The following is a 99,554-nucleotide window of genomic DNA, read 5'->3' on the forward strand; positions in this document are numbered from 1 at the left end:
ATTCTTAATTCTTAATTCTTAATTCTTAATTCTTAATTCTTAATTCTTAATTCTTAATTCTTAATTCTTAATTCTTAATTCTTAATTCTTAATTCTTAATTCTTAATTCTTAATTCTTAATTCTTTATACATCCGCAGCAGCTCCTGCTCTTCGTGCTGCCAGCTGAGCAACGGGCGGGCGCGGCGGGCGTTGAGGGCCAACTGGTGGTAGCGGGCCGCGTCGCCGCCCGGCAGCAGGCGGTTGAGGGCGGCGGCCAGGGTGGCGGGCTCCAGGTCGGGCACGAGGTCGGCCACGTCGTACCGGGCGTTGAGGGCGCGGTACTCGGGGAAATCAGTGACAACCTGAGGCACGCCGGCGTGGAGGTAGTCGAAGAACTTGTTGGCCAGCGAGTAATAGTAGCTCAGGCCCATATTGCGCAGCAGGTTTACGCCCACCGTGGCCTGGCGGGTGAGCTCGGCCAGCTCCCGGGGCAGCACGAAGCCCCGGAACTCCACCTGCCCCGACGCCAGCAGCCCCAGCACCTGCGCCTGCCGGCGCAGACTTTCCGACAGGTCGCCTTCGCCGCAGAGCACCAGCCGGCCGTTGACGTGGGGCATGGCCGCCAGCAGCTCCTCCAGGCCCCGGCCCGTATTCAAAGCGCCCTGGTACAGAATAAAGCCGTTTGCTGGCGCTGCCAACGGAGCCGGGGGCAGCGCCGCCGGGCTCAGGCGGCTGATGTTGCGCACCACGGCGAAGGGCCGGCCGTGGCGCTGCTCGAACAGCCCGGCCAGGGCCGGACCCACGGTATAGGCCAGCGTGGCCCGGGGCACGATGAAATCTTCTACCCGCCGCCACAGGCGTTGTACCCGGGGCCGGGCTACCACCTCGGGCACCTCCGTGAACAGCTCGTGGGCGTCATACACGAAGGGCTGACCGCCCAGGCGGGCCCGCAGCCACACCGGCAGGGCCGTATCCAGGTCGATGGCGCACCAGGCCGTGGCGCGGCGGGCCAGCAGAAACAGCAGCAGGCGCAGGTTGAACTCGAAGTAGAACAGCTTACCCCGGTTAAAGCGGCAACGTAGCCGGTGCTGGCGGTAGGGCTGGGGCGTGAGGGGCCGCGAGCCGGGCCACTGCCGGCCCACCAGCAGCACCTCGTACCCGGCCGCGGCCAGGGAGCCGCAGATGCGCTGCATGCGCTGGTCGTAGTTGAGGTCGGTGGTGACGGTAAAAACCAGGCGGGACGACACGGGGGGGCGGAAGATTTCCCAAGGCGGGAAAAGGCGGTAAATTCAGGAATTGTCGCCAATTTAAGAACTTCATTCCGGGTGCGGCCCTTTCCCGCTTCGTTCCGCGTACTTCTGCCCTCCTTCCATGTCCAGTTCCGTGAGCTCCTCAGCCGCCCCTGCCGTCCATGGCTCCAGCCTGTCGCCGGAGCTATACCGGGCGCTGTTTGAGGAGTCGTTCGATGGCCTGCTGCTTTACGATGCCTCGGGCACCCTGCTCGACTGCAACCAGCGTATTGTCCAGTATTTAGGCACCACCCGGCCCATGCTGCTGGGCACCGGCCTGATGGCCTTTGGTCTGATTCCGGAGCCGGCTTCCCCCGTGCAGCTCACGTCCGAGTTGCACCTGCGCGAACAGGTGCTCGACTGCCTGCAAACGGGCACCACCCGCTCGTTTCAGTGGAGTGGCCACGGCACCGACGGCCTGAGCCTGCAAGCCTGGGTCAGCCTCAACCGCATCCGGAGCGACGAAAATCCGCTGGTGCTGCTCACCCTGCGCGATACGGCCCAGTACGTGCCCGTGGTGGCCCCCAGGGCGGCCGTCAGCCGCCCCCGGACCGAGCCGCTGCTCAATAACTTTTCCCGCGGCCAGTTTCGCGACGTACTCAGCCGGGCCGGCATGTGCTACCTGCTGCTGAGCCGCGAAGCCCGCATTCAGGACGTAAACGACTATTTCTGCGAAGTAACCGGCCGCCAGGCCGATAGCCTCATGGGCCAGGAATACTTCAGCCTGTTTGCCCCCGAGGAGGAACGCGAGCCCCGGCGGTTTGCCTTCCAGCGGGCCATTGAGTGCGAGGAGCTCCAGGATTTCTTTGAACGCTCCCTGCTCACAGTTTCGGGCCAGGGGCGCACCTTTTTCTGGCATTCGGAGTTTGAGCGCGATGCGGCGGGGGAAATCAACGGCATCCTGTTCGTGGGCCGCGACATCACCGACAAGCAGGTGGCCGTGCGCGCCCTCACCGACAACCGCAACCGCCTCCAGGACTTCCTCGACAATGCCCACGACCTGATCCAGAATCTGAGCATCGACAACCGATTTCTGTTCGTGAACAAGTCGTGGAAGGAGAAGCTGGGCTACGACGACGAGGACCTGGCCGAGCTCACGCTCTCCAACGTGGTGCACCCCTACTACAAGGCCAAGCTGCTCTACCAGCTGCGCAACCTTTACAAGGGCGAAAAAGTCAACAAGCTCGAAACCGTATTTCTCACCAAAGCGGGCAAACCGATTCACCTGATCGGGTCCATTTCCTGCTCCTGGCAGGACAACGAGCCGGTCAGTACCCGCGCCATTCTGCACGACATTACCGACCGCATCAAGGCCGAGCGGTTGCAGAAAGTGTACTATAGCATTGCCAACCTGGCCATCAGCTCCAAGGACCTGCACTCCCTCTACGGGGCCATTCACCGGGAGCTGAGCAAGATCATCGAGACCAACAACTTCTACATTGCCCTCTGCGATGAGGCCCGCACTCAGCTGCAGTTCGCCTACTTTGTGGACCAGAATGCCCAGGGCGACCAAAGCATGATGGCGCGGCCGTTTTCCTCGGGCGTCTCGGAGTACATCATCCGCACGGGGCGGCCCCAGTATTTGCTGCGCGAGGAGCTGCAGGAGCTGATCGAAAGCGGTACTATCACGGCTTACGGCCTCATGCCGGAAGTGATGCTCTGCTCCCCGCTCAGCATCGGGGAACGCATCATCGGGGTGATTGCGGTGCAGGACTACCAGAAGGCCAACGCCTACGCCCCCACCGACATCGAAATTCTGCACTTCATCTCCAACCAGGTGGCGCTGGCCATTGAGCGCAAGCGCAACGAGGTACAGATTCAGAAGCAGAACGCCCGCCTGAACGCCATCTTCGAGAGCGGCTCCCACCTGATGTGGTCGGTGGATATGCACTCCAACCTGTGCTCCTTCAACCGCAACTACGCCGCCTACTTTCTGCGCCGCAACGGCGTGTATCCGTCGCTGAACGTGAACCTGTGGCAGGCCGACGTGGCCCTGATGGAGGAAGATGCGCGCCGGGCCTTTATTGAAAATTACCGCCGGGCCTTCCAGGGGCACCCGCAGCGCTTCGAGGTGCGCCTGCGCGACGCCCGCGGCCAGGACACGTGGCGCGAAATCTACCTCAACCCCATCTACCTCGACGACGGCTCGTTCGAGGAAATTTCGGGCATTGCCCACGATATCACCGACAAAAAACGCAACCAGCTGGAGCTGGCCGCCCAGGAAGAGAAATTCCGGGCCATTTTCGAGTCGTTCCAGGACGTGTACTACCGCACCGACGGCGTGGGCAATCTGACCCTGCTCAGCCCTTCCGTCTACGACATGCTGGGCTATAAGCCCGAGGAAGCTCTGGGCCATTACATCGGCGACTACTACGTGAACCCGCTGGAACGGGCCACCCTGCTGGAACACGTGCGCCAGAACGGGGAGGCCCGCAACTTCGAAATTGCCATGCGCCACAAGGACGGCCACTCGGTGAGCGTGCTGGTGAACTCGCGCCGGGTGGTGGTGGGCGGCGAAAACGGCACCGAGGGCATCGCCCGCGACATTACCGGCCTCAAGCAGATGCAGAACGAGCTGCGCCGGGCCAAGGAGGAAGCCGAGCTGGCTCTGGAAGCCAAAACGCTGTTCCTGGCCAACATGAGCCACGAGCTGCGCACGCCCATGAACGGCATCATCGGCATGATTGATTTGCTCCACCAGACCGTGAGCAGCGAGGAGCAGGAGGAGTACGTGGACACGCTGCGCAAGTCGTCGGATGCCCTGCTGGCCATTCTCAACGACATCCTAGACCTGTCCAAGATTCAGGCCGGCAAGCTCCAGCTCAACGAGGAGGGTATGGACCTGCACTACACCCTCGACAAGATTCACTCCCTGTTTGCCAACCGGGCCAACCAGAAACGCCTCAAGTTCACTTACCACGTAACGCCCCACACGCCGCGTTTCATCATCACCGACGAAACGCGCCTGCTCCAGATTCTGAGCAACCTGACCTCCAACGCCATCAAGTTCACGGCCCAGGGCACGGTCAGCATCGTGGTATCGTCGGTAGTCACGGATGGCGATGAGCACGTGCTGCGCTTTGCCGTGCAGGACTCGGGCATCGGTATCTCCGACGACAATGAGAAGCTGCTGTTTACCAACTTCACCCAGCTCGATACCACGCCCACCAAGGCCTTCGGGGGCACGGGCCTGGGCCTGGCCATCAGCAAGCAGCTGGCCGACCTGCTGGGGGGCGAAATCGGGGTGTATTCCAACATCGGGGAAGGCTCCACGTTCTGGTTTACCATCCGCTGCCGGGTAGCCTTCAACGAGGCCGAAATCGTGCAGGAGCGTCTCACGGCCCGGGAACGGCCCCAGGAAGTGGTCCGCTTTGAGTCGGCCCCGCGGGTGCTGCTCGTCGATGACAACCCCATCAACCAGAAGGTGGCCACCCGCCTGCTCGACAAGCTGGGCTGCGACATTGTGGTAGCCTCCGACGGCTTCGAGGCCATCAGCCGGGCCATTGCGCCCAACGCCCAGTACGATCTGGTGTTCATGGACATTCAGATGCCCGAAATGGACGGCATCACGGCCATGCGCGAAATCCGCCAGCGCCTGGGCAGCACCTGCCCGCCCATTGTGGCCATGACGGCCTACTCCATGAAAGAAGACGCCGAGCGGTTCGTGCAGGAAGGCATGGACGACTACGTGTCGAAGCCCGTCAAAAGCCAGGACCTGTACGCCGTGCTGCGCCGCTGGACCGACGGCCCGCCCATCAGCGACGCGCTCAAGGCGGCCCCCACCGCGCCGGCCGCCGCCCCCCTGCCCGCTCCCGAAACGCTGCCCCCCCAAGAACTACCTGCGGACTGCATCGACCTCGATATTGTGGAACAATTGCGCCAGCTGGGCGGGGGCGAATTCGCGGCCCAGCTCTATGCCGACTTCGAAACAGAAGCCGAAGGAGTGCTCAGCGAAGCGGCGGCCCTGGTGGCCCAGGGCCAGTACGAGCAGATTTTACCACATTTGCACCAACTTAAGGGTACCGGCTTCACGCTGGGCATCCGGGACGTGGCAGAAAGTGCTAAAGCCCTGGAACATGCGTTAAAAAACGGACGTACGGATAATACAGCCGCCGATTTTCAACATTTACTCGGTTTCTTTGCACAATTCAAGGCCGTCTATCCGGCTGTCACTCAGGCCCCCTGACCTTTTCCACCCTGCGCCGGCGGGCTGAATCCTGTCCGCTGTTCCTCACAACCTCCTTCCTCCTTTTACTCTCTCTCCCTCATGGCCGACTCTAAAACCATCCTGATTGCCGAGGACAGTTCCGTTATTCTGAACCTGACCAAAAAAATACTGGAACTTCAGCAGTACCGCATCGTTTCGGCCAAAAACGGCGGCGAGGTCATCAAGCAGATTGAAAGCCAGCCCATCGACTGCGTGCTGATGGATATTAATATTCCTGTGAAAGACGGCATGGAATGCACCCGCGAAATCCGCCGCAACCCCGACCCGCGCATCGCCAAGATTCCGGTAATTGCCATCACCGGCAACGCCAACAACTACTCCATGGAGCAGTTCCGCGACGCCGGCGTAACCGATTACCTGCCCAAGCCCCTCGACTTTGATGCCCTGGTGCGGGTAGTAAAACAGTACGTAGGCTAGTTTAGAGGGGAGACTATGAGAGGTGAGCAGTGAGACTATGTTCTGACGTCCGCGCCGCATGAACATGGTCTCAGCTCTCAACTCCCATAGTCTCACTTCTCTCGTATGGAAATAACTTTCCTGGGTACGGGCACGTCGCAGGGAGTGCCCGTTATTGGGTGCCGCTGTGCCGTGTGCCGCTCCGTGGACTACCGCGACAAGCGCCTGCGGGTGTCGGTGCACGTGCAGGTGCAGGGCAAGAGCATTGTCATCGACTCGGGTCCCGATTTCCGGCAGCAGGCCCTGCGCGAGCAGATCGACCACCTTGATGCCCTCGTCTTCACCCACGAGCACAAGGACCATACCGGCGGGCTCGACGACATCCGGGCCTACAACTTCCGCCAGCAGCAGGATATGCCCCTGCACGCCGAGCCCCGGGTGCTGGCTCAGCTGAAGCAGGAGTACGCGTACATCTTTGCCGAACACAAGTACCCGGGCATTCCGCAGGTCCAGCTCCACCCCATTCTCAGCGACCAGGACGTTTTTCAGGTGGAAGGCATCGACTTCCAGCCCATCCGGGCCCTGCACTACAAGCTGCCGGTGCTGGGCTTTCGGGTGGGTAATTTCACTTACGTTACTGACGCCAACTACCTTGGCCCCGAGGCCCTGGAGCAGATGCGCGGCTCGGAGGTCATCGTGCTTAACGCCCTGCGCCACGAAAAGCATATTTCCCACTTCACGCTCCAGGAAGCCGTGGCCATTCTCGAAGATCTGGCCCCCGCGCGCGCCTACCTTACCCACATCAGCCACCAGCTCGGCCGCCACCGCGACGTGGAAGCCCAGCTTCCCGCTTTCATCCGGCTGGCCTACGACGGCCTGCGGGTGACGGTGTGAGTTACCGGTTGTCAGTTGTCAGTAAAGGAAACGTACTACGGAGCACAATGCTGCTTTTGCAGGCTGGCACTTCTACTTTTCAAGCCCCCGAGACCCTAAGCCCCCATCTATGAACGTTATCCGGCTCGAGGACAAGTTTGCCCAGTTTACCGACCACTGGAACCCGCGCATCATCGGGGAGCTCAACGACCAGCACATCAAAATTGCCCGCGTGCAGGGCGAATTCATCTGGCACAACCACGCCCGGGAAGACGAGCTGTTTATGGTGGTGAAGGGCCAACTGCTGATTGACTTCCGCGACGGCACGACGGCTGAAATTAACCCTGGCGAGCTGCTGGTAGTGCCTCGCGGCACCGACCACCGCCCCCACAGCACGGACGAAACCTGGATTATGATGCTGGAGCCCCAAACCACGGTAAACACCGGAAACGTGCAGAACGAGCGCACCCGCACCAACCTGGAGCAGATGTAGTGCGGGCGCGTTGCGCCGGTTTATTGGGGCTTTTCGACCCGGAAATTGAGCGTAAAATCCTGTTTTCGGGGGCTGTCCTGGCGGCCGGCATCCAGGGCCCAGCTCTTGTAATACACTACGTAGCGCCGGCCATTGGCCCGTATGCTGGCCGTGTCAATCCAGTTGGGGGAACTGGGCGAAGCTATATTCCGGGCTAGTTGGAGCTGCTGGGTACTACCGTCGGCGGCGGCGATGGCCAGCGTGGGGTTCGCAAAATCGGGCAGGAAACAATTGACGTTTTTTGGGCAGATGCTAAACTGCAGGTCTTCCACCAGCAGCGTCAATTCTGGCGTCTGCGCTGTGGGCAACGTGGCCGACTGGCGGTAGCGGAGGGCGAAATCCTGGTTGAATTCGGCGGCAACGGGTGCGGGAGCAGCGTCGTCGTTATCGGATTTGTGGCAGGCGGCCAGGGCGGGGAGCAGCGCGGCGGCTAACAGATAATGCTTCATAAAGATCCGGGGGGCAGGTGATGGAAAATAAGCCGGTCGGTTCCGGCAGCTACTCCCGTAGAGCCCCGCGTCGGCGCCAGGGTTGCACGCCCGCTGCCCAATCCGGCTGAATTCCGCGTTCTTTGTGGCCTTGCGCCCTTACCGGGCCTGCTTTTTTGCCGCTTTCTGCTCTTCCGCCCATGCCCGCCAACTATTATTTTCTGCGCCAGCTGGCCCCGGCCCTCACCCGCCGCCTGGCCGGCTACCGGGTGGCCACCTGCTTCACCCAGGACAAGGACGAGCTGGTTATCGGGCTGACCAACGAAGCGGCCGAAGAGTTCTGGCTGAAATTCACGCTGGCGGCGGCCGGCACCCTGCTGGCCCTGCCCGAAACCTTTCACCGGGCCCGCCAGAACTCGGTGGACCTGCTGCCCGGACTGCTGGGCCAGGAAGTGACGCTGGTAAAGGCCTGGCCCCAGGATCGGGTGCTGCACTTCTGCTTCCGTAGCGGGGCCTCGCTGGTGTTCAAGCTCTACAGTACCCGGCCCAACGCCATCTTCCGGCCCTGGCCCACGGCCCTGCCCGAGCTGTTTCACCAGCGCTACCTCCCCGACGCCGACCTGCAACCCGTCCCGCCCCCGGACCCGGCCGCCGCGGCCGGCCTGGCGCCCTCCAAAGCCTACCCCGGCCTCGGCGACCTGGGCCTGGCTTACCTGCGCGCCCAGGGCTACGAGGCGGCACCCCGGCAGCGGCAGGAGCAGCTGGTGCGCCAAACCGTGGCGGAACTGGAGCAGCCGGCTGCTTTTTACATTACCCGGCTCGGTGGCCGCACCCGCCTGAGTCTGCTGCCCGTGGGCGAGGTGGAGGAAACCCTGCCCGCCGACGACCCCATCGGGGCGCTGCGCCGCTTTACGCCCCTGCTGCTCAACCGCCAGACCTACGAAACCGAGCTGCGCCAGGTACGCCAGCAGCTGGAGAAGCGCGCCGATGAAGCCGCCACTGCCGCCCAGCACGTGCGCCGCCGCCTCCACACCCTGGAAAATACCGCCGGCTACCGCCAGACGGCCGACCTGATTATGGCCCACCTGACCCAGATTGCCCCCGGCGCGGCGGAGGTGGAGGTGGTTGATTTCTACCAGAACAACCAGCCCCGCCTCATCCGGCTCAAGCCCCCCGAAACACCCCAGCGCACGGCCCAGAACCTCTACCGCAAGGCCAAAAACCAGCAGCGCGAAACCCAGGAGCTGGCCGCCCGCGCCGACCGCCGCGAAACGGAAGCCTTCCGCGCCCTCGAGCAGCTGGAGGAGCTGGCCGCCCTGCCGCCCGGCGAGCTGCGCACCCTGCGCCAGTGGCGCAAGCAGCACGGGCTCGATGCGGCCACCGCCGCCCGTGCCGCCGCCGCGGAACTGCCCTTCAAGGTGTTCGAGGACAGCGGCTTCACGATTCTGGTGGGCCGCAACGCCCAGAACAACGACCTGCTGACCCAGCGCTACGCCCACAAAGACGACCTGTGGCTGCACGCCAAGGACGTGACGGGCTCCCACGTGGTCATCCGGCAGCGGCCGGGCCAGCCGGTGCCGGCGCCGGTGCTGGAGCGGGCCGCCCAGCTGGCGGCCTGGTACTCGCGCCGCAAAAACGACTCCCTCTGCCCCGTTACCTACACGCCCAAGAAGTTTGTGCGCAAGCCCCGGGGCGCCAAACCCGGCCAGGTAGCCGTGGAGCGCGAAAACGTGCTGCTGGTAGTACCCGCCAACCCCTTCGAGCGGGAGTAGTCCGGCTGGCTTCTTGCGGCCTTAGCCACTAAATCGGCCGGCATAACGGCTACGGCCCGGATTCCGCAGAGGCGCACCTCTGGAAATCCGGGCCGTGGTTGTGGCACGCGCGTTTAGCGGATGCGCTTAGCGCAGCGGGCCTTTCATGCCCATCATGCGGGCCATCTGCTGCATACCGCCCTTGGTCTGGCTCATTTTATTCATGGTTCGCATCACTTTGCGCATGTCTTCGAACTGCTTCATCAGGTTGTTGACCTGCTGGATGTCGGTGCCGGAGCCCAGGGCCAGGCGGCGGCGGCGGGAGCCGTTGAGCAGCTCGGGCTGAGCGCGCTCCTGGGGCGTCATGCTCTTGATGATGGCCTCAATCGGCTTGAAGGCGTTGTCGTCGATTTCCACGTCCTTCATGGCCTTGCCCATGCCCGGAATCATGCCCACCAGGTCCTTCAGGTTGCCCATCTTCTTGATCTGGTCCAGCTGGGAGAGGAAGTCGTCGAAGTTGAACTGGTTTTTGCGGATCTTCTGGTTGATGCGCTTGGCCTCCTCCTCATCGAACTGCTGCTGGGCCCGCTCCACCAGCGAAATCACGTCGCCCATGCCCAGGATGCGCTGGGCCATGCGGTCGGGATAGAACAGGTCGAGGGCTTCCATTTTCTCGCCCGTCGAGATGAACTTGATGGGTTTCTCCACCACGGCCCGGATGCTCAGAGCTGCCCCGCCGCGGGAGTCGCCATCGAGCTTGGTGAGCACCACGCCGTCGAAGTTGAGGCGGTCGTTGAAGGTTTTAGCCGTGTTCACGGCGTCCTGGCCGGTCATGGAGTCCACCACGAACAGGGTTTCGGCGGGGTTGATGGCCCGCTTCACCTGCTCGATTTCGGCCATCATCTGCTCATCCACGGCCAGGCGCCCGGCGGTATCGATGATGACGACCTTCTTGTTGTTTTTGCGGGCAAACTCAATGGCGTTGCGCGAAATGTCCACCGGGTTCTTGTTCTCCGGCTCCGAGTACACGTCCACGCCCACCTGCTCGCCGAGCACCTTGAGCTGGTCGATGGCGGCGGGGCGGTACACGTCGCAGGCCACCAGCAGCACCTGGCGGCCCTGCTTTTTGAGGTGGGCGGCCAGCTTGCCGGCGAAGGTGGTTTTGCCCGAGCCCTGGAGGCCGGAGAGCAGAATCACGGCCGGCTCGCCTTTCACCTGAATGTCCTGCTTTTCGCCGCCCATGAGCTGGGTGAGCTCATCGTAGACGATTTTGGTCATCAGCTGGCCCGGCGACACGGCCACCAGCACGTCGCGGCCCATGGCCTCGTCCTTGATTTTATCGGTGACTTCCTTGGCCACCTTGTAGTTCACGTCGGCATCCACCAGGGCGCGGCGGATTTCCTTCACCGTGGCGGCGACGTTGATTTCGGTGATGGAGCCCTGGCCCTTGAGGGTTTTAAAGGCTTTGTCGAGCTTGGTAGAGAGGTTATCGAACATTGAAGACGCTGATTTTGCGCTATTTTACTTGTTTGGCGGCTGTTGGACAGCGGGTCGCAGAAACTCCTGAGTCGGCCCGCAAGGGCCATTTGAACGGTTGACTGGTGCGGGAAACTTCGTTGCCCTGGTTCAGCCTCCAAAAGTAACCAGAAAACCCCGAAAGGCCGCGGGTGCGTACCTTCGCGGCTTCACTCTTGCCCTTGCTGCCCGTGCCCGAGTCTGCCGCCCGCCCGCTGCGTTTGCTGGTGATTACCTATTACTGGCCGCCTTCGGGCGGAGCCGGGGTGCAGCGCTGCCTGAAATGGGTGAAGCACCTGCCGACGCTGGGCGTGGAGCCCACCGTCATCACCGTGGACCCCGCCCAAGCGGCCTATCCGGTGTTGGATACCTCGCTGGAAGCCGACGTGCCGCCGGGCGTGCGGGTGCTGCGCACGGGCACCCGGGAGCCTTTCGGCGCTTACCAGAAACTCACCAACCGCCCCATTCCGCACGGCGGCTTTGCCAACGAAGGCCGGGTATCGGTGGCCCAGCGGGTGGCCCGCTTCGTGCGCGGCAACGTGTTTCTGCCCGATCCGCGCCGGGGCTGGAACGGCTTTGCCCTCCGGCAGGTGGAGGCGCTGGTGGCGGCGGGCGAGCAGTTCGATGCGGTGCTCACGTCCTCGCCCCCCCACTCTACGCAGCTGATCGGGCTGGAGCTGAAGCGCCGCTACGGCTGGCGCTGGCTGGCCGATCTGCGCGACCCGTGGACCGACATCTACTACACCCAGACGCTGATGCGCACCGCCGTGGCCCGCTGGCTCGATGCGCGCTACGAGCGGCAGGTGCTGGAAGCTGCCGACGTGGTCATCACCACCAGCCCCGACACCGGCCGGCTGCTGCAGAGCAAAGTACCCCGGCTGCCCGCCGACAAGTTTGCGGTACTGCCCAACGGCTACGATGAGTCTGATTTTCAGCAGGTGGAGGCCGCTCCCGCCGACCAGCTGCTGCTCACCTACGTGGGCACCATCACGGGGCAGTACCACGTGGGGCCGTTTTTTGAGGAAGTGGCCGCCTGCGCGGCCCGGAACCCGCAGGTGCCGCTGCGCCTGCGCTTTGTGGGGCGGATAGCCAAGGAAGTAGAGCAGCAACTGGCCGCGGCGGGCCTCACGGCGCGCACGGAGCTGGTGGAGTTTGTGCCCCACGACGAGGCCGTGGGGTACATGCAGCGCTGCACCGCTTTGCTGATGGGCATTCCTGATGTAGCTCACAACCGGGGCATTTTGCCGGGCAAAGTATTCGAGTACCTGGCTGCCGGCCGCCCCGTTATCTGCATCGGCCCCGCCGGCTCCGACGCGGCCCGCGTGCTGGAAGACTGCCAGGCCGGCCGCAGCTTCGAGTACGAGGACCGCGCCGCCATGCGGGTGTATCTCGATGAGCTGGTAACCACCTGGCAGCAGAGCAGTACCATCCCGGTGCCCGCCACCGGCCGCAGCCGCTACTCCCGCCGCAGCCTGACGGAGCAGCTGGTAAAGCTGATTTCGGCTGGGGCGTCGGCCGCATTGTAGCGCGAACTTGGTAGTTCGCGTCCCGGACAGCAGTTCCAACTATCCGTCCAGTTTCGTGCTCCGACAACCGTGCAAGGCCGCAAACCACCAAGCTCGCGCTACCATACAAATTACTCGCAACCAACTTGTTGCCACGGTTACTATCATCTGCATGATTTCTCCTATGCGCCTATTCATCCTGCTCGCCGGCCTGCTCCTCAGCACCACCCTTCACGCTCAAACGGCCCCCGCGCCGCCTTTGCAGAAACCCGTGGCGGGCCGCATTGAGCGGCTCGACAACGTGGCGTCCCAGCTGGTGGAACCCCGCCTCGTGGACGTGTGGCTACCGGCCAACTACGATGGCAAGCGCCGCTTCGCGGTGCTCTACATGCACGACGGGCAGATGCTCTTTGACAGCACCACCACCTGGAACCACCAGGCCTGGAACGTGGACGACGTGGTGACGCGGCTGCGGCAGGCCGGCCAACTGCAGGACGTCATCGTGGTGGGCGTGTGGAACGCCGGGGCGCGCCGCCACCCCAACTACTTTCCCCAGAAGCCCTTCGAGCAGCTCACCAAAGCCCAGCGCGACACCGTGCAGCAGCAGCTCCGCCAGGCCGGCCGCAGCCCCGAGGCATTCCAGCCCAACTCCGACGCCTACCTGCGCTACCTCGTGACGGAACTCAAGCCGCTGATTGACCGCAAGTACCGCGTGTATCCCGACCAGGTGCACACCTTCGTGGCCGGCAGCAGTATGGGCGGATTGATTTCGATGTATGCTTTGTGCGAGTATCCGCAGGTGTTTGGCGGGGCGGCCTGCCTGTCCACGCACTGGCCCGGCACCTTCACGCTGCGCAACAACCCCATGCCCGAAGCCTTCCTCAGCTACCTGCGCACCCACCTGCCCGACCCGCGCACCCACCGCCTGTACTTCGACTGCGGCGACCAGACCCTCGACGCGCTGTACCCGGCCATTCAGCGCCGGGTAGATGCCGTGGTGCAGGAGCGCGGCTACACCCCGCGCTCCTGGCAGACGCGCTACGTGCCCGGGGCCAACCACAGCGAGCAGGCCTGGAACCGCCGCCTCGCCGACCCACTGGGCTTTTTATTGGGGAAATAATATGGGGTGCGCTATTGCCGGAGCCGGTCCCACACTTTGCGCACGGGCGTGGGCAGCGCATCCAGGAAGGCGGCCCGCATTTGGCCGACAACCGAGCGTTTCAATTTCCCACCTTGGTGGCAGGCCAGCTCGGCGGCCAGCTGGTCGGCCAGCTGTTTGTAGAGGGGGCGCTGGTAGTGGCGCAGGTTGTTGGTCACGTCGGCGCGGGTGCGCACGATGGGGCGCACATCCACCACCTGCACGTTGGGGGTGCGGGCGGCGAAATCGAGCAAGGCGGCGTTCATCTGCTGATGGCGCTGCACCGCGCCTGCCTCTGCCGAGCCGGGCACTTCCACCTCGGCCCCGGTGAGCAGGATGAGCGGCACGGCAGCCGGCAGCTGCTCCCGCAGCCACGCCAGGTTTTCCTGAAACCGAGCGGGCGTGAGCGGACCGGCATACGTAAACTCCCCCCGAAAGCGGCGCAGAAAGGCCTCATCCAGGCCCCGAAATTTGCGCTGGGCGTAGCGCTGGGCCTGCGCGGCGGGGTCCAGTTGGGTCAGGTCCTGGTAGGCCCCGAAGGGAATGAGCAGGCCGGTGGCCTTTTCGCGGTACAGGTCCTGGGTGTAGTCCATCAGGGGGCTGTACACCAGGGCATCGAAGCCGAGGCCCGGCTCCCAGAGGCGGGGCCGGAAGGCTTCCCGATCAAGGAAGGGCAGACTATCCGCCAGGCGCTGCTGCTCGGCGGGCGGCAGGGTACGGCTCAGGCGCAGTAGCTCGGTGTGCTCGGTGTGCACCGGTACCTGATGGTCGTTCACGTAGTTGAAATCCTCCGTCACGTCCACCTGGTAGGTCTGCAGGTAAGGCGTGAGCTGGCCCAGGTCGCAGCCGCCTTTCAGCAGTACCCGCAGCCGGTTGGCCGCCACCGTTGGGCTTGGGAGCGGGCTGACGGCAGCCTGAGGGGTGGACTGCTGCACCGTTATCCAGGTGGGCTGGTCGGTGCCGTTGAGGGTGGTGGCCACATCGCCCTGCACTTCCAGGGCCGGGAAACCAAGGTGGGCATAGGTGAACTGCTCCACCCCCAGGTGCAGAATGCGGCAGGAAAACACCAGCTGCTCCAGGCGGTTTTCGGGCCGGTTCAGGCAGTAGATACCCACCAGGCCGTAGTCGCCGAAACGGTCCTGCACGCGCACGGTGCCCCAGCGGCGGCTTGGGTCGGTCAGGCTGGCTGCCAGGCCGGCTTTCGTGACGCGGTGCTTGGTAAAGTTGAGCTGGTTGGAGCGGTTGATGAGCTCCTCCAGCCGGTCGAGGTCGGGTAGCACGGCCGCACCTTCCCGGAACTCCACGCGCACCTGCGCATCCTGCAGAAACGCCAGGTTATCATCGTACTGAGTGCGGGCTTGCTGCTGGCGTTCCAGCAGCTTGTACTGCTCCAGGCGCGAAAACGTGGGGTCGGGCTTGCCGCTGGCGCGCAGCAACGGGGCCAGTTGGGGCAGCTCCCGGGGGTCGGCGGTCTGCAGGCCGGGGTTGTAGTACTGCGCCTCCGCCAGGTTGATGGGGTTGTCGTCGAGGAACAGGGCGTTGGGGGCGCGCAGCTGCATCTGTTCCAGCAGCTGCTTAATAATCGGGCCCTTCGGCTGCCAGCTGATCTGCGGAAACACGAACAGGTCGCGGATGCCCAGCTCCTGCAACCTGGCTTCGGCCAGCGCGAAATCGTTTTTGCTCACGATGGTGTGCACCAGGCCCCGGGCGGCCGTATCGCGCACCAGCTGCAGGTTTTCGGCCACCGCCTCCACTGCGCCTTCCGAGAGCGTGCCCCGCCAGAACGTGTCGTCGAGGTCCCAGATCAGGAGTTTGATGGGGGAGTCAGTTGCTAGGGTCATCTAATGAGTTGTCAGTGGCTAGTTGTCAGTTGCCAGCTATCTGATTCGTCAAAGTTACAACGAAGCAGTCACCGCACTCTTTCCTAAACAACTGGCCACTGACAACTGACAACCGACAACTATCCACTGACAACTGACAACCGACAACTATCAACTGACAACTATCAACTGACAACTATCAACTGACAACTGGCCACTGACAACCGACAACTATCAACTATCAACTGGCAACTGAATGCAGAATGCCTACTTTTGCCCTCCCTGCCCGCGGGGCGCCTTTTCGCCGCCGCACTACCTCACCTTTTCCCATGGCCCTCGACCTCAATCATAAATCCATCCTGGTAACCGGCGGCACGGGCTCGTTCGGCAAACAGTTCGTGGAAACGGTTTTCAAGCTCTATCCGCAGGTAAAACGACTGGTGGTGTACTCCCGCGACGAGCTCAAGCAGTTCGAAATGTCGCAGACGTTTCCCGGCAGCGAGTACCCGGCCATCCGCTACTTCATCGGTGACGTGCGCGACGGGGAGCGGCTGAAACGGGCCTGCGAGGGCATCGATATTATTGTGCACGCCGCCGCCCTCAAGCAGGTGCCCGCCGCCGAGTACAACCCGATGGAGTGCATCAAAACCAACATTTTCGGGGCCGAAAACGTGATTAACGCCGCCCTCGACTGCGGCGTGAAGGATGTAGTGGCCCTGAGCACCGACAAGGCCGCCGCCCCCATCAACCTCTACGGGGCCACCAAGCTCTGCTCCGATAAGCTGTTCGTGGCCGCCAACAACATGAAAGGCAGCCGGGATTTGCGCTTCTCGGTGGTGCGCTACGGCAACGTTATCGGCTCCCGGGGCTCGGTGGTGCCGTTTTTCCTGCAGCGCCGCGAAACCGGCGTGCTACCCATCACCCACCCCGACATGACGCGCTTCCACATCTCCCTCGATGAGGGCGTGGACCTAGTGCTGTACGCGCTGGAGCACAGCTGGGGCGGCGAAATCTTCGTGCCCAAGATTCCGAGCTACAAAATCACGGAAGTGGCCCGCGCCATCGGCCCCGACTGCCGCCAGGAGATTGTGGGCATCCGGCCGGGCGAGAAGCTGCACGAGGAAATGATTACCGAAACCGACGCGCTGAGCACCGTGGAGCTGGCTAAGTATTACGTCATCCTGCCCTTCACCCCGCGCTGGGACGTGGACGACTTCATCCGCCACTTTGGGGGCCGCCGCGTGGAGGCCGGCTTCCACTACGACTCCAGCAACAACACCGACTGGCTCTCGGCCGAGCAGATTCAGCAGGAAATCCGCCAGCACGTGGATGCCGGTTTCGAGGCCTGAGCCTCGGTGGAGCTGTAAGACAGCAGGGCCGCTACCCGGATTCGGGTGGCGGCCCTGTTGTTTTACAGCCCTTTATAGCCCCGCCGGGACGTTACCGTTTGCTGATAACCCCGTAATTGGGCAGCCCTACCTGGCAGAGCCGGTCGTTGAGGTGGAGCGCGTCGAGCTGAAAGCCGCAGGCGGCGCCCAGGGCGTTGGGGTCGGTAATTACGCTCAGGTAGATGCGGTTGTACTGGGCCACGTAGATTTTGCCGTCGGGGGCCAGCTGCAGGGCGCCGGCGTAGCCGGAGGTATTGCCCACCTCCACCCGGCTGGCCGCAATGGCTGCCGCCGAACCGGCGCGCAGGTTGAACTGGTACACCCGGAAGCCGTCCAGATCGGTGCCGTAGAGGCGGGAGCCGTCGGGCGAAAAGGCCACGCCGTAGCTGCGGTAAATGCTGGGCAGCCGCACAAAGTGGCTGAGCCGGCCGGTGGCGTTATCGAAGTCGAAGAGCTCAAAATCCTCGTCGCGCACGCCCAGGGCCAGTTGCCGGCCGTTGGGGGAGGCTTTCAGGTAGCCCACGGCGTTGGCGTTGCGCAGGGCGCCCCCCCCCCCGGCGTGCACCGAGCCCAGGGCCGAGGTCACGGGCGCGGGCGCGATGCCCGCGCCCGTGACGAGGTAGGCCAGAAACCGGTCCGACTGCCAGGCGTGCACCACCACCCAGCTGTCGAGGCCGTTGGCGTGGGGCACCACGGTCAGCTTTTCCGTCACGCGACCGGTATCCAGGGGCTGGGCCCGGGTGATGACGGCGCCCCGGCCGGCGTCGGCGGTCAGGTCGACAAGAGAATAGCGCAGGCCGCCGGCCAGGTTGGTGTCGCAGCCATCCACCGTGAACACGTAGTACTGCGTTGCACTGCCCGGCCGGCGCAGAATCACGGCGCCCTGGGTGGCCGAAGAGTGCCCGCCCAGACCGCTGCCGTCAGGCATCAGCTGGTGGTGGCGGTTCCAGACCACCTCGCTGTTGGTGTAGAAGAGCAGCTGGCCGGCGCTATCCGACACCGCGGCGCAGGCCTCGTAGGTGTTCATGGCGCTGTACAGCAGCGGCGTGGGGGCTCCCCCAACGAAGGACAACCCCACGTTCTTCCCGAAGTACCAGTTCTGCGCCTCGTGCTGGGCCCTGGCTCCACCCGCCGACAACAGCAGGGCAAGCAGCAGGAAAATTCGGGTAGGCATTGGCAGCGGCAACAGGCGAACAGAGAGGACCGGTAAGCAGCACGAGCGGGGAGGCCCCGGCTGCTTACCGGTAAAATAACACGAAACCCCGCAGACTTCCGTCATCCGCGTCGGTCAAACGAACTGCGGCCGGACGGGGTTATAGCAGGCCGGGCAACCGAAATGCGCCTCGTATCTTTACCCCACCTTACGCTGATCACCCCGATGTCCTTTTCCCAGCCCATTCCCTACGGCCGCCAACAGATTACGGAAGCCGATATTGCCGCCGTGACGGACGCCCTGCGGGCCGACTACCTCACCCAGGGCCCCAAGGTGGCCGAGTTCGAGCAGAAGTTTGCCGAGTACGTGGGCGCGCAGTACGCCGTAGCCGTGAGCAACGGCACGGCCGCCCTGCACCTGTGCGCGCTGGCCCTGCACGTGCAGCCGGGCCAGCGGGTCATCACCACGCCCATCACCTTCGTGGCCTCGGCCAACTGCGTGCGCTACTGCGGGGGCGAAGTGCATTTCGCCGACATCGACCCCGCTACGGCCCTCATCGACCTGCAGGCCGTGCGCCGCCTGCTGGAAAGCCACCCGGCGGGCCACTTCCACGGCCTGATTCCGGTAGATTTCGGGGGGCTGGCCGTGGACCTGGAAGCCGCCCGCCAGCTCTGCGATGAGTTCGGGCTCTGGCTGCTGGAAGACAGCTGCCACGCGCCCGGGGGCTCATTCCGGGACAGCGCGGGCCGGGAGCAGCGCTGTGGCAACGGGCAGTTTGCCGATCTGGCCATCTTCAGCTTCCACCCCGTCAAGCACATTGCTACCGGCGAAGGCGGCATGATTACCACCAACCGCCTCGACCTCTACCAGGAGCTGCTGCTGCTGCGCACCCACGGCATCACCCGCGACCCGGACCTGATGGAACGCCATGACGGCGGCTGGTACATGGAAATGCAGGAGCTGGGCTACAACTACCGGATGCCCGACATCCTCTGCGCCCTCGGCGTGAGTCAGCTGGCCCAGGCCCCCGCCGGCCTGGCGCGCCGCCGCGCCCTGGCCGCCCGCTACGATGCTGCCTTCGCCGAGCTGCCCGCCGTGCGGCCCCTGGCCGGCTCCCCCGGCCACGCCTACCACCTCTACGTGGTGCGCGTAGCCGACCGCAAGGGCCTCTACGATTTCCTGCGCACCCGGCAGATTTTCGCCCAGGTGCACTACATTCCGGTCCACACCATGCCCTACTACCAGGGCCTGGGCTGGCAGCCGGGCGACTTCCCCCAGGCCGAAGCCTACTACGCCGAGTGCCTGAGCCTGCCCCTGTTCCCGAGCCTGACCGACGCCGAGCAGGACTACGTGGTGGCCAGCGTCCGGGAGTTCGTATAAAATGTGGTTTGAATGTGAGCTGAATGTGGTGATAATGTGCTGATTGTGTCGCAAATAGTCCCCCAGTAGACCTTTTTCCGAGCACATTCAAATTACATTACCGACACATTCCCCACATTCAAATCACATTCTCCACATTACCGACACATTCAACTCACATTATCACCACATTCAACTCACATTTGAAAAAGGTCGGCATCATTACCCAGGCCCGCATGGGCAGCACCCGGCTGCCGGGCAAGGTCCTGCTGACGGCCGGCGGGCAGGCAATACTTGACTACCACGTGCGGCGCCTGCGCGCCAGCGGCCTGCCGTTGTACCTGGCCACCACCACCCTGCCCGAGGACGACGTGCTGGCCGACTACGCCCTGCGTCACGGCCTGCCCTGCTTCCGAGGCAGCTCCGACGACGTGCTGAGCCGCTACGCCGCCACCGCCCTTCACTATGGCCTGACGACCATCGTGCGCGTCACCTCCGACTGCCCGCTCATTGACGGGGAGCTGATTGGCCGGGCCGTGGCCGACTACGAGCGGGCCGCCAACCCCCGCCTCTATCTCTCCAACGGGCTGGTGCGCACCTACCCCCGGGGCCTCGATTTTGAAGTATTTTCGGGGGAGTTGCTGGCCGAGGCCCAGGCCCACGCCACCAGCACCTCCGACCGGGAGCACGTGACGCCCTATATCCACCAGAACCGCTCGGGCCGGGTGGAATTCGGCCACGTAACCCGCCCCACCGACGCCAGCCGCTTCCGCGTTACCCTCGACACGCCCCCCGACCTGGAGCTGCTGCGGCGGCTGCTGGAGGAACACCGGGCGGCCGACTTCTCGGCGGAGCAGCTGATTGTCCTGCTCGAAGCCCATCCCGAGCTGGTGGCCATCAACGCCGAAATTGAGCAGCAGAAGTACGATTTCACCCGCTAAACCTGCCGTGAATTCTGCCCCGAACTCCGCCGTTAACTCCGCCGGGCGTCTGCTCTTCCGGGCCGATGGCAACGCCACCATCGGGCTGGGCCACGTGGTCCGCTCCCTGGCCCTGGCCGATATGGTGGGGGCCGTGGCCCCGGCCCTGGTGCTGGCCCGCCCCGCCCCCGCCGTGGTGCGCCAGCTGGTGGAGCAGGCCGGTCTGCCCCTGCACGAACTGCCGGACCTCCCCCCCGCCCAGGAGGCCGACTACCTCGTGGAGCAGGTGCTGCGCCCCGCCGACGTGCTGGTACTCGACGGCTACGGCTTCGATGCCGAGTACCGCCGCCGGGTGCGGGCCAGCGGCTGCCGGCTGGTGTGCATTGATGATCTGCACGAGGGTTTTTTTCCGGCCGAACTGATCATCAACCACTCCCCGGGCGTTACGGCGGCCGACTACGCGGCCGAATCCGCCACCCGGTTTTGCCTGGGGCCGGCGTTTTCGTTGCTGCGGAAGCCGTTCCGGCGCCACGCGGCCCCGCCCCGGCCCGCCGCGCCGGTGGCCTCGGTGCTGGTCTGCTTCGGCGGGGCCGACCCCTTGCAGCTCACGGCCCGCACCCTGGCGGCCCTGCTGGCCCTAGGCGGACTGGCGCGCATCGGGCTGCTGCTGGGCGGGGCGGCCGAGGCCCCCACGGCCCTTGAGGAGCTGCTGCGGGCCCACCCCGCGCAGGACGTGACGCTGTACCGCAGCCTGTCGGCCGCGGAGCTGGTGCCGGTGCTGCTCGAATATGACGCCGTAATCTGCCCGGCTAGCACCATCCTGATTGAGTCCCTGGTGCTGGGCCGGCCGGTGCTTACGGGCTACTACGCCGACAACCAGCGCGCCCTGGCCGCCTCCGTGCACGCCCACCAGCAGGCCTATTCCATCGGCGACTTCGCGGCCCACTCCGCCCCGGCCCTGACCGCCGCCCTGCGCGCCGGCCTCGCCTGGCTGGCCACCCACCACCGCCCGCCCTACGCCGCCCACCTCGCCCCCCAGGAGCTGCGGGCCCGGTTCCGGGAGCTGCTGCCGGGGGCGTAGCCGTACTGGGTAAGGACTTTCGCGGTACTTCTGCGTTACTTTGCGTTTACATTTCAAAGCTCACACAAAGAGGCTGTAGCGCGAAGCCTTTGCTTCGCGTATTGTTGCTGACTGGCAAACGACGATGTGCACCGATACGCGAAGCAAAGGCTTCGCGCTACAGCCTCTTTGTGTGAGTCCTACCTTTTCGAACCTACTCCTCCGCCCATGCTTACCGCCCCCGACCTTCTGCGCCCCCTAGTAGCCGCCGACCTGGAAATGGTGCGGGAGTGGCGCAATTCCGAGGCCGTGGCCCAGTACATGTACAGCGCGGAGCCGATTTCGGCCGAGCAGCAGCAGGCCTGGTTTGCGCGGCTGCAGCACGACGACACCAGGCAGTACTGGATTATTCTGCACCAGGGCCAGCCGGTGGGCGTGGCCAACCTGTATGCCATTCACCGGGGCTTCCGGACCTGCTACTGGGCCTTTTACCTGGCCGAGCAGCAGACCCGGGGCAGCGGCCTGGGGGCGAAAGTGGAGCTGGCCGTGCTGGACTATGTGTTCGAGGAGCTCAAGCTCAACAAGCTGCTGTGCGAGGTTTTCGTGGATAACGCCAAGGTCATTGCCATGCACGAGAAGTTCGGGTTCCGCCGCGAATCCTACTTCCGGGAGCACATCTACAAGGACGGCAGCTACCGCGACGTGGTGGGTTTGGCTTTGCTCCGCCGCGAGTGGCAGGCCCTGCAGCCGGCCCTGCGCGCCAAGCTCTACCGCACCCCCGCCGCCTAGCCCATGTCCGCCCCGTTGCCCGCCCTGGGGGCCAGCGCCCGACTTCGCAAAACCATCCGGGAGGAAGATGTACGCCTGTTTGCCCAGCTTTCCCTCGACACCAACCCCGTCCACCTCGACCCCGAGTTTGCCGCCGCCACCCGCTTCGAGTCGCGCATCTGCCACGGCCTGCTCTACGCCTCGCTGGTGAGTGCCGTCATCGGGACCCAACTGCCGGGGCCGGGCAGCATCTACCTCGATCAGTCCCTGCGGTTTCACAAGCCCGTGTTCTGGAACGATGAGGTGGAAGCCATTGTCACGGTGACGCGGGTGCTGGCCGAGCGCCGGATTGTGCTCCTCGCCACCCGCTGCCTCAACCAGCACGGGGTGCTGGTGCTTAGTGGCGAGGCCAAAATTCTGGTACCCGCCTAGCGCGGCCGGTTGCCGGCCGCCTGTTTTCGCCTTTGACTTCTGCTTCCCATGACCATTTCCTTTGGCTCCCGCCTCGTGGGCCCCGACCAGCCCCCGCTCATCATTGCCGAGCTTAGCGGCAACCACAACCAGGACCTCAACCGGGGGCTGGCCATTGTGGATGCCATGGCCGCGGCCGGGGCCCACGCCATCAAGCTCCAGACCTACACGGCCGATACCATGACCCTGCCCGGGGCCCACCGCATCGAGGACACCAACTCGCTCTGGTTCGGGCGGGAGCTGCACGAGCTCTATCAGGAGGCCCACACGCCCTGGGAGTGGCACAAGCCCCTCTTCGACCGGGCCCGGGAACACGGCATGCTGGCCTTCAGCTCGCCGTTTGATGAAACCGCCGTCGATTTCCTGGAAACCCTCGACGTGCCGGCCTACAAGATTGCCTCCTTCGAAAATACCGACTGGCCCCTGCTGCGCCGGGTGGCCGCCACCGGCAAGCCCGTGATTATGAGCACCGGGGCCAGCACCCTGGCCGAGGTGGCCGAGGCCGTGCAGGTGCTGCGCGCGGCCGGCTGCCGGGAGCTGGTGCTGCTCAAGTGCACCAGCACCTACCCCGCCACGCCCCAGAACACCAACCTGCGCACCCTGCCCCACTTCCAGCAGCTCTTCCCCGACGCCCTGGTGGGCCTCTCCGACCACACCATGGGCGTGGGTGCCGCCGTGGCCGCCGTAGCCCTGGGCGCCTGCGTCATCGAAAAGCACGTAACCCTGCGCCGCGCCGACGGCGGCGTGGACTCGGCCTTCTCCCTGGAGCCCGAGGAGGTGGCCCAGCTAGTGACGGAAACCGAGCGGGCCTGGCAGGCCCTGGGCCAGGTACAGTACGGCGTGCAGCGGGCCGAAGAAAAGAGCCGCCTCTACAAACGCAGCCTCTACGTGGCCCAAAACGTGAAAGCCGGCGAGGTTTTCACGAAGGAAAACCTGCGCGTGGTGCGCCCCGGCGACGGCCTGCCCCCCCGCTACTACGACCAGATTCTGGGCAAACCCAGCCGCCAGGACCTGCCCGCCGGCACCCCCCTCACCTGGGAAGCGCTGTAGCTTTTAATGTGTTTTTGAATGTGGAGAATGTGGATGGAATGTGAAAATGCGCTCGTTATAGCTGTTTCGTGAACAGTGCAACCCGGCTGATGTAGAGACGCATAGTTGCGTCTCAGTATTGAACGACGCCATAACAACGGCACGGACAAGGAGACGCAACTATGCGTCTCTACAACTGGGCATACCGTTCGCGAAACCACTATAAGAATCCGCTTAGCAACGGCTCCTGAACAACCACATTTTCCACATTTCACCCACATTTTTCACATTGATAAAAACATGCCCCAGCCCGCCCCCCCACCAGAATCGTCAGGCTCCCCCCTCTCCGGCGGAGAGGGGGGCCGGGGGGGTGAGGCAGCCCGCCTGCGCGACATCCTGCAGCTGCGCTTCACCGATCTGTTTGCCGGTCTGCCCGCCCACACGCTGGAGCCCATTTCGCCGGCCAGTCCCGGCAAGCGGCTGCTGAAGGTGGCCGGTTACGCGGGACTGCGACTGGTGGGCAACCTATTCCGGAAGGTGCGCAACCCCGAAAACCTGCACGGCCAGGTGTGGCTGTACGTGGTGAGCCAGAACAACTACGACTCCCTGCACTTCCTGCGTGAAGCCCTGCCCGATACCGTGCTGGTGGCTGGCCAGAGCAAGCAGATCGGGCGCTACAACGGGCGGGTGAACCGGCTTTCCCTGCGCCGCAAATTGCTCTACTACGGCCAGTTGCCGGGCGTGTACCGGGCGCTGCGGCGCACGGAGGGCGCGCGGGCCGGGCGGTTTTTCGATTTGATTTTCCAGGCCATCGGCTACTACGAGGTGTACCGGCGGGCCCTGCGCCACTACCGCCCCCGGGCCGTGGTCTTCGCCAACGACCACAACGACGACGCCCGGGCCCTGCTGCTGGCCTGCCGGGCCGAGGGCGTGCCCACGGCCTACGTGCAGCACGCCAGCGTGAGCACCAACTTCCCGCCCCTGGGCTTCGATTTAAGTTTGCTCGAAGGCCAGGACGCCCTGGACAAGTACCGGCAGTGCGGCCCCGTAGCGGGACGGGTAGAACTGGTGGGCATGCCCAAGGCCGATGCCTTCCTGGCCCGCCGCAACCTCGCGCCCGCCGTGCGCCGCGTGGCTCTGGCCTGCAACACCCTCGACGACACGGCGGCCCTCACCGCCACCCTCGACTACCTGCTGGCCGAATTTCCGGCCCTCACGTTCACCTTCCGCGCCCACCCCGGCGACACCCGCGACTTTTCCTTCCTGGCTGCCCGCCACCCCGCGCTGCGGTTCTCCGATGCCCGCCAGGAAACGGTGTTCGAGTTCCTGCTGGGCCAGGACGCGCTGCTGGCCGCCGATACCAGCACCCACCTCGAAGCCACCCTGCTCAACGTAGCCAGCCTCTACTACCGCTTCGGCTCCCACGCCGGCCCCGACGACTACTACGGCTACGTGGCCCACGGCCTGGTGGCGCGGGCCGATTCACTGCCGGAGCTGGGCGCCTGGCTGCGCGAGTACGCCGCCACCAAGCCCCTCAATTTGTACCAGCGCGCCGCTTACTACAATGCCACCCTGGGCACGCTCGAGGAAGGCCACAGCCGGGAGCGGGCAGCGCGGGTGCTGCGGGAGTGGCTGGCGGAGATGGGTCCAACGGGGCGGGCGTAGCTTCCCGCCGCGGAGGTGCGCGCAAGGGTGCGTGGTGGTGCGCTGAGCTGTTCTGCTTTACTTTGCGGGATGCCTGCTCCGCCCCTGCCCGCTACTGCGCCCGTTACCGCCGAAATCCGCTTGGCTTACGTGCTGCGGCATTTCCGGGAGGCGTACGAGGCGGTGCCGGAGGTGAGTATCGGCTACGCTAGTACGCTGCCGCAGGTGGAAATCAGAGAAGTCGACCACGACTTTTTCGCCGGTACCAATCCCTACCCGGCCGCACCGGGCTGGCGTGAGTGGGGCGGGCAGCAGCCGCCGTTTTTCTTTGCGGCGGACCCGGCCTTGCCCCTGCTGGAACTGCGGCCGGCCGGCCGGGCGCGCATCAACTTCGATTTGATTTCGGCGGCGTTCTACCTGCTTAGCGGCTGGCAGGAGTTTTTCTCAGCGGAGCGCGACCAGCACGGGCGCTTCCCGTACGCGGCCAGCGTGCAATGCCGCTACGGCTTCGTGGCGGTGCCGGTGGTGAACCACTACTTCGAGGTGCTGCGGGCGGCCGTGGAGCACGCAAGCGGCCAGGCCCTGCGCCCGCGCCGCTGGGCCGGTGGGGCCACCTGGGCCGCCTGCATCACCCACGACATCGACAACCTCTACAGCGCCTGGAAAGAGCCCGCCAAAGCCGCCCTGCGCCGGGGCCGGCTCCTTGGTTTCGGCCGGCAGCTCTGGCGGCACTTCACCCAAAAAGACGCCTGGGACAACCTGGAGCTGGTGCAGCAAACCGTGGCCGAATACGGCGCCAAAAGCACGTTCTTCTTCCTGCCCGAGCACCGCCAAGCCCCCAACGGTACGCCCAACGCGGATTATCAAATTCAAGCCATCAGCTCCCGGGTAGAGGCGCTGGAAGCTGCGGGCAGCGAAGTCCGATTGCACGCCAGCATCGGCACGGCCACTGATCTGGACCACCTGACCCGGGAAGCAATGGTAACGCTGGGCACGCCTACTAATGTGCCCGGCATCCGCTTTCACTACCTCCAATGGGAGCCGCGCGTAACGCCTGCGTTGTTGGATGACTTGGCTTTCGAATACGATTCCACCCTGGGCTTTGCCGAGCACTACGGCTTTCGGAACTCGTATTGCCTGCCGTTTCAGCCGTTCGATTTCCGCACCGGGCGGGCCCACGACTTCCTCGAAATCCCGCTCAACGTGATGGACGCCACGCTCCACCACCCGCGCTACCTGCTGTTGACTCCCGAGGAAATTTTGCCGGCCCTGCGGCCCATGTTCCGGGAAATCGAGCGGTTCGGGGGCGTGTGCACGGTGCTCTGGCACAACGAAAACTTCGACCCCGCCAACCAGCGCAACGGCCCCCGGGAGTTCCAGAAACTGATGGAGTATCTTCGCAGCCGCAACGTGGCCTTCGGCACCTGCGGGGATATCTGGAGGCAGGTGTACTACGATTTCTCCTGAGCCGGGGCAGCCCTACCATTGTATTGCAGTTGCTAGGATCAGCATGACGTTCTGGTCCGCCCCGAAGGTCAACTCACCATTTCACCATATCACCATTTCACCGTTTGGGTATCGTTCAGCGGCAGGGGCTGCGTAACACCGTTATTTCTTACTTGGGGCTGGCGCTGGGGTTTGTGAGCACCACGCTGGTGCTGCCCCGGTTTTTCGCGCCCTCGCAGCTGGGACTTACGCTCACGCTGTCGGCCATTGCCACCCTGTTTGCCCAACTGGCTGCCTTCGGGTTTGCCAGCGTCGGGATTCGGTTTTTCCCCTACTTCCGCAACCGCGAAAACGGCCACCACGGCTTTCTGCCCTTTCTGCTGGGCGTTCCCCTGCTGGGCTTCGGGGTGATGACGGCCCTTTACCTGTGGGGGCGGCCGGTGGTGCTGGGGCTGTACGAGCACGATGCCGCCCTGCTGGGCCCGTACTACGTCTGGGGCGTGGTTTTCGCGCTCTTTACCCTGCTCTACTCCCTGCTCGATGCCTATCTGAAGGCGCTGTATCACACCGCGTTTTCGTCGTTTTTGCAGGACATTCTGCTGCGGCTGCTTATTCTGGGCGGGGCCGTGCTGTTTGCCCAGGGGTGGTTGTCGTTTCACGGCTACGTGCTTTGGTACGTGGGCGCCAACGGGCTCCTGGTGCTGCTGCTGACGGCGTATCTGCTGCGCATCGGGGAGCTGCACTGGCGGCCCCGGCGGGCGGTGCTGGCGGTGCGGCCGGTGGGCGAGCTGCTGAGCGTGGGCGCCTTTACCCTGCTCAGCTCCCTGGCCGGCTCCATCATCATGTACATCGACAACCTGATGGTGGGCTCCCAGGTGAACCTGGCGGCGGCCGGCATCTACGGCATTGCCTTCAACATCAGCACGGCCCTGGCCATTCCGGCCCGCTCGCTCAACAAGATTGCCTTCCCCCTGCTGGCCGACTACTGGCAGCAGCAGAACCTGACCGGCATGGCCGATTTCTACCGCCGTACCACCCGCCTCAACACCCTCATCGGGTGCTTCCTGGCCCTGGGCATCGGCCTGAACCTGGACTTCATCTACTCCCTGATGCGGGCCGACTACGCCCAGGGCACCCTGGTGGTGCTGCTGCTGCTGGGCAGCCGCCTCTTCGACGGTATCACGGGCGTCAACGGACTCATTCTGGTCACCTCGCCCCGCTACCGCTTCGATCTGGTGTTCAACGTGTCGCTGTCGGTGCTCATTGTGGTGCTTAACCTGCTCCTGATTCCGCGCCTGGGCATGGTGGGGGCGGCCGTGGCGGCGGTGGCGGCCCAGGTCAGCATCAACCTGGCCCGCACCTGGTTTGTGTGGCGCGCCTTCCGGATGCAGCCCTTCACCTGGCGTATCCCGCTGATTCTGGGCATTGCAGCCGTAGCGTGTACAGCCGCCTGGCTGGTGCCGGCAGTCGGCTCGCCTTTCCTCACCATGCTGGTCCGCTCCACGGTGCTCACGGCCGTGTACGGCGGGCTGGTGCTGGCTACCGGAAGCGCTCCGGAAGCCGGGCCGCTGCTGGCCGCCGCGCGCCGGCGCCTGGGCCGGTAGCCGACCAGCGCACCGAAAAAAAACCCTTTAGGCCTCTGCCATGATGGTTTTAAGACTTCCGGGGACGAAATGAAAAATAAATAGTTGCAAGTGTAAAATTCTGTCACTTACCTTTGGGGTACCAATTCTTTTACCCACAAAGGATTGTTTTTATACAGAGGCGCGGAGAGACAGGCTCGACGAAACGCCGGCAACCAGCGGAAAATCCGCAACGGTGCCAAGTCCTGACCATATAAAAACAACAACCGTGAACCACTTCCTCAACTTCGCCGCCGATTCCGCTACCCTCTGTGCTCTACAGCATGGGTGTTGTGGTATGCTGGGCATGGCCTGTTGTTGCAAGTAAACACGAACCTTTTTCCGTACTGGTTCGGGTGCTGACCCCGGCCGACTGCCGCCCTGCGGGGCCGCTCGTCGGATAGGCACCTTCGGGTTTTCCTGTTCCGCTCCGGGATGTCGGTGGCTGTCTGCCCGCCGCCGGTCCTGACCTGCGCAACCATCTTCCGGCCGGAATGCCGCGCCCCTCGGGCGGGCCGCTTCCTCCTCCCCTCTTTCCTGCTCATGTCCGTAGCTTCTGCTGCGCCGGCCGCCCACGCCTTGCTGGACCGCCTGCGCCCTCACTTGGTGGCCGCCTCCGCCCTGGAGCGGCTGCGTCTGGTAGCCGACACCTTCCCCGGTCAGGCCGTTTTTTCCACCTCTTTCGGGCTGGAAGACCAGATACTCAGCCACCTGATTTTCGCCCACGACCTGCCCATTGAGGTGTTCACCCTCGATACCGGCCGCAACTTCCAGGAAACCTATTCCACCTGGAACAAGACGCTGATCCGGTACCAGAAGCCCATTGCGGTGTACGCCCCGCAGCGCGAAGACCTGGAAAATCTGCTCCTGCAGAAAGGCCCTAACTCCTTCTACGAGAGCGTGGACAACCGCAAGGAGTGCTGCCACATCCGCAAGGTGGAGCCCCTGAACCGGGCCCTGGCCGGCCGCGGGGCCTGGGTGACCGGCATCCGGGCCGAACAATCCCAGAACCGGCAGACGATGGACCCGGTGGAGTGGGACGCGGCACACCAGCTCGTGAAAATCCACCCGCTGTTCGACTGGACTTGGGAGCAGGCTTTAGCCTTCGTGCAGCAGGAGGGCATTCCGGTGAACCCGCTGCACCAGCAGGGCTTCGTGAGCATTGGCTGCGCCCCCTGCACCCGCGCCATCAAGCCCGGCGAGGATTTCCGGGCCGGCCGCTGGTGGTGGGAAGACCTCTCGGCCAAGGAGTGCGGCCTCCACGCCACCGCCCCCCACGACGGCCCCGACCCGGTGGTGGAGCCGGTTCCAGCCGGATAGCACGGCAAAAAAGAACGTCATGCTGAGCGAAGCGGGAGGCGAAGTCGAAGCATCTCTACCGCTGGCTATCAACCTGATTCCAACGACAACCGCTCCATAGCCCAGGGTTTAAACCCTGGGCTATGGAACCACACGAAGCGGTAGAGATGCTTCGGCTGCGCTCAGCATGACGGACAACAACAGAACTGAAATCCAGACAACTATGAGTACCACTTTCGATTACCTCGACCGGCTGGAAGCCGAAGCCATCCACATCCTGCGGGAGGTGGCGGGGCAGTTTGAGCGGCCGGCCCTGCTGTTCTCGGGCGGCAAGGATTCCATTGTGCTCACGCGCCTGGCCGAAAAGGCCTTCCGCCCCGGCCGCTTCCCCTTCCCGCTGGTACACGTGGATACCGGCCACAACTTCCCCGAGGTGCTGCAGTACCGCGACGAGCTGGCCGCCCGCCTGGGGGAAAAGCTGGTGGTGCGCAAGGTGGAGGATACCATTAAGCGGCAGCGCCTGCGTGAGCCGGGCGGCAAGTACCCCAGCCGCAACCCCCTGCAAACCTACACCCTGCTGGAGGTGATTGAGGAGTTCGAGTTCGACGCCTGCATCGGTGGGGCCCGCCGCGACGAGGAAAAGGCCCGGGCCAAGGAGCGCATCTTCTCGGTGCGCGACGAGTTTGGCCAGTGGGACCCCAAGCGCCAGCGCCCCGAGCTCTGGAACATCTACAACGGCCGCATCCAGAAGGGCGAAAACGTGCGCGTGTTCCCCATTTCCAACTGGACGGAGCTGGACGTGTGGCGCTACATCCAGCGCGAAAACATTCCGCTGCCCGACATCTACTTCGGCCACGAGCGCACCTGCGTGGTGCTGCCCTCGGGCCAGCTCCTGGGCCTCACCGAGCATTTGCAATTGGATGAGGAGGACGAAATCGTGACCCGGCAGGTGCGCTTCCGTACCGTGGGCGACTCCACCTGCACCGCCGCCGTGGAAAGCGACGCCCGCACCGTGGAAGACATCATCCAGGACCTGCTGCTGGCCAAAGTAAGCGAGCGGGGCGCCACCCGCCTCGACGACAACATATCCGAAGCCGGCATGGAAGACCGCAAGCGGAACGGATATTTCTAAATGTGTGAAATGTGACGAATGTGGGTGAATGTGAGAAATAAAGGGTGCACCGTCCGACACAATGACGCGCCGCTCTGCTGCTCTTTCTCACCACTCATTCCACTTCGCTGAACAGTCATTTTTCACATTTCTCACATTCACCCACATTCTTCACATTACAACCGTGGACTTACTTCGATTTATCACCTGCGGGAGCGTGGATGACGGCAAGAGCACCCTGATTGGGCGGCTGCTGTACGACTCCGAATCGGTGTCGCTGGACGTGCTGGCGGCGCTGGAGAAGCGGCAGGCTTCTAATGGCACCGTGGATCTGGCCTTGCTGACCGATGGCCTGCGGGCCGAGCGGGAACAGGGCATCACCATCGATGTGGCCTACAAGTACTTCACCACGCCCCGCCGCAAGTTCATCATCACCGATGCGCCCGGCCATGTGCAGTACACCCGCAACATGGTAACCGGGGCCAGCAACGCCGATCTGGCCATTGTGCTGGTGGATGCCCGCCAGGGCGTGATTGAGCAAACCCGCCGCCACACCCTCATTGCCGCGCTGCTGGGCATCCGGCACTTTGTGCTGGCTGTGAACAAGATGGACCTGGTGAACTACGACGAGGCCGTATTTGCCCGCATTGCCACCGACTACGCCGAGCTGACCAACCACTTCAACCTGCCCGCCGCCACGGCCATTCCGCTGAGTGCCTTGCAGGGCGACAACGTGGTGAAGCCCAGCCAGCACCTGCCCTGGTACACCGGCCCCAGCCTGCTCCAGCACCTGGAAAGCGTGCCCGGCGCCCAGGAAACCGAGGCCGCGCCCCGCTTCCAGGTACAGTACGTCATCCGGCCCCAGACGCCCGAGCTGCCCGACTACCGTGGCTACGCCGGCCAGATTCTGAGCGGTCAGTACCGCCGCGGCCAGCGCGTGCGGGTGCTGCCCTCGGGTCTGGAATCAGAAATTGAAGCCATTGAGGTAAACCAGCAGGAAGTGGAAACCGCCGCGGCCCCGCAGGCCGTGGTAATCCGTCTGCGTGACGACGTGGACGTGAGCCGCGGCGACGCCCTGGTGCCCGCCGGCCCCGAGGAGCCCACCCTCACCCGCGAGCTGGAAGCCACCCTGTGCTGGATGAGCGAGCAGCCTCTGTGGCCCGGGCGCAAGCTGCTGGTGCAGCACCACTCGGCCCTCTCGAAAGCAGCCGTATCGGCCATCCTTTACAAGGTGAACGTGCAGACCTTCGCCCGGGTGCACACCGAGCAGGCCCAGCTCAACGACATCGTGCGGGTGCGCCTCAAAACCGCCCTGCCCCTGGCCGTGGACCTCTACGCCGACAACCGCACCACCGGCTCCTTCATCTTGGTAGACGAGCTGACCGGCGACACCCTGGCCGCCGGCCTGGTAGAAGCCGCCAACTCCGAGTACTTCACCGCCCCCGTAGCACCACCGGTAGCGTTTTCAATTTAGGCTGCTGACGAACAGAACGTCATGCTGAGCGCAGCCGAAGCATCTCTACCTCTGGCTAATCAGATGGCAGCACCGATAACCGCTCCATAGCCCAGGGTTTAAACCCTGGGCTACTGAACCGCCACAACGAAGCGGTAGAGATGCTTCGGCAAGCTCAGCATGACCGACAATTTACTCATTCACCACTTCACCATTTCACTGATGCAAACGCCCCGCCTTACGGTACTGGGTGCCGGCCCCGGCGACCCGGAGCTGCTCACGCTCAAAGGGGCGCGGGTGCTGTCGGAAGCCGATGTGATTTTGTACGACGCGCTGGCCAACCGCGCCCTGCTCGGGCACGCTCGCCCCGAGACCGTGCTGGTGCCCGTGGGCAAGCGGCGCGGCATGCGCAGCCACTCGCAGGACGATATCAACGCCCTGATTGTGGACCACGCCCGCCGCTACGGCCACGTGGTGCGCCTCAAGGGCGGCGACCCGTTTGTGTTCGGGCGCGGCCGGGAGGAAATGCTCTACGCCGAAGCTCACGGCCTGCTCACGGACTACGTGCCCGGCATCAGCAGCGCAGTGGCTGCCGCCGGGACAGCGGGTATTCCGGTCACGCACCGGGGCCTGAGCGAAGGGTTCCGGGTGATTACGGCCACCACCGCCACCGGCGAGCTGGCCGGCAGCATCCGGGAAGCCGCCCAGGACGCCCGCGGCACCACCGTCATTCTGATGGGCCTGGGCGAGCTGCCGCGCATTGTGCAGGCCTTCTGCGAGCAGGGCCACGCCGACACCCCGGCCGCCATCATCCAGAACGGCACCCTACCCCACGCCCGGCTGGTAACTGGCCCCGTAGCCGAGCTGCCCGCCCGCGCCGCCGCCGCCGAAATAGGTGCGCCGGCCATCATCATCATTGGCGAAGTAACCCGCCTGGCTACTCCGGAGAAACTAGCGCTGCTGCCGGAACTGTACGCGGCGTAGTCGCCTCACCCCCAACCCCCTCTCCGAAACAGGAGAGGGGGCTCTAACTCTAGCTTTAGCAACTGTTCAGCCATACTCTCCGCCCCGCTCTTTCTTCCTGAACAGGAAGTAACACTAGATCTAAAAACTAGTGCTAGAGCCCCCTCTCCTTTTCGGAGAGGGGGTTGGGGGTGAGGCGACTACGACTAGAGCAGCCCCAACCACTACGTCCTATGTCTCTTCTTTCAGCTTCCCCCACGCTTCCCATTGGCCTCGACGACCAGGCGCTGCAGCAGCTGGCGGCAGGCCTCACCTCCCAGCAACTGGTGTGGCTGAGCGGCTACCTCTACGGCCGCGCCGGCGCGGCAGCGGCTACCGTTGCGGCCGTAGCCCCGGCTCCGGCGGTGGCGGAAGCCGCCGCGGCTAGTCGGCTTACCATCCTGTTCGGCTCTCAGACCGGCAACAGCAAGAAAGCCGCCGGCCTGGTGGCCGAGGCGGCCCGCCGCCGGGGCCTGCAGCCGCAGGTGCGCGACATGAACGACTACCCCACCAAAGACCTCAAAACCGAGCAGCAGTTGCTGGTGGTGGTGAGCACCCAGGGGGAAGGCGACCCGCCCATTGCGGCCGAGGAGCTGCACCAGTTCCTGCTCAGCAGCCGCGCCCCCAAGCTGCCCGACCTGCAGTACGCCGTGCTGGCCCTGGGCGACAAAAGCTACCTGCAGTTCTGCCAGACCGGCTTCGAGTTCGACCAGCGCCTGGCCGAGCTGGGTGGCCGCCGCCTCGTGGAGCGGCTGGACTGCGACGTGACCTTCGAGGACGAAACCCGCCAGTGGGCCGAGCAGGTGCTCAGTCGCATTGCCGAGCTGCAGCCCGCCCCGGCTCCCGTAACGGCTGGTACCGCCGTGGCCGCGCCGGTGGCGGCCTCGGTAGGTGCGGGCTACGCGCCGGAAGTGGCCCCGCTGCCCGCCGCCGTGGAGTACAACGCCCGCAACCCCTTCGGGGCGGAGCTGCTGGAAAAGATTCAGCTCAACGGCCGGGGCTCCACCAAGGAAACCTACCACCTGGAGTTCTCCCTAACTGATTCGGGCCTGACTTACGAGCCCGGCGACGCCCTGATGGTGCAGCCCCGCAACCGCCCCGCGCTGGTGCAAGAGGTGCTGCAGGCTGCCCGCCTAGCCGAAGCTACCCCGGTGCGCCTCGAAGCCGAGGAACTGGACCTGACCACCGTCCTCACCGAGCGGCTGGAGCTGTCGGTTATCACCCGCGACGTGCTGGAGCGCTACGCCGCCGTGGCCCCGCAGTACCCGCGCCTCCGCGAAATTCTGGCTGATACGGCCGGGCTGGGCACCTACCTGTACGGCCGCGACGTGGCCGATTTGCTGACCGAGTTTCCGGTGGAGCTGTCGGGGCAGCAGCTGGCGGCGGTGCTGCGGCCGTTGCCGGCCCGGGCGTATTCCATTGCCTCGTCGCTGCTGGCCCACCCCGAGGAAGTGCACCTGACGGTGGGGGCCGTGCGCTACGAAACCCACGGCCGCGCCAAGCACGGGGCCTGCTCCGGCTACCAGGCCGACCACCTCAGCCTCGGCGACACGGCCCGGGTGTGGGTGGACCGCAACGAGTACTTCAAGCTACCGCAGGACGCCGCCACCGACATCATCATGGTGGGCCCCGGCACCGGGGTAGCGCCCTTCCGGGCCTTCGTGGAGGAGCGGGCCGAAACCGGCGCTACCGGCCGCAACTGGCTGCTGTTCGGTAACCCCCACTTCACCACCGACTTCCTGTACCAGACCGAGTGGCAGCAGCACCTCAAGCGCGGCACCCTCGACCGCCTCGACGTGGCCTTCTCCCGCGACCAGGCCCAGAAGCGCTACGTGCAGCACCGCCTGCTGGAACAGAGCCGCCGCGTGTACGAGCAGCTCGAAAACGGGGCCTACTTCTATGTGTGCGGCGACAAGTCCCGCATGGCCCACGACGTGCAGCAGGCTCTGCGCCAGATCATCCAGCAGGAAAGCGGCCATGACGCCGATTACGCCGCTGAGTACCTGCGCCAGCTCAAAAAGTCGCGCCGGTTTTTGGAGGATGTGTATTAGTAGTGAGACGTGAGTAGTGAGATGGTAATCATCTGCCACCGATGTAGAGACGCAACATCTTGCGTCTCCCGTCAGAACAGCCGGAACTACACGAACCGCCGCCCCATGTAGAGACGCGACACTTCGCGTCTCCCGCCAGAACGACCAGCACCGTTTACCGCTTCAACGAAACAACATCAGCAACGACGAGACGCAAAATATTGCGTCTCTACAACCGCCCAGCCCGTCAGGCTCCCCCTCTCCCCCTGGAGAGGGGGCCGGGGGGTGAGGCCCACATTATGACCAAGACCCGCTCAATTCTGTTGCTGATCCTGCTGCCCCTGGCCCATCTGGCCAGCGGCCAGACCACGCATGAGCGCGGCTATTGGCTGCGGGCTTACCTGCGGGTGCAGCTCTCGGAGCGCTGGGCCTGGCACAGCGAGCTAGATGAGCGGCGGCTGCTCAGCCCCGGCCGGCAGTGGCAGCTCATCACCCACCAGCACCTGCACTACCGGCTTGCCCGGCCGCTGGATGTGGCCCTGGGCCTGAGCTACCCCCGCCAGCCGCCCGCCTCGGGCGGCCGGGCGCTGCAGGAGTGGCGCGGCTTTGGGGAGGCCACCCTCACCACCCCGCTCAGCTCGCGGGTGCGCCTGCAGAACCGGCTGCGCCTGGAGCAACGCTGGCTGGAGCCCGCCGCTGCCGAGCAGCCCGGTCCCTGGGAAAGTCGGGGCCGCCTGCGGTACCGCGTGCAGGCCGACTGGCAGCTCACCCCCGCCTGGAAGCTGCGCGCTTCCGATGAAGTGCTGTTTCATCCCGACCAGTTCGACCAGAACCGCGTGTACGCCGGCGTGGAGCGGCAGCTGAGGGCTGGTTTCGCCGCCGAGCTGGGTTACCTCTGGTTCTACCAGCACCGCTACCACCGCCCCGATTACTTCAGCCGCGACGTGCTACGCCTCACCTTGTTCAAAGACCTGCGCCTGCATCGTCCGCCGCCCACGCCCCAGGGCTGAAGCCCTGGGCTACGCAGCGCCCTGACAGCCTTGAATACGGAAGCCTGTTGCTCCAATAGCACTCCGTAACCCGCTACCTAGCCCAGGGCTTTAGCCCTAGGACCACCGAAACCCAGAACCACCACCATGTCCAACGCCCCCAAACTTTCCGAAGTCGAGCACGTCAAGGAAGCCAGCAACTACCTGCGCGGCACCCTGGCCGAAAGCCTCGTGAACCCGCTCACCGGTGCCCTCTACCCCGACGATACCCACCTGATCAAGTTCCACGGCTCCTACCAGCAGACCGACCGGGACCTGGACTCGGAGCGCAAGCGCCAGAAGCTGGAGCCGCTCTACTCGCTCATGATTCGGGTGCGGGTGCCGGGCGGCATTGCCTCGCCGGCCCAGTGGTTGTGCATGGATGAGCTGGCCGACCAGTACGGCAACCACACGCTCAAGCTCACCACCCGCCAGGCCTTTCAGCTGCACGGCGTGCTCAAGCGCGACCTGAAAAAGACCATCCAGGGCTTCAATGAGGCCCTGCTGGACAGCATTGCGGGCTGCGGCGACGTGAACCGTAACGTGATGTGCAACCCCAACCCGCACGAGAGCCCCCTGCACGCGGCCGTGTACGAGGTGTCGAAGCAGATCAGCACCCACCTCACGCCCCGCACCTCGGCCTACTGGGACTTATGGCTGAACGGGGAGCCGCAGTTCACCAGCGCCCCCAATGAGGGCGAGGAGGACGCCGAGCCCATCTACGGCAAAACCTACCTGCCCCGCAAGTTCAAGATTGCCCTGGCCATTCCGCCCTACAACGACACCGACATCTTCGCCAACGACCTGGGCCTGATTGCCATTGAGGAACGGGGCCAGCTGGTGGGCTTTAACGTGGCCGTGGGCGGCGGCATGGGCATGACCTTCGGCATGCCCGACACCTACCCGCGCCTGGCCGACATCATCGGCTTCGTACCCGCCGATAAAGTGGTGGACGCCTGCGAGAAAATCGTGACGATTCAGCGCGACTGGGGCAACCGGGAAAACCGCAAGTTCTCCCGCCTCAAGTACACCGTAGACCGCGTGGGCCTCGACGTGTTCAAACAGGAGCTGGACCAGCGCCTGGGCTTCCCGGTGGAGCCCGCCCGCCCCTACCAGTTCCGCAGCTCCGGCGACGCCTACGGCTGGTCCATCCAAGCCAATGGCCGGGCCCACCTCACGCTGTTCGTGGAAGGCGGCCGCATCCTTGACCGGGACGGCTACGCGCTCAAAACCGCCCTGCGCGAAATTGCCGCCTTCCACACCGGCGACTTCCGCCTCACCGGCAACCAGAACCTCATCATCGCCAACGTGGCCCCCGAGCACCGGCTGAGCGTGCAGGCGGTGTTGCAGCAGCACGGCGTGGCCGTGGAAGCGGGTAAGGAGCTGACCGGGCTGCGGCGCGGGGCGCTGGCCTGCGTGGCCCTGCCCACCTGCACGCTGGCCTTCGCGGAGGCCGAGCGGTATCTTCCGGAATTATTGGATAGATTGGACCAGATCATTCGCCAACAGGGTCTGGCTCAGGACGATATTCTGCTGCGGATGACGGGCTGCCCCAACGGCTGCGCCCGCCCCTACCTCGGCGAAATCGGGCTGGTGGGCCGGGCCGTGGGCCGCTACAACCTGTACCTCGGTGCCGCTTTCAACGGGGAGCGGATGAACAAGCTCTACAAGGAAATGCTGGACGAAGACGGCATCGTGCAGGAACTCACGCCCCTGCTTGCCGACTACGCCCAGAACCGCCAGCCCCAGGAGCGGTTTGGTGATTTCGTCATCCGCCAGGGCTACGTGCAGCCCACCGCAAGCGGCCTGACGTTTCACGAGTAACCGGTAGAACGAACAACATTAGTACGTCATTCCGAGCAGCGCGAGGAATCTCGCGTGCTGACGTTGTAGCAGCTAATCCTAACAACAGGATTACCATTGCACGCAAGATTCCTCGACTTCGCTCCGCTGCGCTCGGAATGACGTTCTGTTAGTGCTGTTCTGCCTTCCTTTCCATCCGACCCCAACCATCGCCAACCACCATGTCCCTTTCCTCCAACAACGCCCTGCCCCAGCCCGAGCCGCCGCCCGCGGTGCCCGATGGCAACCGGCTTTTTCCGGTGTTTCTGAAGCTGGAACAGCTGCACGTGCTGCTGGTGGGCGGCGGGGCCGTGGGCCATGAGAAGCTCTCGGCCATGCTGGCCAACAGCCCCAACGCGGCCATTACGGTGGTGGCTACCTGGTTTGGGCCCGAGCTGCGGGTGCTGGCCGGCCAGCACCCTGCCGTGCAGCTGCGCGAGCAGCCCTACGACCCCACCCACCTCGTCGGCCACGACCTGGTGATTGTGGCCACCGACGACAAAGCCCTTAACCTGCAGATCAAGGCCGACGCTACGCGCCAGCGCCTGCTCTGCAACGTGGCCGATACGCCCGCCGCCTGCGACTTCTACCTGGGCTCCATCGTGCAGAAAGGCGACCTGAAAATTGCCATCAGCACCAACGGCAAGTCGCCCACCATTGCCAAGCGCCTGCGCGAAATGCTCACCCACACCCTCCCCGACGAGCTGCACGACGTGCTCCAGCGCATGGCGCAGATCCGGGAGAAGGTAGGCGGCGACTTCGCCCACAAGGTAAAATCCCTGAACGCCGTCACGGCCGAGCTGACCGGCGGGCCGGCTTACGAATCACCCGCGGCGGCGCGGTGGCGCAAGATTGCCACCGGGGCCCTGCTGGCTTTTGCGGCCATGCTGGTGTTCAACATTCTGAGCTACTATTTTACCTGGACGCAGGTGTGGTCGGCGGCCACCCACGCCGAAACGTTCTGGCTGTTCGTGGCCATCGGCTTCGGCGCGCAACTCATCGACGGGCTGCTGGGCATGGGCTACGGCGTAGTCACGGCCATCAGCCTGATGAGCCTGAACATTGCCCCGGCGGCCGTGAGTGCCAGCATCCACACCGCCGAAATGTTTGCCAGCGGGGCCTCGGGTTACCACCACTACCGCTTCGGCAACGTGAACAAGCGCCTGTTCAAAGCCCTGCTGATTCCGGGCGTGCTGGGCGCCATTGCGGGGGCCTACCTGCTCTCGAAGTTCGGCGAAACCTACGCTGGCTACGTGAAGCCCTTTCTGGCGGCCTACCTGTTGCTGCTGGGCGTCCGCATCATCAGCAAGGCCTTCAGCAAGCCCGGCCCGCGCAAGAAACACAAGAAGCTGGGGTTGCTGGCCGCGGCCGGCGGCTTCCTCGATTCGTTTGGCGGGGGCGGCTGGGGGCCGCTGGTGACCAGTACGCTCATTGCCGGGGGCCGCACGCCGCAGTACGTGATTGGCTCGGTGAGCGTCACGGAGTTCTTCGTCACGTTTGCCAGCGCCGTTACGTTCTTCGCCACGCTGGGCATCTCGCACTGGCAGATTATCCTGGGCCTCATCATCGGGGGCGTGGCCGCCGCGCCGCTGGCCGCCCGCCTGGCCGGCCGCCTGCCCGTGCGCTGGATGTTTGTGGGCGTGGGCCTGATGGTGATTGTGTGGAGTTTGTGGGCGCTGCGAAAAGTCTTTTTTTAACACCTTTCTTCAAGACATAGGCTTAAGCCGAAAGCGCCACCAACGGCCGTTGGTGGCGCTTTCGGCTTTAAATGGCGTATATGTTTACCCCGCCTGTTTAGTAACGGAAAGTCTGATACGGTGATATCCTGGCAGCTTAAAAATCTGCCGCGCGCTTACTTTCGGCAGACGATCTATTTTATATCCCGATGCGCTCTTTACTCCTTCATTTTCTGGTTAGTGGCTTACTACTGGCTGGCACATCCTGTTCGCAGGAGCCGGTGCCAACGCCCGGTCTACGCACTGTCAATGGCGTGCCTTACTATTTTTTCACGGAAGCCGATGCGCCCTGGCTGCAACTCGCAATGGGCACAGTAGTATGGCAGTTTGAAAACGCGCGCGGCCAACAGCGCACCTACGAGCTTTACCAACGGCTGGAAAAACAACAGATGGAAGAGCGCACCGTGGTTCCGGTGGGCTCGTTCATCGGTAAATCGGACTTGATCAAGTATTACGACGACGTATTAGTACGCGTCCGGCGTACCGACAGCCTCGGCGGTGGCGGCGAGTTTCACATGTACCGGGGCCCGGCACTGCTCGCATCCTACCCATCCCAGGGGACCAATCCTGGCACCAGCCAGCTGTATGTAGAAGGGACCTGGACCGAATTCATCGGTAGCACCGACCCACAGAGCGACTACAACCGCTGCCGGGGAATAAAATTTCCGATGGGCGACGCCCTGGCAGGGCCTTTTCAGCAACTCACTGTCAAGGGTCTAACCTATCCGGAAGTAGTAGAATTGGTGGCTACCAACCGCGGGCCGGACTGTGCCCCCGTTCCAGCTTCCTATATGCGCGTGCTCTACTATGACCGCCATGCTGGTATCGTTCGGATGGTTTCTGACTCCGGTGAAGTATGGGACCGGCTACCCTAGCCTTTCTCCCCCCCGTAACGCAAACAGCCGGAACCTCCCGGCCCCGGCTGCTACAGTGGGCCATAACGCCCCAATTTTTAATTCTTAATTCTTAATTCATTCCCCAGCTTGCTGTGCTTGCGGCCGTAGCCGAAGTAGATGGCCAGGCCGATGGCCAGCCACACGGCCAGCCGCAGCCAGGTTTCCCAGGGCAGGGCCAGCATCATCACCACGCAGGTCAGGATGCCGAGGATGGGCACCAGCGGCACCCAGGGCGTACGGAAACCGCGCGGCGCGTCGGGCTCGCGCTTGCGCATGATGAGGATGCCCACGCACACCATCACGAAGGCCAGCAGCGTGCCGATGCTCGTCATCTCGCCCACCACCGAAATCGGCACGAAGCCCGCGAACAGCGCAATGAACAGGCCCAGCAGCAAGTTCGACTGCAGCGGCGTGCGGAACCGCTCGTGAATCCGGGCGAAAACCGGGGGCAGCAAACCGTCCTTGGCCATGCTGAAAAACACCCGGCTCTGGCCCAGCAGATCCACCAGAATCACGGACGTATAGCCCACGATGATGGCCAGAATCACGGCCGACGACAGCCAGGCGTAGGGCGTTTTCTCGATGGCAATGGCTACCGGCGCGGCGCTGTTCTTGAACTCGGTGTAGTTGGCCAAACCGGTCATGACGTGCCCGAACAGCACGAACAGCACGGTGCAGATCAGCAGGGAGCCGATGATGCCGATGGGCATGTTGCGCTGCGGGTTCTTGGTTTCCTGGGCCATGGTGGCCACAATATCAAACCCGATAAACACGAAAAACACCACGCCCGCCCCGCGCAGAATGCCGCTCCAGCCAAATTCCCCAAACACGCCGGTATTCTCCGGAATGTAGGGCTGGTAATTGGTAGGGTCGATGTACTGCCAGCCCAGACCGATGAACACCAGCACCACGGCCACCTTCAGCGTGACCACCAGCGCGTTAAACCACGCCGAGCCCGAGGTGCCGCGAATGATAATCATCGTAATGGCCAGCACGATAAGCATGGCCGGAATATTGACGAAGCCGTGCACCACGCTGCCGTCGGCCAGCGTGGCCGTTTCAAACGGCGACATCACCAGCTGCGGCGGCACGATAATGCCGTATTTCTCTAAAAACTTGAGCAGGTACTGCGACCAGCTGATGGCCACCGTGGCCGCGCCCACCGAGTATTCGAGCACCAAATCCCAGCCGATAATCCAGGCAAACAGCTCGCCCATGGTGGCGTAGGCGTAGGTGTAGGCCGAGCCAGCCACGGGCACCATGGAGGCAAACTCGGCGTAGCACAGCGCCGAGAAGGCGCAGCCCACGGCCGCCACCACAAACGAGAGCGTGACGGCCGGGCCGGCATTGTTGGCGGCGGCAATGCCGGTGAGCGAGAACAGGCCTGCCCCAATAATCACCCCAATGCCGATGGCAATGAGGTTGAAGCCGTTCAGGCTTCGTTTCAGCGTTCCGGCGCCGGTTTCGGCGGCCTCCTGCCGCAGCAGTTCCAGTGATTTTCTGAGCATAAAAAGGTACGCCCGGCAACTGCCCGGGCAAGCGTGAACGAAAAAAACAGCGTGAGGTCAAGCCGGCCGGCGCAGGCGCCCCGACGGACAGATGCGCCCGCCAACCAGGCCGGCCGCGTCAAGAAAAGGCAGAAATCAGCAGCGCCGCAGCGGGCTGCTCAGGCGCACCGGCCGCTCAGCAACAACAACCCCGGCGCCAACACGCTACCAGCGGCCCGAACGGGCACACAGCGGCAGCAGAAACGACAACACGGGCAGTAAGGCGGGGCAGCACAGGCACGGCAACTTGTTTTTATATGGTCAGGAATTGGCACCGTTCCGCAGCTTGCGGGTGGTTGCCGACGCATCAGTGAGCCTGTCTCTCCGCGCCTCTGTATAAAAACAATCCTTCGGCTAGAAAGAATTGATGGCACAAAGGTAAAGCCGGATTGGTGCCCGGGCAACCCGGCCAAGGCAGCCGCGTCCGGGCAGCCCCCCAATGACTACCTGCCCCGCCCAATTCCGCCCCCCGGCCGCCGCTGCGCCACCCGATTGCCAATCGTAAAAAACTGGCAGACAGCAAATTACTCAAACCGACACCTGAAAGCGCGCAAGGTTTAACGACAAAATTTAAATTTTTTAAGCTGCTTAATATTGGGGGGAGCGGCCAAAACTGGCACCGGAGTTGCCAATACCCCATCAGCAACCCCAGTGCCAGTCCGGACGGCCGGTGGGCCTGCTTTCATCGAACATAAACATTCTCATAAAGCACCATGAAAAAGTTTCTCGTCATCCTCGCCGCCTTCTCGTTCTCCGCCGCCGCCGCTTCGGCCCAGACGGCAGCTCCCGCCACAGCCGCCCACGGTCAGCATCGTCAGGGCGGGCACAAGGGCGAGCACAAAGGCCCCCACGCCAACCTCACCCCCGAGCAGCGCGCCGACCGTTCGTCTCAGCACCTGAGCAAGCAGCTCAACCTCTCGGCCGCCCAGACCCAGCAGGTTCGCCAGCTCCAGCTGAGCCGTGCCCAGGCCATGCAGGCCCACAAAGCCCAGGCTGGCACCGTGGCCAAAGCGGACCGCAAGCAGCACCAGGCCACCAGGAAGGCCGAAAAGGACCGTTACAACGCCCAGCTCAAGCAAATCCTGAGCGCCGACCAGTACGCCAAGTACACCCAGCTGCAGGCCGATAAAATGGCCAAGCGCAAAGCCCATCAGGGCCCCAAGCAAGCCAAAGGCTAAACTTTTCAGCCACCAAAAAAACAGCCCTGACATTTCCGTCAGGGCTGTTTTTTTTTGATGTGTACTGTAGAAACGCGGCCCTTCGCGGCGGATGCCGGAAACTGTAGGGCGGCCACAACATCAGCACGCGCCAGACGCGAAGGGCCGCGTCTGGCTCTACACCTGTTCTGGTAGTCGGCTGTTCTCGGCAAACCAGCGCAGGCGGTAGCACATGATGGCTGTTTCGCCGAGCTGGGCCAGCAGGCGGTAGTTGGCCACGGCCCCCACCGCCGCCCCAATCACGGGTACCAGCTGGGCAAGCTTGGCCAGGTCGATATAGTCGCGGTACTCCTGCTGGAACGTGCGCCAGTCGAAGGTATCGGCCGTAACGGTTTGCTGCGTTTCGGGCCAGTCGGCGAGTTGGTGGTAGGTTTCGCGGCGGGTGTGCTGGCTGCTGAAGGCCAGCTGGAAAATGTGCAGCAGGTAGAGCCGCTCCGGGAAGCTGCGCACATCGTGGCCGTAGAGGGCGGCAATGTCAAACAGCAGCTTGAGCTTGATGCCCAGCAGCAGCGGAAAATCGGCCAGGCCCAGCAGGAAGCCGCCGGCTCCGGTGACACCGCCTTCTACCGCCGCCGTGTTGCGGTACGCCCGGATGCGGGCCCGCACCCGCGCCTCCCGCTCCTGCAGCGTACCCTCCGAAACCGGCTTTTGCGTGGTATGCGTGGAGCCAAACAGCACGCCCTGCACCATCTTTTGAATGGCCGCGGTAATAGCCACATGCACCTTCTCGGGCAGCAGGGCATTCAGACGGGCCTGCACCCGGCGCGTCACGCGGTTCAGCAGCGTGGGCTGCTGCTGCATCCGGCGCTGCCAGGCCTGCAGGTCGTGGAGGGCTTGTTGGTCGGTGTTCATTATTGCCCTAAAATCAACATGGTGGTGTATAGCACGAATGACAACATGCCTCCATAAAAGAGCCACGCCATATACCGCACGTCTTCAGCATTGATATGGGCCGATGAGGAAGAACGAACAACTCCGTACTTAGCCATAGTACAGGGAACAAATTCCCGCGAATATTTACGCCAAAACAACAGCCGGACGATGTGATAAAGAACAAGAGCCAACAACGGAAAAACAGCCGCAACAGGATTCAACAGGCCTAATACAATCGTTATCAGAAGCCAACCTACAGTAACCGGAATATTGCGCAGACGACCCACAATATCGGAGGAGACTGTAACCTGTGCGACTAGGTACGCTACTGCGTAGTAATACGCAACTCCTACTCTTGAAAATGCTGTGTCGCTGTGCCCCGGCATGTAGTTTGAGAAGTTGAGTATAAAACCACCTAAAACGAATAGCAGGTAACTACCCAGCAATATCCCGTCATATCGATTCAATTCTCTAATAATCAGACCGCCACGACATAGTCTCTCCGGCATTTTCTTCCTCACTTAGCTCTGATTTTTCAGCGCATAAATCCGCTCAATCATCTCCACCACTTTCAAGCCTTCCAGAGCGTTGGTGGTGGCTACGCCGCGCCTTTGAATGGTGTCGACTACGTTGTCGATGACGTGGACGTGGTTGGCGGCGGAGCCCTGGTAGGGGCCGTACTGGTTGGCGGGGTTAGTGGGCGCGAGTTCGGGCATCTGGTAGTCGCGCAGGTGGCAGTAGTCAACTTTGTCCATGTACTGGCCGCCGAGGCGCAGGCTGCCGTGCTCGGCCACCACGGTGAGGGAGCTTTCCAGATTCCGGTCCCAGACGGCGGTGCTGTACTGCAGGGTGCCGCTGCCGCCGCGCAGCAGGTCGAACGTGACGAGGCCACTGTCCTCGAACTCGGTGAGGCCGGCGTGGTTGAAGTCGCGGAAGCGGGCCGAGATATTGGTGATGTCGCCGAACACCCAATACAGCAAATCCACGAAATGGCTGAACTGGGTGAAGAGTGTGCCGCCGTCGAGGGCCCGGGTGCCGTGCCAGCTGCCGGGCGTGTAGTACCGTTCGTCGCGGTTCCAGAAGCAGTTGAGCTGCACCAGAAACACTTGGCCCAGGCGACCTTCGTCCATCACCTGCCTGAGCCAGGCGGCCGGCGGCGAGTAGCGGTTCTGCATCACCCCAAACACAAACCGGCCGGTTTGCAGCGCCGTGTGCACGATTTGCTCAGCATCGGCTTTGCTCAGGGCCAGGGGCTTTTCCACCACCACGTGCAGGCCGGCGCGCAGGCCGCGCACTGCCTGCGGGGCGTGCAGACCGTTGGGCGTGGCAATGGTTAGCACGTCGGCGGCGGGGCCGTGGGCGAGGTACTCGTCGAGGGACGCGAAGAACGGAACGCCGGGAAACTCGGCGGCCAGTGCCGACTCCCGGTCGGGTCGGGTATCGATGAGGGCCACGAGGTGGGCGCCGGGGTGGCGGGCCACCAGGGCCGCGTGCCGGCGGCCGATATGGCCCACGCCGCAGATGGCAAAGCGAACCGCCGAAAGAGAATCAGCCACGGGAGCCGGAAGGGAAGGAGAAAAGACTACGAATGCCTCGCAAGCTGCGAAAAAACGGGCATTTCCGCATTCTTCTGATTTATTTGCCGGCTGCCATGCGGCGCAAACGGGCGCGCAGCCCCACCTTTGCACTTTTCCTGCCGCCTCCCCCATGCCCTTCGTTCAGATTGCCGGCCTGCCCATTGAGCTTGTGCGTAAGCGCATGCGCAGCCTGCGCCTGACGGTGTACGCCGGGGGCCGCATCCGGGTCTCGGTGCCGCTGCAAACGCCCGGCGCCGCCATTGAGGCGTTTGTGGAGGCCCGGCGCGCCTGGATTGAGAAGCACCAGCAGCGCTTCGCCACCCGCGAGCCGGTCCCGGCCCCGCTCCGCTACGAAACGGGCGAAACGGTGCCCTACCTCGGCGAAGCCTACGAATTGCAGGTATGTCCGACTCCCGGCCGGGCTCACGTGGACTTCCGGCCCGAAGCCCGCCAACTGCACCTGCATGTACCGGCCGGCAGCACCGCCGCCCAGCGCGAGGCCGTACTCGGGGCCTGGTACCGCCAGCAGCTCAAGCGCCTGCTGCCCGGGTTGCTCACCAAGTGGGAGCCGGTGGTGGGCCGGGCGGCGGCGGCCTGGGGCGTGAAGCAGATGCGCACCCGCTGGGGCACCTGCAACATCGGGGCCCGCCGCATCTGGCTGAATCTGGAGCTCATCAAGCGCCCCCTGCCCTGCCTGGAATACGTGCTGGTGCACGAGCTGACCCACCTGCATGAGCGCCTCCACAACGCCCGGTTCTGGGGCCTCATGGACCAGTTTCTGCCCGACTGGCGCACCTCCCGTACCGAGCTCAACCGCATCCAGCTAACTCCCAACGCCTCACCCGACGCGGACTGAGCAAACCACCGGCCAAAGCACAGCGGAAACACGCGGCTCCTTCCCGTTGGTTGCTGCCGCGCCGCCACCGGACTGCCCCGTACCCCAGGCTCGGTGCCGGAGCACTTCCGGCCTCGCGGCTAGGCAGTTGTCTGCTTCGGCATGAGGTCCAGAGCCGATTCGCCCACGGCGGCCTTCACTACGGCGGCCACGTACCGGATCTGCTCCTCGGCAAGGGTAGGGTGCACGGGCAACGAAAGCACCGTGCGGCACAGCTGCTCGGCCACCGGAAACTGGCCGGGCCGATAGCCGAGGTGGGCGTAGGCGGGCTGCAGGTGGTTGGGCAGCGGATAGTACACGGCACTGGGCACGCCTCGCACCCGCAAAAACTCCTGCACCGCGGCCCGGTGGCCGGGCGCATCAGCCAGGGTGAGGGTGTACTGGTGAAATACGTGGGTGCTGCGCGGGTCCCGGGCCGGAACATGGAGGCCCGGCAGTTCCCCGAGCAGCTCGTCGTAGCGGGCGGCTACGTGCTGGCGGGCCGCCGTCCAGGCGGGCAGGTGGGGCAGTTTCACGCGTAGCAGGGCCGCCTGCAGGGTATCGAGGCGGGAATTGAGGCCCACGTGCTCGTGGTGGTACTTGCGGCTCTGGCCGTGGTTGGCCAGCTGGCGCAGGTAGGCGGCCCGCTCCGCGTCGCGGGTGAACAGGGCGCCCCCGTCGCCGAAGCCGCCCAGGTTTTTGCTGGGAAAAAACGAGGTAGTACCCACTTCCCCTACCGTACCCGCCACCCAGGTTTCGCCCCCGGCCGTCCGGAACGTGGCTCCGAGGGCCTGGGCGTTGTCTTCAATCAGGGCCACGCCGTGCTGGTCGGCCAGCTGGCGCAGGGCCCATAAATCGGCGCACTGCCCGAACAGGTGGACCGCCACGATGGCCCGGGTGCGGGGTGTGAGGGCGGCGGCCACGGCCCGGGGGTCGAGGTTGAAGGTACCGGGCAGCACGTCGGCCGGCACCGGGCGCAGGCCCAGTACGGCGGCCGCCTCCAGCGTAGCCACGTAGGTGAAGGCCGGCACAATAACCTCGGCCCCGGCGGGCAGGCGCAGGCTCATCAGGGCCAGCTGCAGGGCATCGGTGCCATTGGCGCAGGGCACTACGTGGGGGCCGCCCAGGTACCGGGCCAGCTCCCGGGCAAACGCCGCCACGGCCGGCCCCTGCACAAACGCCGCCTCCTCGAAACAGGCCTGCACGGCCGCTTCCAGCTCCGCCCGCAACGGAGCGTGCTGGGCGGGTAAGTCCAGCAAATGAATGGGCGTGGGCGGGGCAGGAATCGACACGGCAGAAGCAGAACTACGCGGGAAAAGCCCCAAAGATAGGCGGCCGTCACTACCTCGCCCGTACCCGGCCCGGCGTAACCACAAAGCGCCCCCCTGCGTTAACTCCCCCAAACGGCAGCGGCCACCCGCAGCTAATACATTGTTCTCTCTCCCTCCATACCTTCCCCGCCATGATCCGGAAAATGCTCACCGTAAACGCCCTGTTGGCTATCCTGCTGATGGGCGGTACCGCCCTTACCCAAACCAGCTGCACCAACGCCCAGCAAAACGAAGTGGGGGCAGAAAGTGACCAGGCTTACAACGACTTCAAGACCTTCGTTTCGGAAACCGAGATGAAAGCCGACGCCGTAGCCAATGAGGCACAGGCCGATTACGACCGCGAAACGACCCAGCTCAAGTCCGACTTCGATGCCAAAGTAGCTTCGGTTGACCGGTACGCCGACCAGTACGACGACGCACGTCGCCAGGAAATCGAACAGCTCCGCACCCGCTATACCACCGCGTACGACAAGCGCGAAATGGCCTGGAACAACCGTCCCGGCGCCACTGATGCCATGTCGTCGGGCACCATGACGATGGGTAAGTACTACAAGCCCAGCTCCCCGGCCAGCCGCGTGACGGCCGCCAACGCCCGCCAGGTGTACGAGTCATTCGTGAACGACATCAAGCGCAACGAAGACCAGTACGATATCAACGACTGGCGCAACATCAATGCCGAATGGCGTGCGCTGGACGAAGCCTACGACAAAATCAAGGGTGATATTCCGGCCAGCGACCTGGCTGAAATCCAGAAGGAAAAGCTCAAGTACGCCGCCTTCAAATCTTACGACAAAGCCGAGGCCCGCGCGGCCCAGGGCGCTGACGCTGTCAGCGGCACGGCTCAGGACGTCGCCAACGGTACTCAGGACGAGCGTTCGGCCGTGGGCCAAGCCGTCAGCAACACCGCTTCCGACGTGAAGGAGGTTGGTAAGAACGTGGGCCAGGGAGCTGCCAAGGTGGGCAGCAAAGTGGGCAGCGCCGTAAAAGGGGCCTACAAGGAAGTGAAGTCGGAAGTAAAGAACACCGACAACGACTAGTTTCCTCCTCAGATTATTAAAGCGCCGGTTCTTCCTCTGGGGAGGAACCGGCGCTTTTTTTATTGGGCGTGCTGTGCCGTTATGGTTATCATTCCCCCGCATGATGCCGGCGCGGCCCGGACCTTGCACGCACGGGCACCAACGTTTACTACGGCCAGGTACCGCCCGACGCTGTTTACCAATCGGCAGCCGGAGCTAGCGTAGTTCCGTCAGAAGCCAATAGAGCTTCAGGGCATCGAGCTGGCGGAGGCTGGGGCGGCCGGAAAGCAGATTGCGGCGCACCTGCTCGCGGCCCAGGCCGAAAGCGGCCCGCACGGCGTGGCTCAACCCCCAGCGCTGCAGGCGCAGGGCCGCCCGGAGCAGGCGGGTGTCGGCCCCCAGTCCTTCGGCCCGGTAGAGTTGCACGAGGTTGCGTACCGCGTCGTGGGTTTTCTGCAGGAAAATGGGCGCCGGTTCCAGCCCGTCGTGCAGTACGGGGTTATCGAGGTGGTGAACGTCAATGGCCGCCCGGCGCAGCAGCCACCCGAACTTGGTGTCCTCGTGGCCGTAGCGGGTCAGGTTTTCATCCAGGCCCAACTGGCAGAATACTTTCCGCTCGATGAGCAGGTTGTTGAGCGTGAGCTGGCCGTGGGGGGCGCGCTGACGTACGGCGGCCGGCCGGGCCTCGCGGTGCCGACCATAGAGCCAGCGCAGCCGCAGGGCCGCCTCCGGGGGGGGCGCCGCCTCGTAGGCGGTGCCCCCGGACAGCACCGCGCCCCGATGGCGGGCGGCGGCGTAGCGGGCCAAAAACTGCGCGTCGGGCAGGCGGCTGTCGTTGTCGAGCAGCAGCAGCCAGGTGTAGCGGGCGGCGGTGGCCAGTTGGTTGCGAATGGCGGACCGGCCCACGTTGCAGTCCAGCTCGCGGTAGTGCACGCCGGGCAGGTGAGCCAGCTCCCGGTTCAGTTGCCGGAAGGCGTCCGCCGAGCCGTCGTCGAGGCAGTGCACCTCCACGGGGCCGGGCCAGTCGGCTACCTGCGCCCGCAGGCCGCGCACCAGCGGGCGTACATCGTAGTTGAATACCGGAATCAGGATGGAAAGCCCAGTCATTCTCTGATAAAAAGAGCAGACGCGTGCAGCAAACAGCGCCGGCCGCCGGCCGGACTTCGGACGAAGAGTACGCTGGAACCCGGATTGGTTGTCAGCCAGCTCGATTTTAATTAGGATTGTCTGCCCGGTTGGTCTTTTTCACGGCGACCAGGGAGGTCAAAACCGGGTCAGCTCAACTCAAAAGGCGTCCGGGCGGAGTCAATGAGCTGCCCCTGCTCGCACTTGAGCACCCGGCGCGGGTACTGCTGAATGAGCTGGTAGTTGTGGGTGGCCATGAGCACGGCCGTCCCGGCGTTGTTGATTTCCACGAACAGCTTCATGATGCTATCGGCCACATCGGGGTCGAGGTTGCCGGTGGGCTCGTCGGCCAGCAGCAGCAACGGCTCGTTGAGCAGGGCGCGGGCAATGACCACGCGCTGCTGCTCGCCGCCGGAGAGCTGGTGGGGCATTTTGCCGGCCACGCTGGCCAGCCCCACGCGCATGAGCACCTCAGAAATGCGCTGCTGCTTGCGGGCCTTGCCCTTCCAGCCGGTGGCATTGAGCACAAACAGCAGGTTGTCGGCCACCGAGCGGTCGAAGAGCAGCTGGAAATCCTGGAAAATGATGCCCAGCTTGCGGCGCAGGTACGGCACCTTGTCGGTGCTGCCGGTGCGGGGCAAGCTGAAGCCCACCACCGAGCCGGTGCCCGCGGGCAGGGGCAGGTCGGCGTAGAGCGTTTTGAGCAGGGAGCTTTTACCCGAGCCGGTGCGGCCCACCAGATAGGCAAACTCGCCCTTTTCCAGCGCAAACGACACCTTTTGCAGCACCGTGTTCACGTCCTGCATAATGTAGGCGTCGTGCAGCTCAATTACGGTCATAAGGAGGATGTGAGGGTCTGGGGGACTAGGGGGCTGAGGGGCGGGGTGCTCGGGAAGGGGGGCGCTGGCTGTTAAACGGAACTTCGCTGGCTGAGTTTTGAACGCAAACCCGGTCCCGCCGTCCTTCCATCAACCCGGTCCCTGATCCACTCAGGCCCCTACTTCCAGCTTTTGCAGCTTCCCGAATTCCAGCCCCGAAATAACGTCGGCCAGCTCAGTTTCCTTGCCAGCCAGCCCGTAGCGGTGCAGGTCCTTCAGGGGCCGGTCGGCACGGAAGTAGGCAATGAGCACGAATTCCTCGTCCCGCAGCTGAATATAGTCCGGAATCTTGGCCTTGCCCTTTACTTTGATGATGTACATGGAGTTAATGTGGGAAATGTGAAAATGTGAAAAATGTGAAAATAGCTAGTCAGCACATCCACCACATTCTTCACATCTCACACATTAAAAGTTAACCATTTACCTTTTAATGTGTGAGATGTGGAAAATGTGAAAAATGTGAAAATGGCTAGTCAGCACATTCACCACATTTTCCACATCTCACACATTAAAAGTTAACCATTCACCTTTTTGTGGTCGGCCAGGAAAGTGGCCAGGCCTTTGTCGGTGAGGGGGTGGTTGAGCAGGCCGGTGATGACGTTCAGCGGGCAGGTCACCACATCGGCACCCAGCTCAGCGCACTGCAACAGGTGGGGTACGTGGCGCACGGAGGCGGCCAGCACCTGGGTGGGGTAACCGTAGTTGCTGAAGATGTCCACAATCTGCTGCACCAGCTGCAGGCCATCGTGCCCGATATCATCCAGGCGGCCCACGAAGGGCGACACGTAGGTAGCGCCGGCTTTGGCGGCCAGCAAGGCCTGCCCGGCCGAGAAAATCAGCGTGCAGTTGGTTTTGATGCCCTTGTCGGAGAAGTAGCGGATGGCTTTCACGCCGTCGCGGATCATGGGAATCTTCACCACAATGTTCGGGTGTAGCTCGGCCAGGGCCTCCCCTTCCCGGATCATGCCGTCGTAGTCGGTGGCAATTACTTCCGCCGACACGTCGCCGTCCACGATATCGCAGATCTGCTTATAGTGGGCCATCACGGCATCGGTGCCCTTGATGCCTTCCTTGGCCATCAGCGAGGGGTTGGTAGTCACGCCGTCGAGCACACCGAGCTCCACGGCTTCCTGAATCTCCTTCAGGTTGGCGGTATCAATGAAAAATTTCATGCGGGTAGGTTGGGAAACAACAATGCCCCAAAGCTACTCACTGATTACGCGGATTCGGTGGATTGGCCGGATTTTGTGTCGCACCTGCGCCGGTTAGCCTGCTCCAACAGGTCCGAAAACAGGAAAAGCGCCCGGTGGGGGCGCTTTTCACAAAAGTCAGGTGATTTTGGCGAGAAACGTCAGCCGCAAAAAACCCGTGATAAAAAAGCGAGCCAAAATCGCACCGCTCAACCACCTACCCTTGCTACCTTCCGGTCCTGGGGGAATTCAGCAGGAGCTGGTCGTTCTGACTCGCCGTGACAAAGGTACGCAGCAATTCAACGGATTTGGTAGCAGGGCCGGCTTTTTTTGCCTGGCAGAGCGGTATCATCAAGGGAATCAGCCGGTTTTTTTTCGGGCGGAGCCCCGGCGCTAGTTTTTCCAGGCCTTGTTAGCGGCTTTGTACTTCTTTTTAAGAGTACGCTTATACCGGTCAACGGTGCGCAGCTGCACCAGTTGGGCTTTGTCAGTGGCCGTCACGACCAGCAGCGTATCGTAATAGCCGGCCGAACTGATGCGCAGGCGGGGCTCGGCCACGGCACTTTTCATCAGAAATTTCCCGTCGGAATTAGTTGTGACGGCCGTTTTCCGATCATCGGCCAATGCGACGGTGGCGCCGGCCACGGGTTTGCCGGCAAAATCGGTTACGTTGCCGAACACCTCCCGGGGCAGGGCCTCCTGCATCGGCGCGGGGGCGGCGGAAGGCGGAGCCGGCGCACACGCAAGACCAGCCGGGAAAAACGGCAGAGAGCAGAACAAGAGCAAAAACAGCACCATGGAAAAAAAAGAAAAGCGAAGTTCCGGCCGCCGGCGTGGCGGCTTTTCAACTGCTCCTTCAACGCCGGGCCGGCCGCTTTGTTCTGCTTCCTCTTCGTCCCGGCGCAGCTTTTTTTCACCCCGATTCCCGGCCGGCTACTGCATCTGGCGCCGGGCTTCTTTGGTGCGCTTCTTCAGGTCGCGGCGGTAGTCGCGGATGGGGTCAAGCTTGAACAGCAGGTCGGCCGGCCCCCGGGCCACGCGCTCAGCATCCTCGTAGCCGGCAAAACTTACCCGCAACAGGGGCGCCGAGCTGCCGAGAGACACCAGAAAGTCGCCGTTGGCATTGGTGGTTACCGAGTGCAACTGGTGGCCGACGACGGCCACGGTAGCGCCCGCCAGCGGATTTCCCCACTCATCTACCACGTTGCCGGCCAGCGTCCGGCCCGCCGGTTGGGATGCCGCCGCCGCTGGCCCCGGCACCGATACGGCCAGCATATCGGGGGAGGTTGCGGGGTTCAGGGAGTCGACGGGAGCCGCTTCGGGAGCTGCCTGCTGGGCCGTAACCGGAGCGGGCAACACCAGGGCGCCCAGCAACGACAAAGCCAAAAGGGGTAACGCTGAATGCATAGAGTATTCTTTGAGCAGGCGAAAACCATCACCTTTTCAAAGGTGCCGGGATTTAGAAGCCCAGGAAAGGCAGGCACCACCCGGTTCGTGACTAGCATTTCCTCCTGAAACGAATAGCAGTATACCCGCTAAAAGAGCTTTCAGCAGGCCAGCAAGCGCATTAGGCTGGTCTGGGTGGGTACCGTGAACGGGCCTTGTGTGACCTTACTTCCGTGGGATGCGCCCTCCGGGTTTCCAGCCCTGAGGGGGCCGCCGGGCGGGTAGGCCAAGAAAAAACGAGCTGGGTGGCGCAGGTCTGAAATCTGCGCGCTAATTTTGCCCATGCCTCAACAGATTCTGATTCTCGATTTTGGGTCGCAGTACACCCAGCTCATTGCCCGGCGCATCCGGGAGTTGAACGTTTACTGCGAAATTCACCCGTATACGCACGCCCCGGACCTCACTGAGGACATCCGGGGCGTGGTGCTTTCGGGCTCCCCGTGTTCCGTGCGCGATGCCAATTCGCCCAACCCCGACCTGAGCCGCTACCTGGGCCGGGTGCCGGTGCTGGGCGTGTGCTACGGCGCCCAGCTGCTGGCCCACCAGCAGGGCGGCGAGGTGCTGCCGGCCACCATCCGCGAGTACGGCCGTGCCCGCCTCACCCATCTCAACCAGCACCACCCGCTGCTGCGCGGCCTGGCGCCCGGTTCCCAGGTCTGGATGTCGCACGGCGACACCATCAAGGAGCTGCCGGCCGGCTTCCTGACTATTGCCGGTACGCCCGACGTGGCCGTGGCGGCCTACGAAATCGAGGGCCAGCAGACCTACGGCATCCAGTTTCACCCCGAAGTAACCCACTCCACCGACGGCAAGCAGCTCATGCGCAACTTCGTGGTGGACGTGTGCGGCTGCCTCCAGGACTGGACGCCCGAGCACTTCGTGGACAGCATGGTGACGACCCTGCAAACCACCATCGGCGAGCAGGACCAGGTGATTCTGGGCCTCTCGGGCGGGGTGGACAGCAGCGTGGCGGCCCTGCTGCTGCACCGCGCCATCGGCCAGCGCCTGCACGGCATTTTCGTCAACAACGGGCTGCTGCGCAAGGACGAGTTCGAGGATGTGCTCCACTCCTACCGCGACCTGGGCCTGAACGTGCGCGGCGTGGACGCCAGCGCCGAGTTCTACCAGGCCCTCGAAGGCCTCACCGACCCGGAGCTCAAGCGCAAAGCCATCGGACGTACCTTCATTGAGGTCTTCGACCGCGAAGCCCAGAAAGTGGACGGGGCCCGCTGGCTGGCCCAGGGCACTATCTACCCCGACGTGATTGAGTCGGTGTCGGTGAACGGCCCGGCCGTGACCATCAAGAGCCACCACAACGTGGGCGGCCTGCCCGAGAAGATGAACCTGAAGATTGTGGAGCCCCTGCGCACCCTCTTCAAGGACGAAGTGCGGGAAGTAGGCGCGGCCCTGGAGCTGCCCCTCAACATTCTGCACCGCCACCCCTTCCCCGGCCCCGGCCTGGGCATCCGCATCCTCGGCGACATCACGCCCCACAAAGTAGATCTGCTCCAGCGGGCCGACGCCATCTTCATCAACGGCCTCAAGGAGCACGGCCTCTACGACCAGGTGTGGCAGGCCGGCGTGATGCTGCTGCCCATTCAGAGCGTGGGCGTGATGGGCGATGAGCGCACCTACGAGCAGGTAGTGGCCCTGCGCGCCGTGACCAGCGTGGATGGCATGACCGCCGACTGGGCCCACCTGCCCTACGATTTCCTGGCCGAAGTGAGCAACCGCATCATCAACCAGGTGCGCGGCATCAACCGCGTGGTGTACGATATCAGCTCCAAGCCCCCCGCCACTATCGAATGGGAGTAGAAGGTGAGGTGGTGAAATAGTGAGATGGTGAGTTTGGCGTTCCGTGGTCCTGTTTGCGCAAGCAGCGCAGCCTTTACCGACTAAACATCAAACTCACTATTTCACCACCTCACCATTTCACCGAATAAAAAAACCCGCTCCGGCGCAAGCCGAAGCGGGTTTTTTTATTGAAGTGCGCGCGGGGAGATTCGAACTCCCACACCCGAAGGCACCACCCCCTCAAGATGGCGTGTCTACCAGTTTCACCACGTGCGCTGATGACGGCTAGCACTCCTTTTACTAAGCGAAGGCCGAAGCTTTCGGATTCACTGAGGCGGCGAATCGATGACAAAAGTAGAGGGTTGCCGGCAAGGGTGCAAGTAGGACGCTGCTTTTTCCGCGTTTATCGGCCGCACATTTCGGTTTCGCACTCATTGTCAGCGGTAAAAATTTCATCTTTCATTCACACAGGCAGCCGGATCTTGCCGGCAAGTGCACTCCCGTCCCTCTTTTTCCCCCTTGCCCGTTGTTCCATGACACCTCCCCTCGCTCCTACCTCGCGGCCCGCCAAGTCCGCTAACTTCTTTGCCCGCTTTGCCGGTGTGGTTACCACCTGGTCGGGCTCCACGGCAGCCTTCTGCCTGGCAGCGGGCGTAGTGGGCGTCTGGGCCCTTACCGGGCCGCTGTTCGGGTATTCTGAAACCTGGCAGCTGGTCATCAACACGGGCACCACCATCGTCACGTTTCTGATGGTATTCCTGATTCAGCGGGCCCAGAACAAGGATTCTTTGGTACTGCACCTCAAGCTCAACGAGCTGCTGGCGGCCCACAAGGGGGCCAGCAACCGGCTCATCAACGCCCAGGACTTCTCGGAGGAGGAAATCAACCTGCTCCACGGCTACTTTTGCCTGCTCGCGGCCAAGGCCAAGCAGGACCACGACCTGGGCCGCACCCACTCAGTGGAAGAAGCCGAAGTAAACCACCAGGAAAAGAAACGCGCCCACCGCTAGCAGGCGGGACTACAAAAAAGCCGGCCCTTTCCCGTAGGGAAGAGGCCGGCTGTAACGCATAGAGGGGGCCAACTACTCGGCGCGGGCCAGCGGGGTGTTCACCACGTGCTCCGACACGAACCACACCTGCAGTTCGTTGGTGCGCATCACGTCGCTTACCACCACGTCGTTGGTACCGTCGTCACCGGCCTCGTCGGCGGCTTTGGCGTACTCGTGGCAGTTTTTTAGGATGATCTGGTGGGCTTCCAGCAGGCGCGAAACCTGTACGGGGGCTTCTTCCCGGTCGCGGGGCGGGCGCGGGATGCTGGTCATCTCGGCCACGTCGGCGGCCATGGCCACGGCTACCCCACCCAGAATCTGGATGCGTTCCGCAATGGTATCGACCAGGGCGCTCTGCTCCTCGTAGTGCTTATCGTAGAGCAGGTGAAGCTGGTAAAACGTAGGGCCCACTACCTGCCAGTGATGCTTCTTGTAGAGGTCGCGCAGGCTGATGGTATCGGCCAGCAACTGGTTGAGCTGACCCACGCTCTGCTGACGGGTTTTTTCGTCGAGGCCAATGGGCAGGCGCTGCGACACGGTGCCGAACTTCTGGAGCGGGGCGGGCGCGTTGAACTGCTGGTTCAGGATGGGCTGCACGCTGGGCGCGGGCCGGCCGGCAGCGGCAGTGGATTTCTTGGGAGCGGCTTTTTCAGCAGCCGGCGCTGATTTGGCGGTGGTTTTGGCCATGATTGCGAAAGGAACAGAAATGTCAGAAAGGAATTCAGTAGGCAGCCAGCTGAGCGGTGCCCGCTGGTGTTGCTACCTTACGCAGAAAAGGTGCGTAGGTTAACCGTACCACCTGCCTTTTGGCCCTCCGCCTCCCGTATGCAGCACGTTCATCCGCACCCCGAAGACCACCTGACCAGCTCGGCCATGCTACAGGATATCGTCATTGGCCTCTCCGACGGGCTGACCGTGCCCTTCGCCCTGGCCGCCGGCCTGAGTGGGGCCGTCGCCTCCTCGGCCCTCGTGATTACGGCCGGACTGGCCGAAATCGTCGCCGGCTCCATTGCCATGGGCTTGGGCGGCTACCTGGCCGGCCGCACCGAAGTGGAGCACTACGAGGCCGAACTGCAGCGCGAGTACCAGGAAGTGCACGACGTGCCCCACGTAGAGCGGGCCGAGGTAGATGAATTGCTGGCCGAAATGGGCCTCTCGGAAGCTACCCGCGCCCAAGCCGTGCGGGAACTCACCGCCGACCCCGACCAGTGGGTGCGCTTTATGATGAAGTACGAGTTGGGCCTGGAAAAACCCGACCCGCGCCAGGCCCCCAAAAGTGCGGCTACCATCAGCGCGGCCTACGCCGTGGGCGGCCTGATTCCGCTCAGCGCCTACTTTCTGACCAGCACGCCCACCGAAGGCCTGGCCCTCTCGGCCGTAATTACGCTGGTGTGCCTGCTGATTTTCGGCTACCTGAAAAGCCGCCTGACCGGGCAGCCGCCCGTGCGCGGGGCGCTTAAAATGGCCGGTGTCGGGGCCCTGGCGGCCGGGGCGGCATTTGTGGTGGCCCGGCAGTTTACCGCCGACTAGCCGCTCCGGCCGGCGCGCTATCTTTGCCGGCCCACCATTTACTTTGCCTGGCCCCATGAACGAAGCCCACCTCCACCTGCTGCTCAACCACACTCCCATTCTGGGCTGCCTGTTCGGGCTGCTGGTACTGGGGGCGGGCCTGGTGAAGGCCAGCCCCCCGGTTATCCGTACCGGCCTGATTACGGTGCTGGGCGCCGCCCTGCTCTGCCTGCCCACCCAGCTGACGGGTAAGGGTGCCGAGGAAGTAGTGGAAAAGCTGCCCGGCATCTCTCATCAGCTGATTGAAGCGCACGAAGAAGCCGCCGAACTGGGATTCTGGGCCCTGGAGCTGACCGGGGCGCTGGCGCTGCTGGCCCTGCTGCAAACCGGCCGGCAGCGGCTCTTCATCCGGCTGGCGCTGGCCGGCGCCCTGCTCAGTTTCGGGCTGCTGGCCCGCACCGGCCACCTCGGCGGCCAGATCCGCCACCCGGAAATCGGGAAGTAGCCCCGACGGCTTAGGGGATGGCGCCATCTCATCTGTCTTGCTGAGTAGAACCCACCAGTGGGTTTTACCACCGCCCGCCCGGTCGGCTTCTTGTCCTACCTAGTCACCACCACACGCATTGCCAGCTCATGCCCTTTCCCTTTTTTGGTGATGATAAGTCCACGGTGGCCCGTTTGCTTTCAACCTTACCCCAGCAGGGCCGGGTAGAATGGATCGGCCTGCGACCAGCCCGGCGCGAGCCCGTGCGGGTAGTAGCGGAGGCCGAAGCCGAAACCGACCGCCATTTGCTGGGCGACCACGCCCGCCCGCGGCCCGGCGGCAAACGCCAGCTTACCCTCATCCAGCACGAGCACCTGGCGGCCGTGGCGGGCTTCCTGGGCCTGCCCGAGCCCCTGGATCCGGCCCGCCTGCGCCGCAACCTAGTCGTGAGCGGCCTGAACCTGCTGGCCCTCAAGAGCCGGCACATTCAGATTGGCGAGGAAGTGCTGCTGGAGATTACGGGCGAGTGCCACCCCTGCTCCCGCATGGAAGAGGAACTGGGCCCCGGCGGCTACAATGCCATGCGCGGGCACGGGGGGCTCACCGCCCGCATCGTGCGCGGGGGAGTTATCCGTACTGGCGACGTGGTAAGCGTGGTCTCTCCACCAGCTGCTTCGCCTTAATAGAAAAAAATCAATATTCTATAAACAATTAAGGAAAAGGCACTGATTATGAATCCATTCCCCGGCTTTATGCCGTAGGTATTCTCACTTGCCGCCAGCCATGTTCCGTTGTTTGGCGGGTCTGCTACCGCTACTGCTCCTACTTCTTTATTGCCTCCCGCCCACACACCGGCCCGAGGTTTTGATCAGTTCTTGTGATGATAAACCCGCTCCGCACATGGATCCTGCTACCTGCACCCCCAATCTGGCGGCCACTGCCCTGGCTCTCCTGATTTTATCAGAATTACTGCCCTCCGCCGGCGTTTCCGTCTCGTGTCCTACTACCCCGGCTGCAGGCACCGATACTACGCCCGAGGCCTGGCATCGGCGCCCCTGAGTTAAACCCAGCTTCTGCGGGCAGAACACCTTCTACCCAGCACCACAAGCCCTCCGACCCGGATGAACGCATCAGGGCCGGAGGGCTTCTTTGGGGGGATTAAGGTAGTTGGGGGCGGCTTGCCAGGAGCCTACACGGCCCCTTCCATGCGCACAATGCGGGGCGTGAAGGAGCCCAGCACGTCTACCAGGCTCGTCTGACTCTGCATTACGGCCCGGATGTCCTTGTAGGCCTGGGGCGCTTCGTCGAGGCCGCCGCCGAGTAGTTCCACCTGGTGCTGGCGCAGGAACCGGCGCAGGTCGGCCTCGCCCAGTTCCGTTTTGGCCCGGGTGCGCGACATCGCCCGGCCGGCTCCGTGGGAGGCCGAGCTCAGCGAGCTGGCCTCGCCCCGCCCCCGCACGATAAACCCGGGAGCCGTCATCGAGCCGGGAATGATGCCCAGCACGCCCGCCCCGGCCGGCGTAGCGCCCTTGCGGTGCACCACCACCTCCCGGCCGTCGGCCAGGTGCTCCTTCCAGGCGAAGTTGTGGTGGTTCTCGACTTTGGCCAGAGGTTTTTCGCCCAACGCCCTGGCCAGCCGGTGATGAATCTGGTGGTGGCAGGCCGAGGCGTAGTCGCCGGCCAGGTTCATGGCGGCCCAGTACTCCTGGCCGGCTTCGGTTTCGAGGCCGAGCCAGGCCAGGTGCTGGGCTTCGGCGGGCAGCTGGCAAACGTCTTTAGCCAGCTTGGTATAATGATTGGCGACGCTGGCCCCCAGCCCCCGGGAACCGGAGTGTGAGAGCAGGCCCAGGTACTGGCCCGGGGCCACGCCCAGCTCATTGGCGGGGTCGGTGATGTCGACCACGCCCCACTCCACGAAGTGGTTGCCCCCGCCCGAGGAGCCGATTTGCGCGGCCGCCGTATCCAGCTTGTTGCGCAGGAAGGGAATATCCTGAAACTCGCTGCGGCTCAGCACCGCGTGGTCGAGGTGCTGGCCGTGGCGGAACACGTCGCGCCCCCCGAACCGGGTGTTGTCGAGCAGCAGCTTACGCAGCTCCGGCACCCGCTGCTCCAGATGCTTGGGCGGCAGCGCAAACACCGACAGGGCCATCCGGCAGCCGATGTCCACGCCTACGGCGTAAGGAATTACGGCGTTATCGGTGGCCAGTACGCCCCCGATGGGCAGGCCGTAGCCGTGGTGGGCATCGGGCATGAGGGCCCCGGCCACGGTGACGGGCAGCTTCATGGCCGTTTCCATCTGATGAATAGCCCCCGGCTCGATGTGCTCGGCCCCGAATACGGCGTAGTCCTTGCGCTCGGACAAGGCGATGTGGCGGCTGGGAGCGGGCAGCAGCGCGGCAGCCGTATGGCTCCAGTCGAGGTGGGTGAGGAAGTTGGCGGGGGCGTCGAGCAGGGCCCGCAGCAGCCCCAGCTGGTCGGTTTGGGAGAGACGCCTGAGGTGTTTGCGCTGCAATTGGGCCAGCGCCAGCCCAATGGCCCGACCTTCCGGGAAGCCCAGTTGGCGAAGGTCGTTGCCACGTAGTTGAGAAGCCATGTTTTGTTGGTTAGTAGTGGAGGGTGGAATCTGGCAACTGGCGCCGGCAGCCGGGAGTCGCGCAGACTACTGCCGCCGGACATCACCGGGCACTTGCCGGCCATCATCGAACGCCCGTTATGCATTGAAAATCAGCAAACGGAAGCTCTCGTCTCTCAGACCGAAGCGGCCGTCAGGGGTTGTAACGCCTGTTCGAAGGCCTGTAGAGTGTGGTGGGGCGGCTTGGGGTCGAAAATGGCGAAGTCGAGGCGGCGGAAGCGGGTGCGGATGCCCGGCTCGGCGAGAACTTCGGCAAAGAGCCGGGCCACCTGGGCGGGGTCGTTGCCGAACACGCCGCAGCCCCAGGCCCCCAACACCAGCGCTTCCGTACCGTGGCGGGCCGCCGCCGCCAGCACCAGGCGCAGGCGCTGGCGCATAAACGGCTCCAGCTGCGGCAGCAGCTCCGGCGAGTTGCGGCGCAGGGCTCCGGCATTAACGGCCGGAGCCGTAATGATATCGAGCGGAAACGGCCGGGGCAGCCACTCGCCGGCCTCGCCCCGAAATACGGGCACGGCGGGAGAGTACACCAGATAGTCGCTGTACAGCCCCGTACTGCCGGGGCGGCTGTTGTGGGCATAAAGCTGGGGAAACTGCGTCAGGCAGGGATAAAGACCCGAGGAGCGGGCCAGACTTTCTTCCTGGGCCTGACTGCCCCCCCGAAATCCGCCCCCGGGGTTTCGGGCCGAGGCGAAGTTGAGGCAGCCCACCCGCCCGAATTGCTGCCGGAGGCGGGCGGCGGCTTCGAGAGTAGTGGCCGGGTACACCCGCAGCTCGGCCGCCGTGGTGCCCGGGGCACTCAGCTCGGTCAGCAGTTCCGCGCCTTCATCGGGCGGGTAGAGGCGGCTGCCGGCTTCGGCGGCGCGCTGCCAACCGGTGAGCTCGACGTACACGCCCAGGGCCGACTCGTAGCCGCCCTGGCTGAGCGCGTCGAGCGTAGTGGAAGCAATGGCTTGGCGGATTTCGCGGTTCATTTCGCGGTTCATGGGATTCATGGGAATAGAGTAAGTTGATCAGGAAATTATCGGGCCTGAACCCGGGAGTGACGCCGCTTTTCTGGTTTCAAAAGTCACTCCCGGGGCCGCCGTCTGGTCACGTAGGATAGCGCAGTAAAGAGAATAAAACACCTGTTGACTGAGACGCTACGCTGGCATTATCAGCCTTCCATCCCACGTCGTCTTTCAATAAAAAAATACCTCACATATTCCTTCAGGAGAGCTATTTGTTTTTAATATAAATAAAAATGGCGACGTATTTTTTTGGGTAATAGTTTCCCTTATTCGTATTTTCCAACGAACAATTTCAGCAGCAGAAAAACAACCGGGGCACCGTCAGCTGCCGTGCTTCTGCAGCAGACGAAAGAAGGCCACGTTACCCCTGAAGGCGCTGGCGGAGCGGAATACCAGGCAGACTGCGCCCGGAACGGGGCCGCGCCCGCAAGGGTAGAAGCAAGGAGGAGAACAGCATAGCGGGAAAATATTCAGCGGATAGACCAACAAGAAAAACGCCCGAATCTGGCTGGATTCGGGCGTTAGCGGAAGCGAATAACAGGTTTAAACCCTCATCTGCAAGCTGGCGCGCCGGACCCTGGCTGGATCTTTTGATCCAGTGAGCTGAGCATTGGCTGATAATCGTTGGCGTGGCGGCGCATGGCGGAGAGGCGTTGTTGATTCGGGGCAGTTGTTGCGCTCGAACGGGACAAAGATAGCGGAGTTTATTTTTCAATTGCAATACAAAATCTTAATAATTTTTAAATTATTTTTTTTCATTCGCTTTAAATCCGATTTATAATCATAAACCACCCCGCTATTTACATCACGAAGCATTCCCGTCTTTTTATTCCCAATGCAGCCTGGCGGTAAACCACGCAGCAGTTGCTGCGCGGCAGCGTTGCCGGGCTGAGTTGCGCCACTACGGACTCCGGCCCGGCCGTCGCTTCAGGTGGGCGGGCCAGTGCTACCGGGCCAAGACCCGACGAAAACTTCCGGCCCCGGGGGCGCGTTCTGCCCTTGTTCTATGCCCCGTCTCGCCACTTCCGACCGTTACGCGCTGCCCCTGCCCACCGGCCACCGTTTCCCCATCGCCAAATACGCCCTCATCCGCGAGCAGCTGCTCTGGCAGGGAGTAGCCACGCCCGAGCACTTTTACGACCCGGGCTTTTGCCCGGAGCAAGACCTGCTGCGGGTGCATACCGCGGCGTACTGGCACAAAATCCGCGACCAGCAGTTGAGCCCGGCCGAGGTGCGGCGCCTGGGGCTGCCGCAAAGCCCGGAGCTCACGCGCCGCTCCCTGAGCAGCGCGGCCGGCACCCTCGAATCGGCTAAGCGGGCCCTGCTCGACGGCATTGGGCTGAACCTGGCCGGGGGCACCCACCACGCCTTCCGCGACCGGGGCGAGGGGTTCTGCGTGCTCAACGACATTGCCATTGCCGCCACCCACCTGCTCCACCACCGCCTGGCCCGGCAGGTGCTGGTCGTCGACCTCGACGTGCACCAGGGCGACGGGACGGCCAGTATTTTCCGCGAGGACCCCCGGGTGTTCACCTTCTCCATGCACGCCGGGGCCAATTACCCGCTGCGCAAGGAGCAGTCGGACCTGGATGTGGCCCTGGACCTGGGCACCGGCGACGCGGAGTACCTGCGCCGCCTGCGCGACACCCTGCCCCACCTGCTGGCCCAGGTGCAGCCCGACTTCGTTTTCTACCTGGCCGGCGTAGACGTGCTGGCCACCGACAAGCTGGGCAAGCTCGCCCTCACCCAATCCGGCTGCCGCCAGCGCGACGAATACGTGCTCGGCCTCTGCCACCAGCAGCAGCTGCCCGTGGCCGTGAGCATGGGCGGCGGCTATTCCGAGCGCCTGGCCGACATCGTAGACGCCCACTGCAACACGTTCCGCGTGGCGTTTGAGTTGTGGGAGGGATAAATGAGTGAAGTGGTGAATGAGTGGCTGGCTGGCTGGCTGGCTGGGCGCCATGCTCAGGATGACCGTATCTTTGCAGCCACTACTTGCTCAACCGCTCATTCACCGAGTCACTCATTTACCATGTACCTGCACAACCCGCTAACTGACCTGCCGGCCGCCAGCTCCTTGCCGATGCCCGGGTCGGCGGAGGCCCCCGGAACGCCGGCCCAGCGGGCCTTCCGGGAGGCGGTGGCGCAGGTGGAGGGGCTGCGGCAGCGCCTGCGGGAGTTGCAGGCCGAGCAGGCCGAGGCCCGGCGGCGCTACTGGCAGCAGGTGGGACCGGCGGCCGCCACAGTGGTAAAGGCCCGCGAAGCCCTGTTTGCGCCCCTGGAAGAGGCCCTGCTACTGGGCTTTTTCAGCCGCCTGGAAGAGCAGCAGATTACGGCTCTCATTGTAGGCAATGCCCGCGCCCTTCAGGACCGGTTCGGGGAAGATGCGGCGGCTATCCTGCGCAAGTATGCCCCCCGCCGCCGGGTGGACGAGGACGACGACAACGAACCCGCCCAGGCCCAGACGCCAGCACCCGCCGGCCCCGGCCAGGACGACCGGCCCGCCCACGAGCGGGCGGCCGAGGCGGCCCGGGGCCGGCGCAAAACCAGGCAGCAAAAAGCCGACGAAGCCGCCGCCCAGGCAGCCCGGGACCAGGAGCAGGCCTTGCTCTCGAACACCAAAACCCTCTACCGCCAGCTGGCCCGCACCCACCACCCCGACCTGGTCCAGGACGCGGCCGGCCAGCAGCAGCGCACCCGGCTCATGCAGCGCATCACGGAGGCCTACGAAACCAACGACCTGTACACCCTGCTTCAGCTCCTCTCCGAAACGCCCAACGCCACCTCCCCCACCGACGACACCGTACTCAAACGGTACACCACCGCCCTCACCCAGCAGCAAACCGAGCTCAAGCACCAGCTCAACGAACTCAAATACGGCGCGAACGGGTTCAGCGGCAGCAGCGGCAAGAAGCGTGAGCAGGAAATCCGCCAGCTCAAGCGCCACCTCAAAGCCGAAGCCGAGTACCTGGCCCACGTGCTGCGCCTCGTGCAGGAGCCTACCGGCCTGCGGGAAGTGCTGCGGGAGCTGGCCGCCGAGGGCCACGACACCGTGTAGCGAAACATGCTACTTCGTTGGCCGCCAGACCAGGCCCAGCCCGGCTCCGCCCCCGGGGCCCGGCAGCCAGGTGGGCGTGAAGCCCAGGCCCTCGGGCAGACGGGGCGGGCGGCCCCACCGGTTGCGGTGGGTGAGGTAGCCCAGGTGAGCCGACAGAATACCAAAGCCCGCGCCCGCAATGACGTCGCTCTGCCAGTGCTTGGTATTAATCATGCGCAGGGCCGCCACGCTGGTAGCCAGCGTATAGGCCCCGATGCCGTACCACTGGCTTTTGTCGCGGAATTCGGTGTGCACAATGCTGGCCGCCAGAAACGCCTGGGCCGTGTGGCCCGAGGGAAACGAGCGGTTATCGGAGCCGTCGGGGCGGGTTCTGCGGGTCAGGTTCTTTACCGTAAATACCGAGGCCAGCATGAACAGCTCCGATTTGGCGATAACCAGCACCGTGTTCAGGCGGTCATCGCGCGACTCCACCCCGGCCAGCGCCACCAAGCCCAACTCGGCGTAGGGGGCGAAGATGAGCAGGTCGTCGAGCTTGGTGCGGTAGGTGGGAAAGAGCCGGTGAATGTCGCGGTTGGCCTGCCGGTCAGTGTAGAAGCCGCCCCCGTTGGAGAGGTACGCCCCGTAGCCAATGAGCACGGCCGGCACGATGGTAGCCCGCACCAGCTTGCCCCGGTACCAGGGCTTTTTCACCACCGTCGGGATGCCCCCCACAGTCTCGAATTTATGGAGGGTATCGGTGGGCGCCGCGGGCGGGGGCGTTGCCACCTGGGCCTGGGCAGATACGAACGGGGTACCGGCCAGGGTCAGCACCAGGGCCAGACGAGCAAAAAACGACATAACCAGTACGCAGAATAGAGAATGGGGGGAAAGCCGAGCCGGGGTGCCGGATACGCTGGCCGCGGCGCGGAAGTTATTCGGCCAGAAACGCCACGATCTGCGCCAGTACCGCCGGGTCGCGCATGATCTGGTTATGGCCCAGGCCGGTGGTGGCCCGGAAGTCGAGGGAGGGCCAGCCGGCGGCAATGTCCCGGGCCTCGCGAAACGGAATGCTGGCGTCCTGCTCGTCGTGGAGCAGCAGGGCGCGGCCGGCCGGGAAGGCCGGGCCGGCGTGGGTCAGGCTGAAGCTCTCCGCGTCGCGGCCGTGCTGCTCCCGGATATGGCGCTTCATGCGGGCCACCACGGCCGGGGGCAGACGCAGCATCTCGGCGAAGCGCCGGGCCACGGCCGGGGTGCTGCCCGGCACGGCCAGCAGCACCAGCCGCGGCAGCTGCCCGCCCGTGGCTTCGTTGAAACGCACCGGCACGCCCACTGTGGTAGCGCCCCCCAGGGAATGGGCCACCACGGCGTACACTTCGCCCAGGGTATCGGCCACGGCCTGTACGGCCCGACCGTAGGCAGGCAGCGTAAGGCGGCTGCCGTACGAAGCCCCGTGGGCCGGCGCATCGAGGGCCACCACCCGAAACCCGGCCGCCACCAGGGCCTGGGCCAGCACGCCCCAGAAACTGGCCCGGTGCTCCCAGCCGTGCACCAGCAGCACCGTGCGGGAACCGGCCCGATTCCACTCGTACGCCGCCACCTGGCCGGCCGGCATCGGCACGAAAAACTGCCGGGCCCCGGCCAGGGCCGCCGCTTCCCAATGCTTTTCGGGCAGACGACGCGGCGTGGTGAACAGCCGCCAGGCCGCCCCGAAGGCCCACTCCGTGGAAACGGCCGCCTGCAGCCGGAGCTTGAGGCGCAGCAGGTTCAGGCCGGGGGGCACGGGGGCGGTAACGGGCGGGGCGGGCGCTACGGGAGCAGACTGGATGGACGTCATAGCCGGCAAATATCCGCTATTCCGGCCCAAGTCCGGTGAGCCGCGTGCCCGCCGGCCGCGGTTGGGGCCGGGTTAGCGGCCACCCGCCCCGCCCCCCATGCCCCACGTATGTACCGACTTCTCTACCTTTGCCCGGCCTGGCCCCGCGCCGGGCCTTTTCCCCGTCACTTCGCGAACCTACTTCTTTATGGCTTCTTCTTCCGCTTCCCTGCCGACCATGACCATGCAGCTCGGCTCGTACCAGGCCGCCGTCGATACCAAACTTCAGGATTTCCGCAACCGTAACTTTACCACCGGCTTCTGGCAGAAACAGGCCGACCTGTGGGTGGCCGACGCCGAGGGCCAGCAGAGCATCCGCAGCTTTATGGGCTGGCTGCGCGTGGTGGAAACCATGCTGCCCGCCGTGGCCGAGATAGAGGAGTTTGTGCAGGAAGTGAAAGCCGCCGGCTTCCGCCACGTAGTGGTGATGGGCATGGGCGGCAGCTCCATGACGCCCATCGTGTTCCGCCAGGCCTTCGAGCACCTGGCCCAGGGCCTGCCCCTGTCGGTGCTCGATACCACCAACCCCGGCTCGGTGCGCGAGATTGAGGACACCGTGCCCCTGGCCGAAACCCTGTTTGTGGTGGCCAGCAAATCGGGCACCACGGCCGAGCCCCTGGCCTTCGGCGACTATTTCTACGCCCGCCTCCGGGAGCTGAAGGGCGAGCGGGCCGGCGAGAACTTCGTGGCCATTACCGACCCCGGCTCCCAGTTCGTGACCCAGGCCACGGCCGAGGGCTACCGCCGCATCTTCCTGAACTTCGCCGAGGTGGGCGGCCGCTTCTCGGCCCTCTCCTACTTCGGCCTGGTGCCCGCCGCCTTGTACGGCATCGACATCAAAACCCTGCTCGAACGCGCCCAGCTTATGATGCGCGCCACCGGCTCGGAAGGCCCCGTGGACCGCAACCCCGGCCTGGAGCTGGGCACCGCCCTGGGCGTGCTGGCCGAGCAGGGCCGCGACAAGCTCACGCTGGTGGTGCCCGCCGACCTCTCCGACCTGGGCCTGTGGCTGGAGCAGCTCATTGCCGAAAGCACCGGCAAGCAGGGCAAGGGCATTCTGCCCGTGGCCGGCGACCCGCTGGGCGAGCCGGCCGTGTACGGCACCGACCGCGTGTTCGTGTACGTGGGCTACGAAAGCCACCCCGACGAGGACAACCGCCGCCGGGTGGCCGCCCTGGAAGCTGCCGGCCACCCCGTCATCACCATCCTGCTCCACGACCCGCTTGACCTCGGAGCCGAGTTCTTCCGCTGGGAAGTGGCCACGGCCGTGGCCAGCGCCGTGTTCGGCATCAACCCCTTCGACCAGCCCAACGTGCAGGCCGCCAAAACGGCCACCAACCAGCTCATGAAGGTGGTGGAAACCGAAGGCAAACTGCCCCAGACCAGCACGCCCGCGGTGAGCGAGGACGGCCTGGACTACTACGCCGACCTGTCGGGCAACAGCGCCGCCGAGGTGCTGGCCGCCTTCTTCGGCCAGGCCCGGGCCCACGACTTCCTCTGCATTCAGGCCTACCTGATGGAAACGCCGGCCGTGAATGCCGAGCTCGACGCGCTGCGCGCCTTGGTGCAGCAGCGCCTGCACCTGGCCACGGCCTCGGGCTACGGGCCGCGCTTCCTGCACTCCACCGGCCAGTACCACAAGGGCGGCCCCGACACCGGCCTCTACCTGCAAATCACCACCGACCACGCCCTGGACCTGCCCCTGCCCGGCCGCCCCTACACCTTCGGCACCCTCCAGAACGCCCAGGCTGCCGGCGACCTGCAGGCCCTCCAGGACTATAACCGCCGCACCCTGCGCGTCCACCTCGGCGCGGGCGGCGAGCAAGCCGGCGTAGAACTGCTCCTGACCGCCCTGAAGAAGGCTCTGAGCACCAACCGCTGATTTTCGCTGATTTTATGTTCAGCGTAGCTTCATGGTACCGCTGTTGACAAAAAACCGCCACCTCCTATGAGGTGGCGGTTTTTTTGTACGCGCCAGAATAGCTCACTACCATTCGGCAACGAGGCGGCATACCAGTAGCTAACCGAACACAGAAATCAGCGCAATCACGATTCATCAGCGGAAATCAGCGATTAAAGTCGTCCTGCACGCGCACGATGTCGTCTTCGTCGGAGGGCCGGGCGGCGTCGGTGTGCTGCCAGATTTCGGCCACGGTGCCCCAGTCGTCGAGGCCGATGAGGCGGTGCCGCTCCCCCCGCTGCAGGGTGATTTGCTCGCCGGGGCCGTAGGTTTTGAGCGGGCCTTCCTCATCGGTGGGGCTGGTGATGACGCCCACCGTGCCGCTGACCACGCGCCAGATTTCGGCCCGGCGATGGTGGTACTGCCAGCTCAGGCGCTGGTGCGGGGCTACGAGCAGGATTTTGGGACTGAGCTTGCCCGCTATCCGCAGCGAATCCACGGTCAGGCCGCCGAAGTACTGGTCGGCAAACGGCTGGGCCTGGGTTTCATCGAGTACGAAGAAGCCGCCCCAGGGGCGCTGCGTATCCTGGCGCTCGATGCGGAAGCCCTGGCCGATCAGGTGGCGGGCGGTGTGGTCGAAAAGGGCCGTTTTTTCGGAGTTGTTGGTCATGGCGAAAAAGGAGTAGCACAACAAATGACCGGCCGGACAGCATCCATTCCGCCCCGGACTGTGGCCTAAAGTAACATTTCGGCGCTGTCGGGCCTACTGCGCGGCCCGGAATTTCGGCGGCAGCGGCGGACGGCAAATCAAATTGCCTGCCGCCGCCGTACTGTCAGGTATCCTTCCACTTACTCCCGAACTCATGGAAAAAGTAGCCGCTGGGGTCCACCAGCTCTCTATTCAGCGCTTTGTGAATGTCTATTTCGTTGAAACCGGTACGCCCGGCGAGTGGGTACTGGTAGATACCGGTCTGCCCGGCTCGGAGCAGGCCATTATTGCCGCCGCCGACCAGATTTTCTATCCCGGCTCGCACCCGGAGGCCATTATTCTCACCCACGGCCACATGGACCACGCCGGTTCGGCCCAGGCCCTGGCCGAACACTGGAAAGTACCCGTGCTGGCCCACCCGCTGGAGCTGCCCTTCCTCACGGCCCGGGCGGTGTACCCGCCCGCCGACCCCACCGTGGCCGGCGGCGGCTCGCTGGCTTTCGTAGCCCGGTTCTTCCCGCCCCAGTCGTTTCAGCTCACTGACTATGTGCAGCCGCTGCCACCCAACGACGTGGACCCGCCCTTCCTGCCCGACTGGGAGTGGCTGCATGTGCCGGGCCACGCGCCGGGTCAGATTGCCCTCTTCCGCCAGCAGGACCGCACCCTGCTCGGGGCCGACGCCTTCGCCACCTGCAACCACGAGTCGGTACCGTCGGTGCTGCTGCAGCTGCCCAAAATCAGCATTGCGGGGGCTCCCTTCAACTACAACTGGCAGCAGGTGGGCGAGTCCATCCGGCAGCTGGCTGCCCTTGAGCCCGAAGCCATCGGCTGCGGCCACGGCCCGGCCATTAAGGGGCCGCAGGCGGCCGACGGGCTGCGCCAGCTGGCCCGGGAGTTCCGCGTGCCGGCCCACGGCCGCTACGTGCAGCACCCCGCCCGCACCGATGAAAACGGCGTGGCCTACGTGCCGCCCGCTCCCCACGACCCCATCCGGGCCAAGTTTGCCGTGGCCGGAGCCGGCCTGGGCGCTCTGGTAGGAGCCGCCTGGCTGATGAAGCGCTATCAGAAGCGTAAGCAGAACGAATATCCGCGCCCCCTGGCTGCCGAGCCCAAGCACTCGCGCACTGGGGAAGTGATGCGCTGACCGCCGGCCGGCTGACCGGCATCAGAACGCTGCAAAAAAACGTCCTGACGAACTCATGCCTCACCGGGCAAGGGGTCGTCAGGACGTTTTCGTTGCGATGCGCCGCTTAGTCGTTGTAGAGCAGCGAGTCGGCCGGGGCGGCGGGGGCCTGGGGCGGGCGTTCCTGCGCCACTGTAATGTTACCGTTCACGGCGCTTACCTTCAGCGTGGGGCCGCCTTTGCCCAGCGTAGCAGCCAGGTTGTGGGGCAGCACGCTCAGGCGTTTGGTATTGAGCTGGGCCGTGACGCGGCCGCGGGTAGTACGGCCCAGCAGAGTGGCCGCGTAGGTGGCCGGCAGCTGCCAGCTCACGTCGCCGTTTACGGTACTCACCTCCAGGCCCGGACCCGCCCAGGCTTCGCCGGTGAGTTGCAGGTCGAGGTTGCCGTTGGTGGTTTTGCCGCGGGCGTCGCCGCCCACGCCGCGCACGCTAAGGTTGCCGTTGATGGTTTCGAAGCGCAGGGCGCCCCGCACGTTTTCCAGGGCAAGGTGGCCGTTGACGGCCGTCAGCGTCAGGTCCGTCTGGGCCGGTACCAGCACCTCGTAGTCCACGGCCCAGCCGTCGAGCGACTCATTGGCGCGGGCGGCGCGCAGGCGGTTGTTCAGGGTGCTGATGGCCACGGCCGCCGCTAAGGCCCGGGCGGCTTCGGGCGTGGCGGCCCGGCCCGTTACCCGGGCCCGTACCCGCACGCCCGGCCCGGCCCAGGCGCGCACCGTGATGCTGCCGTTGGCGCGGGCGTCCACCGTGAGCGGGGTGCCAGCGGGCGGCGCGGGCAGCTTCAGCTCCCGGAGTTCGCAGTGCAGCTTCTGCAACGGGCCGGCCGGCTGCGGGCCCTGGCAGCTCAGCGTAAAAGCCGGCGCCGGCGCAGCGGGCGGCGCCGGCTTTTTGGCAACCGGCCGGGCCGGCGTTTTCTGGGCCCGGACCGGGCCGGCCGCCAGCAGCAGCCCCAGGGCAAGTACGCGTAGTTTCATAGCAGAAGATGAGACGTAACAAAAGACGGGCATTGGCCCTGCCTCAGCTTTCCAGGGCCGCGGCCACCCCCGTAAGATAGGCCGCCAGGATGGTAGCCGCAAGCCGGGCGGTCTGGTTGTCGCGGTCGAAAAGCGGATTGAGCTCGACTAACTCAAAGAGCAGCACCTCGGGTTCCCGGCCGGCCAGAAAGGCGGCTTCCACCGCTTGGCGGGGCGTAAGGCCGTCGGCGCTGGGCGCGCTCACGGCCGGGGCGTAGGCCTGGGCGCAGCAGTCCAGATCGAAGCTCACGAAGGCCGGTCCCTCGGCTGTGGCATGGCGCAGGGCCCGGCCCATGTACTCGGGCATTCCATCCTGCTGCACCTGGGCCAGGGGCACCAGCCGGGCCTGCTGCTGGTGCAGAAAGTCGATGTCTTCCCAGGCATTTAGGTTGGAGTGCAGGCCGATTTCGGTGAAACGGGGGCCGGCCAGCACGCCTTCGCGCAGCAGCTTGCCGAAGGGGGTACCGCTGCTGAGCAGGCCCGGCCGGTCCTTCACGTCGGCGTGGGCATCGAGGTTGATACCGCCTACGGGCTGCCCGCCGGTGGCGTCGCGCAGGCCACGCACGGTGCTGTAGGTACCGTCGTGGGAGCCGCCCAGCACCACCACCCGCGGGTAGTGGTGGAGCAGGCGCGCCAGCTCGCTGCGGATGGTCTGGTGGTTGGTTTCGTGGTCGGGGTGGCGCAGGTCGAGGTTGCCGGCATCGGCCAGGCGCAGGCCGTCGAGGCGCACGTTGTGTTCCAGGTTATAGGTTTTGTGGTAGCGGCGCAGTTCCCGCCGGATGGCCTCCGGGGCGTGCATGGCGCCGGCCCGGCCGCCTTCCAGCACCGTCCCGAAATCGAGGGGCAACCCCACCAGGCACACGTCGGCTTCGGGCAACTCGGCGGCGGGGCGAATCAGGTCACGCAGAAAAGTGGACATGATTCAAATGTACCCGGAAATTGACGTAACTCGCACCCTGTCACCTAATCGGCCGGCGGCGCAGGGGCGGGGCACCCCTACCTGCCTCCCCGGCTAAGCCGCCCGCATGTTTCGTTTGCCTAACTTTCTGCCCCGGGAAGAGTACAAAACACCCTGCCCCTGCCCCGCACTTATGTCTGCCCCCGACCAAATTCTACTTGACATTCCTTCCCTGCTGCTCAGCTACAATGCCCAGGAGCAATTGCTGCGGGTGCAGTGGCGCGGCCGCTTCGATGGCGTATCGGCCCGCACCCAGTGCGAAATGGTGCTCGATTACCTGGTAGACCGGCCCTGCCGCCGCCTGATCAATGACAGCAGCGAGGCGTTTGGCGAATGGTGGGAAGCGGGCAAGTGGATCGGGCAGGTGTTTGCGCCCGAGCTGGCCGCCCGGGGCATACGCGCCGCCGCCTGGATCAACGCCATGGACTGGCCCTCGCGCTACGCCGTGGCGTCCACCATGCCGCTGGTAAAAGGGCTTATTATCAAAGCCTTCGATTTCGACGAGCAGCGGGCGGCCCACGCGTGGGTAACCAGCGTGGAGGTATAGGCCGCAACTTTACCGCGCGGCGGCGGGGGTCTGGGACCGGTACTGTATCTTTCGGCATGACGGCACGAACTTTCCTGCTTGCGCTGGGCGGCGCCCTGTTGCTGGCCGGCCTGACCGCGGCCCGGCCCGCGGCCTCGTTTTTCACCACCTACACTTACCTGTCCTACGCCATTCTGGACCGGGAAAGCAGCCCCCGGCCGCTGCCGGCCCAGGGCGTGGGCGGTACGCTCACGCTGCAGGCCAACGGCACCTACCAGAAACGCCTGACGATGAGTGCCAACGGTGGCACCATGCGCTTCGACCAGGATGGCCGCTTTACCTTCACGCCCGGCCACATCCGCTTCACCTACCCCGATAAAACCGGCCGCTCCCGCACCGATGAGGGCACCTTCCAGCTCCACCAGGGCCAGCTCACGATTACGCTCAACGGCTACCCGGCCGGCAACCAGAGCATCTATACGCTGCGGGCGCAGTAGCACAACGCCCGCCCCGGCCCCGCCGGCCCTCTTTCCGCCTCGTACTCTCGCCATTTCAGCCGCTGCCTATGCCGTCCATTGTGATTACCGGAGTATCGAGCGGGGTGGGGCTGGCGGCGGCGCGGGCCTTTCTGGCCAGGCAGTACCGGGTGTTCGGCAGCGTGCGCCATGCCGCCGACGCCGCGCGGCTCCAGCAGGAACTGGGCCCGCAGTTTACGCCCCTGCTCTTCGACGTGACGGACGGAACGGCCGTGGCCCGGGCGGCAGCCGAGGTGGCCCGCGCCCTGGGGCCGGAGCCACTTACGGGCCTGCTCAATAACGCGGGCGTGGCCTTCGGCGGACCGCTGCAATATCAGCCCCTGGACGTTATCCGGGAGCATTTCGAGGTGAACGTGCTGGGGCTGATCCAGGTCACGCAGGCGTTTCTGCCCCTGCTCGGGGCCCGGCCGGGCTTCTCGGGCCGGCCGGGGCGGGTGCTGAACATGGGCTCGGTGAGCGGGCAGGTGGCGTCCCCGTTTCTGGGCGCTTACGTGGGCACCAAGCACGCGCTGGAAGGCCTGTCGGCTACCTGGCGGCGGGAGCTGCGCCTGTTCGGGGTGCCGGTGGTGCTTATCGGGCTCGGCGTCACGCAGACGCCCATCTGGGACAAGGGCATTGACCTGTCGCCTTACGAGCACACGCCCTACCACGGCCCGGCCCAACGCTTTCTGCGCTTCGTGAACAAAACCCGCGCCCAGGGCCTGACGCCCGAGTACGTGGCCGGCCGGCTGGTCGGCATCCTGGAAACGCCCCGCCCCCGGGTCCGCTACACCATTGCCGCCGACCTCTTCCGCGCTTACATCGTGCCCCGCCTGCTGCCCGCCCGCGCCCTCGACTGGCTGCTGGCCCGCGGCATTGGGCTGGAGGTGAAATAGTGAGGTGGTGAGATGGTGAGTTGATGTTCGAGGGGCATACTGGCGCGAACTGCGTAATCAGGCCCCTCGAACATCAACTCACCATTTCACCACCTCACTATTTCACCTCCTCACTTTGAGCCCCGCCGGGCTTTCTGCTAACTTGCGCCATGTTTCGCCCCCGGGCCGAAACAACTCACTCATTCACTTACTCACTCATTCACCAATAGATGGGACGCGCGTTTGAATTCCGAAAAGGCCGCAAAATGAAGCGCTGGGACCGGATGTCGAAAGACTTTACCCGGATTGGCCGCGAAATCGTGATGGCCGTGAAAGAATCCGGCTCCAACCCCGATACCAACTCCCGCCTGCGCACGGCCATGCAGAACGCCAAGGGCGTGAACATGCCCAAGGACCGGGTGGAAGCCGCCATCAAGCGGGCCTCCTCCCGCGAGGAAAAAGACTACTCCGAAGTGGTGTACGAGGGCTACGCGCCCCACGGCGTGGCCGTAGTCATCGAAACCGCCACCGACAACCCCACCCGCACCGTGGCCAACGTGCGCATGTACTTCAACCGGGGCAACGGCGCCCTGGGCACGGCCGGCTCCTCGGACTACACTTTCACCCGCAAGGGCGTCTTCAAACTGGCCGCCGAGGGCCTCGACCTGGAAGAGCTGGAGCTCGAACTCATCGACGCCGGCGCCGAGGACGTGTACGCCGACCAGGACGAGGACGAGCAGGGCAACGTCACGGAGTATATCGTGGTGGAAACCGCCTTCACCGACTTCGGCCAGATGCAGAAGGCCCTGGAGGAAAAAGGCCTGAACGTGGTGTCGGCCCAGCTCCAGCGTATCCCCAACACCACCGTGCACCTGGAAGGCGACGAGCTGGAAGAAGTGATGAACCTGATTGAAAAGTTTGAGGACGACGACGATGTGCAGGCCGTGTACCACACGCTCGGCTAAATCACCGATGTTGCCAATGATGAAATGTCGCAGATTTGGCGACTGATCCCGGCTTATTTGGCGGGCCGCTCCGGTTGGGGCGGCCCGTTTTCGTTTGACCGCCCGGGCAACGCTTCGGGCTTGGTTTGCCTCTGACGTTACTGCTACCTGTCCTCCCCCTTTACCTGCCTCTATTCGCTCCCGCTTATGAAACTGCTTTATCTGCTACTGCTAGTATTGCTGCCCCTGACGGCCCCGGCCCAACGGGCGGCACTGGAAACGTTGCTCCGGCAGAAAAACGTGGCCGGGCTCCAGCTCATCCATACCAAAGGCAGCAATGCCACGGCCTACTACCTGGGCCAGCGCCGGCAGGGCACGGCCGGCGCGGTGGATGCCGAAACCGTGTTTCAAGCGGCCTCCCTGGGCAAAGTGGTGCTGGCCTACCTCGCCCTGCGCCTCCACGACCAGGGCCGCCTCGACCTCGACCGGCCCCTGCTCCGCTACGCCCCTACCCCCGCCTCACCGACCCCGGCCGCGCCGGCCGCGTAACGGCCCGCCTGGTGCTCACCCACACCACCGGCCTGCCCAACTGGGCCGATAACCCGCTGGAACCCGCCTGGGCCACCTCGCCCCTGTCCTTCCGTTTCGCCCCCGACAGCTGCTGGAACTACTCCGGCGAGGGGTTCGTGTGGCTCCAGCACACGCTGGAACAGCTCACCGGCGAATCGGTGGAAACCTTGGCCCAACGGGAAGCATTCGGGCCCCTGAAGATGGAGCGCAGCAGCTTCCAGTGGCAGCCCCGCTTCGCCGGTAACGTGGCCTGGGGGCACGACGACGCGGGCCGCCCCACCCAGGTTCGCCACTTTGCCCAGCCCTACGCCGCCTACAGCCTGCTCACCACCGCCGCCGACTACAACCGCTTCCTGCAGGCGCTCAGCAACGGCCGGGGCCTGAAGAAATCCACCGCCCGCCTGCTCACTACCGCCGCCTCCGAGGCCAACCGCTGCGGCCGCGCCGCTACCCCCACCGACCCGTTCGTAGCCTGGGCCCTCGGCGTGGGGCTGGCTTCCACCAGCGCCGGCCCCGCCCTCTGGCACTGGGGCGACAATGGTGACTTCCGGGGCTTCTTCCTGGCCCTCCCCGCCCGCCGCGAAAGCCTGCTCTTTTTCACCAACAGCGCCCACGGCCACGAGCTCACCGACGACCTGCTGCACTTGTTCCTCGGCCCCGGCAACTACCGCGCTACGCAATGGCTGGCGGAGGAGTAATTGGTCAGTGGTCGTTGTTGATTGTTGGTTGTTGGTTGTTGGTTGTTGGTTGTCAGGAAGAACGTCATGCTGAGCTTGTCGAAGCATCTCGCGTGCTGATGTAAGAATAGCATAGCAGCATCAGCACGCGAGATGCTTCGGCAAGCTCAGCATGACGTTATGATTGTCAGCAACCGGCACCTGAACACCGGCAACTGATTACTGGTAACTCACAACTACTTCCTACATTGCCGGCATGCTGAAAAAACTCCTCTCCGGAGCCCTGCTGGCCCTGACGGCGGCGGCCTGCTCCCCGGCCCCTACCTCCCCGGAAACGGCTGGCACTGCCGGCCTTACCACCTACTTCCCCGCGCCCGATACCGCCGTGCTGGCCGATGGCGGGGTGAAAATGGTGCCCATCACCACGGCCAAGGGCACGTTCAAGGTCTGGACCAAGCGGTTCGGCAGCAACCCGCGCATCAAGCTGCTGCTGCTCAATGGCGGGCCGGGGGCTACGCACGAGTATTTTGAGTGCCTGGAGAGCTTCCTGCCCCGGGAAGGCATCGAGTTCATTTACTACGACCAGCTCGGCTGCGGCAACTCCGACAACCCCCAGGACACCAGCATGTGGAGCCTGCCGCGCTACGTGGAGGAGGTGGAGCAGGTCCGCCAGGCCCTCAAACTCGACAGCAGCAACTTCTACCTGCTCGGTCACAGCTGGGGCGGCATCCTGGCCGCCGAGTACGCCCTCAAGTACCAGCAGCACCTCAAGGGCCTCGTCATCAGCAACATGATGATGAGCATCCCCGCTTACGGCAAGTATGCCAACGACGTGCTGGCGCCCCAGTTCAAGCCCGAAGTGCTGCGGGAAATCCGGGCCATTGAGGCGCGCCAGGACTTCCAGAACCCGCGCTACATGGAACTGCTGCTGCCCAACTTCTACACCCAGCACATCCTGCGCCGCCCCCTCGAGCAGTGGCCCGAGCCGGTGAACCGCTCCTTCGCCAAAATGAACCAGTCCCTCTACGTGACCATGCAGGGCCCCAGCGAGTTTGGCGTCTCGGGCAAGCTGCTCCACTGGAACCGCGTGCCCGACCTGCCCAAGCTGGCCGTGCCGGTACTCAGCATCGGCGGCCAGTACGACACCATGGACCCCGCCCACATGCGCATGGTGGCCGAAAAAGTGCAGCACGGCACCGCCCTCATCTGCCCCAACGGCTCGCACATGAGCTTCTACGACGACCAGCCCACCTACATGCGCGGCCTGATGAAATGGATGCAAGGCGTGGACCGGGGCGAGAAAGAAGTAAAATTGTAGTTCCGAACGAGCAGGGTGAGCCGCCGGGCCAGTTGGCAGCCGATGGTTCACCCGTTTCTTCGCTACCTCATTTATGTCTTCCCCTGCTTATCTGCCTGCTGCTGTTCGTGCCGGCGGTGACCCTGCTCTTTTACGCGTTGTAAGTCCTTTTCTTGTCCCATGACCTTCCCCTACCGCTCCCTGTTTCTGTTCGAGGCCGATTCGGCCACCATCTTCGAGATCAAGCGCCTCGATATCCAGAGCAAGAATCCCGGTCACCTCTACTTCTGGCTGTATTTCGACAACGCCAGTGGCCAGCTCACCCAGCTCGATTTTGAGGACATGAGCACCGCAGAAGGCGAGCACCTGCGCCAGTTCCGCCAGGGCCGCCTGCAATTCAACGCCACCGAGGCCACCTTCTCACCCACCGACTCAGGCCCGCCGCTGGCCCTGCGCACCGTCACGCCGCCCGCGCTGCCCGCCGAGTTGGAAAAGGCCCTGTTCGCGTTTTTTGCCTGAACCGGAGGCCGGGCGCGCGGCGGCCCGTTGGTTATGCCGTATCTTTGCAGGCTGCCGACCCTTCTGCTGGGGGCCGGCAGCCTGTTTTTTACCGCCGCCCCGGCACGAGGCACCACGCACTAAGCACCCGATTATGGCCACCCGACTCAATAAATACATCAGCGAAAGCGGCGTGTGCTCGCGCCGCGAAGCCGACCGCCACATCGAGCAGGGCAACGTGCTGGTGAACGGTAAGCGCGCCAGCGTCGGCGACCAGGTGACCAGCAAGGACCGCGTGGTGGTGAACGGCGTGCGCATCGAGCCCCGGCCCGAGGAAGAGGCCGTGTATATTGCCTACAACAAGCCCCCGGGCATCGTCACGACCACCGATACGTCGGTGCGCGACAACATCATCCGCAGCATCAAGCACTCGGTGCGCATCTTCCCCATCGGCCGCCTCGACAAGGAGTCGCAGGGTCTGATTCTGCTCACCAGCAACGGCGACATCGTCAACAAAATCCTGCGCGCCGGCAACCAGCACGAGAAGGAGTACATCGTGATGGTCGACAAGCCCCTCAAGGACGACTTTATCGAGGCCATGGCCAACGGGGTGCCGATTCTGGGCGTGATGACCCAGAAGTGCAAGGTCAGCAAGGAGACGCCCTACATCTTCCGCATCACCCTCATTCAGGGTATGAACCGCCAGATCCGGCGCATGTGCGAGTATTTCGGCTACGAGGTGGTGCAGCTCGAGCGTATTCGGGTGATGAACATCAACGTGAAAGGCCTCGGCCCCGGCGAGTGGCGCGAACTGCGCGAGAAGGAGCTGAAGGTGCTGTTCGAGATGATTGAGCACTCCAGCGGCACCGACGACGGCGCCGTGCCCCGCCGCCGCAAGGTGGTGTCCACCGCCGAGCAGTGGGGCGACCGGCCGGGCCGCAAAACCGCCCGCCCGGCCACCCTCCGGCCCGCCATTGCCCGCCCCGCCTCCGGCCCCACCGCCGACGACGAGGCCCTGCCCCGCCCCGCCAAAGCCCGGCCCGTGGGCACCTGGCTCGATAAGGGCGCGCCCAAGCCGGGCGCGGGCCCCAAAAAGCTATCCACGGCCGGCCGCAGCGCCGGCTCGGGCCGCCCCAGCGGCGTGGCCGGCACCCGCCCGGGCAAACCCGCCAGCCCGGCCAGCGGCCCCAAAGGTCCCGGCAAGCGCCCCGCCAAAGGTCCCGGCAAAGGACCGGCCGCTGGCCCTTCGGCCAAAGGCGCCAGCGGCCGGGGCCGCCGCGGCGCCAGCCGGCCCGGCAAGCGCTAAGCGTCGCGAAGTACCCCCATCAGCCCTGCTGGTCCGCGCGGACCGGCAGGGCTTTTTTGCGCACGGACGCACAGCTCGGCCCTGAATAGGGAAACTTCATCGGATTTTTAAAGTCTGGCTGGGTCATATTTTTCGCAACCTGCCGCCGCGGGGAAAGCATCCCAAGCGCCGTTCCATTGCTTTTACTGCATTCAGGCACTGTTTCGGATTGCACCTGCCGGGGACTTGGACGGAGAGAGCGGAGTTTTATAAAGTCTGATAAACGGAAATATGGCGCTGGCGCAGGCCGAATATCCGGGTATGTTTGAGGCGTCGGGGAGGTACCCCGGTTCTGACCTTCTTCCTGCTACCTGATTGCCATGAACACTGCCAAGCCCTCCAACGCCTTTATTGCCGCTTCCTGGTTTGCTTTGCTGGCCGGGATGGCCGCCTTCATCATCGGCCTCTGGAACGCCCAGATGGCCCTCAACGAGAAAGGCTACTACTTCACGGTACTGATGTACGGGCTGTTTTCCGGGATTTCGCTTCAGAAATCAGTGCGCGACCAATTGGAAGGCATTCCCGTCACGGGCATCTACTACGGCCTGAGCTGGTTTTCCACTATCCTGGCCATCGGCCTGCTCACGGTGGGCCTCTGGAACGCCACGCTGCTGCTAAGCGAAAAGGGCTTCTACGCCATGGCGTTTCTGCTGAGTTTGTTCGGGGCCATTGCGGTGCAGAAAAATACCCGCGACGCCAAAACCACGGCCGCTCCGGAGCCGGAACCGGCGTTTCACAACTAACCGCCGGCAGTAGCGCGAACTTGGCAGTTCGCGTCCCCGCGCCATAAGAACGAAATCACCCGAACGGCGCGGGGACGCGAATTACCAAGTTCGCGCTACTTTTAGCCATGAACCTGACCCCGAAACAACAGATGCTGGCCGGCGAGTTGTACCAGGCCAACGACCCCGAGCTGGTAGCCGAGCGCCGCCACGCCAAGCAGCTCTGCCACCGCTACAACCAGGAACCCGTCGACCTCAACCGGGCGGTGCTGGCCGAGCTACTGGGCCGGGAAACCGACGCCCACATCGAGGCGCCCTTCCGCTGTGACTACGGCTACAACATCCAATTGGGCCGGAATTTCTACGCCAACTACAACCTCACGGTGCTCGACTGCGCCCCGGTCACTATCGGCGACAACGTATTTGTGGCCCCCAACGTGGTGCTGAGCGCGGCCGGTCATCCGGTGGAGGTGGAGCCCCGCGTGGCGGGCTGGGAGTTTGCCCGGCCCATCCACATCGGCGACAACGTGTGGCTGGGCGCGGGCGTGCTGGTGCTGCCGGGCGTGACGATTGGGGCAGGCACCACCATCGGGGCCGGCAGCGTGGTTACGCGCGACATTCCGGCCGGCGTGGTGGCCGTGGGCAACCCCTGCCGGGTAATTCGGACGCTCTAACTGCCCGACAAATCCGCTTCTCCTGTATCTTGCGGGCCGCTGACTGCTTCGGCGGCGGCGGCCCGCCCCGTTTGGCCCCCTTGCCCAACGACTATCAACCACCGAAACACATCCCACCCATGACCCTCCGTACCGACTGGACCCTCGCCGAAGTATCCGCCATCTACCACCAGCCCGTGCTGGAACTGGTGACTAAAGCCGCCGCCATCCACGCCGAAACCCAGGCCACCGGCGAAGTGCAGGTGTGCACCCTGCTGAGCGTAAAAACCGGCGGCTGCCCCGAAGACTGCGCCTACTGCCCCCAGGCGGCCCGCTACCACACCGGCGTGCAGGCTCACAAGCTGCTGCCCGACGCCGAAGTATTGGCCTCGGCCCAGCGCGCCAAGGATGCCGGCTCGACCCGCTTCTGCATGGGTGCCGCCTGGCGCGAAATCCGCGACAACAAGGATTTTGACCGCGTGCTGGGCATGGTGGAGCAGGTGAACGGCCTGGGCCTGGAAGTGTGCTGCACCCTCGGGATGCTCAACGAGTACCAGGCCGAGCGCCTTAAGGAAGCCGGCCTCTACGCCTACAACCACAACCTCGACACCAGCCGCGAGAAGTACGACGACATCATCACGACCCGTACCTACGACGACCGGCTCAACACGCTGGAGCACGTGCGCAAGGCCGGTATCTCGGTGTGCTCCGGTGGTATCATCGGCCTGGGCGAAACCGACGAGGACCGCGTGGCCATGCTCCACACCCTGGCCACCCTGCCCGAGCACCCCGAATCGGTGCCCGTAAACGCCCTGGTGCCCGTGGAAGGCACGCCCCTGGCCGAGCAGCCCCGCGTGAGCGTGTGGGAAATGCTGCGCATGATTGCCACGGCCCGCATTCTGATGCCCCGCACCATGGTCCGCCTCTCGGCCGGCCGCCAGGAAATGCCTGTCACGGAGCAGGCCCTCTGCTTCCTGGCCGGGGCCAACTCCATCTTCTCGGGCGAGAAGCTGCTGACCACGCCCAACCCCGACTTCGACGCCGACCAGCAGATGTTCGCCCTGCTCGGCCTCACACCCCGCAAGTCGTTCAAGGACGTGCCCGAAGGCGCCGTGCTCATGGGCCGCGGCAAGGCTCCGGTAGAAGCGTAACTGCTGTCTGCTGACAAAGTATAGAAGAACGGGTCATGCTGAGCGAAGGCGCAGCCGTAGTCGAAGCATCTCTACCGGAATGGTAATCCTTTCGGGTGCAGAGAAGCGGTAAAGATGCTTCGACTTCGCTCCGCTGCGCTCAGCATGACACGTCCTTTTATCACCTTTTCTATCTTACTTACTTTCCCATTTCATCCGCCCTATGGAAATTGCCTTCGACCTCAACCTCGACCACACCTACGCCGAAACCATTCGGGCCGGGCACGAAGCCCGCGAGGCCCACGAGCTGATTTCGGAGCTGGAAGACAAAATTGGGGCGGCCCTGAGCCTGGTGATGCAGCGCCACGGCGTGCTGCCCGCCGTCGGCGACCGGGTGGAAGTGGACTCCGAGTGGCTGGTTATCAGTGCCCGCACCTTCGGCCAGGATGGCAGCGTCTGGCTCTCGGCCAAGCAGTTTGAAGGGTAGGCATACCCGTCGTTGGCCGTTCTATACCAGTAATAGTGAGCTTTTTCTTTTGCCAGATAGCTTAGCCTATGATTCGCCTGGTCCTACTCCTTTTGCTGGTGCTGGTTACCTCCGGCGTACAAGCCCAAACCGGCCCGATGGCGGCGCTACTGGCCCTGGATGCTGCGTATGCGCTACATGGCATCCGTTTTGGCACGCCCGAAGGCACCATCGTAGGGCTGCTACCGCAGTTTTCGGGCGTCGGCAAACGGTGGCAGTCCAGCCACGTTTATTCACTGACGGCAGATACCGCTACTATCGGTCGCCAGCCCGTAAAGCCCGAGCTCTGGTTTCGGGGCCAACGATTTGTCGGGGCAACTTACATGCTCACTAAACAGGAGCAAAAAACCCGTTTGATTCGGCAAGAACTGGAACGCCACTATGGCCCGCCGCGGCCAGGTAATGTACCCGGCGCTTTTTACTGGCTGGGGCAGCGCACCTACATTTTGTACGAAGATGCCCTCCCAGGCGTAGCTGTTCACATTGCCAGCCTGGATATGCTTAACGAGCAGGTCATCGAAACTTCGGTACGACAGGATGCCCGAGCTTCACTGGGGTGGCAACCTGATTCACTGGGCTTGCCCCGGCAGTTTCCGCTACCTTCTGAGAAGAAGCCGATAAAGTAGTGCTCACTCCTCTCCACGAACGACTCGCCGCTGAGTTGGCCCGGCGTGAGGCCGTCGGCACCCGCCGCCGCCTGCCCGCCCCGCCCGGCCCCGGCCTCGTCGATTTCAGCTCCAACGACTACCTGGGCCTGAGCCGGCACCCGCGGGTGCGGGCCGCCGTGGCCGAATCGGCCCAGCTGCCCGCCGGCAGCACCGGCTCCCGCCTGCTCACCGGCAACTCCGCCGCCGCCGAAGCCCTGGAAACCCGGCTGGCCCAGTTCCATGGCACCGAAGCCGCCCTGCTCTTCAACTCCGGCTACACCGCCAACCTGGGCTTCTTCAGCGCCGTGCCCCGGCGCGGCGACACGATTCTCTACGACGAGGCCAGCCACGCCTCCGTCAAGGAAGGCATCCGGGCCAGCTTCGCCACCGCCTGGAGCTTCCGCCACAACGATTTGCAGGACCTGGAGCGCAAGCTGAGCCGGGCTACCGGCGCGGTGTTTGTGGCCGTGGAAGCCCTGTACTCCATGGATGGCGACATGGCCCCGCTGACCGAGTTGGCTGCTTTCTGCGGGCCGCGGGGGCTGCATCTGGTGGTTGATGAGGCCCACTCCAACGGCGTGTACGGCCCCGGCGGCGAGGGACTGGTATCGGCGTTGCAGCTCGAAAGCGAGGTATTTGCCCGCATCCTCACCTTCGGCAAGGCCCTGGGCAGCCAGGGCGCGGCGGTGGCCGGCCCGGCCGTACTGCGCGACTACCTGCTGAGCTTCAGCCGCCCCTTCATCTACACCACCGCCCTGCCCCCGGCCACCATTGCTGGCCTCGCGGCGGCCTACGAGCTGCTGCCCGGCCTCCACGCGGAGCGGGCGCAGCTACTGGCGCTGTCGGAGCAGTTGGTGGCCACCCTCAACGCCGTTTCCGGTTTGCGCGTGCCGGCTACCAGCCACATCATCCACCCCGTTTTCTTCCCCGGCCACCCCGGCCCGGCCCACGTTCGGGCCGTGGCCGCCGCCGCCCAGACCGCCGGCTTCGACGTGCGCGCCATTGTGTCGCCCACCGTGCCGGTGGGCACCGAGCGGCTGCGGCTGATTGTGCACTCCTACAACACGGCGGCGGAAATTGCCGGGCTGGCAGCAGTGCTGGGGAAGGAGGTGTAATCGAAGCAAAATCTTGTTCACTTTAAAGCATTTAGATAAAATATAGCGGTTTCGTGAACGGTGTACCCGTCTGATGTAGAGACGCATATTTGCGTCTCAATACCTGCGCCGTTGTCACGTCTTCGTTCAATGCCGAGACGCAAATATGCGTCTCTACATCAGACGGGTACACCGTTCACGAAACCGCTATACACCTTACCAAACCATGAATTGCAAATCGATCAGATTATTCATTTCACTCGGATTATTATTTTTTGTTGCCTGCCAACAAGAGTGCAAATCCATTGTATCAACTTACGATAACAAGGAAGCGCATGTAATTTTATTATATCCTAATTGCAACGACACAAGCTACTATCAGCTTCAGAAATTTTATAATAATGGCCAAATAGCTTACGAAGGTTTTTATAAAAACGGGGAGAAAGTAGGACACTTCAAGAGTTGGTCAGAAAGCGGACATCAAACGGCTGACTGGACAATGTTAGATGGAAAGGAGCATGGGCGTATCAATTGTTGGTACGATGATGGAACAAAGAAGCGTGAATCAACTCTGAACAGAGGAGTCAGAAATGGATACATCAGAGAGTGGCATAGCAATGGGAAGCCGGCGAGTGAGGGTACCTATAAAAATGGCAGACAGGTGGGCATGTGGAAAACCTGGGACCAAAACGGCACCTGGAGAGTAAGACAATATAGAAATGACACACTATGGGGTAGTACCATTGAGCATCTAATTGATTCAACGGGTATAACCCTGGTTGCTGGTCAATATGAAGCAGGATTAGAAGAGGAAATCTGGAAATGGTTTGATAAAGACAGTATCCTATACGAAACTTGTACTTATAATAAGGGTAAATTAAAAGGAGAAAATATTGAATACTATAAAAATGGGCACATCAAATCGAAAGCCAACTTGTCCGATGGACGATACAACGGTTTCATCTACTACTTTGATAGCACAGGGCATCCAACCAAAAAATTATTATATGAGCGTGGCAATATGGTAGTGACAAAGTAGATACCACATCTATCTCGCCCCCCCTTTCACTTCAATCATTCCAAGCATTACGTTTAAAATTGGAAAAACTTTTCATCACCGGCATCGGCACCGATGTGGGCAAGACCTTCGTCTCGGCCATTCTTACGGAGGCACTGCAAGCCGATTACTGGAAGCCCGTGCAGGCGGGCCTCACCCCCACCACCGACGCGGCCACCGTGCGCAGGCTGGTGCAGAACCCCGTCAGCCGCTTCTGGCCCGAGCGGCACCGGCTGCTGCTGCCGGCTTCGCCCCACGCCGCCGCCGCCGCCGAGGGCCTCACGCTCCGCCTCGACGATTTCGAGCTGCCCGCCACCGACAACCACCTGCTGGTAGAGGGTGCGGGCGGCCTGCTGGTGCCCCTGGCCCCCGGTCTGCTCATTGCCGACTTGGTGCAGCAACTGGCCCTCGGCGTAGTGGTGGTGTCGCGTAACTACCTGGGCAGCATCAACCACACCCTGCTCACGCTGGAAGCCCTGCAGGCCCGTGGCCTGCGCGTGCGCGGCCTCGTGTTCAACGGGGAGCCCACCCCCGCCACCGAGGAGTTCATTACCGCGCACACCGGCGTGCCGATTATGCCCCGCGTGCTGCTGGAGCCGGAAGTAACGCCCGCCGTAGTGAGCCGCTACGCCGCCGAGTTCCGGGCGTGGTTTGGGCTGTAAATCGTTCTGGTGGGCGCCTCACCCCCCGGCCCCCTCTCCGGAAGAGAGGGGGAGTCTGACGTTGGTATTGTACTTGTTGCGCTCTTTTCTTCAAGAGGAAGTTTGACGCCCAGGCAGAACTGGTGCCCCCTCTCTTCCGGAGAGGGGGTCAGGGGGTGAGGCGCCCGCCAGAACGATACGTAGCCCCAAACCACCACCAGCGCGGGCGGTTGTAGCTTTGCAGCGGCCGGTCCCTCCGGCCCCACCCGTAATGCCTCAACCTACTTCACTTGCCCTCCGCGACGCCGCCGTGCTGTGGCACCCCTACACCCAGATGCAAACCGCCCCGCTGCCCATCCCCGTGGTGCGGGGCGAAGGCAGCTGGCTGATTGCCGAAGACGGCACCCGCTACCTCGACGCCATTTCCTCGTGGTGGGTGAACCTGCACGGCCATAGTCACCCCGCCATTGCGGAGCGCGTGAGCGAGCAGCTGCGCACCCTGGAGCACGTGCTGTTTGCCGGCTTCACCCACCCTACGGCCGTGGAGCTGGCCGAGCAGCTGCTGGCGTTGCTGCCCGCCAACCAGGCCCGCGTGTTCTACTCCGACAACGGCTCGACGGCCGTGGAAGTGGCCCTGAAAATGGTGCTGCAGTACTTCCACAACCAGGGCCAGCCCGCACGCCGCACCTTCCTCTGCTTCCAGAATTCCTACCACGGCGACACCTTCGGGGCCATGGCTGTGAGTGCCCGCGGGGCCTTCACGGAGCCCTTCTGGCCGCTGCTGTTCGACGTGCAATTCCTCGACGTGCCGGTGCCGGGCCACGAGGCCGCAACCCTGGCCCAGTTGGATGCCCTGCTGCTGCGCCCCGACGTGGCCGGTTTTATCTTCGAGCCGCTGGTGCTGGGCACGGCGGGCATGGTGATGTACGAGCCCGCGGTGCTGAGCGAGATGCTGCGCCGCTGCCACCAGGCCGGGGTGTTGTGCATTTCGGATGAGGTAATGACCGGTTTCGGCCGCACCGGGCCGCTGTTTGCCTCCGAGCTGCTGACGGAGCAGCCTGATATCATGTGCTTCTCCAAGGGCCTCACCGGCGGCACCCTGGCCATGGGCCTGACCACCTGCGCCGCGCCAGTGTACGAGGCGTTTCTGAGCCACGACAAGATGCGGGCCCTGTTCCACGGCCACTCCTACACGGCCAACCCCGTAGCCTGCGCCGCCGCTTTGGCTAGTCTGGAGCTCACGCGGGCCGACGAATGCACCCACCAGCGCCAGCGCATTGAGGCTGCCCACGCCGCGTTCCGCCAGGAAATCGAGGGCCAGCCGGGCATTCGGGCGGTGCGGCACCGGGGCACCATTCTGGCCGTGGAGTACGACCCCGGCGAGGGCACCAGCTACTTCAGCCGCCTCCGCGACGCCTTCTACCAGCTCGCCCTCGACCACCGCGTGGTGCTGCGCCCCCTGGGCAACGTAGTGTACCTGCTGCCGCCCTACTGCACCACCGACGCGGAGCTGAGCCTGCTCTACGACGTGCTGCGCCGCATGCGTGAGTTGGTGCTCGACTTCACCCCCGCCCCCAACCTGCCCGAAATCCTGCATGACTAACTCCCGCACCGGGGCCGAGGCCATTACCGTTATCCGGGGCCGGGGCCGGGTATCGGCGCTGGGCCTGGCGCTGCCGACGGCTAGCGAGGCCCCCGCTTCCCCCTTCACCACCCACCCCACCGGCGTACCCGTAGCCGCCCTGCCCGCCCCCGCCGAAGCGGCCATAGCCGAGCTGCGCCGTCACCCCAGCTACCGCCAGCTCGACCGCACCGTATTACTAGCCCTGCTGGCCGCCCGCCAGGCCACCGCCCAGGCGGGGTGGTCGGCTGGAGGAGAGTTGTCAGTTGGTAGTTGTCAGTTGTCAGTGGCCAGTGACGACGATAGTGCTGCTGGCATCGCGCAAGCTGCTACCGCCCCCGATGCTTCGGCCGCAGTGCTGAATCCGGGAAACGCCAGTAACCACAGCAACGCCGCCACCTCGCATTCCCTGCCGACCACTAACAACCAACAACCAACAACCAACAACCAACAACCAACAACTCAACTCGCCGTGAGCATCGGCAGCAGCCGGGGCGCGACGGGGCGGCTGGAGGAGTTCCACGCCGGGTTTCTGGCCGAAGGCAGCGTGCCGGTGGCGGCTTCGCCGCTTACCACCCTGGGCAACGTGGCCAGCTGGGTGGCCTACGACGCAGGCCAGGAAGGCGGGGCGGCCCTGAGCCACTCCAGCACCTGCAGCAGCGCGTTTCAGGCGTTGGGTAATGCCCGGGCCTGGCTGAAAGCCGGCATGGCCACCCGGTTTCTGGCCGGCGGCACCGAGGCCCCGCTCACCAATTTCACCCTGGCCCAGATGCGCGCCATCGGCATCTACTCGCCCCTGGCTGCCGCCGACTGGCCCTGCCGGCCGGGCGCGGGCCGACCTTCCTCGTTTGTGCTCGGCGAAGGTGCGGCCGTGTTTGCCCTGGAGCAGCTTTCCGCCGCCCAGGCCGCAGCCGAAACCGGGCCGCTGCTGGTGCTGGCCGGCGTAGGCTTCGGGTTTGAGGCCATCGGCAGCAAAACCGGCCTCTCGCTCGAGGGCCAGCACTTCCAGCAGGCCATGCGCGAGGCCCTGGCCCAAGCCAGCCTCACCCCCACCGACATCGACGCGGTGGTGCTACACAGCCCCGGCACCCCGGCCGGCGACGCCGCCGAGCGGGCCGCCCTGCGCGCCATCTTCGGGCCGACGCTGGCGCCGCTACTCTCCAACAAGTGGCTGGTGGGCCACACCCTGGGGGCTTCCGCCGCGCTCAGCCTCGATTTCGCCTGTCACGTGCTGGAAACTCAGCAGTGGCCCTCGGCTCCGTTTGCTACTGATCTGGCTTCGGCAGTTGATAAACCTATCCGGCGGATTCTGGTGAATGCGGCCGGCTTCGGCGGCAACGCGGCCAGCGCGGTGGTGGAGCTGCGGTAAGCGTGTTGTAGCGCGAAGCCTTTGCTTCGCGTATCGCTGCTGGCGTTGAAGCTGTATGCTCCTGCCTGCTGCAATACGGCGGCCTACACCAGCATACGCGAACTACAAAGTTCGCGCTACTTCCCGCAACGCTGGCCGAAATCCTGCGTCTATAGCCTTCCCAACCACAACCAACCTATGCGTCGTTTCTCCCCGTTGCTGCTGGCCCTCGGTTTATCCGCGCCGGCGCTGGCCCAAACCCAGCCCGCCACCACGCCCAATCCGCTCATCACCCGCATGGTGGAGGAAGTCTCCGAAAAGAATCTGCGCGACGACATCGACAAGCTCGTGAGCTTTGGCACCCGCCACACCCTGAGCGATACCAAAAGCAAGAAGCGCGGCATCGGGGCGGCCCGCAGCTGGGTGGAAGGCGAGTTTCGCAAGTACAGCAAGGCCAGCGGCGGCCGATTGAAAGTCGAGCAGGACACGTTCACCATCAAGCCCGACGGCCGCCGCATCGACCGGCCCGTGCTGATGGCCAACGTCATGGCCACCCTGCCCGGCACCGACCCCACCGACAAGCGCGTGTTCATCGTGAGCGGCCACATCGACTCGCGGGTGTCGGACGTGATGAACGCCACCGCCGACGCGCCCGGGGCCAACGACGACGGCTCGGGCACGGTGGCCGTGATGGAGCTGGCCCGCGTGATGAGCCAGCAGCAGTTTCCGGCCACCATCATCTTCGTGGCGGTGCAGGGCGAAGAGCAGGGCCTCTACGGCTCCACCTACCTGGCCAAGCGCGCTAAAAAGGAGGGCTGGAATCTGGTGGCCATGCTCAACAACGACATCATGGGCAACTCCACCGGCCACGACCCCGAAATCAAGAACACCACCCAGCTGCGCGTGTTCAGCGAAGGCGTGCCCGCCACCGAAACGCCCGACGAGGCGAAAGTACGCCGCACGCTGAGCAGCGAAAACGACTCGCCCAGCCGCAACCTGGCCCGCTACGCCCGCACGGCCACCAAGCAATACGTAGCCGGCCACGAGGTAATCCTGGAGTACCGCCCCGACCGGTTCCTGCGCGGCGGCGACCATACGCCCTTCAACCAGCAGGGCTTCACGGCCGTGCGCTTCTCGGAAGTGAACGAGGATTTCCGCCACCAGCACCAGGACCTGCGCACCGAAAACGGCGAGGAATACGGCGACCACGCCAAGTTCATGGATTTCGCCTACCTGCGCAAAAACACCGGCGTAAACCTGGCTACCCTGGCTTCCCTGGCCCTGGCTCCCGCCGCCCCCGAAAACGTGGGCGTGCTCACGGCCAACCTCACCAACCGCACCGAGCTGAAGTGGACCGCGCCCCAAACCGGCGAGAAGCCGGCCGGCTACTACGTGCTCATGCGCGAAACCAGCGCCCCCGAGTGGCAGCAGAAGTTCTTCGTGACCGACACCAAAGCCGACCTGCCCCACAGCAAGGACAACTTCATCTTCGGGGTAGTAAGCGTGGACGCCGAGGGCCACGAGAGCCTGCCGGTGCTGCCCAAGCCGGTGCGGTAACATTTCCGTTTATCTATACAAGAGCCCATTATGCAGTGCATATTGGGCTCTTGTATGTATTTTCAGGCTGTATATAACCTATCCTATGCGCTACTGCTTCTATGTCTTTTCCCTGCTATTGCTGCTCACCGCCAGGCCGACAGCAGGACAGTGCTTGTCTCAATGGCATATTACAGTATGGCCAGAAGGGGATGCTACTATCCAACCCCGCCAAATACTTCTGTTTTCCGCGGGCGCAAATACAAGTGCCCACCCTAATCTACCGCAGTTCGGACGCCAGATTCAGGTGTATCTATGGTCAAGGCATGACTCAGTGCCATTACTGTTGCTTGACCAGCCGGTTAACCCGCTCAGCAGTGACCTGCAGGTTCTGATGCAGCCAGCCCGGCCATTGCTGCCCGACACGGTGTACTACCTACGCACGAGCCTGCCGCCGACTGGCTACAGCTTGTTTCGAATGCAGCGCGCCCGGGCTGGCAGCAAGCAACTCGTTATTGCACATCACTGGCGCGTCAGCAGCGCACCGCCCGATACGCAGGCTCCTCGCTGGGTGGCTACGCCCACTGTCGTGCGCAAAGAGTACTCAGAAAACAGCGAAGGAATCAACAACTACGTGCTCTTCTCGTATCCCGTGCAGGATAGTTCGCTGGTGCTGGTGCGGGCTACCATTCGAAGTGAGCGACTGGAGAAACCAAACGTCAGCTACCTCAAGTCCTGGCAGAATCAGTTGGGCATTGGCTGGTTTACCTGCGGCGGCGACTTCCAGTTTGCTTCTGGTGAAGAATACACCGTACTGTTTGAAGCCTTGGATGCGGCCGGTAACCGTAGCCAAGCTACCGGCCACCCTATTCCGTTCCGGAGTCCGTCCCGTCCAAGACAAAAACCAACCAAAACAAGTACACGATGAGTAGAGCCATTTGCCCCCCCCACGTTAGCAATACTAGGGCTTCATCTTTTACTGTCGACTTAAAGCTATGCCGATGCCCCACTTTCTCGATTCCATACTACTCTCCCCATTCTGAGTAATTCCGCTATCTTGTGGCCCTTCTGTTACCCGTATTGCTTATGAACTATCTGATACCTTTTCTGGCCGCCGGGCTGGTTACGCAGCAGGTACACGCGCAAACTTCCGCGCCGGCTCCCTACCACGTGGCGCTGGGCTTGCTGGGCTCCTACCGGACGCGGTAGGGGTGCTGGGGGAAGCCCGGTTGACGCCTCATTTCGGCCTGAAACTGGCTGGCGTGCGCACCTCCGACGGTACCGTACCGGGCGAGTACAGCAACGCCGGCGTCGGGCAAGTGGTCTACTACCTGCCTTGCCGGCTCACGTGGCTGGAGCCCACCGTGGGCCTGGGCGGCATCTACACCAGCTACCACTGGAAGCAGTATGGGCAAAGCGGCACCGTCCGCGACCTGAACGTGAGCGGCAGCTTCGGGGCCAACGTACGGTTTCAGGAGCACCTGCGCGCCGGCCTGCAGCTGTTCGTGGCCAACGGGTTCCACGGTACCTACGCCGACAACGACATGCGCCGCAGCGGCCGGCGGCTGCTGGCCTTGCCGGCTCTCACGCTGGAAGTGCTGCTGTAAATTGGGGGTACACAGGGCTTGGGCGGCTGAAACCGGGTAAGTGCGCTGTAGAGACGCGTATTCGCGTCGCGTCATTGAACGATGCCATTACAACGATGCGGACAACCAGATGCCGACGGGCACCTCTACCGGCCCGCTAAAACCCAACCACCCTTCCGTTCTTCGTATACCAGAGAAGCGGCCGGCCATCGTGCGGTCCGGCGGCCCTGTCCTCTCTACCATTTATCCCATGAAACCCACCTTCCTGTTACTATTGCTGACGCTGCTGCTCGGCGGCCCCGCCGCCCGGGCCCAATCGGGCTACCAGGTGCCCGAGTATACGTTCCGGCTGCCGGAGGATTACATCCGCTTCGAGCCCCAGGTGGTGGAGGCCGTGAACTGGCTGGAGAAAACGCCCGCCGGCCAGCAGACCACTCAGCGGCAGGCGGTCAACAAGTTCGTGTTTCAGTGGCTGAGCGGCGCGCCCAACGTGCAGGTGCAGCTGCAGAAGTACGTGGCCGACCTCGTGAAACAGAACCCCGACCAGCTGCTGCTGTTCATGGGCGGCTGGGCCCGCTACCAGCTCCGGCACCCCGAGGTGGAAGACCAGGTGATGCTTAACGTGGCCGGCCTCAACACCCTGCTCACGGCTTACGAAGCCGGCGGCTACCCCAAAAGCAAGCAGCTGCAAGAGCTCCTGCGCCTGCGTCAGCAGAACCAGCTGCCGGCCTGGGTCGCCCGGCAACTGGGCCGTTAACCACCGGCCCGGGACAGGTTCCGCCGCCACCCCGGGCCGGGACAGCACAACTTTTTTTTCAGGTGCCCACTGGAATATTGCTAATCCGGAGCGTACTTGCGGCCGCAACGAGGCCGAACTACCCGTTGCATCCCGATTTTCCACTGCCCCATGTCGCGTTTGTTTTCCGTTGCTTCTGCCCGTTTCGCCAGCCCTGCGGCTTGCGTGCTGGGTGTATGCGCCGCTGGGAAGCGCGTGGGCGGCAGCCCCGTGATGGTCAAGAAATCGAAGAAACCTACCCCGACCCGACCGTCGCACTAGTTCACCGCACCCCATCTGAACGTTCAAGCGCCGGTCCTGCCCAGGGTCGGCGCTTCTTTTTGTCCTGTTTTTTTCCTGGCCCACCCGCGGCCGGGGCCTTTTCCGACACTCGTTTTCTGCTTTCCTGGTTTATGAAGATTTTGAAGTTTGGCGGCACGTCCGTCGGGTCGGCGCAGCGGATGCGCGAAGTAGCGGAGCTGATTCACGCCCCCCACCTGGCGCGGCGCATCGTGGTGCTGTCGGCCATGAGCGGCACCACCAACGCGCTGGTGGAAATTGCCGGCCTGCTCTACGGCGGCGACGCGGCCGCGGCCGAAGCCCGCATCCGGTTCCTGCAGCAGCGCTACCACGAAGTGGCCCGCGAGCTGCTCCCGGGCCACGCCGAGGCCGTACTGCCCACCCTCGGCCAGCACTTCCAGACCCTGCTCGACCTGACCGCCGCGCCCCTCTCCGCCGATGGCGAGCGGGTAATTCTGGCCCAGGGCGAGCTGCTGAGCACCCTGCTGGTGCACGCCTACGTGACGCGGGTGCTGGGCCGCCCCGCCGTGCTGCTGCCCGCCCTCGACTTCATGCGCATCGACACCGACGAGGAGCCCGATGCGCCCGCCATCCGGGAGCTGCTGGCCGCCACGCTGGCCCCGCACGCGGCCGAGCGCCTGTTTATCACCCAGGGCTACATCTGCCGCAGCGCCCAGGGCTCCATCGACAACCTCAAGCGCGGGGGCTCCGACTACTCCGCTTCCCTGATCGGGGCGGCCGTGGGGGCCGAGGAAATCCAGATCTGGACCGACATCGACGGCCTGCACAACAACGACCCGCGCATCGTGCAGGGCACCTACCCCATCCGGGAATTGTCGTTTGACGAGGCCGCGGAGCTGGCCTATTTCGGGGCCAAGATTCTGCACCCCAGCTCGGTGCTGCCGGCCCGCCAGCACGGCATTCCGGTGCGGTTGCTCAACACCATGCAGCCCGAGGCCCCGGGCACGCTCATCTCGGCCAAAACCGGGGCCGAAGCCATCAAGGCCGTGGCCGCCAAGGACGGTATCACGGCCATCAATGTGAAGTCGAGCCGAATGCTGCTGGCCCACGGTTTCCTGCGCAGCCTGTTCGAGATTTTCGAGCGTTACCGCACTTCCATCGACATGATTACGACCTCGGAAGTGGCCGTGTCGCTGACCATCGACGACGCCGGCCGCCTGCCCCAGATTCTGGACGAGCTGCGCCGCTTCTGCTCGGTGGAAGTAGACGAAAACCAGAGCATCATCTGCCTCGTGGGCAACCTGCTCCAGGATGCCCACGGCGCCGCTAACCGGGCTTTCACGGCCCTCAAGGACATTCCGGTGCGCATGATCAGCTACGGCGGCTCGCCCAATAACATCAGCATCCTGGTCCGTACCGACGACAAAGTGCGTGCCCTGCAGGCCCTGAACGCCGGGCTGTTTCAGCGGTAGAGTAGAACCGTATAAGAACGGCGTCATGCTGAGCGCAGTCGAAGCATCTCTACCGCTTCGGTCTTACATCTCGCCTCACCCCCCGGCCCCCTCTCCGAAAAAGGAGAGGGGGAGCCAGCCGACAGGTTTACTATTGCGGTAGAGATGCTTCGACTTCGCTCCGCTGCACTCAGCATGACGGGCTTTTTGCCTCAGCTCCCCAGTCCCCAAGTACCCCAACACTCCAACCCATGCCTTTTCAACTTCCGGCGGAATTCCGCGACCAGCCGACTCCGTTTTACTACTACGACCTCGACCTGCTCGACCAGACCCTGGCGGCCCTGACGGCGGCCGCCCGGCCGGGCAATTTCCAGGTGCATTACGCCCTCAAGGCCAACTCCAACCTGCCCATTCTGGCGCGCATAAACCAGGCCGGGCTGGGCGCCGACTGCGTGAGCGGGGGCGAGGTGGCGCGGGCCCTGGAGGCCGGTTTCGGAGCTGAGCACGTGGTATTTGCCGGCGTGGGCAAGTCGGATGCCGAGATGAACCTGGCCCTGGCGGCCGATATTTTCTGCTTCAACGCCGAGTCGGTGCCGGAGCTGCGGGTGCTCGACGAGCTGGCCCGGGCCCAGGGCCGGCGGGCGCGGGTGGCGCTGCGCGTGAATCCGAACGTGGACGCCTACACCCACCCCCACATCACCACGGGCCTCGACGCCAACAAGTTCGGCATCAGCCTGCCCGACCTGGCCGGCGTCATCGACCAGCTCGACCAGCTGCCGAACGTGGAGCTGATTGGCCTGCACGCCCACATCGGCTCCCAGATTACGGAGCTGAGCGTGTTTGCCGCCCTCAGCCGCAAGCTCAACGACCTGCAGACCTGGCTCGAAGACCGGGGCCACCGCCTGCCCCACCTCAACGTGGGCGGCGGTTTGGGCATCGACTACGAGCAGCCCGACCAGCACCCGATTCCCGACTTCCGGACCTACTTCGGTATGTTTGAGCAGCACCTGGTGCGGCGGCCGGGCCAGCAGGTGCACGTGGAGCTGGGCCGGGCCGTGGTGGCCCAGTGCGGCACGCTGCTGAGCCGGGTGCTCTACGTGAAGGAAAGCCAGCACACGCGCTTTGCCATCCTCGATGCGGGCATGACCGAGCTTATGCGCCCGGCCCTCTACGGCAGCCACCACCACATCCAGAACCTGAGCCGCCCGGCCGGCAGCCCCGAGCAGGCCTACGACGTGGTGGGCCCCATCTGCGAATCCACCGATACCTTCGGCCGCGCCCGCCTGCTGCCCGAAACCAGCCGCCACGACCTGCTGGCCATCCGCTCAGCCGGGGCCTACGGCGAGGTTATGGCCTCGGGCTACAACCTGCGCGGGAAAGCGCCGGCCTTGTACCGGTAGCGCACCTTTTACCGGCCGAAACCGGGCGTTGGCTTGGCCCCAGGCCTTGTTGATCAAAACTTCTACCACCCCTGCCAGGCCGTTATCTACCTTTGTTTTACTAACAAGCGGCGCTGGCGAGGTGTATGGAAAGGAGCACCTCTCGCAGTGGAGTGTTAGGATCGGTACGTAGGGTGGAACTAAACAAGACCGATCATAACCCCGTCAGGAAAAAGCCGCTGCCTCTGGCAGCGGCTTTTCTGTTGGTACGCCCCTACTTGCTCTCCGACCACAGGATAGTCCACTTGCCCAGCTTCTGCTGGTGGGAATAGGGCGCGGCCAGCCACCGACGATGGGCCGGCAACTCGCCTTTTACCAGCAGCACCGGGCGCCGGCGCAGCAGGCTATCCAGAGCGGGCCGCTGGGTGGAATCCGGCAGATACAGGAGTTGCTGCCGCCAGGCTTTGTTGGTCTGAAACTGGGTTTCGCGGTTGAGGCTGGCGTTGCCATCGTGGAGCGACACGGGAATCTGCCCCAGCTCGAACGCCAGGGAGGGCAGCAGCTCATTGTACACCGCAATGGGCTGTCCCGTGAGTTTTCGCGCCCGGATAAAATCGGCCAGGGGACGGCTGCCGTTGAATTTCAGCTCGTTCTGACGCAGGATGGGCTTGGCCGACACCAGCAGAAAAGCCGTGAAAATGGTGGTGGCCACCAGCAGCCGGGGAGCTATGCGCACCTGGTTCCAGAGCGTGAGCGTGAGCACCAGCGTGATAACGCCCAGGGCCGGCGCCAGGGCCGTGAACGGGTGTACTGCCAGCTCCAGCTCCAGGGCGGCCGCCAATACGGGCACCAGGCACAACGCCCCGAGCACCAGCCCGAAAAACGCCACGATGCCCACGTACCACTTCAGCAGCACGGCCTCGGTGCAGCGGCCCAGGTAGTACACCGTGAGCAGCACTACGCCGGGAAACACGGGCAGCACGTACAGCAGCAGCTTGGATTTGGACAGGGAGAAGAACAGCAGCGGCACCAGCACCCAGAAAATGAGCACGTTGCGCCACTGCCGCGGCACCGTGGCCCAGGGCGTGCGCACGGCCCGCACCACCAGCGCCACGGCCCAGGGCAGACTGGTAGCCGGGGCCAGCACCAGGTAAAACCACCAGGGCTTGCTGCGGTTAAAGGTGGCCGCGTTGGCAAACCGCTCCACGGTGTGCTCCACCAGGAAGTAGCGGATAAAGGCCGGATTCTCGGCCATCAGGTACAGGTACCAGCTCAGGCCCACGCCCACGAACAGAGCAAAGCCCAGAGCGTGGTGCACCGTAAACGGCCGGGGCACAGCTTTTTCCGTCCGGAAACGGGTGCTGATGACGGCCATCAGGGGCAGCAGGAAGCCCACCGGCCCTTTGGTGAGAAACGCCAGGCCCAGCCCCAGCCAGAACAAATAGAGCCAGCGCGCCCCGCCGCTGGCGTAGTAGCGCAGTATGCCGTAGGTGGCGGCCAGCTCCAGGGTGGCCAGGTAGGCATCGGTAGTCACGTTGAGGGCCGCAATGAGCACCACCGGCAGCGTGCCGTAGATAACCGCCGCCGCCAGGGCCCGGGCCCGGTCCTGCTGAAACAGCAACAGCGCCAGCGCGTACATCAGCCCCACCTGCCCCAGCACGGCCAGCACCGGCAGCAGGCGCACGCCTACCGTGTTCACCCCGAACAGGCCCAGGCCCGCCGCCGTGAGCCAGTACGTGAGCGGGGGCTTGTGGAAGTGGTAAATACCCAGCAGCCGCGGGTGCAGCCAATCCTGGCCGGTGAGCATTTCGCGCCCGATTTCGGCGTAGCGGGCCTCCGAGCTTTCCAGCGGCCCCCAGCTGCCCAGCTGCCAGGCGAAGGCTCCGCCCAGCACTAACAGAAACAGCCAGAGCCAGCGGCGGGAAGTCATGGGAAACGGCATAGCACAGCAGTTAGGCAAAAAGAAGCAGCAAAGGTAGACGTTTGGGCAAGGCAATAGAAAAGAACGTTGTGCTGAGCGAAGGCGCAGCATGACGTGTTATTTCCACCCTCTCCCACTCCCTATCTTTGCCAGAGCGAAGCGGTGCTGCGCCCTACCCTGCATGAACGACGCCGATATCCGCCCCTTTCTGTATCCCCGGCTGCTGGGCGGCGTCTGGATTGATGAGCTGCCCACCGGCACCACCCGCGCCGACGTGGTTCACATCACGGAGCAGTTCATGCACGGCTACGAGCTCAAGGGCGACGCCGACACCCTGCAACGGGTGCCCCGACAGCTGCCCTGCTACGCCCGGGCCTACGATTTCGTCACGTTCGTGGTCACCGACAAGCATCTGGCCAAGCTGCTGCCCCTGCTGCCCGGGTGGGTGGGCATTCTGGTAGCCTCGGCCGAGGGGCTGCGCGAGCTGCGCCCCGCCGCCTACAACGCCACCGTGGAGCGCCCCGCCGTGGCCGGCCTGCTGCGGGTATCCGAAATCAAGCAGTTTCTGCTTTCCCAGGGCTTGCCCGGCGTCAGCACCCTGCGCCGCCGCGACATCCTGAGCTTCCTGCGCACCACCCGCCTCGTCTCGCTCGCGGAGCTGGCCCACTTTGTTCGCCGCCAGCTGCTGGCCCGCCACGAGGAACGCCTGCTGCTGCGGGCCGTGCGCAAAGCAGAGCGCGACCAAGCCGCCGCCCGCCGCAAGCGCCGCCCGAAGCATAAGTAGCCGTGGGAAGTGAGAAGTGAGAAGTGAGAAGTGAGAAGTGAGAAGTGAGAAGTGAGAAGTGAGAACGTCATTCCGAGCGCAGCCGAGGAATCTCGCGTGCTGACGTTGCCATAGTAACCCTTCCGTCAGCACGCGAAACCTTCCGTCAGCACGCGAAACCTTCCGTCAGCACGCGAAACCTTCCGTCAGCACGCGAAACCTTCCGTCAGCACGCGAAACCTTCCGTCAGCACGCGAAACCTTCCG

At 64.1% G+C, this 99,554-nt stretch carries 90 protein-coding genes, 1 tRNA gene, 1 other RNA gene and 2 riboswitches; of the genes, 65 read left to right on the top strand and 27 right to left on the bottom strand.

What is annotated here, in order from left to right:
- Positions 1-102: 102 nt before the first annotated feature.
- Positions 103-1,227 (bottom strand): glycosyltransferase, encoded by a 1,125-nt coding sequence (locus KLP40_RS14915; protein ID WP_215594639.1) that lies wholly within the window; start codon positions 1,225-1,227, stop codon positions 103-105.
- 124 nt (positions 1,228-1,351) lie between these two features.
- On the opposite strand from KLP40_RS14915, the gene KLP40_RS14920 reads away from it, so the two are divergent.
- From KLP40_RS14920 to KLP40_RS14935, 4 genes are all read left to right on the top strand, one after another.
- On the top strand, positions 1,352-5,455 hold the full coding sequence (locus tag KLP40_RS14920) for a PAS domain S-box protein (protein WP_215594640.1): 4,104 nt from the start codon (positions 1,352-1,354) through the stop codon (positions 5,453-5,455).
- Positions 5,456-5,536: 81 nt separating this feature from the next.
- The gene (locus KLP40_RS14925; RefSeq protein WP_215594641.1) at positions 5,537-5,914 is read left to right on the top strand and encodes a response regulator; all 378 of its coding nucleotides are present in this window, start codon (positions 5,537-5,539) and stop codon (positions 5,912-5,914) included.
- A gap of 105 nt (positions 5,915-6,019) precedes the next feature.
- Positions 6,020-6,787, top strand: a complete 768-nt coding sequence (locus KLP40_RS14930; protein WP_215594642.1) for an MBL fold metallo-hydrolase — start codon at positions 6,020-6,022, stop codon at positions 6,785-6,787.
- Between the two features lie 109 nt (positions 6,788-6,896).
- Entirely contained in the window at positions 6,897-7,259 is a 363-nt protein-coding gene (locus tag KLP40_RS14935) for a cupin domain-containing protein (protein WP_215594643.1), read from the top strand.
- A 20-nt stretch (positions 7,260-7,279) separates the two neighbouring features.
- Here KLP40_RS14935 and KLP40_RS14940 read toward each other — a convergent pair whose 3' ends face one another.
- Positions 7,280-7,747 (bottom strand): hypothetical protein, encoded by a 468-nt coding sequence (locus tag KLP40_RS14940; RefSeq protein WP_215594644.1) that lies wholly within the window; start codon positions 7,745-7,747, stop codon positions 7,280-7,282.
- Positions 7,748-7,926: 179 nt separating this feature from the next.
- Here KLP40_RS14940 and KLP40_RS14945 point away from each other — a divergent pair, with 179 nt between their 5' ends.
- Positions 7,927-9,498 carry an NFACT RNA binding domain-containing protein gene (locus KLP40_RS14945; protein ID WP_215594645.1) on the top strand — a complete coding sequence of 524 codons (1,572 nt, stop codon included), beginning with the start codon at positions 7,927-7,929 and terminating at the stop codon, positions 9,496-9,498.
- Between the two features lie 126 nt (positions 9,499-9,624).
- Here the strand turns inward: KLP40_RS14945 and ffh are convergent, their stop codons facing one another.
- Entirely contained in the window at positions 9,625-10,974 is a 1,350-nt protein-coding gene (ffh, locus tag KLP40_RS14950; RefSeq protein WP_215594646.1) for a signal recognition particle protein, read from the bottom strand.
- Between the two features lie 209 nt (positions 10,975-11,183).
- Here ffh and KLP40_RS14955 point away from each other — a divergent pair, with 209 nt between their 5' ends.
- Positions 11,184-12,518 (top strand): glycosyltransferase family 4 protein, encoded by a 1,335-nt coding sequence (locus KLP40_RS14955; protein ID WP_317196777.1) that lies wholly within the window; start codon positions 11,184-11,186, stop codon positions 12,516-12,518.
- Between the two features lie 163 nt (positions 12,519-12,681).
- The gene (locus KLP40_RS14960; RefSeq protein ID WP_215594647.1) at positions 12,682-13,617 is read left to right on the top strand and encodes an alpha/beta hydrolase; all 936 of its coding nucleotides are present in this window, start codon (positions 12,682-12,684) and stop codon (positions 13,615-13,617) included.
- An 11-nt stretch (positions 13,618-13,628) separates the two neighbouring features.
- Here the strand turns inward: KLP40_RS14960 and KLP40_RS14965 are convergent, their stop codons facing one another.
- Entirely contained in the window at positions 13,629-15,476 is a 1,848-nt protein-coding gene (locus tag KLP40_RS14965) for a hypothetical protein (RefSeq protein WP_215594648.1), read from the bottom strand.
- A gap of 308 nt (positions 15,477-15,784) precedes the next feature.
- On the opposite strand from KLP40_RS14965, the gene pseB reads away from it, so the two are divergent.
- Positions 15,785-16,804 carry a UDP-N-acetylglucosamine 4,6-dehydratase (inverting) gene (gene pseB / locus KLP40_RS14970; RefSeq protein ID WP_215594649.1) on the top strand — a complete coding sequence of 340 codons (1,020 nt, stop codon included), beginning with the start codon at positions 15,785-15,787 and terminating at the stop codon, positions 16,802-16,804.
- 91 nt (positions 16,805-16,895) lie between these two features.
- Here pseB and KLP40_RS14975 read toward each other — a convergent pair whose 3' ends face one another.
- Positions 16,896-18,017 (bottom strand): hypothetical protein, encoded by a 1,122-nt coding sequence (locus tag KLP40_RS14975; RefSeq protein ID WP_215594650.1) that lies wholly within the window; start codon positions 18,015-18,017, stop codon positions 16,896-16,898.
- A gap of 204 nt (positions 18,018-18,221) precedes the next feature.
- Between KLP40_RS14975 and pseC the strand changes: the two genes are divergently transcribed.
- From pseC to KLP40_RS15065, 18 genes are all read left to right on the top strand, one after another.
- The gene (pseC, locus tag KLP40_RS14980) at positions 18,222-19,376 is read left to right on the top strand and encodes a UDP-4-amino-4,6-dideoxy-N-acetyl-beta-L-altrosamine transaminase (RefSeq protein WP_215594651.1); all 1,155 of its coding nucleotides are present in this window, start codon (positions 18,222-18,224) and stop codon (positions 19,374-19,376) included.
- 182 nt (positions 19,377-19,558) lie between these two features.
- Positions 19,559-20,296, top strand: a complete 738-nt coding sequence (locus tag KLP40_RS14985; RefSeq protein WP_215594652.1) for a cytidylyltransferase domain-containing protein — start codon at positions 19,559-19,561, stop codon at positions 20,294-20,296.
- A 7-nt stretch (positions 20,297-20,303) separates the two neighbouring features.
- Positions 20,304-21,356 carry a UDP-2,4-diacetamido-2,4,6-trideoxy-beta-L-altropyranose hydrolase gene (gene pseG, locus KLP40_RS14990; RefSeq protein ID WP_215594653.1) on the top strand — a complete coding sequence of 351 codons (1,053 nt, stop codon included), beginning with the start codon at positions 20,304-20,306 and terminating at the stop codon, positions 21,354-21,356.
- Positions 21,357-21,563: 207 nt separating this feature from the next.
- Complete coding sequence (gene pseH / locus KLP40_RS14995) at positions 21,564-22,124, top strand: UDP-4-amino-4,6-dideoxy-N-acetyl-beta-L-altrosamine N-acetyltransferase (RefSeq protein WP_215594654.1); 561 nt, start codon at positions 21,564-21,566, stop codon at positions 22,122-22,124.
- Positions 22,125-22,127: 3 nt separating this feature from the next.
- Positions 22,128-22,535 carry a MaoC family dehydratase gene (locus tag KLP40_RS15000; RefSeq protein ID WP_215594655.1) on the top strand — a complete coding sequence of 136 codons (408 nt, stop codon included), beginning with the start codon at positions 22,128-22,130 and terminating at the stop codon, positions 22,533-22,535.
- A gap of 48 nt (positions 22,536-22,583) precedes the next feature.
- On the top strand, positions 22,584-23,624 hold the full coding sequence (gene pseI / locus KLP40_RS15005; RefSeq protein ID WP_215594656.1) for a pseudaminic acid synthase: 1,041 nt from the start codon (positions 22,584-22,586) through the stop codon (positions 23,622-23,624).
- Positions 23,625-23,903: 279 nt separating this feature from the next.
- On the top strand, positions 23,904-25,268 hold the full coding sequence (locus KLP40_RS15010; protein WP_246558890.1) for a hypothetical protein: 1,365 nt from the start codon (positions 23,904-23,906) through the stop codon (positions 25,266-25,268).
- Positions 25,269-25,337: 69 nt separating this feature from the next.
- On the top strand, positions 25,338-26,714 hold the full coding sequence (locus KLP40_RS15015; RefSeq protein WP_215594657.1) for a DUF7033 domain-containing protein: 1,377 nt from the start codon (positions 25,338-25,340) through the stop codon (positions 26,712-26,714).
- Positions 26,715-26,818: 104 nt separating this feature from the next.
- Positions 26,819-28,297 carry a lipopolysaccharide biosynthesis protein gene (locus KLP40_RS15020; protein ID WP_215594658.1) on the top strand — a complete coding sequence of 493 codons (1,479 nt, stop codon included), beginning with the start codon at positions 26,819-26,821 and terminating at the stop codon, positions 28,295-28,297.
- 147 nt (positions 28,298-28,444) lie between these two features.
- A riboswitch (SAM riboswitch) is annotated at positions 28,445-28,536 on the top strand.
- Between the two features lie 322 nt (positions 28,537-28,858).
- Positions 28,859-29,635, top strand: coding sequence for a phosphoadenylyl-sulfate reductase (locus tag KLP40_RS15025; RefSeq protein WP_215594659.1), 777 nt, complete (start codon positions 28,859-28,861; stop codon positions 29,633-29,635).
- 166 nt (positions 29,636-29,801) lie between these two features.
- Positions 29,802-30,746: a sulfate adenylyltransferase subunit CysD gene (gene cysD, locus KLP40_RS15030; RefSeq protein ID WP_215594660.1), complete on the top strand. Its 945-nt coding sequence runs from the start codon at positions 29,802-29,804 to the stop codon at positions 30,744-30,746.
- A gap of 163 nt (positions 30,747-30,909) precedes the next feature.
- A complete protein-coding gene (locus KLP40_RS15035; RefSeq protein WP_215594661.1) occupies positions 30,910-32,199 on the top strand; it encodes a sulfate adenylyltransferase subunit 1 in 1,290 nt (429 codons plus the stop codon).
- Positions 32,200-32,400: 201 nt separating this feature from the next.
- Positions 32,401-33,162, top strand: coding sequence for a uroporphyrinogen-III C-methyltransferase (cobA, locus tag KLP40_RS15040; protein WP_215594662.1), 762 nt, complete (start codon positions 32,401-32,403; stop codon positions 33,160-33,162).
- A 212-nt stretch (positions 33,163-33,374) separates the two neighbouring features.
- Positions 33,375-35,231: an assimilatory sulfite reductase (NADPH) flavoprotein subunit gene (locus KLP40_RS15045; protein WP_215594663.1), complete on the top strand. Its 1,857-nt coding sequence runs from the start codon at positions 33,375-33,377 to the stop codon at positions 35,229-35,231.
- A 278-nt stretch (positions 35,232-35,509) separates the two neighbouring features.
- Positions 35,510-36,220, top strand: coding sequence for a DUF2490 domain-containing protein (locus tag KLP40_RS15050; RefSeq protein WP_215594664.1), 711 nt, complete (start codon positions 35,510-35,512; stop codon positions 36,218-36,220).
- 126 nt (positions 36,221-36,346) lie between these two features.
- Positions 36,347-38,062 carry an NADPH-dependent assimilatory sulfite reductase hemoprotein subunit gene (locus KLP40_RS15055; RefSeq protein ID WP_215594665.1) on the top strand — a complete coding sequence of 572 codons (1,716 nt, stop codon included), beginning with the start codon at positions 36,347-36,349 and terminating at the stop codon, positions 38,060-38,062.
- Between the two features lie 200 nt (positions 38,063-38,262).
- Positions 38,263-39,777 (top strand): TSUP family transporter, encoded by a 1,515-nt coding sequence (locus KLP40_RS21555; protein ID WP_215594666.1) that lies wholly within the window; start codon positions 38,263-38,265, stop codon positions 39,775-39,777.
- A 188-nt stretch (positions 39,778-39,965) separates the two neighbouring features.
- On the top strand, positions 39,966-40,691 hold the full coding sequence (locus KLP40_RS15065; protein ID WP_215594667.1) for a hypothetical protein: 726 nt from the start codon (positions 39,966-39,968) through the stop codon (positions 40,689-40,691).
- 77 nt (positions 40,692-40,768) lie between these two features.
- On the opposite strand, the gene KLP40_RS15070 is transcribed toward KLP40_RS15065, so the two are convergent.
- Positions 40,769-42,220: an amino acid permease gene (locus tag KLP40_RS15070; protein WP_215594668.1), complete on the bottom strand. Its 1,452-nt coding sequence runs from the start codon at positions 42,218-42,220 to the stop codon at positions 40,769-40,771.
- A 289-nt stretch (positions 42,221-42,509) separates the two neighbouring features.
- Positions 42,510-42,602: riboswitch (SAM riboswitch) on the bottom strand.
- A 370-nt stretch (positions 42,603-42,972) separates the two neighbouring features.
- On the opposite strand from KLP40_RS15070, the gene KLP40_RS15075 reads away from it, so the two are divergent.
- Positions 42,973-43,437, top strand: a complete 465-nt coding sequence (locus tag KLP40_RS15075) for a DUF4890 domain-containing protein (protein ID WP_215594669.1) — start codon at positions 42,973-42,975, stop codon at positions 43,435-43,437.
- A gap of 156 nt (positions 43,438-43,593) precedes the next feature.
- Here KLP40_RS15075 and KLP40_RS15080 read toward each other — a convergent pair whose 3' ends face one another.
- Genes KLP40_RS15080 through KLP40_RS15090 form a run of 3 tightly spaced genes read right to left on the bottom strand, consistent with a single transcriptional unit; the run spans position 43,594 to position 45,905 of the window.
- The gene (locus KLP40_RS15080) at positions 43,594-44,328 is read right to left on the bottom strand and encodes an EcsC family protein (protein WP_215594670.1); all 735 of its coding nucleotides are present in this window, start codon (positions 44,326-44,328) and stop codon (positions 43,594-43,596) included.
- On the bottom strand, positions 44,328-44,816 hold the full coding sequence (locus tag KLP40_RS15085; RefSeq protein ID WP_215594671.1) for a hypothetical protein: 489 nt from the start codon (positions 44,814-44,816) through the stop codon (positions 44,328-44,330). The genes KLP40_RS15080 and KLP40_RS15085 overlap by 1 nt, the downstream gene beginning before the upstream one ends.
- Before the next feature lie 54 nt (positions 44,817-44,870).
- Positions 44,871-45,905 carry a Gfo/Idh/MocA family protein gene (locus KLP40_RS15090; protein ID WP_317196778.1) on the bottom strand — a complete coding sequence of 345 codons (1,035 nt, stop codon included), beginning with the start codon at positions 45,903-45,905 and terminating at the stop codon, positions 44,871-44,873.
- A gap of 151 nt (positions 45,906-46,056) precedes the next feature.
- Here KLP40_RS15090 and KLP40_RS15095 point away from each other — a divergent pair, with 151 nt between their 5' ends.
- Positions 46,057-46,782 (top strand): M48 family metallopeptidase, encoded by a 726-nt coding sequence (locus KLP40_RS15095; protein WP_215594672.1) that lies wholly within the window; start codon positions 46,057-46,059, stop codon positions 46,780-46,782.
- A gap of 119 nt (positions 46,783-46,901) precedes the next feature.
- Here KLP40_RS15095 and KLP40_RS15100 read toward each other — a convergent pair whose 3' ends face one another.
- Positions 46,902-48,092: a DegT/DnrJ/EryC1/StrS family aminotransferase gene (locus tag KLP40_RS15100; protein WP_317196779.1), complete on the bottom strand. Its 1,191-nt coding sequence runs from the start codon at positions 48,090-48,092 to the stop codon at positions 46,902-46,904.
- A 170-nt stretch (positions 48,093-48,262) separates the two neighbouring features.
- Here KLP40_RS15100 and KLP40_RS15105 point away from each other — a divergent pair, with 170 nt between their 5' ends.
- Positions 48,263-49,168 carry a DUF6565 domain-containing protein gene (locus KLP40_RS15105; RefSeq protein ID WP_215594673.1) on the top strand — a complete coding sequence of 302 codons (906 nt, stop codon included), beginning with the start codon at positions 48,263-48,265 and terminating at the stop codon, positions 49,166-49,168.
- Between the two features lie 195 nt (positions 49,169-49,363).
- Here KLP40_RS15105 and KLP40_RS15110 read toward each other — a convergent pair whose 3' ends face one another.
- From KLP40_RS15110 to KLP40_RS15140, 7 genes are all read right to left on the bottom strand, one after another.
- Positions 49,364-50,254, bottom strand: a complete 891-nt coding sequence (locus tag KLP40_RS15110) for a glycosyltransferase family 2 protein (protein ID WP_215594674.1) — start codon at positions 50,252-50,254, stop codon at positions 49,364-49,366.
- Between the two features lie 167 nt (positions 50,255-50,421).
- A complete protein-coding gene (locus KLP40_RS15115) occupies positions 50,422-51,111 on the bottom strand; it encodes a cell division ATP-binding protein FtsE (RefSeq protein WP_215594675.1) in 690 nt (229 codons plus the stop codon).
- 150 nt (positions 51,112-51,261) lie between these two features.
- The gene (locus KLP40_RS15120; RefSeq protein WP_215594676.1) at positions 51,262-51,471 is read right to left on the bottom strand and encodes a fructose-6-phosphate aldolase; all 210 of its coding nucleotides are present in this window, start codon (positions 51,469-51,471) and stop codon (positions 51,262-51,264) included.
- A 194-nt stretch (positions 51,472-51,665) separates the two neighbouring features.
- Positions 51,666-52,322 (bottom strand): fructose-6-phosphate aldolase, encoded by a 657-nt coding sequence (gene fsa, locus KLP40_RS15125; RefSeq protein WP_215594677.1) that lies wholly within the window; start codon positions 52,320-52,322, stop codon positions 51,666-51,668.
- A 201-nt stretch (positions 52,323-52,523) separates the two neighbouring features.
- Positions 52,524-52,620: signal recognition particle sRNA small type (ffs, locus tag KLP40_RS15130), an RNA gene on the bottom strand.
- Between the two features lie 113 nt (positions 52,621-52,733).
- Positions 52,734-53,138, bottom strand: a complete 405-nt coding sequence (locus KLP40_RS15135; RefSeq protein WP_215594678.1) for a carboxypeptidase-like regulatory domain-containing protein — start codon at positions 53,136-53,138, stop codon at positions 52,734-52,736.
- Positions 53,139-53,273: 135 nt separating this feature from the next.
- Positions 53,274-53,747, bottom strand: a complete 474-nt coding sequence (locus tag KLP40_RS15140; protein WP_215594679.1) for a carboxypeptidase regulatory-like domain-containing protein — start codon at positions 53,745-53,747, stop codon at positions 53,274-53,276.
- Between the two features lie 321 nt (positions 53,748-54,068).
- On the opposite strand from KLP40_RS15140, the gene guaA reads away from it, so the two are divergent.
- Entirely contained in the window at positions 54,069-55,601 is a 1,533-nt protein-coding gene (gene guaA / locus KLP40_RS15145; RefSeq protein ID WP_215594680.1) for a glutamine-hydrolyzing GMP synthase, read from the top strand.
- A 173-nt stretch (positions 55,602-55,774) separates the two neighbouring features.
- On the opposite strand, the gene KLP40_RS15150 is transcribed toward guaA, so the two are convergent.
- Positions 55,775-55,856: transfer RNA gene (locus KLP40_RS15150), tRNA-Leu, on the bottom strand.
- Between the two features lie 257 nt (positions 55,857-56,113).
- Between KLP40_RS15150 and KLP40_RS15155 the strand changes: the two genes are divergently transcribed.
- Entirely contained in the window at positions 56,114-56,590 is a 477-nt protein-coding gene (locus KLP40_RS15155; RefSeq protein ID WP_215594681.1) for a low affinity iron permease family protein, read from the top strand.
- Between the two features lie 72 nt (positions 56,591-56,662).
- On the opposite strand, the gene KLP40_RS15160 is transcribed toward KLP40_RS15155, so the two are convergent.
- The gene (locus KLP40_RS15160; protein WP_215594682.1) at positions 56,663-57,316 is read right to left on the bottom strand and encodes a Dps family protein; all 654 of its coding nucleotides are present in this window, start codon (positions 57,314-57,316) and stop codon (positions 56,663-56,665) included.
- A gap of 138 nt (positions 57,317-57,454) precedes the next feature.
- Between KLP40_RS15160 and KLP40_RS15165 the strand changes: the two genes are divergently transcribed.
- The 3 genes from KLP40_RS15165 to KLP40_RS15175 all read left to right on the top strand — a co-directional run bounded on the left by KLP40_RS15165 (position 57,455) and on the right by KLP40_RS15175 (position 59,305).
- Positions 57,455-58,159, top strand: coding sequence for a VIT1/CCC1 transporter family protein (locus KLP40_RS15165; protein WP_215594683.1), 705 nt, complete (start codon positions 57,455-57,457; stop codon positions 58,157-58,159).
- 55 nt (positions 58,160-58,214) lie between these two features.
- Complete coding sequence (locus tag KLP40_RS15170; RefSeq protein ID WP_215594684.1) at positions 58,215-58,643, top strand: hypothetical protein; 429 nt, start codon at positions 58,215-58,217, stop codon at positions 58,641-58,643.
- A 128-nt stretch (positions 58,644-58,771) separates the two neighbouring features.
- On the top strand, positions 58,772-59,305 hold the full coding sequence (locus tag KLP40_RS15175) for an MOSC domain-containing protein (protein ID WP_215594685.1): 534 nt from the start codon (positions 58,772-58,774) through the stop codon (positions 59,303-59,305).
- Positions 59,306-59,811: 506 nt separating this feature from the next.
- Here the strand turns inward: KLP40_RS15175 and KLP40_RS15180 are convergent.
- Positions 59,812-61,215 carry an RtcB family protein gene (locus tag KLP40_RS15180; protein ID WP_215594686.1) on the bottom strand — a complete coding sequence of 468 codons (1,404 nt, stop codon included), beginning with the start codon at positions 61,213-61,215 and terminating at the stop codon, positions 59,812-59,814.
- 155 nt (positions 61,216-61,370) lie between these two features.
- Positions 61,371-62,246, bottom strand: a complete 876-nt coding sequence (locus tag KLP40_RS15185; protein ID WP_215594687.1) for a TIGR02452 family protein — start codon at positions 62,244-62,246, stop codon at positions 61,371-61,373.
- Between the two features lie 1,021 nt (positions 62,247-63,267).
- Here KLP40_RS15185 and KLP40_RS15190 point away from each other — a divergent pair.
- On the top strand, positions 63,268-64,173 hold the full coding sequence (locus tag KLP40_RS15190; protein WP_215594688.1) for a histone deacetylase family protein: 906 nt from the start codon (positions 63,268-63,270) through the stop codon (positions 64,171-64,173).
- 120 nt (positions 64,174-64,293) lie between these two features.
- Complete coding sequence (locus KLP40_RS15195; protein WP_215594689.1) at positions 64,294-65,319, top strand: J domain-containing protein; 1,026 nt, start codon at positions 64,294-64,296, stop codon at positions 65,317-65,319.
- 9 nt (positions 65,320-65,328) lie between these two features.
- On the opposite strand, the gene KLP40_RS15200 is transcribed toward KLP40_RS15195, so the two are convergent.
- Positions 65,329-66,156 (bottom strand): phosphatase PAP2 family protein, encoded by an 828-nt coding sequence (locus KLP40_RS15200; RefSeq protein WP_215594690.1) that lies wholly within the window; start codon positions 66,154-66,156, stop codon positions 65,329-65,331.
- Positions 66,157-66,229: 73 nt separating this feature from the next.
- Positions 66,230-67,132 (bottom strand): alpha/beta fold hydrolase, encoded by a 903-nt coding sequence (locus tag KLP40_RS15205; protein ID WP_215594691.1) that lies wholly within the window; start codon positions 67,130-67,132, stop codon positions 66,230-66,232.
- Positions 67,133-67,319: 187 nt separating this feature from the next.
- Between KLP40_RS15205 and KLP40_RS15210 the strand changes: the two genes are divergently transcribed.
- Positions 67,320-69,053 (top strand): hypothetical protein, encoded by a 1,734-nt coding sequence (locus tag KLP40_RS15210; protein WP_215594692.1) that lies wholly within the window; start codon positions 67,320-67,322, stop codon positions 69,051-69,053.
- A gap of 184 nt (positions 69,054-69,237) precedes the next feature.
- Here KLP40_RS15210 and KLP40_RS15215 read toward each other — a convergent pair whose 3' ends face one another.
- Complete coding sequence (locus KLP40_RS15215; RefSeq protein WP_215594693.1) at positions 69,238-69,741, bottom strand: cupin domain-containing protein; 504 nt, start codon at positions 69,739-69,741, stop codon at positions 69,238-69,240.
- A 193-nt stretch (positions 69,742-69,934) separates the two neighbouring features.
- On the opposite strand from KLP40_RS15215, the gene KLP40_RS15220 reads away from it, so the two are divergent.
- Positions 69,935-70,924, top strand: a complete 990-nt coding sequence (locus tag KLP40_RS15220; protein ID WP_215594694.1) for an MBL fold metallo-hydrolase — start codon at positions 69,935-69,937, stop codon at positions 70,922-70,924.
- Positions 70,925-71,030: 106 nt separating this feature from the next.
- Here the strand turns inward: KLP40_RS15220 and KLP40_RS15225 are convergent, their stop codons facing one another.
- A complete protein-coding gene (locus KLP40_RS15225; protein WP_215594695.1) occupies positions 71,031-71,933 on the bottom strand; it encodes a DUF4097 family beta strand repeat-containing protein in 903 nt (300 codons plus the stop codon).
- 43 nt (positions 71,934-71,976) lie between these two features.
- Positions 71,977-72,891 (bottom strand): arginase family protein, encoded by a 915-nt coding sequence (locus KLP40_RS15230; RefSeq protein ID WP_215594696.1) that lies wholly within the window; start codon positions 72,889-72,891, stop codon positions 71,977-71,979.
- A 172-nt stretch (positions 72,892-73,063) separates the two neighbouring features.
- Between KLP40_RS15230 and KLP40_RS15235 the strand changes: the two genes are divergently transcribed.
- The 26 genes from KLP40_RS15235 (at position 73,064) to lysA (ending at position 96,625) form a co-directional block, all read left to right on the top strand.
- A complete protein-coding gene (locus KLP40_RS15235) occupies positions 73,064-73,477 on the top strand; it encodes an STAS/SEC14 domain-containing protein (RefSeq protein ID WP_215594697.1) in 414 nt (137 codons plus the stop codon).
- A gap of 56 nt (positions 73,478-73,533) precedes the next feature.
- Positions 73,534-73,953 (top strand): hypothetical protein, encoded by a 420-nt coding sequence (locus tag KLP40_RS15240; RefSeq protein WP_215594698.1) that lies wholly within the window; start codon positions 73,534-73,536, stop codon positions 73,951-73,953.
- 68 nt (positions 73,954-74,021) lie between these two features.
- Positions 74,022-74,867: an SDR family NAD(P)-dependent oxidoreductase gene (locus tag KLP40_RS15245; protein ID WP_215594699.1), complete on the top strand. Its 846-nt coding sequence runs from the start codon at positions 74,022-74,024 to the stop codon at positions 74,865-74,867.
- A gap of 209 nt (positions 74,868-75,076) precedes the next feature.
- Positions 75,077-75,811 carry a YebC/PmpR family DNA-binding transcriptional regulator gene (locus KLP40_RS15250; protein WP_215594700.1) on the top strand — a complete coding sequence of 245 codons (735 nt, stop codon included), beginning with the start codon at positions 75,077-75,079 and terminating at the stop codon, positions 75,809-75,811.
- Between the two features lie 186 nt (positions 75,812-75,997).
- Entirely contained in the window at positions 75,998-76,339 is a 342-nt protein-coding gene (locus tag KLP40_RS21440) for a serine hydrolase (protein WP_215594701.1), read from the top strand.
- Between the two features lie 11 nt (positions 76,340-76,350).
- Positions 76,351-77,058 (top strand): serine hydrolase domain-containing protein, encoded by a 708-nt coding sequence (locus tag KLP40_RS21445; RefSeq protein WP_215594702.1) that lies wholly within the window; start codon positions 76,351-76,353, stop codon positions 77,056-77,058.
- Between the two features lie 235 nt (positions 77,059-77,293).
- The gene (locus KLP40_RS15265; RefSeq protein WP_215594703.1) at positions 77,294-78,355 is read left to right on the top strand and encodes a proline iminopeptidase-family hydrolase; all 1,062 of its coding nucleotides are present in this window, start codon (positions 77,294-77,296) and stop codon (positions 78,353-78,355) included.
- 159 nt (positions 78,356-78,514) lie between these two features.
- Positions 78,515-78,853 carry a hypothetical protein gene (locus KLP40_RS15270; RefSeq protein ID WP_215594704.1) on the top strand — a complete coding sequence of 113 codons (339 nt, stop codon included), beginning with the start codon at positions 78,515-78,517 and terminating at the stop codon, positions 78,851-78,853.
- A gap of 133 nt (positions 78,854-78,986) precedes the next feature.
- The gene (gene rluF, locus KLP40_RS15275; protein ID WP_215594705.1) at positions 78,987-80,138 is read left to right on the top strand and encodes a 23S rRNA pseudouridine(2604) synthase RluF; all 1,152 of its coding nucleotides are present in this window, start codon (positions 78,987-78,989) and stop codon (positions 80,136-80,138) included.
- A gap of 359 nt (positions 80,139-80,497) precedes the next feature.
- Positions 80,498-80,920, top strand: a complete 423-nt coding sequence (gene yiaA / locus KLP40_RS15280) for an inner membrane protein YiaA (RefSeq protein ID WP_215594706.1) — start codon at positions 80,498-80,500, stop codon at positions 80,918-80,920.
- A 107-nt stretch (positions 80,921-81,027) separates the two neighbouring features.
- Complete coding sequence (locus KLP40_RS15285) at positions 81,028-81,573, top strand: sugar O-acetyltransferase (RefSeq protein WP_215594707.1); 546 nt, start codon at positions 81,028-81,030, stop codon at positions 81,571-81,573.
- Positions 81,574-81,692: 119 nt separating this feature from the next.
- A complete protein-coding gene (gene bioB, locus KLP40_RS15290; protein WP_215594708.1) occupies positions 81,693-82,703 on the top strand; it encodes a biotin synthase BioB in 1,011 nt (336 codons plus the stop codon).
- Between the two features lie 202 nt (positions 82,704-82,905).
- Positions 82,906-83,169, top strand: coding sequence for a hypothetical protein (locus KLP40_RS15295; protein ID WP_215594709.1), 264 nt, complete (start codon positions 82,906-82,908; stop codon positions 83,167-83,169).
- A gap of 68 nt (positions 83,170-83,237) precedes the next feature.
- Positions 83,238-83,834, top strand: a complete 597-nt coding sequence (locus tag KLP40_RS15300) for a hypothetical protein (RefSeq protein WP_215594710.1) — start codon at positions 83,238-83,240, stop codon at positions 83,832-83,834.
- Complete coding sequence (locus KLP40_RS15305; protein ID WP_317196780.1) at positions 83,834-84,970, top strand: aminotransferase class I/II-fold pyridoxal phosphate-dependent enzyme; 1,137 nt, start codon at positions 83,834-83,836, stop codon at positions 84,968-84,970. The genes KLP40_RS15300 and KLP40_RS15305 overlap by 1 nt, the downstream gene beginning before the upstream one ends.
- A 145-nt stretch (positions 84,971-85,115) precedes the next feature.
- The gene (locus KLP40_RS15310) at positions 85,116-85,988 is read left to right on the top strand and encodes a toxin-antitoxin system YwqK family antitoxin (RefSeq protein ID WP_215594711.1); all 873 of its coding nucleotides are present in this window, start codon (positions 85,116-85,118) and stop codon (positions 85,986-85,988) included.
- Positions 85,989-86,047: 59 nt separating this feature from the next.
- Positions 86,048-86,668, top strand: coding sequence for a dethiobiotin synthase (gene bioD, locus KLP40_RS15315; RefSeq protein ID WP_215594712.1), 621 nt, complete (start codon positions 86,048-86,050; stop codon positions 86,666-86,668).
- Positions 86,669-86,918: 250 nt separating this feature from the next.
- The gene (gene bioA / locus KLP40_RS15320) at positions 86,919-88,250 is read left to right on the top strand and encodes an adenosylmethionine--8-amino-7-oxononanoate transaminase (RefSeq protein WP_215594713.1); all 1,332 of its coding nucleotides are present in this window, start codon (positions 86,919-86,921) and stop codon (positions 88,248-88,250) included.
- Entirely contained in the window at positions 88,243-89,637 is a 1,395-nt protein-coding gene (locus KLP40_RS15325) for a beta-ketoacyl synthase N-terminal-like domain-containing protein (RefSeq protein WP_215594714.1), read from the top strand. Before bioA ends, KLP40_RS15325 begins: the two co-directional genes overlap by 8 nt.
- A 177-nt stretch (positions 89,638-89,814) precedes the next feature.
- Complete coding sequence (locus tag KLP40_RS15330; RefSeq protein WP_215594715.1) at positions 89,815-91,173, top strand: M20/M25/M40 family metallo-hydrolase; 1,359 nt, start codon at positions 89,815-89,817, stop codon at positions 91,171-91,173.
- Positions 91,174-91,258: 85 nt separating this feature from the next.
- Entirely contained in the window at positions 91,259-92,080 is an 822-nt protein-coding gene (locus tag KLP40_RS15335; protein WP_215594716.1) for a hypothetical protein, read from the top strand.
- Between the two features lie 158 nt (positions 92,081-92,238).
- Positions 92,239-92,361, top strand: coding sequence for a hypothetical protein (locus tag KLP40_RS21450; protein ID WP_262898953.1), 123 nt, complete (start codon positions 92,239-92,241; stop codon positions 92,359-92,361).
- A 53-nt stretch (positions 92,362-92,414) separates the two neighbouring features.
- Positions 92,415-92,759, top strand: a complete 345-nt coding sequence (locus KLP40_RS15340) for a hypothetical protein (RefSeq protein WP_215594717.1) — start codon at positions 92,415-92,417, stop codon at positions 92,757-92,759.
- Between the two features lie 229 nt (positions 92,760-92,988).
- Positions 92,989-93,495: a hypothetical protein gene (locus KLP40_RS15345; protein WP_215594718.1), complete on the top strand. Its 507-nt coding sequence runs from the start codon at positions 92,989-92,991 to the stop codon at positions 93,493-93,495.
- Between the two features lie 431 nt (positions 93,496-93,926).
- Positions 93,927-95,246, top strand: a complete 1,320-nt coding sequence (locus KLP40_RS15350; protein WP_215594719.1) for an aspartate kinase — start codon at positions 93,927-93,929, stop codon at positions 95,244-95,246.
- 230 nt (positions 95,247-95,476) lie between these two features.
- Positions 95,477-96,625, top strand: coding sequence for a diaminopimelate decarboxylase (lysA, locus tag KLP40_RS15355; RefSeq protein ID WP_215594720.1), 1,149 nt, complete (start codon positions 95,477-95,479; stop codon positions 96,623-96,625).
- Positions 96,626-96,878: 253 nt separating this feature from the next.
- Here lysA and KLP40_RS15360 read toward each other — a convergent pair whose 3' ends face one another.
- Positions 96,879-98,546, bottom strand: coding sequence for an ArnT family glycosyltransferase (locus KLP40_RS15360; RefSeq protein ID WP_215594721.1), 1,668 nt, complete (start codon positions 98,544-98,546; stop codon positions 96,879-96,881).
- A 160-nt stretch (positions 98,547-98,706) separates the two neighbouring features.
- Here KLP40_RS15360 and KLP40_RS15365 point away from each other — a divergent pair, with 160 nt between their 5' ends.
- Entirely contained in the window at positions 98,707-99,309 is a 603-nt protein-coding gene (locus KLP40_RS15365; RefSeq protein ID WP_215594722.1) for a sce7726 family protein, read from the top strand.
- Positions 99,310-99,554: the final 245 nt, after the last annotated feature.

Source organism: Hymenobacter piscis, from assembly GCF_018760735.1.
Taxonomy (GTDB): Bacteria; Bacteroidota; Bacteroidia; order Cytophagales; family Hymenobacteraceae; genus Hymenobacter; species Hymenobacter piscis.

What these genes read in the sequence shown, in the direction of transcription:
- KLP40_RS14920 (WP_215594640.1), top strand. Translation starts at nt 1,352, where the DNA reads ATGTCCAGTTCCGTGAGCTCCTCAGCCGCCCCTGCCGTCCATGGCTCC.
- KLP40_RS14925 (WP_215594641.1), top strand. Translation starts at nt 5,537, where the DNA reads ATGGCCGACTCTAAAACCATCCTGATTGCCGAGGACAGTTCCGTTATT.
- KLP40_RS14930 (WP_215594642.1), top strand. Translation starts at nt 6,020, where the DNA reads ATGGAAATAACTTTCCTGGGTACGGGCACGTCGCAGGGAGTGCCCGTT.
- KLP40_RS14935 (WP_215594643.1), top strand. Translation starts at nt 6,897, where the DNA reads ATGAACGTTATCCGGCTCGAGGACAAGTTTGCCCAGTTTACCGACCAC.
- KLP40_RS14940 (WP_215594644.1), bottom strand. Translation starts at nt 7,747, where the DNA reads ATGAAGCATTATCTGTTAGCCGCCGCGCTGCTCCCCGCCCTGGCCGCC.
- KLP40_RS14945 (WP_215594645.1), top strand. Translation starts at nt 7,927, where the DNA reads ATGCCCGCCAACTATTATTTTCTGCGCCAGCTGGCCCCGGCCCTCACC.
- ffh (WP_215594646.1), bottom strand. Translation starts at nt 10,974, where the DNA reads ATGTTCGATAACCTCTCTACCAAGCTCGACAAAGCCTTTAAAACCCTC.
- KLP40_RS14960 (WP_215594647.1), top strand. Translation starts at nt 12,682, where the DNA reads ATGCGCCTATTCATCCTGCTCGCCGGCCTGCTCCTCAGCACCACCCTT.
- KLP40_RS14965 (WP_215594648.1), bottom strand. Translation starts at nt 15,476, where the DNA reads ATGACCCTAGCAACTGACTCCCCCATCAAACTCCTGATCTGGGACCTC.
- pseB (WP_215594649.1), top strand. Translation starts at nt 15,785, where the DNA reads ATGGCCCTCGACCTCAATCATAAATCCATCCTGGTAACCGGCGGCACG.
- KLP40_RS14975 (WP_215594650.1), bottom strand. Translation starts at nt 18,017, where the DNA reads ATGCCTACCCGAATTTTCCTGCTGCTTGCCCTGCTGTTGTCGGCGGGT.
- pseC (WP_215594651.1), top strand. Translation starts at nt 18,222, where the DNA reads ATGTCCTTTTCCCAGCCCATTCCCTACGGCCGCCAACAGATTACGGAA.
- pseH (WP_215594654.1), top strand. Translation starts at nt 21,564, where the DNA reads ATGCTTACCGCCCCCGACCTTCTGCGCCCCCTAGTAGCCGCCGACCTG.
- KLP40_RS15000 (WP_215594655.1), top strand. Translation starts at nt 22,128, where the DNA reads ATGTCCGCCCCGTTGCCCGCCCTGGGGGCCAGCGCCCGACTTCGCAAA.
- pseI (WP_215594656.1), top strand. Translation starts at nt 22,584, where the DNA reads ATGACCATTTCCTTTGGCTCCCGCCTCGTGGGCCCCGACCAGCCCCCG.
- KLP40_RS15010 (WP_246558890.1), top strand. Translation starts at nt 23,904, where the DNA reads ATGCCCCAGCCCGCCCCCCCACCAGAATCGTCAGGCTCCCCCCTCTCC.
- KLP40_RS15015 (WP_215594657.1), top strand. Translation starts at nt 25,338, where the DNA reads ATGCCTGCTCCGCCCCTGCCCGCTACTGCGCCCGTTACCGCCGAAATC.
- KLP40_RS15025 (WP_215594659.1), top strand. Translation starts at nt 28,859, where the DNA reads ATGTCCGTAGCTTCTGCTGCGCCGGCCGCCCACGCCTTGCTGGACCGC.
- cysD (WP_215594660.1), top strand. Translation starts at nt 29,802, where the DNA reads ATGACGGACAACAACAGAACTGAAATCCAGACAACTATGAGTACCACT.
- cobA (WP_215594662.1), top strand. Translation starts at nt 32,401, where the DNA reads ATGCAAACGCCCCGCCTTACGGTACTGGGTGCCGGCCCCGGCGACCCG.
- KLP40_RS15045 (WP_215594663.1), top strand. Translation starts at nt 33,375, where the DNA reads ATGTCTCTTCTTTCAGCTTCCCCCACGCTTCCCATTGGCCTCGACGAC.
- KLP40_RS15050 (WP_215594664.1), top strand. Translation starts at nt 35,510, where the DNA reads ATGACCAAGACCCGCTCAATTCTGTTGCTGATCCTGCTGCCCCTGGCC.
- KLP40_RS15055 (WP_215594665.1), top strand. Translation starts at nt 36,347, where the DNA reads ATGTCCAACGCCCCCAAACTTTCCGAAGTCGAGCACGTCAAGGAAGCC.
- KLP40_RS21555 (WP_215594666.1), top strand. Translation starts at nt 38,263, where the DNA reads ATGTCCCTTTCCTCCAACAACGCCCTGCCCCAGCCCGAGCCGCCGCCC.
- KLP40_RS15065 (WP_215594667.1), top strand. Translation starts at nt 39,966, where the DNA reads ATGCGCTCTTTACTCCTTCATTTTCTGGTTAGTGGCTTACTACTGGCT.
- KLP40_RS15070 (WP_215594668.1), bottom strand. Translation starts at nt 42,220, where the DNA reads ATGCTCAGAAAATCACTGGAACTGCTGCGGCAGGAGGCCGCCGAAACC.
- KLP40_RS15075 (WP_215594669.1), top strand. Translation starts at nt 42,973, where the DNA reads ATGAAAAAGTTTCTCGTCATCCTCGCCGCCTTCTCGTTCTCCGCCGCC.
- KLP40_RS15080 (WP_215594670.1), bottom strand. Translation starts at nt 44,328, where the DNA reads ATGAACACCGACCAACAAGCCCTCCACGACCTGCAGGCCTGGCAGCGC.
- KLP40_RS15095 (WP_215594672.1), top strand. Translation starts at nt 46,057, where the DNA reads ATGCCCTTCGTTCAGATTGCCGGCCTGCCCATTGAGCTTGTGCGTAAG.
- KLP40_RS15105 (WP_215594673.1), top strand. Translation starts at nt 48,263, where the DNA reads ATGATCCGGAAAATGCTCACCGTAAACGCCCTGTTGGCTATCCTGCTG.
- KLP40_RS15110 (WP_215594674.1), bottom strand. Translation starts at nt 50,254, where the DNA reads ATGACTGGGCTTTCCATCCTGATTCCGGTATTCAACTACGATGTACGC.
- KLP40_RS15115 (WP_215594675.1), bottom strand. Translation starts at nt 51,111, where the DNA reads ATGACCGTAATTGAGCTGCACGACGCCTACATTATGCAGGACGTGAAC.
- KLP40_RS15120 (WP_215594676.1), bottom strand. Translation starts at nt 51,471, where the DNA reads ATGTACATCATCAAAGTAAAGGGCAAGGCCAAGATTCCGGACTATATT.
- fsa (WP_215594677.1), bottom strand. Translation starts at nt 52,322, where the DNA reads ATGAAATTTTTCATTGATACCGCCAACCTGAAGGAGATTCAGGAAGCC.
- KLP40_RS15135 (WP_215594678.1), bottom strand. Translation starts at nt 53,138, where the DNA reads ATGGTGCTGTTTTTGCTCTTGTTCTGCTCTCTGCCGTTTTTCCCGGCT.
- KLP40_RS15140 (WP_215594679.1), bottom strand. Translation starts at nt 53,747, where the DNA reads ATGCATTCAGCGTTACCCCTTTTGGCTTTGTCGTTGCTGGGCGCCCTG.
- guaA (WP_215594680.1), top strand. Translation starts at nt 54,069, where the DNA reads ATGCCTCAACAGATTCTGATTCTCGATTTTGGGTCGCAGTACACCCAG.
- KLP40_RS15155 (WP_215594681.1), top strand. Translation starts at nt 56,114, where the DNA reads ATGACACCTCCCCTCGCTCCTACCTCGCGGCCCGCCAAGTCCGCTAAC.
- KLP40_RS15160 (WP_215594682.1), bottom strand. Translation starts at nt 57,316, where the DNA reads ATGGCCAAAACCACCGCCAAATCAGCGCCGGCTGCTGAAAAAGCCGCT.
- KLP40_RS15165 (WP_215594683.1), top strand. Translation starts at nt 57,455, where the DNA reads ATGCAGCACGTTCATCCGCACCCCGAAGACCACCTGACCAGCTCGGCC.
- KLP40_RS15170 (WP_215594684.1), top strand. Translation starts at nt 58,215, where the DNA reads ATGAACGAAGCCCACCTCCACCTGCTGCTCAACCACACTCCCATTCTG.
- KLP40_RS15175 (WP_215594685.1), top strand. Translation starts at nt 58,772, where the DNA reads ATGCCCTTTCCCTTTTTTGGTGATGATAAGTCCACGGTGGCCCGTTTG.
- KLP40_RS15180 (WP_215594686.1), bottom strand. Translation starts at nt 61,215, where the DNA reads ATGGCTTCTCAACTACGTGGCAACGACCTTCGCCAACTGGGCTTCCCG.
- KLP40_RS15185 (WP_215594687.1), bottom strand. Translation starts at nt 62,246, where the DNA reads ATGAATCCCATGAACCGCGAAATGAACCGCGAAATCCGCCAAGCCATT.
- KLP40_RS15190 (WP_215594688.1), top strand. Translation starts at nt 63,268, where the DNA reads ATGCCCCGTCTCGCCACTTCCGACCGTTACGCGCTGCCCCTGCCCACC.
- KLP40_RS15195 (WP_215594689.1), top strand. Translation starts at nt 64,294, where the DNA reads ATGTACCTGCACAACCCGCTAACTGACCTGCCGGCCGCCAGCTCCTTG.
- KLP40_RS15200 (WP_215594690.1), bottom strand. Translation starts at nt 66,156, where the DNA reads ATGTCGTTTTTTGCTCGTCTGGCCCTGGTGCTGACCCTGGCCGGTACC.
- KLP40_RS15205 (WP_215594691.1), bottom strand. Translation starts at nt 67,132, where the DNA reads ATGACGTCCATCCAGTCTGCTCCCGTAGCGCCCGCCCCGCCCGTTACC.
- KLP40_RS15210 (WP_215594692.1), top strand. Translation starts at nt 67,320, where the DNA reads ATGGCTTCTTCTTCCGCTTCCCTGCCGACCATGACCATGCAGCTCGGC.
- KLP40_RS15215 (WP_215594693.1), bottom strand. Translation starts at nt 69,741, where the DNA reads ATGACCAACAACTCCGAAAAAACGGCCCTTTTCGACCACACCGCCCGC.
- KLP40_RS15220 (WP_215594694.1), top strand. Translation starts at nt 69,935, where the DNA reads ATGGAAAAAGTAGCCGCTGGGGTCCACCAGCTCTCTATTCAGCGCTTT.
- KLP40_RS15225 (WP_215594695.1), bottom strand. Translation starts at nt 71,933, where the DNA reads ATGAAACTACGCGTACTTGCCCTGGGGCTGCTGCTGGCGGCCGGCCCG.
- KLP40_RS15230 (WP_215594696.1), bottom strand. Translation starts at nt 72,891, where the DNA reads ATGTCCACTTTTCTGCGTGACCTGATTCGCCCCGCCGCCGAGTTGCCC.
- KLP40_RS15235 (WP_215594697.1), top strand. Translation starts at nt 73,064, where the DNA reads ATGTCTGCCCCCGACCAAATTCTACTTGACATTCCTTCCCTGCTGCTC.
- KLP40_RS15240 (WP_215594698.1), top strand. Translation starts at nt 73,534, where the DNA reads ATGACGGCACGAACTTTCCTGCTTGCGCTGGGCGGCGCCCTGTTGCTG.
- KLP40_RS15245 (WP_215594699.1), top strand. Translation starts at nt 74,022, where the DNA reads ATGCCGTCCATTGTGATTACCGGAGTATCGAGCGGGGTGGGGCTGGCG.
- KLP40_RS15250 (WP_215594700.1), top strand. Translation starts at nt 75,077, where the DNA reads ATGGGACGCGCGTTTGAATTCCGAAAAGGCCGCAAAATGAAGCGCTGG.
- KLP40_RS21440 (WP_215594701.1), top strand. Translation starts at nt 75,998, where the DNA reads ATGAAACTGCTTTATCTGCTACTGCTAGTATTGCTGCCCCTGACGGCC.
- KLP40_RS15265 (WP_215594703.1), top strand. Translation starts at nt 77,294, where the DNA reads ATGCTGAAAAAACTCCTCTCCGGAGCCCTGCTGGCCCTGACGGCGGCG.
- KLP40_RS15270 (WP_215594704.1), top strand. Translation starts at nt 78,515, where the DNA reads ATGACCTTCCCCTACCGCTCCCTGTTTCTGTTCGAGGCCGATTCGGCC.
- rluF (WP_215594705.1), top strand. Translation starts at nt 78,987, where the DNA reads ATGGCCACCCGACTCAATAAATACATCAGCGAAAGCGGCGTGTGCTCG.
- yiaA (WP_215594706.1), top strand. Translation starts at nt 80,498, where the DNA reads ATGAACACTGCCAAGCCCTCCAACGCCTTTATTGCCGCTTCCTGGTTT.
- KLP40_RS15285 (WP_215594707.1), top strand. Translation starts at nt 81,028, where the DNA reads ATGAACCTGACCCCGAAACAACAGATGCTGGCCGGCGAGTTGTACCAG.
- bioB (WP_215594708.1), top strand. Translation starts at nt 81,693, where the DNA reads ATGACCCTCCGTACCGACTGGACCCTCGCCGAAGTATCCGCCATCTAC.
- KLP40_RS15295 (WP_215594709.1), top strand. Translation starts at nt 82,906, where the DNA reads ATGGAAATTGCCTTCGACCTCAACCTCGACCACACCTACGCCGAAACC.
- KLP40_RS15300 (WP_215594710.1), top strand. Translation starts at nt 83,238, where the DNA reads ATGATTCGCCTGGTCCTACTCCTTTTGCTGGTGCTGGTTACCTCCGGC.
- KLP40_RS15310 (WP_215594711.1), top strand. Translation starts at nt 85,116, where the DNA reads ATGCGTCTCTACATCAGACGGGTACACCGTTCACGAAACCGCTATACA.
- bioA (WP_215594713.1), top strand. Translation starts at nt 86,919, where the DNA reads ATGCCTCAACCTACTTCACTTGCCCTCCGCGACGCCGCCGTGCTGTGG.
- KLP40_RS15325 (WP_215594714.1), top strand. Translation starts at nt 88,243, where the DNA reads ATGACTAACTCCCGCACCGGGGCCGAGGCCATTACCGTTATCCGGGGC.
- KLP40_RS15330 (WP_215594715.1), top strand. Translation starts at nt 89,815, where the DNA reads ATGCGTCGTTTCTCCCCGTTGCTGCTGGCCCTCGGTTTATCCGCGCCG.
- KLP40_RS15335 (WP_215594716.1), top strand. Translation starts at nt 91,259, where the DNA reads ATGCGCTACTGCTTCTATGTCTTTTCCCTGCTATTGCTGCTCACCGCC.
- KLP40_RS21450 (WP_262898953.1), top strand. Translation starts at nt 92,239, where the DNA reads ATGAACTATCTGATACCTTTTCTGGCCGCCGGGCTGGTTACGCAGCAG.
- KLP40_RS15345 (WP_215594718.1), top strand. Translation starts at nt 92,989, where the DNA reads ATGAAACCCACCTTCCTGTTACTATTGCTGACGCTGCTGCTCGGCGGC.
- KLP40_RS15350 (WP_215594719.1), top strand. Translation starts at nt 93,927, where the DNA reads ATGAAGATTTTGAAGTTTGGCGGCACGTCCGTCGGGTCGGCGCAGCGG.
- lysA (WP_215594720.1), top strand. Translation starts at nt 95,477, where the DNA reads ATGCCTTTTCAACTTCCGGCGGAATTCCGCGACCAGCCGACTCCGTTT.
- KLP40_RS15360 (WP_215594721.1), bottom strand. Translation starts at nt 98,546, where the DNA reads ATGCCGTTTCCCATGACTTCCCGCCGCTGGCTCTGGCTGTTTCTGTTA.
- KLP40_RS15365 (WP_215594722.1), top strand. Translation starts at nt 98,707, where the DNA reads ATGAACGACGCCGATATCCGCCCCTTTCTGTATCCCCGGCTGCTGGGC.